This window comes from Shewanella oneidensis MR-1 (genome assembly GCF_000146165.2).
Taxonomy (GTDB): domain Bacteria; phylum Pseudomonadota; class Gammaproteobacteria; order Enterobacterales; family Shewanellaceae; genus Shewanella; species Shewanella oneidensis.
This window is the reverse complement of record NC_004347.2, coordinates 1268773-1384115: the sequence shown is the minus strand read 5'-3', so window position 1 is coordinate 1384115 and position 115343 is coordinate 1268773. Positions and strand designations below refer to the sequence as shown.

Here is a 115343-nt window from a genome sequence, read left to right as displayed (position 1 = left end):
ATAGTGAGCAAAGGCAAACGTCCAGCGCGCCAAACTTTAGCCATAGTACTACCTTCAACCACATGTAAAGGATGTAGCTTTAAACCATCCACGCCCTGCGCGAGCACCGCTTGCAAGGTCGCCATATAATCGAGCGGTGTTTCCCCTGGTAAACCTAGAATCAAATGGGTACACACCTTTAAACCGCGGCTTCTCGCCCGCGAAACAGTATCGCAGTAACAGGCAAAATTATGCCCGCGGTTAATATGATGAAGTGTCTTATCGTTGGCGGTCTGCAAGCCCAGCTCTAACCATACATCGACTCCTTTGTGCTGATAACTCGCTAATAAATCCAGCACGTTGTCAGGCACACAATCGGGACGAGTTCCTACACACAGGCCCACAATTTCACTGTCTTTGACTGCTTCATCATATTTGGACATCAGCACTTGATATTCATCGTACGTACTCGTATACGCCTGAAAATAAGCGATAAATTTATCCGCATTGAGTTTAGGTTTTGCTTCTTTATAACGGGCTTTCCCCTGCTGTAGCTGCTCACTGATGCTTAATGTTTCCTTTTGCTGATAACTAAAGGAAGCTACATTGCAAAAAGTACATCCTCCCCGTCCTAAGGTGCCATCACGGTTAGGACAAGTGAATTTGGCATCGATAGTCAGCTTGCGTAATCGCTCGCCATATTTAGCCTTACAAACAGCACCAAATGTGTTTACGTATGCATCGAGCCCCATTAGCTCGCCCGCCAAATTTCATGTCGTTTCATTAAAAATAACCAAGATAAAATCACAAAAAAGAAGGAATAATGGTATGTACATAGATGAAAAAACTCATGATAAACAAAGTGGGCACTCTTTTCTTGGTGGTAAATCAAACTCCGATAATATTCACCACATCCCAGCTCATAAACCTAGCCCTCCCTCACAGTGTCTTTACATTCCGTGATTCCACTCACAACCAAAAAGAATAACAATTCACTTATTTTATATTTTTATACACTCACTGTATTTGCAATAAAAATCACTATTTCTAAATCAAAAACAATCCACATTGATGTTACATCTTAGTGATCTCCGAGTTCTTTATTTTTTAAAATTCTTTTTATTCATAATGTTATACATAACATTAATCAGTTGACGTTAACGTCAAGTAATTATATTTTGTGTATGAAACATGAATTAATACCCATATTTTATGCAAAATTTTGGTTTGACCTTTGGTTGATCTCAGGATAATTTGGGTGGTTCGGGTGCATATCTATAGAAAGTCTTTACATTTCTCCCGAGTAGTAATTTCGTTGAGGTCAAGGGAGGTTTTTGTATGAGCTTATATCATCCCAGTTTTGAGCGGGACAATTGTGGTTTTGGCTTGATTGCACAAATGGATGGCGAAGCTAGCCATCGTATCGTGCGCACTGCCATCCATGGCCTTGATCGCATGAAACACCGTGGCGGTATCGCCTCGGACGGTCGTACTGGGGACGGCTGTGGTTTATTAATGCAGCTACCATTGCAATTCTTTGAGGCCGTAGCCGCTGAAAATGACTGGCACTTGAGCCGCAAGTTTGCCGTGGGCATGTTGTTTTTAAGCCAAGATGAAGAACTGGCTGACCAAGCCAAGTTTATTCTCGAACGCGAATTGGAACGTGAAACATTAAGTATTGCTGGTTGGCGTAAGGTCCCCGTCAATCCCGATGTATTGGGGGAGATTGGTAAATCGAGCCTACCACAAATCTATCAAGTGCTGATCAACGCCCCTATTGGCTGGCGTGAGAAAGATCTTGAACGTCGCCTCTACATGGCACGCCGCCGTTTAGAGCAGCAAATTACTGACGATAAAGACTTCTATGTCGCGAGTCTTTCAGGCCAAGTCATCGTCTACAAAGGCTTGATGATGCCAGCCGACTTGCCCGCATTCTATCCCGACCTTGCTGACATTCGTTTGAAAAGCTCTATCTGTTTATTCCATCAGCGCTTTTCAACCAATACTTCACCTAAATGGCCATTGGCTCAGCCCTTTAGGTATCTTGCCCATAATGGCGAGATCAATACGATTACCGGTAACCGCCAATGGGCTAGGGCTCGTGCCTATAAGTTTAATTCCCCCCTTCTGCCCGACCTACAGCAGGCAGCGCCTTTTGTGAATGAAACCGGTTCCGACTCTTCCTCCCTCGATAATATGCTCGAGATGCTGCTCTCAGGCGGCATGGACCTATACCGCGCCATGCGTTTGCTGATCCCGCCAGCATGGCAAAGTAACCCTGAGATGGATGACGAGCTAAAAGCCTTCTATGACTTTAACTCCATGCACATGGAGCCATGGGACGGCCCAGCGGGTATCGTCATGACCAACGGTCGCCACGCCGCTTGCGCAGTCGATCGTAACGGTCTGCGACCATCTCGTTATGTGATCACCAAAGATCGTATCTTAACCCTCGCCTCAGAAGTCGGCATTTGGGACTACGCCGCCGATGAAGTGATTGAAAAAGGCCGCGTCGGCCCAGGTGAGCTGTTAGTGTTGGATACATTAAATGGCCGATTATATCAGTCATTCGAAATCGATAACGATCTTAAGCGTCGCCACCCCTACAAAGAATGGATGGCGAAAAACAGTCGTACTTTAATTCCTGCCGAGCAGCTAACGACAGAGCAACATGGCGCCAGTGAATTAAGCCCTGAGCAACTGCTGCAATATCAAAAGCAATTTGGTTACACCCGCGAAGAACTTGAACAAGTGATTTGGGTACTGGCAAAACAAGGCGAAGAGGCAACGGGCTCAATGGGCGACGATACGCCAATGGCAGTATTGTCGAAAAAGTCGCGCTCGCTCTATGACTATTTCAGGCAGAAGTTTGCTCAAGTCACGAATCCGCCAATCGATCCATTGCGTGAAAAGCACGTGATGTCCTTGGCGACCTGTATTGGCCGCGAGCAAAACCTCTTCAATGAAACCACGGGGCATGCCTATCGAGTGATGTTCAACTCACCGATATTATTGTTCAGTGATTTCAATCAATTACTCGGATTAGATAGCACTTACTATCGCGCCAATATCGTCGATTTAAACTACGAACCGAAAGAAGGCTTAGAACAGGCGATTCGCCGCATCACCTCAGAAGCTGAGCGTTTAGCCCGTAGTGGCACTACGCTGCTGATTTTATCCGACCGCGCAATTGATAAATCGGCGCAGGTGATTCCAGTGGCAATGGCGGTGGGCGCAGTCCAACAAATGCTGGTAAGTAAGAGCCTGCGCTGCGATACCAACATCATCGTTGAGACGGCATCGGCACGTGATCCGCACCACTTTGCGGTGCTACTCGGCTTTGGTGCGACGGCGATTTATCCCTATTTAGTGTACGAATCTATCTCTGATCTGGCGAAACGCCATGATTTAACCGATACCACAGCCTTGATGCTCAACTTCCGTTACGGCATCGAGAAAGGTTTACGTAAAATCATGTCGAAGATGGGGATCAGCACCATCGGTTCCTACCGCTGTAGCCAACAGTTTGAGGCCATTGGTATTGCCAGCGATGTGATTGAGCTGTGCTTTAAAGGGGTCATTAGCCGTATCGAAGGCGCCAGTTTTGAGGATATCGCCAACGATCAAGCGCTACTGCACAAGGCCGCTTACCGCGCCCATGTGCCACTGCCACAGGGTGGTTTACTCAAATACGTTGACGGCGGTGAATACCACTGCTTCAACCCTGATGTCGTCAACACACTGCAGGCATCGTTAATCGATAAGAATTTTGCGACCTATAAGAAATTCGCCGAATTAGTCGATAACCGCCCAATTGCCACGTTGCGAGATTTGATTGGCATTAAGGCTGGCCAAACTGCAATTGAACTGAATAACGTCGAAGCTGCCAGCAACTTATATCCACGCTTTGACAGCGCGGCCATGAGTATAGGTGCCTTAAGCCCAGAGGCCCATGAGGCGTTGGCCATCGCCATGAACCGTTTAGGCGGCCGCTCTAACTCGGGCGAAGGTGGTGAGGATGCTCGTCGCTTTAATACCGAACGTAACTCGGCGATTAAGCAAATTGCCTCGGCGCGTTTTGGCGTAACTGCCCATTACCTAGTCAATGCCGATGTACTCCAGATTAAAGTGGCACAGGGCGCCAAACCCGGTGAAGGTGGCCAACTCCCTGGCCATAAGGTGAGTGTCGAAATTGCGGGGCTGCGCCACGCGCGTCCCGGTGTAACACTGATTTCACCACCACCGCATCATGATATTTACTCTATCGAAGACTTAGCCCAGCTGATTTTCGATTTAAAACAAATCAATACCAAGGCACTGATCTCTGTGAAGTTAGTGTCTGAGCCCGGTGTCGGCACTATCGCCACCGGAGTGGCAAAAGCCTACGCCGATATGATCACTATTTCTGGCTACGATGGCGGCACGGGCGCAAGCCCTATCACCTCGGTGAAATACGCAGGTAGCCCATGGGAACTCGGCCTTGCCGAAGTACATCAATCTCTGGTGGAAAATGGTCTGCGCCATAAGATCCGCTTGCAGGTCGATGGCGGCTTAAAAACCGGTACTGATGTTATCAAGGCGGCCTTACTCGGCGCCGAAAGCTTTGGTTTCGGGACTGTGCCTATGATTGCCTTAGGTTGTAAGTACCTGCGTATTTGCCACCTGAACAACTGCGCAACTGGTGTCGCGACTCAAGATAAGAAACTGCGCGATAACCATTACCACGGCTTACCAGAGCGAGTGATGACTTACTTTGAGTTTGTCGCCGAGGAAGTCCGTGAGTGGATGGCGACTTTAGGAGTCAGTAAGTTTGAGGACTTAGTTGGCCGCAGTGAGTGGTTACATACCTTAGAAGGGCAAACCGATAAGCAACGTGGACTCGATTTAGCGCCAATCCTGTATCAGCCTAATGTCAGAGCCAGTACCTCGCGCACGTGGCAAGAAACCAATCCACCAGCGGATTTAGGTTTACTCAACCAACATTTGCTCAATGAGTGCCAGAGTGCGGTCGATAAGGGCGAGAGTTTCGATGCCGCTTACAGTATCAACAACACCGACCGCTCAGTGGGCGCACGTCTATCGGGTTATATCGCCACCACCCTTGGCGTTAAAGGCAGCAAGGCCCCGATAAAACTCAGCTTTAACGGCAGTGCTGGCCAAAGCTTTGGCGTTTGGAACAGCCCAGGTCTTGAACTCAAGCTCTGCGGCGATGCCAACGACTACGTAGGCAAAGGCATGTCGGGCGGTAAGATTGTGATTTATCCACCGCTGGGTAGCCCCTTCCAGAGCGAGCGCAGCGCCATTGTCGGTAACACTTGCCTGTATGGCGCAACTGGCGGCCGCTTCTTCGCCGCAGGCCAAGCGGGTGAACGTTTTGCGGTACGTAACTCAGGCGCCATTGCCGTGGTTGAAGGCTTGGGCGATAACGGCTGCGAATATATGACCAGCGGGATTGTGGTTGTGCTCGGCAAAACTGGGGTGAACTTCGGCGCGGGGATGACTGGCGGTTTTGCCTATGTCTTTGACCAATTTGGTCGCTTTAATCGCCGCGTCAATAGCGAACTGGTCGATACCCAAAAACTCGAATCGCCTATTCAACAGCAACATTTAAAAGGCTTGATTGAAGAGCATGTGGCCGAGACGGGCAGTGAGCACGCGAAGATGATCTTAAGTGACTTTGCTAACTGGTTAGATTGCTTTGTATTAGTGAAACCAAAAAACATTGCCGTTGCAGATCTGCTCAAATTAGAGCAATCGAGTCCAGAACTGGCAGTTAAAGCGGGGTAATAGCAGATGAGTAACGATTTTCAATTTATTGAAGTGGGTCGCAAAGACCCAACCAAACACCCTGCGGCAAAACGTTCGACTCAGTTTATTGAGATTTATCAGCCCTTTGCACAGGCTCAGGTGAGCGAACAAGCGGATCGCTGTTTAGATTGTGGTAACCCTTACTGTGAGTGGAAGTGTCCACTGCACAACTACATTCCTAACTGGCTAAAGCTCGCGCAACAGGGCCGGATTATGGAGGCGGCAGATTTAGTCCATGAGACCAATACCCTGCCCGAAATTTGCGGCCGCGTCTGTCCACAGGACAGACTCTGTGAAGGCGCCTGTACCCTAAACGCCGACTTTGGCGCTGTGACTATCGGTAATGTGGAAAAATACATTACCGATACCGCTATCGCCCAAGGCTGGCGTCCGGATATGAGCAAGGTCACGCCACGTAAAGAAAAGGTCGCGATTGTCGGCGCAGGACCAGCGGGTTTAGGCTGCGCCGATATTCTTGCCCGCAATGGAGTAAAGGCTGTGGTGTTTGATAAGTATCCCCAAATTGGTGGCCTGCTGACCTATGGTATCCCCGCCTTTAAACTGGATAAAGCCGTAATGGCGACTCGCCGCACTGTGTTAGAAGGCATGGGCATTGAGTTCAAACTGGGCGTAACTGTCGGCAAGGACGTTGCCTTTAATCAATTGCTTGAGGAATACGATGCCGTCTTCCTTGGCATGGGAACCTACACCGCCATGAAAGCGGGCCTTGAGGGTGAAGATGCTCAAGGCGTTTACCAAGCCCTGCCCTATTTGATTGGTAATACCCATCACCTGATGGGCAGCACAAGCCCTGATATGCCTTATCTTAACCTTGCCGGTAAACGCGTAGTGGTCTTAGGTGGCGGTGATACCGCCATGGATTGTGTTCGTACCGCCGTGCGCCAAGGTGCCAGCAGTGTAATTTGTGCCTATCGCCGTGATGAGGCCAACATGCCAGGTTCTCGCCGCGAAGTACAAAATGCCCGTGAAGAGGGAGTGAACTTCCTGTTTAACCGTCAACCCGTGGCGATTAAAACCCAGGATGGCAAAGTGCTAGGTGTGGAATGCGTTGAAACCCAGATGGGCAAGGCGGATGCCAGTGGTCGTCAACGGGCCGAAGCGATTGTGGGCAGTGAGCAGTTACTCGAAGCCGATGCAGTGATTATCGCCTTCGGTTTCCAACCAAGCCCAGCGCCTTGGTTTGCCGATTACGGCATTGAACTCGACCAATGGGGCCGAGTAAAAGCCAGTAAACAGGCCGATAATCCTTTCCAAACCACCAATCCCAAGGTATTTGCTGGCGGCGATATGGTAAGAGGCTCGGACCTTGTCGTTACCGCGATTGCCGAAGGACGGGATGCCGCGCAAGGCATTCTTAACTATCTGGATTAATGGTTCTTTGTTGTACCGCGGTCACTGTGAGTCTCGGACTCGTCCCCACGAATCCTCACCATTTACAGGTGACTTATCACAAAAGATGAATAAAACGCGCGCACCTTAAGGTGCGCATTTTTACCCAGTCCCTGTTTAATATTATCCCTATCAAGCAATCGTAATCCCACAATCACGCCAAAGCATAACTGTGGTATATTAGCCGCCATTCCGTCGTCCCACATATTCAGTGGAATCACACATTCAGTAGAATCAAAAGGGTCACCCATGAAAATAGGTATTATTGGCGCAATGGAGCCAGAAGTTGCTCATCTTATTGCGGCTATGACAAACACTTCATCACAAACCATTGCAGATATTGAATTTATCGCTGGCACCTTAGCGGGCAAAGACGTAGTGGTCACGCGCTCGGGCATTGGTAAAGTCGCTGCCAGTATCGCCACAACCCTATTGATTGAAAAATACGCCCCCGATGCCGTAATCAACACAGGTTCCGCCGGCGGCTTTGTCGACTCGCTCTCAATTGGTGATATCGTAATTTCATCAGAAGTGCGTCACCACGATGTCGATGTCACCGCATTTGGTTACGAAATTGGCCAAATGGCGCAGCAACCAGCGGCATTTATTCCAGCGCCATACTTAGTGGAAGCCGCCAATAAAGCCATTGCGCAATTAGGCGAAGTGAGAGCCATTGAAGGATTGATCTGTACCGGTGATAGCTTTATTTGCGACCCAGTACGCACCAAAACCATGCTGGAACACTTCCCAACCATGGCGGCCTGTGAAATGGAAGGTGCGGCGATTGCCCAAGTATGTCACCAGTTTGGCGTGCCTTTTGTGGTCATTCGCTCGCTCTCTGACAACGCCAACAACGACTCCCCCGTCGACTTTGACGCTTATATTGTAAAAGCAGGCTATCATTCAGCACTGATGGTGATGTTGCTGCTTGAGCAATTGGAACCCAACTCTGTAAAGTAATTAACTAAAGCATGATTGTGGAAAGTACCTGATGCACAGCTCTTTTTATCAACAACTTGTCGAAATTGATGGCGCTTTGTTCGAAGGCTTCTTGGTACTTTTCTTTGCTTTATTACTGGCGCGTTTGGCGCCATTACCCAGGGAAATGCAGCCACTGATTTGGTTTAGTCACTTAGCCAAACAGCTCGCAGCCAAAGTCAATCGCCCCGGGCGCGCACCCAGCCAACAAGCTACTGCGGGCTTTTTAGCCATGTTGTTACTGGTATTCCCCTTCTGGGCGATTATTACTTTTTTGCTCGAACTGGCAGCCTTCCCATGGTTTTTTGAGTTTTTAGTGCTGTATCTGTGTTTGAGTGATGCAGGCTTTAGCCAAGTGGCCGACGAAATCGCTAAAGCATTAAACCGCGAGGATAATGCCAGCGCAAAAAAGTTATTACAGCCGTGGGTTGTCCGTGATACGGATAATCTGTCGGAAGTAGGCTTAACCAAAGCGACGATAGAAAAACTGGCTACGGCACCGATTTACGGCACGGCGTCGACTATCTTCTTTTTTGCGATCGCGGGCGCGCCTATGGTGCTGGCGGTCAGAATGATTAAACAGCTCGAGCTCAGCTGGCCACCCATACAGCCCAAATATCAGTATTTTTGCCGAACAGTGCACACGCTCTCGACCGCGCTGCTGGCAATCCCTGCGTGGTTATGGAGCCTATCAATTGCAATTCAGGGCGGTCCTAAAGCGTTAGCTTTATTGTTTCGCACCTCTAAAAATCATCCCGCACTGCGCGGTTACGTGATGAGCGTGTCATTAGTGGCAAATATTTTACGGATTGAATTGGGTGGTCCACAAAAATTTTCAGGCCAACGTATTGATGTGGCAAAGGTTGTCTATGGTCCACAACCTCATCACGAAATGATAGCCCCAGCGATAAAACTCACCTCTCGCGCCTGTGCGATTTGGTTTAGCTTTATTACGTTACTTCCTTTCATTTGGGCAGGTTTACGCTGGCTACAAACCCTGTGATATGATGTTTTTCATCTTAACATTAGGTTAAAGGCTGACTATCTTGTTCGAAAATATGCATGTTTCATTAACAACTCCCGCCTTGTTATTTCCAGCAATTTCCTTGCTGTTACTTGCTTACACCAACCGATTTTTTGCACTGGCAGCACTGATCCGTCAGTTGAGTAGCGGCGATAAACCCGTACATCAAGATCAGATCAAAAACTTAAGCCAGCGGATCCGTATTATTCGCCGCATGCAAGAAGCCGGCGTATCCAGCTTTGCCCTGTGTGTACTCTGCATGATTTTCATTTATATCGGTTTGAATAAGACGGGCTCAATCATCTTTGGTGCCAGCTTGTTACTGCTACTCTATTCACTGATTCTATCTGTCATAGAAATTCGTATCTCTGTGGATGCACTTAATATCCACATCAAAGAGATGAGTAAATGAATCACTGGATTTACTTCTTCGATTTATGTGGCACGGCGGTATTTGCCCTTTCTGGCGCTTTAGCCGCTGGTCGCCACCGTATGGACCCTTTTGGGGTGATAGTGCTTGCGTCGGTGACAGCAGTGGGCGGTGGCAGTATCCGCGATGCGCTGATTGGCGCAACCCCAGTATTTTGGATCCGCGACCCAAACTATATTATCGTTATCCTTGCGACTGTAGTGGCCTGTTTGTTGTTAGTACGTCGCCCACGCAAGATGCCTGAGTACGTCCTCCCCGTCGCCGATGCCTTAGGTTTAGCCCTGTTCACTGTGATTGGTGCCGAAAAAGCCCTCAATATGGGGCTAAGCGGCATGATTGCAGTGGTGATGGGCTTGATCACCGGCGTAGGAGGAGGCATTATTCGAGACTTGCTGTGCAGACAAATCCCGATGGTATTGCGCACAGAAATCTATGCCACAGCCTCCATTATCGGCGGTATAGGCTATACCGTAAGTTTGGCCTGCGGTATGGGCGAAAAAACGGCACTTTTTTTAGCCATGGCCAGTGCGTTAATCATCCGTCTATGCGCCATCAAATGGCATTTATCATTACCCGCTTTTGATCTCAAAACCAAGAGGGAATAGTTTGCGAATTTTGCGTCTTTTAGTCTGTCTTATTTTTGTTCCGGCGCTATTTCCCGCGCATGTACATGCAAACTCAGGGGAAATGCCAGCAGAACAGCAGTTAGCCGTAAAATATATGAACGCGCTAACCGAGCACGACTATCAAACACTTAGCAAATTCTATAACCGCGATAGTGTTTTTTTCGATAAGACCGCCAACCGTAAATACACGGGTGGTCGTTTTATTATCGACTTTTTCGAGCGCGCCCATGAGGGGGTGCTCGAATATGATTTCAATATCGAGCATATGTATAACGCGGGCTCCTTAGTGGTGATGATTGGTAACTATCACTTTAAGGGACCGGGGGAGCAGTTTGGTAAACCAGGCAAAATCATTGATGTCGCCATCCCTGGCGTCACTAGCCTTAAACTCGATATGCGCACCCACAGAGTCGCAGAGCATATGGATCTGATTGATTACCAGACACTGTCAGATCAATTAGCGATGCAGTAATCACAAAATTTAACTTTGATTGAAACTCGAGCCCCAAAAACGAGTCGAAACTAACAATGAGTCATACGACTAAACCAAGGCATTTGATGCATCACTCGGTCGTTTCGTTTCAATGAGGTTTGTATGAAGTTTTTTGGACTGATTGCCCTACTCGCTCTGAATGGTTTTATGCTCTCGCAAAACGCTCAAGCCCAGCAGCCCATAATCGTATCCTATGCAGTGCAACCAGTAAGCCATTTCAATCAGCAACTGCGTATCGCCCAAGAGCAACATCAAGCTTGGAGTACAGATCCAACGGCTATCAGCAGCCAATATGCGGGCAATAAATTCACCTTAGTCCGTACTCAACCAACAAAGAATGGTGTGTTTACCTACCAAGTGAGCGAGATCTCCAAACAACACCCGCAAATGCTGCTGATTTTGTCGCTCAAGAAGGATGCTCAGCGCTGGCAAGTCGATTCAGCGCAATTGGCGTGGAAATGTAGCGAAGGGCAGCATTTTGGCACTGACAGATGCAATATTGGCGAACATGAGGCCAGCACGGCGCCATAATTCTTTTGCGATAAAAGACTGAAACAAAAAGAGCGCCAATAGGCGCTCTTTTTGTGGAATAGATGACAGTTGACTACGTCAGTGCTTAGGGCGTGTTGACGTTTCGAGATTAAATTTTGTTCGTTCTGGCAAGTTCGTGCTCGCGAAACGAGGAATGATGTGTAGTTTACTCAAATGACGAGCGGCTCTTATGACAGAAAGTAAGAGCAAGGGCTTGCCAGGCGAACCCTTCGGGCAGCATTTGGCTGGCTTTTCTGCCGCGTTATCGTCCGTTTATGTAGAATAACTACACTGCACGGACTTTGCCTTGCATAAAAGCCAGCCAAATTGCTGCAAAAATAACCCTGAAACGTCAACACGCCCTAGTTACAGCCATAAGCACTGACATAAGTTAAATCAGCGGCGGATTAACCAATGGCTGATTAAACCAATCGCTGATTAAACCAAAGTCACTTTAGCAAACTTACGCTTACCCACTTGGAATACCGCAACGGTACCTGCGCTCAGCGTCATACGGCTATCATCAATCTTCTCACCGTCCATCTTCACAGCGCCTTGCTTAATCATCCGCAACGCATCTGAAGTCGAGCCGACTAGGTCAGCATCCTTGAGTAAGTTAGCAATTGCTAAGCCTTCACCCGCTGCTAATTCAACCTCAGGGATATCATCAGGAATAGCGCCCTTTTGGAAACGGTCGATAAAGGCTTGATGGGCACTTTCGGCTGCCGCTGCGTCATGGAAGCGCGCGATAATTTCCTTCGCTAAGCTAATCTTGGTATCACGAGGGTTAGCGCCATTGGCTATATCTTGTTTGAATTGCTCAATCTCGGCCAGAGGACGGAATGACAACAACTCAAAGTAGCGCCACATCAGCTCGTCAGAAATAGACATGATTTTGCCAAACATCTCATTGGCAGGTTCACTCACACCAATGTAGTTGTGCGCCGATTTAGACATTTTCTTCACACCGTCTAAACCTTCAAGCAGTGGCATCATAATCACGGCTTGTGGTTTTTGACCTTCGGCTTTCTGTAACTCACGACCCATTAACAGGTTGAACTTCTGGTCTGTACCGCCTAATTCAACGTCGGCCTTGAGGGCTACAGAGTCATAGCCCTGTAGCAGCGGGTACATAAATTCGTGGATAGCAATCGATTGGCCCGACGCATAACGCTTCTTAAAGTCATCACGTTCCATCATACGAGCAACGGTTTGCTGCGAGGCTAAACGGATCATACCGGCCGCGCCCAATGGCTCTAACCAACTCGAGTTGAACTCGATACGGGTTTTTGCTGGGTCAAGAATTTTATAGACCTGCTCTTTGTAGGTCTCGGCGTTGGCCAACACTTGCTCACGGGTCAGTGGCGGACGAGTGCTATTTTTACCACTTGGGTCTCCCACCATACCGGTAAAGTCACCAATTAAAAAAATGACCTCATGACCTAACTCTTGGAATAATCTTAATTTATTTAAAATTACTGTGTGTCCAAGATGGATATCCGGTGCGGTAGGATCTGCGCCTAACTTGATACGAAGTGGACGTCCTTTTTTGAGTTTTTCCAGCAGATCCGATTCGAGTAAAATCTCGTCGGTACCACGTCTAATTTCTGCTAATACTTGGTCTAAATCAGCCATCTCGGCGGGGACTCCTAAGGCCATGGTCATAAAATGAGGAGACTTATGTTACTTGTTAGCCACCACAATTGAAAGTGTGTAAACTAACGGATTATTCAGGCCTTAGGTTATCGGTATCGGCGTCAATGGGAAAGGTTATAACGTTATTTAAATTGTTGCCTAAAAAGCATCAAATTCTCCTTAGCATTCTTTCAGTTATCACAATGATAACTTTGCTCTTTCCCTCTGAAGAAGCGCAAGCTTCACGACAAACTCAAGGTGTTACCAACCATCAAGTTAACACCCGTTACGATGTGCCCTTAGCCTTTCGCTCGCCGGACCGCCCAGAAGGGATTGAAGGGCAAACACCGGATGCGCCAAATAACGTGACTCCGCTATCTTCAGCAGAGGCGTTAGCTGCGGGTAATCATTCCGCCACCGAAACGTTGGAGAGCGCCCACCATCGGGATGTTGAACACTTTGATGTGAAGAATGGCGATACCTTAGCCGCCGTATTTGAGCGGGCAGGACTCACTAGCAAAGATGTATATGAAATTACCCAGTTGCCTCTCGCCAAACAAAATCTACTTAAAATCATTCCCGGCGAAGAAATTGTGATTTCTAAGGATGCCAATGGCGACTTAACCGAGGTGCGCTACCGTGTTGATGCGATATCGACCTTAGTGATCACTAAAGCTCAGGACAAGTATTCCGAGAAAATCTCCGAAAAAGACATAGAGATCCGCCCCAAATTCACCAGTGCGAAAATTAAGAGTAACTTCTGGAATGCCGCCGTGGATGCGGGCTTAAATGCTAACCAAATCATGCAACTCTCCACGGTATTTGGCTGGGACATCGACTTTGCCTTAGACTTACGCGAGGGCGATAGCTTCGCGATTATCTATGAGCAAGAATATGCCGAAGGCGAGTTTTTACGTAATGGCAATATTTTAGCCGCGGAGTTTATCAACCAAGATGAACGTTACACCGCGGTGCGCTATACCGACGGCAACTACTATTCTGAAAACGGCACCAGCATGCGTAAGGCATTCTTACGCTCACCCGTGGACTTTAAATACGTTAGTTCCAACTTTAATCCGAGACGACTACATCCAGTAACAGGGCAGGTCAAAGCCCACCGTGGCGTTGACTATGTTGCCGCAATTGGCACCCCCATTAAGGCCGCCGGTAATGGACGCGTTATCGAATCAGGCTACAGTCAATTTAACGGTAACTATGTGTTCATTAAGCACAACGATACCTATACGACCAAGTATTTACACCTGACTAAGCGCAACGTCAACAAAGGGGCCAGCGTCAAGCAGGGTCAAATCATTGGTACATTAGGAAAAACAGGACGAGTTACTGGGGCGCATTTACACTATGAATTTATCGTTAATGGCGTACACCGCAATCCAAGAACGGTGGATTTACCGAAGTCCGAATCCATCGCCCGTAAAGAAAAGTCCCAATTCGACGCACTCAGCAAACAACTGATGGCAAACATTTCGCAAAACAAGCAAACGCAATTGGCAATGCAATAACGACTCATGGATCCCACCAAATGAACAAGGCTTATTATATTGGACTGATGTCAGGCACGAGTATGGACGGCGTTGATGCTGTGCTGGTCGATTTTGCGGGCGAGCAACCTCAGCTTATTGGTACTCATACCGAGACAATTCCAACGCATTTACTCAAAGGTTTACAGCGTTTGTGCTTACCGGGTACAGATGAGATTAATCGTCTTGGTCGTCTTGATCGCAGTGTCGGCAAACTGTTTGCACTGGCGGTCAATAATCTGCTCGCCAAAACCAAGATTGCGAAAGATGAGATTATTGCCATTGGCAGTCACGGCCAAACCGTGCGCCATATGCCGAACCTTGAAGTCGGTTTTACGCTGCAGATTGGCGATCCCAACACCATAGCCACAGAAACAGGTATAGATGTCATTGCTGATTTCCGCCGTAAAGACATTGCGTTAGGTGGGCAAGGCGCTCCGTTGGTGCCCGCCTTCCACCAGCAGACGTTTGCCCAAGTCGGTAAAAAACGTGTCATCCTCAATATTGGTGGTATTGCCAACATCACCTATCTGCCGGGCAATAGCGAAGAAGTCTTAGGCTTTGATACTGGGCCAGGCAACACCTTAATCGATGCATGGGTCCAGCAGGTAAAAAATGAGTCCTATGACAAAAACGGGGCGTGGGCGGCATCGGGTAAGACTGATCCTCAATTACTGGCGCAATTGCTCTCACACCCTTATTTTTCCCTTGCCTATCCTAAGAGCACTGGGCGAGAGTTGTTTAATCAGGCTTGGTTAGAACAGCAATTATCGGCTTTTAATCAATTAAATGAGGAAGATATCCAATCGACACTACTGGATTTAACCTGCCACAGTATCGCTCAAGATATCCTCAAGCTCGCTCAGGAAGGCGAGCTATTTGTCTGTGGTGGTGGCGCTTTCAACGCCGAGCTAATGCAGCGTTTGGCGGCACTACTGCCAGGTTATCGCATCGATACGACCTCGGCACTGGGTGTTGATCCCAAATGGGCTGAAGGCATTGCCTTTGCTTGGCTCGCCATGCGTTATCAATTAGGCCTGCCCGCCAATCTGCCAGCGGTCACCGGTGCCTCCCGCGAAGCCATATTGGGTGGACGTTTTAGCGCGAAATAATCCTGCTTTGCAATAAGCTACTTCAACAGCTTATGTTTTAGCAGGATAATGTCCCGCTGTGGGAAGCCATCGAGCGTCATCACTAAGCGGTTTGCCTCCGGAATATACGTCATGGAGCCAAAACCGCTTAAGCTCGAACGTGGCACTCTCAAGAGTGAAGTGACCTGTTGACTGCTCGCCTCCCAATAATTCAATAGCTGCTCGTGACCATTACTCGATTTAAAGTAAACTCCGCTTGCGGTAAGCACCCAGTTATTACCCGCGCGAAATGCGTCGGTTGAGATTAACTGCTCAACGTGTTCGGGCTGCGTTAAATTAATCTGCCACAGTCCATTCTCGCCATCGCGGCTAAAAACCAACTCGGTAGCCGATTTGGCAAAACCCACCGCCATACTCAATGAACTAATCACCCGAGGAGCACGATTGTCTAAGTAAAACTCCGTAATACCATCAGCGGTTGAGGCAAGCACAGCAGTCCCCTGCCAATTCCAACTTGGACGACCATGGTTGTGATAACTCGACGCTAATGCGGTAATGTTTTTATTGGTTAAATCTAAAATAAAAATGCGATTACCTTCATTTCGATCATCGGGGGCAATAAATGCAATTCTAGACCCATCGGGTGACCAGCGCGGATAGGCCACTCGTGACTTAAGTTGAGTAAGTTGTTCTAGTTTTTGGCCATTGATATCTGAGGTCCAAATCTCGTTATAACCCGTCTCACTAGAAACAAATACTATCCGCTTTGCTTCAGGGGAATAATCTGGATTACGGTGGCTCACTCCAGAATATAATAATGGGAATAAACTGCCTGGCACTTTATCCCCGAGGGAGAAATACGCCATCTGGAATTGACGGTGATATTGGTGATAAACCAGCTCCCCCTCAGCGGATACGCTACTGGGATAACTCATCCCTTCCACATCCAGAGAGCGGATCTGCGCCGTGTTAATATCGAGAGTAAATCCATTACTGCTTCCGGAATCTTCGGTCGCGAAGACTAACGCCTGACTATCAGGTGTCCAACTTAACCCTCGAATATCTTCTAACCCTTGTGTAAGCCGCTTTTCATGGGCACTGGCTAAATCTCTAATAAAAATATCTTCTGAAATATTGCTAAAGCGCCTTGCTATCGCAAGCCATCTCCCATCGGGGCTGTAAGCTAAATCTCGGTCTTCATAGTTACAGCGGGTATCGCAGGATAAGCGTTCTGCCGTCGCTTCGGTTGACTTAAGCGATAAACGATAAATCCCGCCCATCTTTTCTGACTCATGGGCAGAGATATAAGCAAGATATTGACCATCGGGTGAAATATCTATCGCGGTCATATCCGAACTGCAGGGTGCTAAGGCTCTCATTTCATTAGTCGCTAAGGTCAACTGAGTGATGGTGCACTTTCCTGTAGCATGACTGCGGGATGCAAAAAATAATGCAGTATCATCTAAGCTCCACACTGCTCGTAGTTCGGATGAAGATGAAGGCGTTAACTGACGTGCAGGTAAATCTGCACGTTTAAAATCCTTAAGATAAAGACTAGAAGTCAACCCTGGTCGACTGGCTCCATAGACCAACCAACGCCTATCGTGGGATAACTGAGGATAGCGCTCAGATCCAGGATCACGAGTGAGTACAGTAAGTTGGGTATCCATCATCCGCAATTTATCTTGATACAAATGCACACCCATCACTAAAGCGCAGATAAAGGTTATAACCCCCATCACTATCGCCATAACACGCATGCGTTTGGTGGCATGCTGCAATTTAGCCTCGGTGGTTTGTCGTTGCTCTTCACCGTCATCAAAGGTGTCGTAAATAGGCGGCAATAACAATCGATATCCGGTTTTACGCACGGTTTCAATCACACCGCTTTCCTGAGCGAAGGGGGATAATTGCTGCCGCAAATGCCAAATCGCGTTAGTGAGCGCCTTAGTACCCACGTAGACGTTGCCCTCCCATACTTTATCAATCAGCTCATCACGGGTAACCACCTCAGGATAACGAAGGGCTAGATAGCTAAGCACTTCAATAAACTTGGGTTGAAGCGAGATTTTAGCGGATTCATTTTGGTGAGGTTCATCGCCCAAGGTTTGAAATGAAATTGAGTTATCGGAAGGGTCAATGCGACAGCGCCCCAAACAGAAACTCAACTTATTCTTATCCTTCATATTTTCTCACACCCTTATTATTCATTTTATGGTTACGGTAATGAGTACATCATGTCGCTAAATACTACCTAAGACTTAGCAAGCTTGGCAATCTAATGATTTAAAGTAATTATTTAAAATTCAAAATATTAGCTAATAAAAAATCTAAAAAAGAGATTTAAACAATATAGAATCGAGTCAGGATAGATTGCGACTAAGCAACAGATTGCTTACAACTGCATGACCAGTAAAAACATAAGAGTCAAAGCCTTACTCCTGCCGAACATTTATGCAGCAGGGGATATGCCCTTTGTAGGAACCCATATATGCTTCGTTTAGCCTTGATTTGCATCTGGATGATGCTCTGCCCTATTTTTACGCCAAAAACCTTAGCGCAGGACTACCAAAAACCTTCCCCGGCATTGCAGCAAACCATTACCCACAGTACCAGCCTCACGACTCGACTCTCAAACGATAACCAATGGCTGGCATTGCTCAGTCCCATTTCGGCCCCTAGCATTGCTACCCTTGCTATGCCAGAGCACAAACTGGCGGGGTTACGTATCGCAGCAGAGCAATTTTTACCGAGCCGTATTACCCAGCGTTATCATCAGCTCACGCTTATCAATATCAAAGACAACGGGCACCGGGTCATCACCTTGCCAGGTGGATATGATATTACTGAACTTAGGTTTTCTCCCGATAGCCGTAATCTCTCTTATGTAAGTTTAACGCCCGAGGGCGGCTATTTATTTGTTTATAATATCGCTAAAGATCGCCATCAACAGCTGTCAAATGAGCGTTTAAACGGCACTATTAGTCTTGATTATCAATGGGCTAATAATAAAACTCTGCTTGCTCGCTTTGTAATAGCACAAGACATAAGCGCAAGTCAGCCCCACGTTTCCATCAGCCCGAAAACCAAGGAAACCTCAGGCAAAAATAGTCCGCAGCGCACCTATCAAGACTTACTGAAAACCTCGGCAGATAAGCAGTTATTTAGCCGCCTGACTACCAGTCAACTTGCGCTAGTAGATTTAGAAGGCAAACTCACGAAAATCGGGGCGCCGGGGATTATTGAAGATTTCTCGGTGTCTCCCGATGGCCAGTATATTTTGAGCCGCCAAATCACAACGCCCTTCTCAACTCAGGTAAAGTATGATGATTTTCCAACCTTAACAGAGATTTATAACCTTAATGGCCAACTGATTACCCTGTTACACCAGAGCCAAGGAGGGGAATCTCGACCACAGGGAAAAGATTCAGTCCTGCCTGGTCCGCGTATGTTCCATTGGGTACAAGGTCAAGCGGCGACCTTAGCGTTTACCAAAGCACTAGATCAGGGAGATAGCCAGCGAGATGCGCCGCAGCGTGATAGCCTTTGGCTACTCGACCCGCCCTTTACTCAACAAGCCACTCGCGTTGCACAAACCCAGTGGAGGATTACAGATATTGACTGGGCTGAAAACCACTTAGCCTTAATCACTGAGCGTAATAGCAAAGCTCAACAGATCAGACTCAGCAGTCTAAACACCCGCCTTGGGGAAAGCTCACTGCATACCTTAAACGAGCGTAATCTGCGCGATAAGTACCAAGACCTAGGACTCTTTGCAAAACACTATTATCCAGGAAAAGGACAAGTCGTTAGTTTGCAACAAGGGGCTAAAACCACAGGACTAATTCACTATGGCCAAGGTGCCACCCCACAGGGCGACAAGCCTTTTTTAAAGCGCACTTCACTCATAACAAGTGAGTCATCACTACTATGGCAATCCGCATCTAACAGATTAGAATCAGTGCGTTATGTGTTAAATCTTGACCCATTACAACTCATCATCAACCGTGAAAGCCCAACAGAATCCCCTAGCCTTGTCCTACTCAATGCCGCCAAAGAAAGCGTACTTTACGAGCAACCCGATGGACTGAGTGCTTATCTGGGCATGCAAAAACAACTTATAACCTTCAAAAGAGCAGATGGTGTACCTCTTTCAGGGACGCTGTACCTACCCGCCAATTACACCAAGGAACAAGGAACCTTACCCGTATTGATGTGGGCTTACCCGCGGGAATTTAACGATCCCGAGGTTGCCGGCCAAATTAGCTTTAGCGCCAATCAATATCCCACCATCAGCCCAAGGGGCCCAATACCTTTGGTCGCCGAAGGCTTTGCGGTGTTTGATAAAGTCTCAATGCCCATCATTGCCCAAGGGGATAAAGAGTCCAATGACACCTTTCGGGAGCAATTGACGGCCAACGCACAAGCCGCTATCGATACCTTAGTCGATTTAGGTATTGCTGATCGCAAGCAAATCGCCGTTGGCGGGCATTCCTATGGTGCCTTTATGGTCGCCAACTTACTGGCGCATACGGATTTATTCTATGCAGGTATCGCCCGTAGCGGAGCTTATAATCGCAGCCTAACGCCATTTGGTTTTCAAAATGAAGAACGCACCTACTGGCAAGCCAATGATATTTACCAACAAATGTCGCCATTTAATTATGCGGATAAGATCAAATCGCCTTTACTGCTTATTCATGGCGAAATGGATCAAAATTCAGGTACTTTCCCGCTGCAATCTGAGCGTCTGTTTGATGCGATTCAAGGGTTGGGCGGCAAAGCAAGATTAGTAATCTTACCATTTGAAGGGCACAGTTATACGGCCAAGGAATCCCTAGAACATCTACTGTTTGAACAAAGCCAGTTCTTAAAGGTGAATTTACCCCCCAAGTAACTTGTCATTCAATGCTGTAATGAATCGATAAGTTCGCATTACCGCTTAATATCTTGTCAAGATGGCTCCCAACCATACCCTTGGCGGCATATATACTCGCCGCTAAGGGGAATATCAGTTCATACCATCGAGCCCGTAAAAACATGATTCTTTGGTATATTGTTAAACCAACACCATTTTGCCCCCATCCCCAACTTAACTGACCTGCCGAACTCGCTTAGCTAAAACTTTTGCGTAAACTCACCGTTAAAACCGCTTAATACCAATCACATTAAATATCTAATCAGTTCAGAGCCTCACAGGCATTTCAATCCCAGGCGCATTGACGCAGAAATGGTCATTCCCTTTTAAGTCAATGCAACACCGGAGTGGGATGCTTGTGTGGCTCCCAAAGGGCGGCTGATGTTCACTGTATGGCAACGCGCTTTATACTGCGTTTAAGGCTTTCGACAGAACACCACTATGCCTTCAAGCCTTCGCCTTGTCTAAAGCGCGTTGAATTCCCGCTGAATGAACAGATATTTAATACGATTGGTATAACTATCTGAAGGAACCATAGCCAACAACAGTTCCTTTCTTGCTTAAGCCATTTAATTGTCAATAAAAAACCGCATGCAGGGAACCACATGCGGTTTAACCAACTTAAGTTAACTGACCTTTAGAACTTAAGCTCTGCACCTAGGTAGGCATAACGCCCTACACCACCGCCGTAGGCACTGCTGTAGTTACCGGTACCCGTTTCAATTAAGTCGCCACCATCAGCGACCCAAGGACCTTGGTTGTCGAAAATATTGCGTAAACCGCCGTATAAACGTAATTCAGCCTGACTCACGTCCATGGTGTAAGACACTGACAAATCATGAGTGATATACGAGCCATAGAACAAGAACTCTGGCGTTTCTGGGTTCGCCACAGCACTGGCATCACCGGCGTCGAGTTTGGCTTGGTTTTCGGCTTTCAGCACATTCCATTCTTCAACTCGGTCATGGCTATCAACCATTGCGCTCTTATACTTCGCGCTCCAACGCACACGCCAATCATCGTTACTCCACGTTAATGACAGCGTGCCTCGGTCTTCAAAAATCCCGCTAGTAAGCTCACCCACATAATCCTCTGCCACTAAACCATCAGCGCCGTAGTAACTTGAGCTGTATTCCAACACGTGGGTCCAGTTAGTGTTTAAGCTCAGTTCACCATAATCAGCCAGTTCCCACTCGTAGGCCATTGCGAAGTCGATACCACGAGTAACTATGTCATTCAGGTTCAGTTCCTGCTGAATAACCTGGGTGATTTGGCCCTCAGTATCACGAGTGATATCCTGACAGTACTCATTACCTGCACCATAAGGATTACTCGAGTTATAACACTCAGCCAGAATGTCCTCGTTGCTTAATGAACCAATAGCATCAGCAACTTTGATATCGTAATAATCAACCGCGAGGTTAAAGCCTTCAAGGAAGGCTGGCGCCATGGTAAAACCTAAGGTGTAGGTATCCGCCGTTTCTTCGGTCAGGTTTTCATTACCTGCGTTAGGAGAATACTTAGAGCCCGTTTCCGCCTTAAAGGTGCCAGTACTCGCAATAGCCACAGCAATCCCAGGATCGAGACGACAGCTATCATGCCCAGCGCCTGTTGAGGTTGCCGTCACACCATTACAAATATCGCGAATACTGTCGTAATCACCACGGGGTGGAGAGATGAGCTCAGTGATATTCGGCGCACGTTGTGAACGTGAGTAGTTGGCACGTAAAGCATAGTTTGCAATGGGTTCCCACAGTATGCCGGTACGGTAGCTCGACATTAAATCAATGTTTTTCTGACTGTAATCCGCAAGACGCAAGGACACATCCACATCAAGCTTATTAGCGAAGCTCATATCCCTTAATAAGGGTAGATTCGCCTCACCAAAGGCTTCCCATACGGTGACATCACCTTCAAAGGGAGGAACATCGTTAAAGGTAATCGCATCACCACGCATCGCCTTATCGGTATCGACAGCCTGCGTATCACGGCGATACTCCATCCCGAATGCCGATTGCACACCACCCGCAGGGAGCTCAAACAACTCGCCAGAAATATACCCTAACGCATTGAATTGAGTGATATCGGTATTGATATAGGGATTAGCGCGAATATAGTCCGCCCCTTCCTTGCTGATAGAGCCTTCACCAAAGATATTGACGGGCACACAGCCTTCAGCTCTGGCGGCTTCGCTGGCACATTGAATAGTGACACCATCAGCGGCATATACGGCATTCAAGGCATTTCTTAAACGACGAATGCTGATCTCATTGCTACGGCGTTGACGCTGCTCGAACTGACCGTAGCCCACTGACGCATCCCAAGTCCAAGTTTCAAACAAATCCCCCTGTAAACCCGCCCAAGTACGCAGCGTGGTACGCTCGTTATCACTTTCAACAGGCCCAACCTCTTCGAAACGACGATCCCAGGTAATACTTTTCCCCCCTGTCGCGGCAATTTCAGCGGGTATATAAGGGTTATTGGCTAAAATACTGCCCGCATCAATCATCCCTGGTAACCCAGTGATGGGATCGATATACAGCTCAGCATCGTTATAGTCTTGACCTTCTGCGTCGGTACGGCGAAACGCAGTATTACGACTAAATTGTACTTGTGCATTCGCACGAACACTTTCACTAAGGTCATAGTTTACTTTGACCGCTGTCGCCAAGGTATCCTCAGGCACCTTCAATAGACCCGTGGTATAACCGTTATAACCATCACGTTCTTCTTTGAAGTCAGTTTTAAGTTCAGTGCCATCGTACCACCAAGCGTTCGACTTAAAGCGGCCACCAACGATATCGTTGCTGCGCTCACGCCAATCTTCCGGAGTGATATCCCGCATACACTGATAACCATCAGCGGTATTCATGGTGTTACACATTTGCTTTTTATCGTAGGCAAAGCTTGATTCATACAGGGCTCGTTCCCTGTCAGTGGCGAATAACCCATGCTGTTTATCATAGGTAGCACTGGCGTAAATGTAACCTTTATCACTATTGAAATCAGCACCATAACCAGCATCAACTGTGGTTTCACGGCCGCCACCTTCAGTCGTTTCACCACCACGGGCGTTAATCTCAAACCCAGTCTTGTTTTGCTGGGTGATAATATTGACCACGCCTGCAATCGCATCCGAACCATACACAGCAGATGCACCGCCAGTAATGATTTCGACCTTATCGACCATGGCTGCTGGAATCGTACTTAAACTGACGTAGTTACCACTGTAACTGTTAGAAACAACGCGACGACCATCAATAAGGGTTAAGGTACGATCCGTACCTAAGTTACGTAGGTCAATGGTTGATAGGCCGGTATTTTGCACACTCGATTGGCTATTAGTGCTACTCACCCCTTCCGCCAAGGCCGGAATTTGGTCAACTAAAATATCCGCCAATGAGCCGATACCGCTATCGGCGATATCCTTGGCATCCAAGCCCTGTAAAGGCGTACTTAATGAAAAACTATCTCGCTTAATCCGCGAACCCGTTACCGTGACCTTTTCGATGCCATCGTTTTTATCCGCGGTTTCGGTTTCATTTCGAGTCGCATTTTCCTTAACTGCTTTCACTTCTATCGGTTCGGCAGCCCATGCTACCGAAGGAACAATACCAAACATTGATGCTTGTATTGCTAAGGTCAATAGTTTCTTCTTCATCCTTCCCACCTTCACTTTGAGACATCGCAAACCATTTTTGTTGTTATGTAGAGCGGTTACTTAAATTAGCCCAATGCCTTCGCCAGCGATTTTCATCATCTAGTTTTTTGGAACAACCATGGGTTAGCAACACAAAAACACATGATTAACATTTAAGTAACCTTGCTCTTTTACTTTGCCTAGTGAAGAGCAGCAACGAAATACCCCTCGTTTATTTCCCCATTTTATATCTATTAAATATCTATTCTTTTATTTTCAAATAATTAAAAAATAAAAAAGACAATAAATCGATTATGAAATGCTTAGAAACTGATAGTGTCTAACTCAACGCCCTCCCACCACGAAACCCCAAACGACTGAGAGGATTAGCTGATGCCTCCCGCCAAAATCGAAGCAAATTGGCCCTATAGAGCCTTATCAAAAATGCACAATATAAAAAGCCATCTATGCTTGATCACAGTTGTATCGACTAAACGGGTGAAAGTGAATGTTAACAAAGCGATAAATGCACAACTCGCTGATTGTTAGGCGCAACTTAGCCTAACAATCTGGGCATGCAAAACGTCAATTAAGGGAAAGGTTATTTATCTAGCTAAAATTAACCAGCAAGATAAACAAAGGGTTATGTCATGGCATAAAAAACCACACAGACATAAATCAACTAAATAGGAAACTAATCAATGAATATGTCACAAAAAATGGCGGCCGAATTTTTGGGTACACTCTGGCTCGTACTTGGTGGCTGTGGCAGTGCTGTACTCGCTGCGGCGTTTCCAGAAGTGGGGATTGGCTTACTGGGCGTTTCACTTGCCTTTGGTTTAACGGTTCTCACGATGGCCTTTGCGATTGGCCATATCTCAGGTTGCCATCTCAACCCCGCAGTCTCTTTTGGGCTCTGGGCTGGCGGGCGTTTTCCGACATCTGAATTACTGCCCTATATTATTGCCCAGGTAGCAGGCGGCATTGCTGGCGCTGGCGTGCTGTACTTAATCGCTTCAGGACAAGAAGGCTTTAGTTTAGCAGCGGGTTTTGCTTCCAATGGTTTTGGGGAGCATTCTCCCGGCGGCTACAGCATGATATCGGTCATGATCTGCGAAATCGTAATGACCTTATTTTTTCTACTCGTCATTTTAGGCTCAACCGATGAACGAGCCCCCAAAGGGTTTGCACCCATTGCGATTGGTCTTTGTTTAACCCTAATTCATCTGATCAGTATTCCCATATCAAACACCTCTGTAAATCCAGCCCGAAGCACAGGTCCAGCGCTCTTTGTTGGCGATTGGGCGGTCTCACAATTATGGCTATTTTGGGCCGCTCCGATCATTGGCGCCATTTTAGCAGGTGTTATTTACCGTTATTTCAACGCAGCCAAGTAATCCCTCGATACCAACCCAACAGCGCCCAGGCTGCGCTGTTGTGCTTTTTCAAACCTCACTCTAATGTTACCATCTTGCCAACTGGTGAGTTTGCTGTGCCCTTGGTTTTACTTTAGGGACACAACACATTTCGCCCTATCCACGTAGAAGAGATATTTTTCATGAGTAAGACTGTTAAAACCTTCGCAGAAGCAGCAGGAATGACCCCAGAAGCGCGTTACGACTACCTTGTTGAACAAATCAAGCAACATAAAGTGCTATGGACGCTTCAAGATCAAGATGGTTGCGTCATGCTAACCACTGAAGATGAAGACTGCATCCCAATGTGGCCAACCGAAGAAGCTGCTGAATCTTGGGCAGTCGATGATTGGAGCGAATGCCAAACTCTAGCGATTCCATACGATGAATGGCACGAAAGATGGGTGCCTGGCATGGAAGATGATGATCTGTTTGTCGCCGTATTCCCTGTGCAAGATGATTTAGGTGTGGTTATTCCACCCTATGAGTTAGATCAACGTCTGCTCACCAAGCAAAGTCATTAATTTATAAGGCGAACAAGAATGTCGATGAGCGAGCAGGAATCCTCTTTGGCAACGCCAGTCACGACTCCGTTGACTCAAGCCCGTTTACCTAAACGCTTAATCGCATTGCTGTTACTCTATGTTGCAGCCTCGGTGAGCGGCTTAATCGCCAAACAAGGAGTATTGTTTTGCCTGTTGACCCTATTGATGGTGTTAGCAATTGTCGGTCGTCAAAAGGCGGGGCTAATTATGCTAAGGGGTTACACGTTAGTGCAGTTAGCATTGGTGAGTATGCTACCTGTGATCCTATACGATCCTGATAATCTGGTGGCAGGGCCAACCACAGTATACCTTGGTCAATGGCAGGGCAAATTCCCAGACTACGTGATTTTGATAGTGTTGATCATTTTGTCTTTATTGCAGGTTTGGATCGCATTTGATAAGAAAGTCAAAGCTTGGTTTAAGCCTAAATTAAATCTCAACATTATGAATTAACACCAAATACCCATGCTATTTAGGTGAACATAACCAACAAAAAAGCCGTCTTCTCGACGGCTTTTTTATATGCTATATCAGCGAATTACTTATACTGAGAAGCTGGCACCACAACCACAGGTGGTTGTCGCATTGGGATTTTTCACAAAGAAACGCGAACCTTCGAGGCCAGAAGTGTAATCCACTTCACCGCCAACTAAATATTGTAAGCTCATGGGATCGACGACCAATTGGACGCCTTGTTTCTCAACGGTGAAGTCGCCTTCGTTGACCTTTTCATCAAAGGTAAAGCCGTACTGAAATCCAGAACAACCACCGCCAGTTACATACACGCGTAGCTTAAGTGCAGGATTTTGCTCTTCTTCCAACAAGCCTTTTACCTTAGCGGCTGCCGCATCGGTAAATTTAATTGGCATTGTTGCGTCAGCTTGATCAGTCATTACTACCTCTTACATCAGTTTTCTGGGGCAAATTATCCGTTACCTGACTATTTTGTTCAAGTATTACCCGCGGTTCTTTTTCACCCTGTATTAACTCAGGGACACTATAGACATGTTCTGTCTGTGAATTTTTGGTCCAACGGCTCGAAGGCACCACCACTTTGACTTTTACCTGCACAACATTAAAGCCTGCAGGCACAGTGACTTTGGTATCTATTACCTGAAAATAGCGAAAATCAAATTCGAGCTTAGAACCCGTGAGTTTGTTCACACTTAACTCAACGGATTTGCCGTCTTGCACACCAATCAAGGTCATTTCGGTACGACCTTGAACGGCCTGTTTGCGCTTTTGCAACTGAGTTAAAATCAATTTGAAATTGTACTCATCTGCCAAGGCGCCCAGCGTCATCTCGAGTCCATGGATGGCGATCCCTTCGGCATTGTCGTCCGGCGACATGATGCTGCGATAAAACGCTAATTCATTCTCAAGTTCCTTTTGTTTTTTCATTTGCTGAGAAAACATATCCTGCATTTGCGCATTGGCTTCGCGCTCGACTGATAGCTCTAAATTGCGGGTCGCAAGCAACTGAGTTTGTTCCTCAAGTTCAGTAGTGACACGTTGCAATTTACCACCGCCAATATGCTTTACGACCGGCTCGTCACTGTTGAGCACAATAAAGCTCACCCAAGCGCCCAACAGAAATGCCACTAAGACCAACGACAATAAATACTTGGTCGATGGACGATACTTTAAATCCATGACTTGCAGCCGATTTAGCCAACGATGATAATTTGGCATTAGGTAACAGCCCCTTATATAAAATACAATCAACTCAAGAACGAGTTCGATACAATACAACTCAGGCCAACGCAGTGCAATTAACGATAAATAAAGCCGCGATTCAAGACGCCATCACCACAGCGAAAAAGTACTTAACTAACGAGCTGCGTGATCATTTATCCCAAGCCAAGATCAGTGCGCAACTTTGCTTACTGGCCTTGCTATTTGCCATCTTCGCCTCCTGCGTGATCCTGTTGTTTCGACTCTTACTCCTGTGGGCAAATCATTACACCCAAATCGAGACGCTGGATTTTACGGGTAACATCGCCGACTGGCGAGCACTGTTGCCACTTTTCGGCGCCTTATTGATCTGGTTTGTGGCCAAACTCGGCTCAAAACGTTACAACCGCATGGGGATTGCCTATGTATTACATAGGGTTAAATTGCATTACGGCAAAATCCCCTTGCAATCTGCTGCAGGGCAATTTTTTCAAGCACTGTTTGCCTTAGGGACTAATTTCTCGGTGGGCCGTGAGGGCCCCGCCATTCACCTTGGCGCAGTGAGCGCCAGCGTATTAGCCGAAAAATTTAACCTTCCTGATAATAGTGTGCGGATTATGTGTGCCAGCGGTATTGCCGCGGGGATTGCCGCCACTTTTAATGCGCCACTAGCTGCAGTGATTTTTGTGATAGAGGTGATAGTGCGCGAGTACAAGGTGCATTACTTCTTTCCGATTATGCTTTCGGCGATTTGTGGCGCCGTTTCCAGTCAACTGGTGTTTGGCAATGTGCATGAATTTGACCGTATTCAAGTAATCCATATTCCATTGGATCATTATCCGATTTTGGCCATAGGGGGCATTGTTCTGGGCTGCGCCGCCGCCTTTTTTAATTACGCCCTCATTAAAGTCACCGCCACAGGACAAAACTGGCCACTGATTTATCGGCTCTTGCTGGCAGGCAGTATCACCACCCTGATTGGCTTAATCTTGCCACAAGCCCTCGGTACTGGCGATTTAGCGATTAGCGAAGCCATTAGTGAGCACCCCAGTTTATTACTGCTAATTGCCCTGCTCGTTGCCAAAATTGTCGCGACTATTGCCGCGATAGGTTTAGGGATACCAGGGGGATTGATTGGCCCGCTCTATGGCATAGGCGCCTTAATTGGTGCCATCTTAGCCTTAGTCAGCGCGATATTATTCCCTTCGATTGCGCCTTACGTTGGCCTCTATACAGTGATCGGCATGACCGCCATGATGGGCGTTTGCCTTAGTGCGCCGCTCGCGGCATTAGTTGCGCTCTTAGAAATGACTAACGATGCCAGTATTATTCTACCAGCGATGTTTGTGACTATTCCCGCCTTCTTGATTGCCTATCAAGGCTTTAAAACCAATTCCATTTTTTTTAAGCAATTAGAAATTATGGGCTTAGGCTATAAAGTGGCGCCCGTGAATTTGGCACTGCAGAAAAAAGGCGTGCGAGCCTTGATGGATAAACGCTTCGTTATCGTCAATAACAACGATGAACTGCTGCTCGAAGTGTTAAAACGCGCCGAAGGTCGGCCTGTTTTAGTCCGTAACGCCGATGGTGTGATTGAAATGCTCAGCCTTGAGATGCAGTCCTTTGATGACAACGTCACCCTCTCGCGCCATCCCATGCAGGGACTCAGTGATACCAAAACCTTAGATGAGGTCTACTCAATACTGTCCCCCAAACGCAGCGGTGAAGTCTTTATCTATCAAGACACAGCTGACAACGTGGTGGGGGTGATTAGTTGGTCGAATCTACAGCAAGAAATTCGCTCCGGCCAAGTCTAAGCGATCAAGCTAAGCACAGGACCAAGCAGTCAACCAAGAGTGGATTAGATTCACAAAATCCTGTTATTTCACTGCAAAAATCCACCACAGGGGTAAGGGCGCTATTTCGCTGTCCTAGTGCATCTGTTACAATCGCGCCTCAGCCACCCTACATAACATCAGGGCTACGAGCGCAATATCTGCACTTTAACGCCCCCTAGCAATTGGAAAACAGGCTGATGAACCAGTTCGAAGGATCCCATATCCTCTCCGTAAACCAGTTAGATCTTGATTCAATCCAAACTATTTTTAATGTCGCCCACCGCATGATGCCCTATGCTCTTCGAGAGAAGCGCACAAAAGTGCTCGAAGGCGCCATTTTAGGTAACCTGTTTTTCGAGCCAAGTACCCGTACCCGCGTCAGTTTTGGCTGTGCCTTTAACTTACTCGGCGGCCATGTGCGTGAAACCACAGGCATGGCCTCTTCGTCCTTATCTAAGGGTGAATCCCTGTACGATACAGCCCGCGTACTCTCGACCTATTCCGATGTGATTGCGATGCGCCACCCTGATTCTTACTCTGTCAAAGAGTTTGCTGAAGGTAGCCGAGTCCCCGTGATCAACGGCGGTGATGGTTCGAACGAGCACCCAACCCAAGCATTGCTCGATTTGTTTACTATTCAAAAAGAGTTAGGTCATGCGAGTCGAGGCATCGATGGCATGCATATCGCCATGGTTGGCGATTTAAAATTTGGCCGTACCGTGCATTCATTGTCACGCCTGCTATGCATGTATAAGAACATCAGCTTCACACTGATTTCGCCAACTGAATTAGCTATGCCTGATTATGTGATCTCTGACATTGAAAATGCTGGCCATAGCATCAAAATAACAGACCAGCTTGAAGGCCACTTAGATAAAGCCGATATTCTTTATCTGACCCGCATTCAAGAAGAGCGCTTCCCATCCCAGGAAGAAGCAAACAAATACCGCGGTAAATTCCGTTTGAATCGCAGTATTTATACCCAACATTGCAAATCTAACACTGTGATCATGCACCCGCTGCCACGGGATTCGCGTGCGCAAGCTAATGAATTAGATAATGATTTGAACAGCCATCCTAATCTCGCTATTTTCAGACAGGCGGACAATGGACTGCTAATTCGTATGGCACTGTTTGCATTGACACTCGGGGTTGACTCGCAACTCGAAAAATATGAGTGTCCAGTTAATTGGTATTCACGTAAAGCCGATCGCTAATTGGCTTCAAACTTTAAGGACTTAACATGACCCGTTCCGAAGCGCTATTTGAACAGGCTAAAAAAACCATCCCCGGCGGTGTTAACTCTCCGGTTCGTGCTTTTAATGGTGTAGGTGGTTCCCCCCTGTTTATTGAAAAAGCCGATGGCGCTTATATCTACGATGCCGATGGCAAAGCCTATATCGACTATGTCGGTTCTTGGGGCCCGATGATCCTCGGCCACAATCATCCGAAGATCCGTGAAGCAGTGCTGGCTGCAGTACACAATGGCCTGTCTTTTGGCGCGCCAACTGAGCTTGAAGTGCAAATGGCCGAAAAAGTGATTGCGATGGTGCCCTCGATTGAGCAAGTCCGTATGGTCAGCTCTGGTACTGAAGCGACCATGAGTGCGATTCGCTTAGCGCGCGGTTTTACTAATCGTGACAAGATCTTAAAGTTTGAAGGTTGCTACCATGGCCACGCTGACTGCCTATTAGTTAAGGCGGGGTCTGGTGCATTAACCTTAGGCCAACCCAGCTCACCCGGCATCCCTGAAGATTTCGCAAAGCACACCTTAACTGCCGTGTATAACGATCTGGATTCTGTTCGTAGCCTATTCGAGCAATATCCAACTGAGATTTCTTGCATCATCATCGAGCCCGTTGCTGGCAACATGAACTGCATCCCACCTATTCCAGGCTTCCTCGAAGGTCTGCGTAGCCTGTGTGATGAGTTTGGTGCGCTGCTGATTATCGACGAAGTGATGACAGGGTTCCGAGTTTCAAAAAGCGGTGCTCAAGGTCACTATGGCGTTACGCCAGACTTAACCACTCTCGGTAAAGTCATCGGTGGCGGTATGCCAGTAGGTGCATTTGGTGGTCGTAAAGATGTGATGCAGTTTATCGCACCAACAGGTCCTGTATACCAAGCAGGTACGCTTTCAGGTAACCCAATTGCGATGTCAGCGGGTCTAGCGCAAATGGAAGCATTGTGTGAAGAAGGACTGTACGAAGCCCTAAGCGCTAAAACCAAGCGCATCGCCGAAGGCTTTAAAGCGGCGGCGGATAAGCACGGCATCCCAATGGCAATCAACTATGTTGGCGGTATGTTCGGCTTCTTTTTTACCGAGCAAGAGCACATCACACGCTTCGACCAAGTGACTAAGTGCAATATTGAGCACTTCCGTACTTTCTACCATGGCATGTTAGATGAAGGCGTTTACTTAGCACCAAGTGCCTATGAAGCAGGCTTCCTGTCGATGGCCCATGGTGAAGAAGAGCTGCGCCTCACACTTGAAGCTGCCGACCGTGTCTTAGCTCGCATGAAAGCGGCAAACTAAGTATTTACAGCATTAAAATCAAGGGACGCATTCGCGTCCCTTTTTATTTAGTTGCCGATTTGACGCGTTTCGCGCGTTCAATAACGATCGGATTGTTTCAAACCTAACCTGAACTTAAATAAAATTGGCGCTACTAAGCGCCTATAAGGTTAAGGGGATATGCTAAACAACTGCGCTCGAATTGTTCAATATACCCCAAGCGATCAACTGTTTACCACAGTATATCAACCAAACTAATGAGCCTAAAAGTAAGAGGGGCCGGAGCACAAAAGTCATTTTGCGTTATCCTCAAAATGCAACATCCAGTGTCTAAACAATCTAAGAGATGCAAAATACTGTTTACTATACACTCGATCTATATTTCGACTTCGCCAAGTAGGTGACATGAGAAGCATATTCTGTATTGATAACGGTAATTACTCTAGCGTTCTATTTGAGCCATTGATTTTTTTGCAGTATTTTCTCGATAAGGGAAAATTAATTGTAGGAACGATAAAATCACTGATTAGACTTTAATCGTAGATTTTACTTTACAGCCGCCCTTCAACCAGGTCGAAACAACATAAAAATTCAAATAAAAACACTGTGTTACACTGAAAACTCAATCCACTTTGAGATCGGCGTCGCAAAGCGACAGAAAAACTGAGTTACAGCTAACAGTTGCGTTATTCCTCCATTATGTTCTGGTCCGCTTGCGGTAACACTGCAAGTTTAATTTTGCCTTGATAACGCCACTCAATAGCTCGCCTTTGGGCCTGCCACAACATTAAAACGGCAGTTGGAATTGCAGTTATGTTATAAACCTTTCTGATCATACTGGCGGTGCTCGCATTGCTCAGTATTATTTTCGAAGAAGTTACCCACCTTTGATAAAGCAAAAACCACCTTATTCTTTAGCTGTATTTCATGGGTAGCGCTGTTTATGGCTGCTGGTGATCCTAGCCATGAAAAATTAGTTGCCCATCAACTCAATGAAAACTTGCTTGAAATTGCTATGCTATGGTTGTTTTTGATGTCGACCATGATCTTTGTGGCTTATCTTAACGCTAAAGGAATGACTCAAATCATGGTGCAGAAGCTCTTTCCACAGCAGGTTTCTGTGCGAATTTTAATGCTCCAAGTCGGCCTGTTTTCACTCGTACTCTCAGCATTTTGTGATAACGTCACCGCTACACTGGTTTCTTTAGGCTTGCTAACTACCTTCAAACTCGGTAAACAAATGCGCCGCAGAATGGCAGTATTGATTATTTTCGCGGTGAACTCAGGTGGGGTGGCATTAATCACGGGGGATGTAACCACCCTGATGATCTTCTTAGCTGGCCACGAACATATCTCTGAACTATTGATGTTATTTATCCCCTCAGCAGTGAGCGTAATTTTATTGGCAACACTTTTTTCGCTAAAAGCTGAAGGCATCGTCTCAACAACCCCAATTAAACATAGTTATCAAACGGTTGAACTATTGATTGCCCTCGTGTTCTTCTTCACGATTTTAATAACCTTGTGACTGAACATTTTGTTCGGTATTCCACCCGTACTGACCTTCTTAACGGGTCTATCCATTATGTTCTTGATCGGCCACACCACCCGCAGTGATAAAGAAGAAATCAAGATCCTTGAATACATCCGTCAGGTAGAATACGACACACTGTTGTTCTTCTTAGGAATTTTACTACTTGTTGGCATGTCGGCACCTTAAATATGCTAACCATTGCCTATGCCCAATTTAATCGAAATACTTCAAACTTTGTCACTGGTTTAGGTTCAGCCCTTATCGATAACGTGCCGCTGACTGCAGCCCTGTTAAAAGCAGAGCCGTACTCTGCACCCCAGAATGGTTAGGCTTAATCTATAGCGTGGGTGTAGGTGGTTCATTATTAGTGATTGGTTCGGCCGCAGGTATCGTGGCCATGAGCAAAGTAAAAGAGCTAATCTTCGTAAGCTACCTAAAATATACGCCAGCCCTATTTCTGTGCTACTGCATAGGCTACGGCTTAACCTTACTCCTCGCTTATAACTTCTTCGCTTAATCTACTGTGATAAGAAAGGCGCCTTTTAGCGCCTTTTCTCGTTAACAGGTCTAGCTAAATCGCCGGAACCCTAAATTGCGTTCCTTGAATGTCTAAAACGATATCCCGCGGGCGAATAGCAATAATCTTCAATTTGCCAACGATCATATCGCCTTCCTGTAACTCTGCGCCATCAACGTTTAGCCAACGCTGGCTCGCATCGGTTGAATAAACGTGGGCAACAATATTAAATTCAGGCACTTGTAACTGTAATCCCGCCGGCAGTTGCCCGTATTTGGGAATATCGTCGTTTTCGGTTTTAGGGATAGGATCAAGTTTAGGTTCGGTTACCGGTGTTTTAGCCGCATTAACATATTCCACATCTTTCAGCGCATCTTGGAAAGTCGCAACCAATTCATCATCTTTACGACTCTGCGTCGTATCCAACCCCACATCAACTGCTGCAGCATTAACTTGCTGACGTAACGCCTCAAGTGTCGCTAAGCCTTGACCATTCGCACTAGCACCCAACATGATTGGCTCTGGTTCGGCGACCTCTTGTGGTTCAACCATATTTTCCATTGATGATTGTCGACGAACAGTCTCATCCAACGCCGCCGAGGTGGCGAGATAATCATCGTAACTAGGATCAGTAGTAGCAGGATTCGCTGACAGCGTCTGAGCCGAACTCATGTTTGAGTTAACATAGCCTTGCATGCTTAACGGCTGCTCATTTAATACCTGCTCCCTGGGTAAAGCGACTTTTCCTGCTAATCGAAATCCAGCAGTTCCTCTTGCACCTTGAGGCAATGTATCTGGTGAAACCTCTGGCTCAGAAGTCGCACTTACAGATAGTTCTCTGTTAATTTGTGTCTGGGTAACTACAGCATCGGAGCCTGTCTTTGAAGCGTGTTCAGCTATCACAGCCCCCTGATAGGTATTACTCTTATGAGCATCATTGGCCTTCAAAACAGCCATTGAACTTGACTGTTGCCAATTCGCAACTCCCCATGCGCCCCCTACACCGAGAGCAATCGCGACAGCGAGCAACGACAATTTAGCAACAGGAAACGCAGCCTTTCGGGGCGTAGGATAACTCGGCCTTGGCGTTAATACCGCATCGGGTAACGCTGAAGATTGCTGCTGTTTATTACGGGTTACCGCGTCGAGTAAAATGGACATTAACTCTGCGCTCCATTATCGGTTAGGCGCGGCCCTTGATCACTTAAGTACAAATTCAGTCTCACTAAAGTTTGATTACCTGCAATACCGTCAGCCTTCAAACCATGTTGGCTTTGGAAGGCTTTAAGATCATTCTCCAACTTAAGATCAAATTGGCTGACTCGGCGTGAAGGTCGTTTAGCCACATGCGCTAGAGCATTCTCCAACCACTGTAGTTGTCCAGGGCTCGATTTCTGGCTAATTTCCATCATAGGCAGATTGGGCGCTTGCCACAGTATTTCAAACGTGCCACTAAAATGTTGATTAAACCAAGTCCTTTCCACCCACAATTGTTGCTCGCCTAACTGCATTAGCAATTGCTCACCGTCGACCGCAATCACAGCGCCATAAAAATCTTGTTGATTATCATCAACTAAATATACAACCGCAGGATAATTTAGCCGCGTGAGCGACATCCAATTGCCTTGCTGCTGGTAACATGACAGTCCCTGCTCAAATGCTGACTGACAGGCGGTTAAGCCTTTAAAGGGGACTTTACCCCACACATTAAAGAGACCAGCAAAGGCTGTATCAATTTGTCGACTCTGCTTTATAGCCTCCTGCAACACGCGCAAGTTCGGATCCGGTGCCGCAGGTGTTTGAGCCAGAGTGATCGCTGGCGCAGTATTCGTTAATGCCGTTTGGCTTTGCTGGACGGCATTTTCAGCAATAACGGTTTGCTTAGGTTGAGTCACGTTCTCGTTCGCCACAGTGGCAACGACAGCATGATCCGTAAACAACCAGTAAGACACACCGAAAGTGAGAACAAGGGCGGCTGCAATCGCACTCGGCCACAGGAACTTATTCTGCGAAGGTTTTTCCTCTCCTAATACTTCAGCCGCCGCTTGCCTCACCATATGATGATCAATAGGTACTTTAGATTGAGCATACCCCGCCATCAGGGCTCGCTCGCACAACAAGTTGATTAGACGAGGGATACCACCACTGTATTTATGCAACACCTTAATGGCTTTTCGGGTAAATAATGGTTCAAAACGACCAGCAACCTGCAAACGGTGCAATACGTAAAGGGTTATTTCGTCTTCATTTAAGGGTAATAAATGATAACGAGCAGTGATCCGCTGGGCTAACTGGCGGAGTTCTTGCCGTTTAAGTAACAGTTGCAGTTCAGGTTGACCAATCAAAATAACTTGCAGCAGTTTTTTAGTATCGGTCTCAAGATTAGTCAGCAACCTTAATTGCTCTAATACTTCAGCGCGAAGATGCTGCGCCTCATCGATAATAAGTACGGTTTTGCGGCCCTTCTCATGATTGGCCAGTAAAAAACGGCTCAGATGATCAGTCAATTGCTTGAGTGTTGGATTTTCGCCATAGCTAATCTTCAACTCATCACACAATGTGGCGAGTAACTCCAACTCAGTCAGCGAAGGATTTAAAATAAATGCGGTATCGGTATTATCGGGCAATTGCCCAAGCAAACAACGAGATACTGTTGTCTTCCCTGTACCTACCTCCCCCGTTAATAACACAAAGCCACCAGTTTCTCCTAGTCCATAGGTTAAATGGGCTAAGGCTTCTCTGTGTCTGTCACTCAAGAATAAATAATGAGGATTGGGTGCAATCGAAAAAGGGTTATCACTGAGTCCATAAAAGGCCTTGTACATACCACCAATCATCCTAAGCTAAAAATAACGCACCACGTTAAAACGTCCTAAGGATATTGTCAAAGCATCAGCAACATGGATGTGACATTCTAATAAATATCTACACTCCAATTCGCCTTGCGATAGCTTCATCGTGTTAAGCTACCTTTATGACACACTAGCTAAAATATTCCTGTGAAAATTTACTTAGTTGGCGGTGCTGTTCGAGACAGCCTGCTTAATCTCCCGATAAAAGATAAAGATTATATGGTTGTCGGTGCCACACCTGAGCAAATGCAGCAACTAGGTTATCGCCAAGTGGGTAAAGACTTCCCAGTCTTTTTACATCCTAAAACCCAGCAAGAATATGCATTGGCGCGAACGGAGCGCAAAGTCGGTTTAGGCTATGGTGGCTTTAGCTGTTATGCCAGTCCTGATGTCACCCTAGAGCAGGATTTGCTTAGACGGGATTTAACCATTAATGCCATTGCCAAGGATGAAGAAGGCAATTTATACGATCCCTATCAAGGTATTGCAGATATAAAAGCACGCCAACTGCGACATGTTTCAGCTGCCTTTTCAGAAGATCCGTTAAGGGTCCTGAGAGTCGCCCGCTTTGCCGCACGTTTTCATAGCTTAGGTTTTGAAATTGCCAATGAAACACTGGCCCTAATGCAGCATATGAGCCAAACCGAGGAGTTAAATGCCATAACACCAGAGCGTGTCTGGCAAGAAGTAGATAAAAGTCTCAGTGGCCCAAATCCAGAAGTCTTTTTCCTAGTGCTGCGTCAATGTGGCGCATTGAAAATTCTCTTTCCCGAGATTGATGCTCTCTTTGGTGTCCCGCAACCCGAAAAATGGCACCCAGAGATAGATATAGGCCTTCATACCCTGATGGTATTGGCTCAAGCAGCGTTACTTACACAGGAAAAAGTCGTGCGCTTTGCAGCCTTAGTTCACGATCTAGGTAAAACATTAAGTCCTAAAGAACACTTACCCAAGCACCATGGACACGGACAAAAAGGACTACCGCTCATAAAAGCATTGTGCGAGCGGCTTCGTGTTCCTAACGAGTATCGCGATCTCGCCCTATTGGTTAGTGATCAACACCAAAACGTGCACCAAGCGTTTGAGTTAAGGGCTGAAACCATTATAAAGATTTTCGATAAAGCCGATTTTTGGCGCAAACCTGAAAGACTTAATCAACTATTGTTGGCTTGTATTGCCGATATGCGCGGTCGCACAGGATTCGAACACCAAGCCTATCCACAGAGTGACTATCTTAATGCGTGTTTTTTAGCCGCAAATAATGTAAATGTAAAAAACATCATAGAGGCAGGATTTCAGGGGGCACAGATAAAACAAGCACTCTATTCGAAGCGAATTGAAATCATTGAGCAAATAAAAGCCAATTGGTCGAGACAACAAACCAAACAGACGCCATAAACTGTAACTTATTTGTAAAAATATGCACAACTTCTCGTAAATCCAGCCCTATTTTTCGATGAAAAATGGGGATATAGCCTAGAAAAAACACTTTTCAAAAAAATTTATCTGTCTATAGTGGTTAAACCCATTAATATTCGTAGCAAATTAAAATAGCTATGTCATAATTAGGCAGTTTCGATTCCCAAGTGACGAAACATTCAAATCCAACCTATTTTAAGGGATTTTTTACAATGAACAAAAAAGTACTGATGATTGCTGGTTTAGCAATGACTGCCCTACTAGGTGGTTGTGCAAACACTACTGCTCTGGAAGAAAGCGTTGCAACTCTGGGCAACAAAGTTGATCAATTGTCAGCTGATGTTAGCTCTCTGAAATCAGAGCAAGGCAAACTGTCTGCAGACGTTAAAGATGCTAAAGCAGCAGCTATGGACGCACAAGCAGAAGCTAAACGCGCTAACGACCGTCTAGACAACGTTGCTTCTCGTTACAAGAAGTAATGATAAGTGATTAACCTGTAATTATCAGGTTGAAATCAAAGGCTTGAGAAAGATGAAAGCGAATAGCACACCTATCTCAAGCCTTTTTTTATGGCAAATATTTAACTACTATTACTGATAGTGCTCTTCCCTCTTTTTTATCAAGTAAAAATTATCAGTTATCTGCTACCCCTTATTAGCGCAGTCAATCTAATACTTACCTATCTTTCTCGCCACCGAGCTTTATCGTCTTAGTTAAACCTCATCGCAGGTAAACTCCCCATCAGTTTTACTATTGATACCAGCCGTAAAATCGACTGTTGTGTTTTCTAGTACTTCTGCTGATTTATCTAAAAGCGTAAATTTTTATCAGACCATTTGCCTAGGGCGAGTTAAAACGTAATTATAACTTTTGCGCTAGGACTAAAGTAAAATCGATTTCTAGCTTATCGAATGCTTGGCTCCGAATAAGGTGTTTTACTTTATCCGATGCGCGCCATGCGTAGGGCGTCATATCGAGTAATACTAACGCTTGTTCACCCGTCACTGACAAACTGAATTGTAATCGCTGCTGTTCTTTCACCGTTAACCCAGAAGGCAGGTTTACTTGGACGGATTTTTCAGCGAGTTCGGGATAAATGAGAGCTTTAATTTGCCACAGATGTCGAGCGCCGGGGATCACCTGCAACATAAATCCCTGCTCTTTAAGAATGCGTACACATTCTTTGCCCTTCAACGGTCTATCTACCACAGTGATAAAATCGAGACAATTATCAGCAAAAGGTAATACCTTGGATGTAGTTAAACAGAGCGCCGCAGGCGTTTGCGCTTTAGCGGCAGCAAAAATGGTATTTTCCGCGTCTGCAACACCAGTGTACTGGACATTTATTCCATTGGTCAGTTTAGACAGCGTCGAAGATAACGCGCGTAAATAGAAGCCTTCCGCACACTCGTAATCCAACAGGCAATCATTCGGCTGTAAATGTGCTGCGATCATCTCGCCTATTTTGTCGATCAAGGGCGTAAAAACTCCCGACTCAAGCAAGAAGTGTTTAGCTCTTACCTGTTGACGACTATCCCCAGTTGGTTTTTGACGAGCGGGCTTTGTGAATACCCAATACCCTGCTGCATTCTTATCAAAATGGTGCTTGTTAGCACAATAAAAACCTTGGGATGCCTGATGTTGCATCAGCGCCAAACCACAGGTCGGGCATTGAAATAGAAGGCTCATAAACAACTCCGGAAACAAAAACTCATGCCTAAAAACACAAAAATCGGGCGCTAGACCCGATTTTTTGGCAAAAGAGCCTGTGCATTATAAGAAGATAAATCCACACAACACAGCACCAAGGGCCAGACGATAAATCACGAAAGGCGTCATACCCATGCGGCTAATAATTTTCAAGAAATAATGAATACATAGATAAGCCGCAGCAAAGGAAATCACTGTTCCGAGGGTCAGCGCTTGATAATCAATGGGAAGCGGGCTCTCAGCCAAATCTTTACCCACTAAAATTGCCGCACCTAAACTCACAGGCACAGACATCAAAAAGGAAAAACGCGCCGCCGCATCACGACTAAGGCCTAACATGAGTGCAGCAGTCATCGTCGCGCCTGAGCGTGAAGTACCTGGAATTAACGCCAACGCCTGAGCAAAACCAATTAATAACGCCTTACGCCAACCTGTTTGATAAATGGTTAAATCGTGACGTGACATTTTATCCGCCCACCAAAGCAACAAACCAAACACCACCGTGGTCACGGCTATCACACCGGTATTACGCAGATGGGTTGCAATAAAGTCTTTCGCCATAAAGCCAAAAAAGACCGCAGGTAAAGTAGCAAGAATGATCCACCACGCTAGCTTACTATCATCGGAATGCTGACCTTTCACTATGCTGGCAATCCACGCCTTAAACATAGCCCAGAGCTCATGTCTAAAATAAATCACCACGGCGAATAACGAACCCGTATTCACAGCTACGTCGAAGGATAACCCTTGATCTTCCCAACCTAAAAGCTGCGCAGGTAAGATAAGGTGAGCCGAGCTGGAAATAGGAAGAAATTCTGTTAACCCTTGAATTAGCGCTAAAATAATTACCTGAAACGTATCCATGACAATCCTATCAATCAATTAAAAAGTCAGCCCATAAGGCCATTCAAAGGTCACAGGCCAAAGCTTTTGTGACGTTTTATCATATTCATCCCACATTGCGACATAGGTTTTCTGCTGCAATGGGTGAATCAAATCCGGCGCAATTTCAGATAAAGGCCACAACACAAAAGCATTACTGACGATTTCGGCTCGGGGCAGTATCACTGGGGTTTGACAAACAACATCATCGTAAAGCAGTAGATCAATATCTAGCGTTCTTGGACTGAACTTTTTAGCCCCCATCAGCCGGCCGTGATTTTGCTCGATTTGCTTAAACTGCGCAACTACCTCGGCAATATTCAGCTCGGTTTGGGCACAGACCACCATATTTAAAAAATTGGTACCGTTAAATCCCACCGATTCACTCTCATACATAGAGGAAAGTTGCAGGGGACCGAAGTATGTGCGTAAAGATTGTAAACCCGCCTTGAGGTAGTGAGTGGGTTCTATATTACTGCCTAAACTAATGTATATACGTGCCATGCAAATGTCCGAACCGTCTTTCGACTAAATCTAAAGCCTCAATTAACGTGAGCGCTCAATCTCAACCCCAACAGATGAGGCCGAAGGTACAGCACCGGGCTTCATCACCACCACTTTTACCCAGCTCACCTTAAACTCACTCAATAAACACTCTGCAACCCGTTCTGCAACTGTCTCAATTAACTCAATAGGCTTTTCAGTGACAAGCTTCGTCAAGCGATTGGACACCGTCTCATAGCAAAGAGCATATTGATAGTCATCGGTCGCGGCAGCAGGCCGATTATCCCAAGCCATATCAAGATCTAAAAACAGGCTTTGGTGGATGTTCTTTTCCCATTCGTAGACGCCAATCACAGTATCAATACGTAATTGTCGAATAAGCACTTTATCCATACTAATTCCTACTCACTCATGCCAATGAGGTCTGATAAGCTAAACACAATAGAGTCTGTATAATCCGCCGCTCTATAGAACAACTAATTTACTTTCTACTCGGACCAATCCGAAGTAGGATAACGCCCAAATGGATTTATTCGTTCAGAAACTGTCGCAATCTGATAAGTTGCGTTATCGCCACAGCTTATGACTGAATGCTTGCCAAGAGGCTGTTAAATTGTGGCGCGATAATACCTTAAGACGTGTAAGGAAACCAATGTGAGTCAATTATCACTGACACTTTTGATGATTGTGGCCGCTTATTTAGCCGGTTCTGTCTCAAGTGCTGTGCTAGTGTGTAGGATGAGAGGCCTGCCCGATCCAAGATCTCAAGGCTCTGGCAACCCAGGGGCAACAAATGTGCTGCGCATTGGCGGCGCAAGCTCGGCTGCCATGGTGTTGTTTTTCGATATGCTCAAAGGCGCCCTGCCAACTTATCTTGCCTATTTGATGGGTATCGACGCCATCTCTTTAGGCTTGATTGCAATAGCCGCTTGTCTTGGCCATATTTATCCCGTCTTTTTTGGTTTTAAAGGTGGCAAAGGCGTTGCAACTGCATTTGGCGCAATGGCGCCTATTGGAGATGACTTAGCAATTTGTTTAATGGCATCTTGGGTTGTATTAGTCTTGATTAGTCGCTACTCCTCACTTGCAGCCATTATTACCGCACTGCTTGCACCACTTTATACTTGGTGGCTAGACGATAGATTTACCATTCCAGTCGCGATGCTCTCGACACTAATTATCATTCGCCATAAAGATAATATTAAGCGACTTCTCAAAGGGGAAGAATCTAAGGTGTCTCGTAAAAGGCGCCCAAAAATCCCCTAGACCACGATTAATCTTTACAGGATATAAATAAAAACAGCGCTTAATGCGCTGTTTTTATTCGGGTTAACTTGTCACGAATCAAGCCAAGGGCGGTAAGGTATCAAGCGGCCATCTTGGTTGACCTTTTACTGCTAAGTCTTCCTGCTGCCCTGCTTTTAAGCGTTGCAATCCGGCAAAGGCAATCATGGCGCCATTGTCAGTACAAAACTCGCCGCGAGGATAATAAACCCGGCCACCAATGGAGGTCATCATCTCAGCCAAGGTTTCCCGTAAGCGGGTATTAGCACTCACCCCCCCAGCAATCACTAAACGGTTATAGCCCGTTTGTTTTAACGCGCGGCGACATTTTATCGCTAAAGTATCAACTACCGCTTCTTCAAAAGCTCTGGCGATATTGGCACGGGTTTGTTCATCATCAGGTTCAGCCGCAATGGTATTAGCGGTGAAAGTTTTAAGGCCTGAGAAGCTGAAATCAAGCCCTGGTCTGTCGGTCATTGGGCGCGGAAATTGATAACCTGCAGGTTCACCTTTTGCCGCAAGTTTGGCTAAACGTGGTCCACCTGGATAATCAAGCCCCATTAACTTGGCCGTTTTATCAAAGGCTTCACCGGCAGCATCATCAACTGATTCACCTAAGACTGCATAAAGGCCAATGCCATCAACCTTGACCAACATGGAATGACCGCCTGACACTAACAGTGCAACAAAAGGAAACTCTGGTGCATCCTCTTCCAGCATAGGCGCAAGCAAATGCCCTTCCATATGGTGCACGCCGATGGCAGGTTTGTTCCATGCAAAGGCAAGCGAGCGACCAACACAAGCGCCCACTAATAAAGCCCCAATTAATCCTGGGCCTTTGGTGTAAGCGATACCATCGATGTCAGCAATATCAGTATTGGCGTTTTTCAACGCTTGGCGGATCAAGGGGACAATTTTGCGCACATGGTCGCGGGAGGCGAGTTCAGGCACCACACCACCATAATCTGCATGTAACTTAACCTGACTATATAAAGCATGGGAAAGTAACCCCAGCTTATCGTCATAAACGGCAATACCTGTCTCGTCACAGGATGTCTCAATACCTAGAACCCGCATGGTGCCTCAAATCAAAATCTTCAAAGGGCAATAATTCTACCTGTATGATAGCAATTACTCCAGCCGACAATCGCCCTATTCCACCACCTAAACCCATCGCAAATGATTAGGGCTTTACAAGCCTAGCTGTCTCGGTATAAAATTCCGCACCATTTTAAATACACTTGGTTCGAGCAATTGAACCACACAACCTACACCTAAGGGGTGATGGCGTATGCCAATTATTAAAGTACGTGAAAACGAACCATTCGACGTAGCTCTGCGTCGTTTCAAGCGCTCTTGTGAAAAAGCTGGTATTTTAGCCGACGTGCGTGCTCGTGAATTCTACGAGAAGCCAACTACTGCACGTAAGCGCGCAAAAGCAGCTGCAGTTAAACGTTTAGCTAAAAAGCTTTCTCGCGAAAACGCACGTCGCGTACGTTTATACTAATCTCTTATGAGCCTAATTGATCAGCTAAAAGACCATATGAAACAGGCCATGATCGCCAAAGAGAAGGCGAGATTGAGCACTATTCGTATGGCACTTGCAGCCATCAAACAGATTGAAGTGGATACTCGCGAAAGTTTGAATGATGAGCAGGTTATAGCTGTCTTAACCAAAATGGTGAAACAACGCCGCGATTCAATTGCTCAATATGAAGCAGCGGGTCGTAGCGAATTGGCAGCAGCAGAAGCAGAAGAGATTCAAGTAATTGAAACTTTCCTGCCTACTCCCCTCTCAGAGGCGGAGATCGCTGCGTTCATCGATGCCGCTATTGTTGAAATAGGTGCATCCTCCATGGCGGATATGGGCAAAGTAATGGGAGCATTGAAACCTAAAGTTCAAGGACGTGCAGACATGGGCGCTATTGGCGCTATGATCCGTGCAAAATTGCAATAATTAGCGTTTCAATGTATGAACAAGCCGTGCCTATGCGCGGCTTGTTTGTTTAAATTCGCGCAAGGCGAGATTTTAAGCACTCAATGGCAATACCTCGTGATTTTATCAATGAGCTAATCGCTCGCACTGACATCGTCGAACTAATCGATCGAAAGGTGCCCTTGAAAAAGGCGGGTAAAAACTACTCGGCCTGTTGTCCTTTTCATAGCGAAAAATCACCTTCGTTTACCGTTAGCCGCGATAAACAGTTTTATCATTGTTTTGGCTGCGGTGCCCACGGCAATGCCATCGATTTTGTGATGGAGTACGACAGACTCGATTTTGTCGATGCGATTGAAGATCTTGCCGGACAATTGGGTTTAGAAGTACCCAGAGAACAAGGCACAGGTAAGCGCCAAGATGATGGCCTAAGCCGTGATCTATACCAATTAATGGAAGAAGCCAGCCGCTTTTTTCAAACCCAGTTAAGACAACACCAAGACAAACAAAAAGTCATCGACTACCTCGCCTATCGCGGTTTATCCGATGATATTGTTGAACATTTTGGTATTGGTTTTGCCCCAGACGGTTGGGATGGCCTATTAAGCCGCTACCGTCAAAATCAAGATGCACAGGATAAACTCCTGACCGCAGGCATGCTTATCAGTAATGACAGCGGCAAAAGATACGATAGATTTCGTGACCGACTGATGTTTCCGATCCGTGACCGCCGTGGTCGTGTGATTGGATTTGGTGGCCGAGTCTTGGGAGATGGCACCCCCAAGTACTTGAATTCGCCAGAAACGCCCATATTTCATAAGGGTAATGAACTTTATGGCTTATACGAGCTAAAGCAGCGGCACCGTGATCCAGACAAAGTACTGATTGTCGAAGGCTATATGGACGTGGTCGCCCTCGCCCAATACGGCGTCGATTATGCGGTTGCGTCGCTCGGCACCTCAACAACGGCTGAACAATTTCAATTGTTGCTACGTAGTGCTAAAGAAGTCATCTGCTGTTACGACGGTGACAGAGCCGGCAATGAAGCCGCTTGGCGCGCCTTAGAAACTGCCTTACCCCTATTAAAACCTGGGGACAAAGTACGTTTTATGTTTTTACCGCAATCAGAAGATCCTGATTCAATGGTTCGTAAGATTGGTAAAGACCCATTCGAGCAATTGATGGAAAGCGCCATCACCTTGCCCGAATTTTTGTTTGACACATTAGCGACTAAATTCGGTACCGATAAAGGTAACTTAGCCAAACAAGCCTTTGGCTTAATTGAAAAAATACAAGATACTGTGCTGCAAAACCTCCTACTTGAGAACTTAGCTCACAAGTTAGGTATGAACAGCTCAGATGATATGAAGAAAAAACTGGGTTTTACAGTCAAACAACCTAAACCCACAGCATCAACGGGACTCAAAGGACGCGGCACACCATTGCGACTTGCCATCGCCTTGTTAGTACAGCATCCCGAGCTGGGTGTGGGATTATCTCCACAACCAGCATTGAACCATCTGCAAATGCCAGGCATCGACTTGCTGCCATTGCTGTTGGCGTTAACTCGAGAGCATAGGTTAAACAGCGCACAACTACTTGAGCAATTCAGAGACAGCCCCCACAGCGGGACGCTGCATAAATTAGCCCAATGGGACCATCAAGTGGCGGAAGAAAACCAGCTCGAAAAGTTTAAACAAACCCTGGTTTGGTTGAACAATCAATATATTGAACAACGTTATCAGGAATTGAGTCTAAAGCAGACCCATACTAAGGAAGAGAAGATCCAGCTGCAGAAGCTGATCTCAGTCATGAAAGGACTAAACTGAGGCAAAAATGTCCTCATTCTGTATCCCAGTGACTAGCACAGGTAAGTGCACATGGCTATAATTGACGATTTGCGCGGCACTTAGCATGAGCTAACTGTCCGTCGTTGTAACAGTTTCCCAACTTGGATGATATCTATGGATCATACTCCGCAGTCGCAACTCAAGCTGTTGCTTGCCAAAGGTAAAGAGCAAGGTTACTTAACCTATGCAGAAGTGAACGACCACTTACCTGCAGACATGGTCGATTCTGACCAGATCGAAGATATTATCCAGATGATAAATGACATGGGTATTCGGGTATTCGAAGAGGCTCCCGACGCCGATGACATGATGATGTCGGAAGACAACACAGACGAAGATGCAGCAGAAGAAGCCGCAGCAGCCCTTGCCACGGTAGAAAGTGAGCTTGGCCGCACCACAGACCCTGTGCGTATGTACATGCGCGAAATGGGTACCGTTGAACTGCTGACTCGCGAAGGCGAAATTGTTATCGCCAAGCGCATCGAAGAAGGCATTAACACAGTTCAAAGCTCTGTCGCCGAGTACCCACAAGCGATCGCCATGATCCTTGAGCAGTACGACCAGTACGAAGCCGACGAACTGCGCCTGTCTGATATTATCTCTGGATTTGTTAACCCTGACGAAGAAGACCTCGGTCCAACCGCAACCCACATCGGTTCTGAATTATCAGAAGAAGATCTTGAAGATGAAGATGACGAGGAAGACGATGAAGACGAAGACGGTGATGGCGACGGTGATGATGATGGCAATAAAGGCCCCGATCCTGAAGAGGCTCGTGAGCGTTTTAGCCAACTAAGAACTGCCTACGAAAGCGCGCTTAAAATTATTGACGCCAAAGGCCGTGAACATCCTGAGTCGATTCAAGCACTGTTTGAAATCGGCGAGATTTTCAAAGAGTTCCGCTTAGTACCTAAGCAGTTCGATCGCTTAGTGAAAAGCATGCGTTCTATGATGGACCGTGTTCGCGTACAAGAGCGTCTACTAATGAAGCTTTGTGTCGAACAGGCCAAAATGCCGAAGAAAAATTTTGTTAAGTTCTTCACAGGTAATGAGACCAACCTCGATTGGTTCGAGGCCGAAAAAACCTCAAACAAACCTTATGCCGAAGGCTTAAGAATGGTTGAGGAAGACGTACAACGTTGCCGTAGCAAGCTGGCCGCCATCGAAGAAGAAACCGGTTTAGTCATTGCCGCGATTAAAGATATTAACCGCCGTATGTCAATCGGTGAAGCCAAGGCTCGCCGTGCGAAGAAAGAAATGGTTGAGGCAAACTTACGTTTGGTTATTTCTATCGCCAAGAAATACACCAACCGTGGCCTGCAATTCTTGGACTTGATCCAAGAAGGTAATATCGGTCTGATGAAGGCCGTTGATAAATTTGAATATCGCCGTGGTTATAAGTTCTCGACCTATGCAACTTGGTGGATCCGTCAGGCAATCACCCGCTCAATCGCGGACCAAGCCCGTACGATCCGTATTCCAGTACATATGATCGAAACGATCAACAAGCTGAACCGTATCTCTCGCCAAATGCTACAGGAAATGGGCCGTGAACCCTCACCTGAAGAACTGGCAGAGCGTATGATGATGCCGGAAGATAAGATCCGTAAGGTACTGAAAATCGCTAAAGAACCTATCTCCATGGAAACCCCAATCGGTGACGATGAAGATTCGCATTTAGGCGATTTTATCGAGGATACTACCCTCGAATTACCACTGGACAGCGCCACCAGCGAAAGCCTGAAGAGCGCCACCCATGAGGTATTAGCAGGCCTAACAGCCCGTGAAGCAAAAGTGCTGCGCATGCGTTTTGGTATCGATATGAATACCGACCACACACTTGAAGAAGTGGGTAAGCAATTTGACGTGACCCGTGAACGTATTCGTCAAATTGAAGCAAAAGCACTACGTAAACTGCGCCACCCTTCACGCTCAGAAATCTTAAAGTCCTTCTTAGACGAATAGATAGACGAATAGATAAGAGTGAAACATTCAGCTTAAGCCCCGCACTGCGGGGCTTTTTATTAGCCCTCATTCAGAATCATAGGGTTAAATTAGCCCACACCATGAACGGCACTGCAAATCACCTTTACTAAAACAACAGTTGATTAACAGATAACCACTTGAATCAATTCGGTGAATTTCATCTAAAAACACGGGTGACAAGCGCAACCAAGCTTAGTATACTCCCACTCGCTTTAGGTGATGACGATTGCCTTTAGTCGGCCCCTTAGCTCAGTTGGTTAGAGCACACGACTCATAATCGTTAGGTCCACGGTTCAAGTCCGTGAGGGGCCACCAATTCCGATAAGGCGTAGCAGGTTAATCACCGCTACGCCTTTTTCATATCTAGGCATTACAGTTGCTGTAATGAGTGACGTTGTGTTTAAACTCGCATTAGAAAATATCAATACGTAAGATCTTCATCTTCAAGTAACAACTGACTTATAAAAAATATCCTATAGAAGGAAATACAAATGAAAAAAATACCCTTAATAGTGCTATCTCTTGTGCATTGATCATGTCTGGTTGTAAGGGCTATCCATTTAGCGCCACCAGTGTCAATATGTAGTAATGAAAACTTCATCGTATTTATTAAAAGCTGGCGTCGATTACCCTACAAATTGGGACGAATTTGTTGATTGGTTTCATGATGAACAATCTTGCACTAGCTACCTTTACGCACTTCGTTGGCCAAACGGATTCATTTGCCCAAGCTGTTCGAGCCATCAATCACCTTATCAGTTAAGTAATGGCAAGTTAAAATGTCATGCTTGCCGTTTTCAGTGTTCAGTAACATCAAGTACACTTTTTGACAAAACAAGAACCCCCATGAAAAGTTGGTTTGCAGCTGTCTGGTTTATTACAAATCAAAAGAATGGGGTCAGCGCTCTTGGAGTCCAAAGGCTATTAGGTCTTGGGAGTTATCAAACTGCTTGGTCTTTAATGCACAAGTTAAGATATGCCATGGTTGACCCTGAAAGAGATAAACTGTCCGGCATCGTAGAGGTTGACGAAACATTAATAGGTGGGGTCATTCCAAAATCATCTATTAAAAATCAACAGGGTAAGCGTAAAGCTATAGTTTTGGTGGCTGTTGAGCTGCTATCACCCTCTGGATTTGGGCGGATACGTTTAAGGCAAGTAGAAAGTGCAACTAAAGAACATATCCATCAATTCATTCAAGATGTAATAGAGCCTGGTAGCACAATTTGTAGTGATGGTTCTCAAGCATACAAGCAAATAGACAAAAAAGGATATAAGCATAATCGGATGGTGCATTTAGGTTCATCTGTACCTGCACATGAAACAATGGCTGGGGTGCATCGAGTCTCATCATTATGTAAAAGATGGCTTTTAGGTACGTATCAAGGTGCGGTAAAGGCTAAGCAACTTGATTATTATTTAGATGAATTTACATTTCGCTTCAACAGAAGAAAGTCAGATTCTCGGGGATTATTATTCTACAGGTTGCTTGAGCAAGCAGTGCGTTCTAAGCCGATAACGTACCAATCAATTAAAAATCGATAACCACAATATATAGTGGTTGGTCGTGCTAAGTGGATAGCCCTTATGGACATACTGGACTATTACAATCTAAAGGAATGGTGGAACACAGCACTAACGCCAGCTCAACGTGATCAAATATCACGTGACTATCAGCCTATGGGTTATCCTTCTGGAGAGCGTTATCTCTATGAAAAGCTGGTAGGCAAATCGTATTGTGAAACGGATAAATGCTGCTTACTGGACGTCTTAGCGTGTGTGGCAAAAGATGATGCTAAAGGCATCATTAGGGACAAAACCGAGCAAGCGTTAAAAGAGGCTCTTAGCCAGCCAAGGAAGAACTACAAAGATATTCATTTGGCGCTAACAGGCTTAATTAAACATCACTACCGTCTTCGGGAGAATCCAGCCCACTACGACAAAGCAAAAGAACTTTGTTTACTGCAAATATCCATAGCCAAACAAGCCGCCAACGCATTTAGCCAACCTCCCAAGCCCAAAGGCATCAGCCTGAAAAAACTTGAGGCCATGCTAGGCCATAAACTGGTAGGTTATGACATTCCGCAAATAATGCCCTCTCATGTAGGCTTTAAGCAATTATCGATCATTCTTGAAAAAGAAGGTGATCTTACAGGCGCATTAAAGCTTGCTAAACAAGCAGTTGAGCAAGGTTGGTCAGATGACTATCAAAAGCGGATTGAAAAACTAAATAATAAATTAGCCAAGCAAAAAACTTAAAACACCACATTTAGAGTTTCCCCACCCACGTCTAATGACGGAACTCCCTTTAAGATGTCTAAAAACTCCATACTTCATAAAAAACAGTCGCCCCTAACGTGTCCCAAAAGGTAGTGTTCATAATTCTGTGTCATTTCAGTAAAATATTCAAAAACAGGAATGACACATGACCCAACCTTTTAACTTCGAACAAGCCCTTAAAGATCTGCAATCAGGTAAAAGCCTCACAGGTAAAGACAGCATTCTTGGCCCACTGATCAAGCAACTCACTGAAGCGGCTCTCCAGGCTGAGCTTGAGCAGCATTTAGCGCATGATCCTCAGCCTAATCGTAAAAATGGCAAAACCCCTAAGACCATTAAGCATCCGTCCGGTAACTTTGAGTTAGACGCGCCTAGAGACCGCAATGGCACCTTTGAGCCTCAGTTGATTAAGAAAAATCAAACTACACTAACCGATGAAATCGAACGTAAAGTGTTATCGATGTTCAGTATAGGTATGAGCTATCGCGATATTAATCAACATGTTGAAGATATGTATGGGCTCAATGTGTCTAAGTGTCTAACGCAACAGTCAGTGCTATCACTGACAAACTCATCCCCGAACTTAAAGCGTGGCAGCAGCGCCCATTAGATAGCCATTATCCTATCGTGTGGCTTGATGCGATACATTATAAAGTCAAAGAGGATGGGCGCTACGTCAGTAAAGCCGTTTACACATTGTTAGCGCTTAATATGAAAGGAAAAAAGGAAATTTTAGGGCTTCACTTATCCGAAAATGAAGGCGCTAATTACTGGCTATCCGTACTGACCGATCTGAATAATCGTGGTGTAAAAGATATTCTTATCGCCTGTGTTGACGGCTTGACCGGTTTCCCTGAGGCCATAGCCAGTATCTTCCCTCATACGGAAACACAGCTATGCGTTATCCATCAGATCCGCAACTCAATGAAGTATGTCGCCTCAAAAAATCAGAAAGCGTTTATGGCTGATTTAAAGCCTGTGTATCGAGCCGTGAGTAAAGAAGCCGTGGACGAACTGGAGGCCAAATGGGGTGATGCTTATCCGTTGGTAATCAACTCTTGGCGTCGCAAATGGCATAATTTGTCCCATTATTTTAAGTACCCAGAACATATCAGGAAAGTGATTTACACGACCAATGCGGTTGAGGCTGTACATCGCCAATTTAGAAAGCTCACCAAAACCAAAGGTGCATTTCCTAATGAAAATAGCTTGTTGAAGCTACTTTACGCAGGCATATTAAACGCCTCAGATAAATGGACCATGCCAATCCACAATTGGAGCCTTTGTTTATCACAGTTAGCGATTTATTTTGAAGGACGTTTAGATAGCGTGCTAGAAATTTAAAAATTAGCCTGACACAGAATTTTGAACGCCCTCGTCCAAAAACTCAATTTAGTACAGTTAGTGACTTCCAAATATTAGCGAATAAGCCTATCGGCTTGCTTCTCAAAGCAGCCTTTGCCTGCTCCTGCATTTAAGATGTCGGAAAACATCAATTCCCATAAAAAAATGCTCCTCTAACGTGTCATAAAACCCCACATACTGAAAAATCAGAAAATTAAAAAAATTGCCTCAACCTAACAAAACCTTACATGGAGACTTAGCCCAAAGGAGATTCAGACTCAATTTTTACCTCCCTAGTGACCCCGATAAAATCTTGATAGCTCACATTTTTTCTAATTTTCTCAAATTTCCCAAATTGTTAATTTTATTAATTTTTCTAATATTCTATTTTTCCAACACCCCACCCAACAAAAAGCCCCCAACAAAGGAGGCTTTCAATTTTCCTAACTAACTGGTGGATCGCCAGCCATTCTTTGGGCGTGTTCCCAACGGTAGCCAGCCGAGTAATCACCACCAATATGTTTTTCTAACACTTTACGAACTCTTACTTTAGGCGCTGCAATAGCCTTACCTATAGTATTAATAATATCGGTTTTAGGGTAATACCCTCGGCTATGGTGTCAGTAATTGCGGCAATGATCTCAATGTTATCCTGACGAGATTGCTCAACATCGGCCTCCAGCAATATTTGCTTAGCGTCTGACTCGCCCCTAACCTCAACCGTAGCCATTAAGTCTTTGTAACTCATACCTTGCTGGCTGCGATAAAGTTCGAAAACCTATCTTACCTTAAGCAGGAAGCTGTCCTTATGGTTAGGTTTTTAACTTACCTAATTGCTGATGTTGTTGTTTCACCAGTTCAGCGAGGACTACGCTGCTTTGTTGCGCTTCGCCAGCAAGGCGAGCCAACTCAGAAGCTGAGTCAGAAATCCCCGTGATATTACGGTTAACCTCTTCAGTTACTGCACTTTGTTCTTCAGCTGCAGCAGCAATATGGGTCACTTGCGCCGAAATCTCTTCTATTTGGCTGACCATAGAATTCAGCGAGGTTAGAGCTTGCTCAGTTTGCGAAACCGCCATTTGCGCACGCTCTGCACCTTTATCAATAATCGCAGATGCACTCTGAACCTCTTTTTGAAGCGCATCAATCAGTACACTGATATCATCGGTTGAGCTCTGGGTTTTAGAGGCAAGTGCCCTGACTTCATCTGCGACCACCGCAAAACCTCGTCCTTGCTCGCCAGCACGTGCGGCTTCAATGGCTGCGTTTAAGGCAAGTAAGTTAGTTTGTGCGGCAATAGAGCTAATCACTTCGAGGATTCGACTAATATTAGTGCTACTTTCAGCCACTTTACTCACGGCGACTTTAGCTTGCATAGACTCCTGCGACATGGTGGTCACATAATCCATCGCTTTCGTTAGGCTCTCTTCACTAAGGTGCACATTGCGAGACATAGCTTCAGTTTCCGCTGCGGTTTGTTCTGAAGCTTTTGCGACCTCAAGTGCTGTAGCACTCATTTCATTAACCGCAGTCACCACACTCTCAATTTCGCCATATTGGCGATGCACGCTATCGCGAGTTAACTCTGCAATTTTGGCAGAGGACAAACTCTCTTCCTGTGTTTGACCTGCAAGCGCTTTGAGTTCAGAGATTAAATCTTTAAGTTTATGGATGAAGGAGTTAAATCCTTTACCTAGTGCGATGAGTTCTGCGTGTGAATCGACTTCAATCGATTGGGTCAAATCGCCATCGGCACTGGCTAAATTCTCAACGCGTCCTTGGATAAGTCTGAGCGGTGCTATCACGCTGCGGATCACAATACTGATGGTGACAACTGCCAGAATAGAAACCGCTAAACCAACAATGACCAATATGCTACCAAGTGATGTCGCCATGTCATCCATTTTTTCATTAAGTAAAATGGAGCTCTTCAGGGCCATCGACTTAGGCACTTGAATCGCTAACGACCACTCAGCATTAGCGAGGGGAATGTCGATTGGATAGGCCACGATAATCTCATCATCATTTGCCATGTAACCGCCATTCTTATGCAATGCAATCATTTGTACCGCAAGTTTTGGGTCAATAGACTCAGCCAAAGGGCGTGCTTTTTTACTGTAATGACTTGCGGCAACCACCAGACCACGGGTGCTGAGTAAGGTCACTTTAGCTTGGCCGTCGTATAGGCTTTTAGAAAGTTTATCAATTAACACTTGGAATACGGGTAAGTTAACATCCACCCCAACCACGCCTATAAACTGTTTATGCTTAACAGCAGAAACCGTTAACGACGTCATTAGCGCAGTATTACCAGGGGTGATTTCGTAGAGGTACGGCTCCATTAAACAAGGCTTTAAGGTTTCCTTGGCACAGAGGTACCATTCAGATTCGCGGATGCCAAACTCATTAAGGGATGTTTTATATTTTTCTGATGAATCTTCAACTTGATGGTGTTCAACCGTACCATCATCGTTGCGAGTGTAATATATCTCCAATACGCCCGATGAAGCGACGCTGTGACTCACATTCACGTTTAAAAATTCGCTGTCGAGCCCATCGTAACCATTAGCTTCAAACTGAGCATACATGGAAGATATTTGGGTGTTTTTCTTTAACACCGCCGCAATTGCTAGCTCTAAACGATCACGCTTGAGTGGCAACTCTTCAGCAGTGCTTTCGACAATGCCAGCAAAAGAGTATGGAATTCGATAGGCTTCGTTGATAAACCCCGCCACCATTTCACCGTATTCCCCTGCACGAGCTTCTAGCTTATCGTGGGTCTCAATTTGCAAAGTTTCCTGCACCTGATGAGAGAGTTCAACATTTTGCTCAGAGAGGGTCCACCAAAGGCTGATGGAGAGAATGGCAACAATCGATAAAAATAAGGCGGAAGTGATCCACAACAACTTAGTACTGATGGACAAATGCTTCATCGAGTAAACTCCAAATAGAAGGTCAAAAGCCTAATTATTTTGATCTAGTTCATTTTATTTTTACTTACTAATTTAAAACGTAGCACTCTCTATCAGGATTACCAGCCTTTAAGATAGTGAATTGTTGCACACAAGTAAAACTTTTGAGGGAGCTATTTCAACAAATTGAGTGTGATGACGCTCCCATTAACGAAACCAAATACTTATAGCCAAACAATCTGAAGAGACAGTATTTAGGTGAATTAGGTATACATGTACCGCTAATGTCATTTTACAAATATGACTCAACTCACAATGACGGAAGATTTAGATAGGTTTGAGCAAATACATTAACATTAACTCTAGATTAAAAAACCTAAATTCATTTGTAACAAAGTCTATTCTGTGGCGTTGTACCATTGGTTTGCGCAGTCTATCGCCTTATACTCTTGGCCCTAAACACAAAACAACAATAACGGAAGCAAGCTTTATGACTCTTGGTACCAATCAGGTAAGCAAGACACATTCGTTTATGACTGTGTCACTTATCGAATTATGGGAACGTTTTGGTTATTACGGCATGCAGGCGCTGATCGTGTACTTTATGGTGCAGCGTCTTGGCTTTGATGACTCACGTGCAAACTTAGTGTGGAGCGCCTGTGCGGCGTTAATTTACGTATCACCCGCAATTGGGGGCTGGGTCGGGGATAAAATTCTTGGCACCAAACGCACTATGTTGCTCGGTGCGGGGATTTTATCCGTCGGTTATGCACTCATGACGGTGCCAACCGAAAACACTTGGTTTATGTTCTCCGCCCTTGGGGTGATTGTGGTCGGTAACGGCCTGTTCAAACCCAATGCCGGTAACTTAGTCCGCAAGATCTACGAAGGCGATGACTCTAAAATCGACAGTGCTTTTACCATCTATTATATGGCGGTAAACGTAGGTTCGACCTTCTCTATGCTGTTAACCCCTTGGATAAAGGACTATGTTAACGCTCAATACGGTAATGAATTTGGCTGGCATGCCGCCTTTGCCGTGTGCTGTGTGGGTATTCTTGTCGGTTTAGGCAACTATGCTCTGATGCATAAAAGCCTCGCGAACTATGGTTCTGAGCCAGATACGCGCCCAGTCAACAAGAAGAGCCTTGCTATTGTATTAGCATTAGCAGCACTTTCCGTGGTTGCTTCGGCGATTATTCTAGAATATGAAGATGTTGCCCGTGTATTCGTTTACGCTGCTGGTGTTGCAGTATTAGGCATTTTCTTCCATTTGATTCGCACAAGTGAGCCAAGTGAGCGTGCCGGACTTATCGCGGCGCTTATTCTCACCGTACAAACGGTATTCTTCTTTATCTTCTATCAGCAAATGTCGACTTCGCTGGCTCTGTTTGCGCTACGTAACGTCGATTGGGATTTCCAAGTCTTTGGCACCCATTTATGGACTTGGTCACCTGCGCAGTTCCAAGCACTTAACCCAATCTGGATCATGGTATTAAGCCCAGTTCTGGCATGGAGTTATTCCTGGGCTGGCCGCAATAATAAGGACTTTTCGATAGCAGCTAAGTTTGCCTTGGGCTTTGCTGTCGTGGCGATTGGTTTCTTTATCTACGGTTTTGCAGGCCAATTTGCCGTAAATGGTAAAACCTCTTCTTGGGTAATGATTTGGGGTTACGCTTCTTACTCTTTGGGGGAGTTACTAGTAAGTGGCCTTGGTTTAGCGATGATTGCCCGCTACGTGCCTGCACGTATGGGCGGCTTTATGATGGGCGCGTATTTCGTGGCATCGGGCATTTCCCAGTACTTAGGCGGCGTTGTGGCCAACTTTGCTAGCGTGCCACAGGACTTAGTCGATCCACTGCAAACACTCCCTGTTTATACCAATCTATTCAATAAATTAGGGGTTGCGGCCGTGGTTTGTACCATTATCGCTCTCGCCGTATTACCGCTGATGCGCCGTTTGACAGAAAGCCATCATGCCCATAGCAGTATTGAGAATAATGCAGCAGCCTCCTTGCGCGATGTAAAAGCTGAGCAATAACTTTTACTCAGCGAACTGTTACTCACATAAACAAAAAACTGCCGATAAGCTTAGCTTTCGGCAGTTTTTTATATCGGTTGTGAAACTAACCTTTTAACACAGCATTGAAGCTCGTTTTCAAAATACCCAGCCCCGCATCTAACTGGGTGTCCGACACAGTTAACGGCACCAAAATTCGCAGCACATTGCCATATGTGCCGCAGGACAACAGGATTAACCCACGGTTTCTCGCCTCTGCTAAGATTTGCGCGCAATACTGAGGCGCTGGTTTGCCATCCTCCATCAATTCAATGGCGTTCATGGCCCCTAAGCCGCGCACATCGGCAATTTGCGGATGCTCTACTTGCATAGTATTTAGCGCCGACTTAATCCGATCACCAATGGCGTTAGCGCGCTCAAGCAGTTTTTCTTCCTCAAACACCTCAAGCACAGCAAGCGCCGCAGCGCAAGCGAGCGGGTTACCGCCGTAGGTGCCACCTAAACCACCGGGGCCAATGGCATCCATTACCTGCGCGCGTCCAGTAATGCCAGATAGTGGAAAACCACCGGCAATGGATTTGGCAAAGGTTGTAATATCAGCGCTTACACCCATTTGCTCCATCGCAAAAAAGGTCCCAGTGCGACCAGCCCCCGTTTGCACCTCATCGGCAATCAGCATAATGCCTTCACGGTCGCAGAGCGCCCGTAAACGCTGCATAAATGCGGGGGATACGGCATAAAATCCGCCCTCACCTTGCACAGGTTCGAGAATAATTGCGGCAATATCACTTGGCTCCGCATCGTTTTTAAAGATGCGTTCAATCGAAGCCATAGCATCATCATCAGATACACCGTGCAGTGCACAGGGGAATTCGGCGCGAAACACGTTGGCTGACATTAACCCCATGCCTTTACTGTAGGGCGCCACTTTACCGGTTAACGCAAGTGCTGCCATAGTGCGGCCATGGTAGCCCGAGGTAAACGCAATCACTCCGGCACGCTTGGTGTAAGCGCGAGCTACTTTTACCGCGTTTTCAACTGCTTCTGAACCACTGGTAAACAAGGCAGTTTTTTTAGCAAAATCACCAGGCACTAATTGATTGAGTTTTTCGCAGACTTGGATGTAACTTTCATAGCCAAGCACCATAAAGCAAGTATGGGAGAAATCTTCAAGCTGCGCCGCTACAGCGGCCTTTACCTTAGGATGCAAATGCCCAGTATTTAGCACGGCAATGCCTCCGGCAAAATCGATAAACTCACGACCTTCGACATCCCATACGCTGGCATTTTCAGCACGGGCAGTAAAAATCGGGTGAATTTGACCAACACCACCCGCTACGGCGGCTTGGCGACGCGCCATTAATGAATCATTAGTTGTGCTCATTTTATGTTCCTTGCTCGCATTTCCAACTTGCTGAAGTCGCATTGCCTATCAAACGTCAGCCACTTAAACAGACATACAGATATATTTAATTTCTAAATATTCTTCGATGCCATACTTAGAACCTTCACGGCCAAGCCCTGAAGACTTCATTCCGCCAAAGGGCGCCACTTCGGTGGAAATCAAGCCAGTATTAACCCCCACCATGCCGTATTCGAGCGACTCGGCGACTTTCCACACCAAGGAAATATCACGGCCATAGAAATATGCCGCTAAACCAAACTCGGTATCATTGGCTTGTTTGATCACATCATCCACATCGTTAAATTTAAACAACGGCGCGAGTGGGCCAAACGTTTCTTCACGGGCAACACGCATGCTTTTATCGGCATTGGTCAGCACGGTTGGCTCAAAGAAATTACCGCCAAGTTCGTGAACTTTCCCACCGGCAAGCACTGTCGCGCCTTTTTTGATGGCATCTTCAAGATGACTTTGCACTTTTTCCACCGCTGCTGCATTGATCAGCGGTCCGGTTGTCACACCCGCAATAATCCCCTCACCAACCTTTAACTTAGCCACGGCCATACTGAGCTTTTCAGCAAATTCGTCATACACGCCCGCCTGCACATAAATGCGGTTAGCGCAAACGCAGGTTTGGCCCGCATTGCGATATTTAGCGATCATGGCGCCTTCAACGGCCGCATCAATATTGGCATCATCGAATACAATAAAAGGCGCATTACCACCTAATTCTAAAGATAATTTTTTCAGCGTTGGCGCGCACTGCGCCATCAACTTAATCCCAACATTGGTTGAGCCCGTGAAAGACAACTTACGCACTATCGGGTTAGTGCACATCTCATTACCGATGGCAATAGCGTCACCCGTTATCACACTAAAGACCCCTGCCGGAATACCCGCACGTTCAGCCAACACGGCTAATGCTAATGCGGTAAAGGGCGTTTGCGGCGCAGGTTTAACCACCATAGTACAACCTGCAGCTAGCGCGGGCGCCGCTTTTCGGGTGATCATCGCTGCAGGAAAGTTCCATGGCGTAATCGCCGCTGTCACCCCGACAGGCTGCTTGATGACCATAATGCGTTTATCGCCTTGATGCCCCGGAATAGTATCGCCGTAGATGCGCTTAGCCTCTTCGGCAAACCATTCGATAAAAGATGCCGCGTAGGTCACTTCACCTTTGGCTTCAGTCAGAGGCTTGCCCTGCTCACTGGTCATCAGCAGTGCTAAATCATCACTGTTTTCATTCAATAATTCGAACCAACGGCGCAGCTTGGCACCGCGCTCTTTGGCGGTTAATGCTCGCCATGCGGGTAATGCCGCCTCAGCTGCCGCAATCGCCGCTTGAGTTTCGGCCTGCCCCATCACAGGGACACAGGCGATCACTGCGCCCGTTGCCGGATTAGTAATCGCAACGGTTTCCTTAGAGTTGGCATCGCACCACTGACCATTGATATAACATTGCTGACGTAGCAGACTCGGATCGTTAAGCAACACAAGAATTTCCTCTTCCGTCGAGGTAATACACTACCTCTACTCAAAAATGACACAGACTAAACGCCTAATTTATCTCTTAAACTGTAATACCACGCCCCTAGCGCACTAAAAGGTACACGTAAAGCATGACCACCGGGGAAGGGATAATGTGGTAATGCGGCAAAGGCATCAAAACGCGTCGCTTGACCATTGAGCATTTCAGCAATTAATTTGCCAGCTAAATGGGTGTAAGTGACGCCATGTCCACTACAACCCTGTGAATAATAGATATTTTTACCGATACGACCAACCTGCGGCAGACGTGATAATGTGAGTAAAAAGTTACCCGTCCACGCATAATCAACCTTCACGCCTTTTAACTGTGGGAAGGTTTTGAGCATGTTGGGAATAATTAAAGATTCGATATCCGCGGGATCGCGCGCGCCATACACCACACCGCCACCATAGATCATCCGCTTATCGCCGGAAAGCCTAAAATAATCGAGTAAATAGTTACAATCCTCAACGCAGTAATCCTGCGGTAATAAACTTGCCGCCAAGTCTTCGTCTAAGGGTTCGGTGGTAATCACTTGTGTGCCACAGGGCATTGATTTGGCTTGTAATTCAGGCATTAATTTACCAAGGTAGGCATTACCCGCCACCACGACAAACTTGGCTTTTACGCTGCCTGTCGCGGTATGTACTACGGGATTATCGCCTTCATCGACCCGCAATACTGCAGAGTCTTCAAAAATCTTGCCGCCAAGGGATTCAACGGCGCGCGCTTCGCCTAAGGCGAGATTGAGAGGGTGAATATGACCGCCACTCTTGTCCAGCATACCGCCAACATAACGCTCAGTATTTACCACAGAGCGAATCCCCTTACCATCAAGTAACTCAAGCTGCCCCATATGACCGTGGCTTTCCCATAATTGTTTTTGATGACGTAAATGGCCCATTTGCTTTTCGTTCATCGCCGCAAATACGCCGCCATCCTTAAGGTCGCATGAAATATTGTACTTAGCGATACGTTCGCGGATGATACGCCCGCCTTCAAAGGCCATTTTTCCGAAGAGTTTTGCCTGTTCTTTACCTACCGTTTTTTCAATAGTATCAATATCTCGGCTATAACTATTGACGATTTGACCACCATTACGTCCCGATGCGCCCCAACCAATTCTGGCCGCGTCGAGTACCACCACACTAAAGCCCAACTCAAGTAAATGTAACGCCGCAGAGAGGCCGGTATAGCCCGCTCCTATCACGCAAACATCGGCTTCAATCGATTCCTGTAAACGCGCACGCTCAACCTTATCGTTAGCCGATGCCGCATAATATGATCCAGTGTGAGGTATGGCAGACATGATGTTCCCTTGATTTTTATGTTCGTTATTTTAAACAACTGTCACATCCTACACCTTCAAATTGGCAAACACTAGCCATAAATGCACAATAATTTACATTTCGTTTGATATTTCAAACAAAGCGTAATAAGCGGCTTAGCATGGCACTATAGGGCTTACTAAAGAGATGCAGGAAAACGCTAACAGGACAAAAACGCAATGGCCTTGCGAAACAAGGCCATTGATTAACAAAAGTATTAATTAAGCGGCATCCGCTCACGTTTTTCTGCGCGTCTTGCCATATACCAAGAAAGGAAGGCAATTAACGATACGCAGAGAATAATCAGGGTCGCTAAGGCGTTAATTTTAGGCGATACCCCAAGACGAACCGAAGAGAACACCACCATAGGTAAGGTGGTCGCACCTGGGCCAGAGGCAAAGCTTGATATCACCAAGTCATCCAGTGACAAGCTAAAGGATAATAACCATCCCGCCACCAGCGCCGGTGAAATCATCGGCACAGTAATGAGGAAGAAGGTCTTGAGCGGTGTCGCACCCAAATCCATTGCAGCCTCTTCGATTGACCTATCTAACTCACGCAATCTTGAAGACACAACCACAGCCACATAAGCCGCGCAGAAGGTCGAATGGGCAATCCATACAGTCACCATACCGCGCTCTTTTGGCCAACCAAGGAGATCCGCCATATGCACAAACAGCAGTAGCAATGACAAACCCGTTATCACCTCGGGCATAACCAAGGGAGCGGTAATCATATTCGACAGGGTTAACTTAGCCCATGAACGCTTAAAGCGCGTCATAACAAACGCAGCCATAGTGCCAATAATTACCGCCATCGTTGAGCTGTAAAAGGCAATCCGCAAACTGGTCCATACCGCATCGAGGATTTGTTGATCCTTAAATAGTTCACCGTACCACTTAGGTGAAAACCCACCCCATACTGTTACTAACTTGGACTCGTTAAAAGAATAAATGACCAAAATCAGCATAGGCGCGTATAAAAATAACAGTCCAAACCACAGCATTACGGAAGAAAAACTCAGCTTTTTCATAGGTCTTTCTCCAAACTACGCGCTTGATAGCGATGGAATAAGGTAATAGGAATAATCAGTAGTACTAGCATCACAATTGCCAGTGATGAGGCTACCGGCCAATCACGGTTATTGAAGAACTCCTGCCACAATACTTTACCTATCATTAAGGAATCTGGGCCGCCGAGTAGCTCAGGGATCACAAACTCACCTACCGCCGGAATAAACACCAGCATAGAACCTGCAATCACCCCACTCTTAGATAACGGGAAAGTGATTTTCCAGAAGGTATTGATACGGCTTGAGCCAAGATCCGATGCAGCCTCAATTAAACTCATGTCCAACTTAACTAAAGTCGCGTATAGCGGCAGGATCATAAAGGGTAAATAGGCATAAATAATCCCGATATACACAGCAATATTGGTGTTTAATATTTGCAATGGCTCAGAAATAATCCCAAGCCACATTAACGAGTTATTGATAATGCCTGTATTACTTAAGATCCCCATCCAAGCGTAAACCCGGATTAAAAATGAGGTCCATGAAGGTAGCATCACCAATAGCAGTAAAACGGTCTGCCATCTGGCAGGTGCGCGGGCAATGGCATAGGCCATGGGATAGCCGATAATCAAACAACCGATTGTTGATACTAGGGCCATTTTTAGTGAACTGAGATACGCTGTGTAGTACAACGGATCATCGAGCAACATTAAATAGTTACCTAAGTGCAGAAAGATATTTAACACATCATCTGCATATTGAAAGGTCGCTTCATAGGGCGGGATAGCAATCGCCGCCGTAGACAAACTGATCTTAAAAACGATCGCAAAGGGCAAGGCAAAGAACAGCAATAGCCAAGCATAAGGGAAGCTAATCGTCCAGAAACGTCCTTTAAGCCATTTGAGTTTTGACTTTATCTTCATGATCTTAACACCACGCCACTGGTGTCCTCCCAACTGATGAACACTTCATCATCCCAGGTTGCATGGTCAGCGCGGCGTTCACGGTTTGTCATACTGCACTGCACAATCTGCCCATTTTCAAGGCGAATGTAGTAAACCGAAATCCCGCCTAAATAAGCAATATCATGCACTATACCTTTGGCCCAGTTGTATTCACCTTCAGGTTGCTCACGACTAATAATGGTTTTTTCAGGGCGCACTGCTAGCCATACACGTTTATCTTCAAGGCTGGTGGTCACACCGTAACCTACATAGAAAGATCGCGCTAAATCATTAGGCTTAATGATGAGATGGTCGACTTCGTCCACTTCAATCTCACCACTAAACAGGTTCACAGAGCCAATAAATTCAGCAATCATGCGGCTATTTGGACTCTCGTAGATATCCATAGGAGAGCCAGTTTGGGCTATCCAGCCATCACTCATAATTGAAATCCGCCCCGCCATGGTCATGGCTTCTTCTTGATCGTGGGTCACCATCACACATGTCACACCAACGCGCTCAAGGATTTCAACCACTTCTAGCTGCATCTGGGTACGCAGTTTTTTATCGAGCGCGCCCATTGGCTCGTCGAGCAATAATAATTTGGGGCGTTTTGCCAAAGAGCGTGCCAAGGCGACCCGTTGGCGCTGACCGCCAGAAAGTTGATGGGGTTTTCGTTTTCCGTATTGCTCCATATGCACCAACTTGAGCATTTCCTGTACGCGCTGCTCAATTTCAGCTTTAGGCAACTTATCTTGCTTTAATCCGAAGGCAATATTTTGTGCCACTGTCATATGGGGAAACAGTGCATAGGATTGGAACATCATGTTGATAGGGCGCTCGTAAGGCGGCAGATCGGTAATATCTTCGCCATCAAGATAAATCCGGCCACTTGTTGGTCTTTCAAATCCAGCGAGCATGCGTAATAAGGTCGACTTACCAGAGCCTGAGCCCCCAAGTAAGGCAAAAATCTCACCTTTATTGATCGTCAATGATACGTCATCAACCGCGCGTACATCGTCAAATAACTTACTCACCCGCTCAATCTTAAGCAGGACTTTTTCTTGCGTCTTTGTTGTGGGTTTATTGGTGACGCCCGAGGTGCTTGCCATAGTACTTCTCCACCCGAGTATTGATGTAACAACACATTCAACACTTGAGATTTACACAGTGAATTAATGAATAGAGATTGAGTGTTGCGGCTAAATGCTCAAAGGAGCAGCCATTATCTTGGTGACTAAAAGGGGCAAGCCGTGCTTGCCCGATATCAATTATTGGCCTGACTTCACTTTGGTCCAGACACGAGTTAATACACGTTGGATTTTCAATGGACGAATCTCGCCAATGTACAATTTATCCAACACTTCTTTTGGTGGATAAATCGCTGGGTCATTGCGAATCGCTTCATCAACTAATGGTTGTGCTAAATCATTAGGATTGGCATAAGCCACATAGTTAGAGATAGGTGCTATCACTTCTGGACGTAATAAGTAGTTGATAAGCTTATGAGCATTTTCCACGTTAGTGGCGTCTGCTGGGATGGCTAACATATCGAACCACAGGTTGGCGCCTTCTTTAGGGATCGAGTAACCAATCTTGTTGCCATTACCCGCTTCATCGGCGCGGGCAGCAGCTTGGAACACGTCACCAGAGAAACCATAAGCAACACAAATATCACCATTGGCGAGATCAGAGATATAACGTGATGAATGGAAATACGTCACATAGGGACGAATCTTTTCGAGTAACTCACCGGCTTTTTCGTAATCTTCGGCCTTAGTACTGTTAGGATCGAGCCCAAGATAAATCATCGCCTGTGGCACCATGTCATCGGCCGAATCTAACATCGCAAAGCCACACTTCGATATTTTCTCAGCGTATTTGGGGTTAAAGATCAGCTCCATAGAGTTGAATGGTGGCGCATCTTCACCCACAGCCGCTTTCACTTTGTTAATGTTATAACCAATACCGTTAGTTCCCCAAAGGTAAGGTACAGCATATTGGTTCCCTGGATCGGCCTTTTCTAACAGCTTCATCAGATCAGCATTGAGGTTTTTAAAATTGGTGAGTTTAGAGCGGTCTAGTGGCTTGAATGCACCCGCCTTAATCTGTTTAGCGAGGAAATGGTTGGATGGGACGACGATGTCATAGCCGCTGCGACCAGATAATAACTTAGCTTCGACTACTTCGTTGCTGTCAAATACATCATAAATCACCCGGATCCCAGTTTCTTTCTTGAAGTTTTCTAAGGTGTCTTCAGCGATATAATCAGACCAGTTATACATACGCACGACTTCTTCAGCCTGAACAGCAACGCTGGCAAGTGTTCCTGCGGTAACTAAAGCCAAAGTCGTCATCTTATTAAATAGCTTCATGCTTTCTCCTTTCTCGGGTAGCAGAATTGCCTTTAACAATTCTGAAATTGTGTCACCGACCATCTGCTCGGTTATTGTTGTTATTCTCGACCAATGCTACACCTTAAAAACCGCATCGGCAGTCTCTACAGCACCATAATGTCTTCATCTCTAGGTCGCTGCAATTTATGGAGTATCAGGTTTCATGCCAAATTTATCTATTTATACTCTTGCATTAACAAGCAAAAAAACAGCTTAGTTATTGCGATACTCCACATCTTGCAACATTAAAGCAAATGCCTCAAGCCCCTAAATAAACAGCTAAAACTATTTAATAAAAATATTAACTTACAGTACGTTAAACAAAGCACCTTACATTACACTTTATCTCTTTGAGATGAAGGCATAAGCACGCCAGATCTACAAAACAAATCAATGCACGCTTAAAGGGAGGATTCATTCCCCAAGTCGCTAAAATCTAGCACTCAAGTTTAAAAATCCTCCGCACCAAAATTGAGCACACCACCCAAAATGGTGCAGAGCATTTTCAATCATTGTTCGAATATGTTCATAATCAGGATCTAAGATCCATTCAGAGGGCGTTCAAAATTCTGTGTCAGGCTAATTTTTAAATTTCTAGCACGCTATCTAAACGTCCTTCAAAATAAATCGCTAACTGAGATAAACAAAGGCTCCAATTGTGGATTGGCATAGTCCATTTATCTGAGGCGTTTAATATGCCTGCGTAAAGTAGCTTCAACAAGCTATTTTCATTAGGAAATGCACCTTTGGTTTTGGTGAGCTTTCTAAATTGGCGATGTACAGCCTCAACCGCATTGGTCGTGTAAATCACTTTCCTGATATGTTCTGGGTACTTAAAATAATGGGACAAATTATGCCATTTGCGACGCCAAGAGTTGATTACCAACGGATAAGCATCACCCCATTTGGCCTCCAGTTCGTCCAATGCCATCTCTGCGGCTTCTTTACTCACGGCTCGATACACAGGCTTTAAATCAGCCATAAACGCTTTCTGATTTTTTGAGGCGACATACTTCATTGAGTTGCGGATCTGGTGGATAACGCATAGCTGTGTTTCCGTATGAGGGAAGATACTGGCTATGGCCTCAGGGAAACCGGTCAAGCCGTCAACACAGGCGATAAGAATATCTTTTACACCACGATTATTAAGATCGGTCAGTACGGATAGCCAGTAATTAGCGCCTTCATTTTCGGATAAGTGAAGCCCTAAAATTTCCTTTTTTCCTTTCATATTAAGCGCTAACAATGTGTAAACGGCTTTACTGACGTAACGCCCATCCTCTTTGACTTTATAATGTATCGCATCAAGCCACACGATAGGGTAATGGCTATCTAATGGGCGCTGTTGCCACGCTTTAAGTTCGGGGATGAGTTTGTCAGTGATAGCACTGACTGTTGCGTTAGACACATTGAGCCCATACATATCTTCAACATGTTGATTAATATCGCGATAGCTCATACCTATACTGAACATCGATAACACTTTACGTTCGATTTCATCGGTTAGTGTAGTTTGATTTTTCTTAATCAACTGAGGCTCAAAGGTGCCATTGCGGTCTCTAGGAGCGTCTAACTCAAAGTTACCGGACGGATGCTTAATGGTCTTAGGGGTTTTGCCATTTTTACGATTAGGCTGAGGATCATGCGCTAAATGCTGCTCAAGCTCAGCCTGGAGAGCCGCTTCAGTGAGTTGCTTGATCAGTGGGCCAAGAATGCTGTCTTTACCTGTGAGGCTTTTACCTGATTGCAGATCTTTAAGGGCTTGTTCGAAGTTAAAAGGTTGGGTCATGTGTCATTCCTGTTTTTGAATATTTTACTGAAATGACACAGAATTATGAACACTACCTCCATTCACGCCACAATCACATTGAACAAAAATAGTGCAACTTACATCGCAAAGCTTACACGCTGAGTAATAGGAACTCCCGCTCCCACGAACTCACTACCCTGCGGAAATTTTCAAGTTCAGCCTGTTTTACGGCCACAAACCCCGTAGTAAAGGATTCACCTAAGTATTCCTTACAGGCGTCGCTTTCCTCCATCGCGACTAAGGCTTCTTCCAAGGTTAACGGCAAACAATGTGGATTGTTGCTTCGGCTTTCGTTCGCTTTACCTTGAACGGGTGTCGATGGTTTTAATCCTTCGACCATGCCGATATAACCACAGAGTAAACCTGCCGCAAAAGCTAAATAGCAGTTAGCATCCGCTCCTGGAATTCGGTTTTCAATACGGCGGTTTTGTGGTGAAGATTCAGGAATGCGTAATCCGCACGTTCGATTCTCAATTCCCCATTCCAAGTTCACTGGCGCAGAAGTTCCCGGTAAAAAACGACGAAACGAGTTAGCGTTTGGCGCCATGAGTGGCAAGAATTCAGGAATGTATTTCTGTAGTCCTGCGATATAACTCAAAAATAACGCGCTTTGGGTGCCATCTTCATTGGTAAAAATATTTTTACCTGTTTCTTTGTTAATCACACTTTGATGAATATGCATGGCGCTGCCCGGCTCATCGGTCACAGGTTTCGCCATAAAAGTGGCACAAACATTATGCTTTAATGCCGCCTCACGCAGGGTACGCTTAAATACAAACACCTGATCAGCAAGTGATAACGGGTTACCGTGGCTGAAGTTAATCTCCATCTGCGCTGGGCCGTCTTCATGGATAAGCGTATCAATATCTAAACCTTGAATTTCGCACCAGTCATACATGTCTTCAAACAGAGGATCGTATTCGTTGGCGGCATCAATTGAGAAGGACTGACGTCCCGCTTCCGGCCTGCCTGAACGACCAATTGGCGGTTTAAGAGGTAAATCGTGATCATCACTTCGGCTCGTCAGGTAAAACTCCATTTCTGGCGCAATGACGGGTTCCCATCCTTTTTCATCGTAAAGAGACAGCACTTTTTTCAAGACGTTACGAGGTGATAACTCGATGGGATTGCCCATTCTGTCATAGCAATCGTGGATTACCTGCGCCGTGGCTTCAATCGTCCAAGGCAGCATAAATACCGCGTTCTCATCGGGAACGCAGACAAAATCGATATCTGCATCATCGAGTAAACTGTAGTAAATATCATCGTCGACAAAGTCACCGGTGACGGTTTGTAGCAAGACACTTTCGGGTAAGCGCATGCCTTTTTCGTCGAGAAACTTATCAACTGGTGCTATTTTTCCACGGGCGATACCTGTCATATCGCAGATAACACATTCGACTTCCGTGATTTTTCGTTCTTTTAAAAAAGCGATTAGCTTATTCATTTTATTTCACTCGAGTGGTAGCCCGACGACGACACGCATCGCCAAAGGCATTGAATATAGAGAGGTAAAATGGATTGTCACTCACCTTCCATTCAGGATGCCATTGCACGCCGAGGGCAAATTCAGTGGCATCTATCACGGAGAAAGCCTCCACAAGACCATCTGGAGCACACGCTTCTGGCCGTAACCCAATCCCAAGACGCTCCACGCCTTGAGTATGCACAGAGTTAACCTCTGCAGAGTTACGGCCCCAAGCCTCGTAAATGACCCCCCCAGGCTCCACAGTGATACTGTGGGATGGCCCATACTGCACCTCTAACGAGGCCTCTTTATCTTCTCTATGTTCAATAAAATGACCGACTTCGTGCAGTTTTTGATGCAAACTGCCACCAAAAGCCACATTCATCTCCTGAAAACCTCGACAAATCCCAAGGACAGGCACACCAGCTGCGATGGCGGCTCGAATAAGCGGTAATGTAGTCGCGTCACGCTTAGGATCATGGTGCGTGCCCGCTTCACTCGGTACACCAGCATATAGATGTGGCTCAACGTTTGAAGGCGAACCAGTAAAGAGAATGCCGTCAAGTCTTGCCAGAATGGCTTCGATAGGTTGATCCGCACCTAATGATGGGATCACCAGCGGCCACCCCTTAGCACCATTCACCACACCTAACAGGTATTTTTCCCCAACAATATTAAAAGGGTGTGACCCCAATCGTTGGTTACACGCAATAACACCAATAAGGGGTAACAGGACAGACATAACTCACCTTCCAAGCATTTAATCACGAGTACAATGAACAAGTTAATTTTTAATGTTCATTTTTTCACACAGTACACCGAAATTTAACCTCAGGCAAGAGGTTAAGCACTTGTTAATCATCGTTTGATTCTCATGCGTAATTTTTAGATTCAATACAGTGCTTTAAGCTAAAAAATGTTTTTTTATGCTGATAAAGCAATTGTTGACAGTATTGTCTGGATGAAAATCAGCCAAAGATAAAGAGAGATAATCGAGGTCTGTTTGAAAAATATTATTTACACTTTGAATAATATATTGCAATCCAGAGCCGGATTAATGTGATAAATAACAGGCGGGATGTTCGAAGAAAACGCTATCCAGAACAATCAAGGACAGCGTCACTCCATTAGAAATTAGCTGGGGTTGTCGCACTGACCAGCCGACAAGGTTCATCGAAAGGATTGCGAAATCGATGGGGTAACTCACTGTTAAAGTAGTAACTATCGCCCGCTTCTAAAATATACACCTCATCACCTACGGTAAGCTCAAACCTGCCTTCAACCACCATGGCAGCTTCTTCCCCCTCGTGCTTCAGCATTTCCTCGCCCGTATCTGAACCAGGAGGATAGGTTTCGCTCATCACCGACATGGCGCGATTAGGGTAATCGCGACCAATCAATTTAAATTCTAATGGCCCTGTACCTATGTTGAGGAGTTCATCAGAACGATAAACCACTTTTTGCTCGCACTCACTTGATGCTTCAATTGAAAAAAAATCGACTAAAGACATAGGGATACCCGACAATACTTTTTTCAAAGAACTGACGGATGGGCTAACACTGTTTTTTTCGATCATTGAAATGGTACTGTTAGTCACACCAGCACGCTTAGCCAACTCGCGTTGGGATAAGCCTTTCATTTTTCGAACAGTTCTGAGACTGGCTCCAATATCCAAATTTCACATCTCCCCAAAGGATCGGTTGCCCCGATAGATGAAGAACAGGTTGTTCAGGATAAACACCATCCCAAACACATTTTAGCCCCAAAAGCGTGAGTTTAATCGCTTCCGTTGTATTCTATCTAAAAAGTGTGTTAAATAAAACGAACACTTTAACGCAGTATCACAAAAGTGTGATGAGTATACTGAGACAAGCCCAATTTACAATAAAAACAATTTTTTGGAGCCCTAATGCCCACAAAACCTCCTGTACACAGTGAGCAATATCCTCACTCTTATTATCTTGATACTGCTAAAGAAATTTATGCTCACCCTCAACTTGAAGGCAGCATAACGGCAGATGTTTGTATTGTGGGCGGTGGATTTAGTGGCATCAATACTGCGATAGAACTAAGACAACGCGGCTTAAGTGTCGTACTTCTAGAAGCTAAACGAATGGGCTGGGGCGCGTCGGGCCGCAATGGCGGCGAGCTAATCCGCGGTATTGGCCATGATCCCGCACAATTCATAAACGAAATTGGCCAAGAAGGCGTAAGTGCCATTCAGCAAATGGGCTTTGAAGCGGTAGACATAGTCCGAAACCGCATCCAAACCCACCAAATTGATTGCGATTTGCAAATGGGCTATTGCGATCTGGCGGTAAAACCTCGCCACATGATTGAATTGCAAGAGGAATTTGAAAGCCTTAAAAGCCTTGGATATAAGCATGAAATCAAACTGTTAGCTCAATCTCAACTCGGTAATGTCATAGGCTCTGATTTTTACCAAGGCGCCCTAGTCGATATGGGAAGTGGCCATTTACATCCGCTTAATTTGGCGTTGGGAGAAGCTCGTGTCGCCCGTGAGCTTGGGGCACAATTATTTGAATACAGTGCTGCCGAAAAGATTATTCAAGGTGATAAACCTAAAGTTTTGACAGCCAAAGGAGAAGTGACTTGCCAATATTTAGTATTGGCGGGCAACGCTTATATCGGCCATAAACTCAATAGTTACATTGGTGGCAAAGTATTACCTGCGGGTAGCTACCTGCTTGCAACAGAGCCACTAACGCAACAACAATGTAAGAACATTATTCCGCAAAATATGGCCTTTGCCGATATGCGAATTGCTTTAGATTACTTCCACTTATCGGCAGATAGACGTTTACTTTTTGGTGGACTTTGTACCTATTCAGGCAAAGATCCCAAGGATATCGAGGCAGCCCTAAGACCTAATCTTGAAAAGGTATTCCCGCAGTTAAAAGGCGTACGTATCGACTATGAGTGGGGCGGTATGATAGGGATTGGCGCTAATCGTATGCCACAAATTGGCCGTCTACCTGATGCGAGTAATATTTTTTTCGCCCAAGCCTATGCAGGCCACGGAGTCAATGCGACTCATATGGCAGCAAAACTCTTAGCCGAAGCGATTTGTCAGCAAGCAGGGCATTTCGATGTATTCGCTAAGATTAAGCATATGACGTTCCCTGGCGGTCCGACATTCCGCTCCCCAATGCTAGCTGCGGGGATGCTGTACCATAGATTTAAGGATTTATTCTAATCTTCAGAGAGGAACAATCGATGGATGCCTTATGGCTTGAGCATCCATCATCTGGTTCAGAAAGAAAGCTCTAGGGCGTGTTGACGTTTCGAGATTAGATTTTGTTCGTTCTGGCAAGCACGTGCTCGCGAAACGAGGAATGATGTGTAGTTTACTCAAATGACGAGCGGCTCTTATGACAGAAAGTAAGAGCAAGGGCTTGCCAGGCGAACCCTTCGGGCAGCATTTGGCTGGCTTTTCTGCCGCGTTATCGTCCGTTTATGTAGAATAACTACACTGCACGGACTTTGCCTTGCATAAAAGCCAGCCAAACTGCTGCAAAAATAACCCTGAAACGTCAACACGCCCTAATAACTCTGACTTAATTTAAGGCGTTTGCGACGCCTTGCCCATAGGAAAAAGGGGATTGAGCCAAGATAATGCACAACTAACGCCACCAGCACGCCAAAACCAATACCACTAGCAGTTAAAGGGATACCCGGCGTAAAGTGGGTGATCGTTTTCTCTAGATAGTCAAAACGAGCGGGATTAAACATATAAGCGGTTTTCTCAAACAGATTACCATGCTCAAAAATGCCCATTCCATGCTGTAATTCTTGATAAAGCAATAGCGTTTGACGCTTCTGCAGAGCATCGGAGCGCACACTCGGCTCCTCGTTTTGGAGATGGCGAGCAATCATGTCATCAACATCAACGTAATGATGTTCCTTAGCTGTTGCTTCATAGCCCTCAACTTGCCATTGAGTCGAGGTATAAAGCCCCGCCAAAAACTGCTGGTAATGTTCCGCTAATTGGGGTAACTGCAGCGCAATCACTAAGATAAACCCAAAGATCAGTTTATCGAACAATCTCGCTATCATGACAAACTCCTTGATAATGCAAAGGACATCGAACAGGAAAGAGGATAACGTAACCTTATCCGTTCAACTTTACAGCGCCTCGAGCGTTGTCAATCAGCGCTCAATCGGCAAATCCGTACGACTGCCCCAATCTGCCCAAGAACCATCATATAACACTGCACTTTTATGACCTGCCACCACCGAAGCCAAGATTAAAATACAGGCGGTAATGCCAGACCCGCAGCTAAAAATCCTTAAGGCTTTATTACCAACAAGTGCTTGAAAAATCGCTTGTAACTCAGTAGTGCTTTTCATTTTGTAGCCATTAAGCACTTCGCCAAAGGGGAGATTAACCGAATGGGGAATATGCCCACTGCGCACTCCGGGGCGCGGCTCACTCACTTGGCCTAAAAATCGTGTCGCCCCTCGCGCATCAATAATCGCACTTTCACTGTCATCAAGCCTTGCTAAAACGGCCTCAGCATCCATCACTTTTGCAGATTGATATTGAAGTACTGCGGCCAATGGCGCACTGTCGGTCACGCCATAATCAATGCCTTCCTCTTGATAACGCGACGAAGTCACTCTGTCCTCCGCTATCCATTGGGGGAGGCCACCATCAAGCACATACACACGATGAAACCCCATCACTTTGAAGATCCACCACGCACGGGGAGATGAATAAATTCCTTGATTATCATAGATAACAATAAGACTTTGTGGCTCAATTCCAAGCTTAGCAATCCCTTCAACAAATGACTCAAAACGTGGTAAAGCATGGATTTGAGTAGAGGTTTTATCGCAAAAATCCTCTTCAACATCAAAACGGCGCGAACGGGGAATACAAATTGGCTCGTGATAAAGAATTGGTTCTTTACCCAACACCACAGCCATACTGGCATCGAGTAATACCAATTCAGGTGAAGTGAGCTGCTCTTCGAGCCATTGCGTACTAACGAGAGGATATTCCATTGGCTGCCCTTATGCTTTATTGATTTATCTAACTACCTAAACAACAAAGTCTTATTCCAAAAGACAAAAATCCAAACGATTAGACTTTGTTGATACCGAACTTGGATTTTTACCCGCCCTAACTAAAACATCTATTATAAAAACAAGCAACAATAACAGCTCTCCACAACGTCAGCAGCAAACGACCTCTATTTAGAGGACCCCAAATAGTGTTCCACCACACAAGAAAACCAATACATTGAATAATTGGCATAAAATGTTTTCATTATTGTGCTTTAGAAAGGTAAGCCAAGAGATTCGAGCCCCTACCCCATCTTCATCCCTTCTTGATCTACATCGATATACACCCTAACTGTCCATGGTCACAAGGCTGCGGTTAACGCAATCTCAGTCGGTCAGCAGCGTTCACAATTGCTTGTTCAATGTTCAAAATAATTGGCCTCATAATAAAGACTTATGTTATAAGTTACCCCATTCGGAATAGGCTGATATGGACATAAAATGCGTGTTTATAGTGAGACTAAGGATAGAATTGATCAGCGAAGCTTTTGGACGCTGTTTTTTTTACTTAGTACCTCGCTATTGCTTTTTTTATCGGTCGGTCATCATGCTAAAGCAGAAGAAAACCAACATGTTCCGCAAAGGTCACCCTTTCAAACCATTACCTTAGCAGCAGAAGACAGCTGGCCCCCCTTTGCCAATCAATTTGGTCAAGGCATTTCTCATCAGCTTATCGAAGCCGCTTTTAAGCAAACACAGATTGAGGTAAATAGCCTCGTAGTGCCCTATAGCCGAGCCTTGATGATGGCTGAAAAAGGGGCCGTCGATGGAGTATTTAATGTCACCCGAGAAGCCAGCACCGAGCAGCGATTTGTGTTTGGTAATACACCTTTATTTGCAGCAAAAGCCTCTTTCTATCAACGAAAAAAACTTCCTTTAATTGCAGAAAACAAATGGCAAATCCCTAAAGGCAGTATGATTGGCGTGATAAAAAGCTATGAGTATGGTGATGAATTTCCTAAATTAGTCAAACAACGGCAATTAAATCTCGTCACCGTCGCAACCCAACAGCAGCTAATCAATTTACTGCTGATTGGCCGAATCGATGCAGCAGTGATGTTTGATCTCGTCGCACAAGAAAACCTGCAAAAAATGGGCGTAAGTGATGAAGTGTTCCCTGCCTTTGATAATCACATCAGTCAGATTTACTTAGCGTTCTCGAAGGAAAACCCAAAAGCCACATTATTAGCCAAAGCCCTTGATCAAGGCTTATCAATGCTTAAGGAAAATGGGCAATACCAGCAATTACTAAAGGTGAACTAATCACCTCACCACGGCATCGGGATTAAGTGCCAACACTTTGCCCTTGAATACGGATGATCTCTTGATTGACCCAGTGCAATAACTGCTTAATCGCCTTAGATAAAATCTGATTTTGACGCACAATATAGCCTAAGCTAGTGCTTGGAAATTGCGGCAACGGTGTAATTTTACTCTTCAAATTCGTCTTAGTGTAAATAGAAAATTCAGGCACAATCGCCACACCAAAACCGGCCTCTGCCCAATCGATTTGCGCGTCAACACTGCCGACTTCCATAATCCGATAACGAGGTAAATTTAGGCTGGGTAAAGCGGGGTCGAGCAACTCGCGGGTACGAGTATCGTGCCCTAGTAGAATTAATGTAGGCTGCTCCGCTAACGGCATGTCATCACGCCCCTGGCTCTGCTGCCAGAGCGCTAAATTATTCCCAAGCGCGCACCATTTAATTTGCTGCAACTCAGTAAAATGTAGCGGCTGACTTTCCTTCTGAGCGATCACAAAGCCTAAATCGGCTTCGGCATTCGTCACCAGTTCAGAGGCTTGGAATGAGGTGGTATTCAGCAAGGAAAAATCAATTCCGGGGAATTCAGCCTTAAACAACTGAAAAGGTTGAATTAACAATAAGCGTGAAATGATATCACTGGCCGCAATGGTTAAGGTGCCTTGACTGAGATCATTAATGGCATTGAGATCCGCCTGACACACTTGCAGTTCCATCAAGGTCTTCTGGCTGCTTTCAAGCAAACGAAACCCAGCCTGAGTTAACCTAAAAGGATTGCGTTCAATCAACTTCACCCGCGTGTTTTGTTCAAGTTGCTTGATATGCAGACTCACATTGGGCTGTGTCATATGCAGTGCCGCAGCAGCCTTACCAAAGTGTTTACACTCGGCTAAGGTCACAAAGGTTTTTAACCAATGAAGTTCGAGCATTGCTTTTATCCCCATCCATCATTCTCGACAGCATCATGATATATGAATCTCTTATCGATGTAATAACTATAATTAATTTCTCTTATTCAATAGTGAGGTCTAGCATAGCCGCTTAATCAATGTGGAGATGATGTTATGCCGTCTATCGTGGTTGTGGGTGCAAATTGGGGTGATGAAGGCAAAGGCCGCATCGTAGATTATTTAGCAGCTGATGCTGCTGCGAGTGTTCGCTTTCAAGGCGGTAACAACGCAGGCCATACGGTCGTTAACGACTATGGCACCTTTAAATTACACCAGTTACCCAGCGGTATTTTCAATCCAAATTGCGTTGCGGTATTAGGCCCTGGCATGGTGATCAGCCCTGAAAAACTCAGTGTGGAAATTGCTGAAGTCGAAGCGGCAGGCATTGAGGTCAAATTGTGTATTTCTGACCGCGCTACCCTGTGTTTACCTATTCATGCGTTAGAAGATACCTTAGAAGAACAACGTCTAGGCGATCTCGCCTACGGTTCGACCCGTCAAGGGATTGCGCCAGCCTATGGTGATCGCGTGATGAAAAAAGGCATCTTAGTTGGTTGGTTAAAGCAACCCGAAGTGCTACAAGAGCGTATTCAATTTATGCTTAACTGGAAACTGCCACAGTTAAAGGCGCTCTATCCAAGCTGTGACTTTAGCCAAACCGCCGCCGAAATGACCCAGTGGTTATTGGATGTGACGGCGCCATGGCGTCCCTTTATCTGCAACGTCACAGAACCATTAAAGGCATTGCAAAAACAAGATGCTAACTTACTGTTCGAAGCGCAATTAGGCGCAGGACGCGACTTGATTTACGGTGAATATCCGTACACAACCTCTTCAAACGTGACTGCGGCTTTCGCAGGTTTAGGCAGTGGTTTACCCGCACTGCGCCCAGAGCGTGTGATTGCCGTTGCTAAAGCCTTTAGCTCATCTGTGGGTACTGGCACGCTAGTCACTGCGATGGAAGAGCAAGATGACTTCCGTAAAAATGCTAACGAGTTTGGTGCAACCACAGGTCGCCCACGTGATATGGGTTACTTCGATGCAGTCGCCACTCGCAACGGTGTTGAGCTACAAGCGGCGACTGAAATTGCTCTGACTAAGATTGACTGTTTGACCGGCATGAAAGATCTTAAAATCTGTATCGCCTATGAAGGCGAGCATACTGAGAATCCAATTTGGCCGCAAACGGCTGCATTAAGTCCTGTATACGAGCAGATGGAAAGCTGGAGTGAAGACATCACCACTTGCCGCACCTTCGAAAGCCTACCAAAGGCTGCACAACATTATGTTGAACGCATCGAAGCCTTAATGGGTGTACGCGTCAGCATGGTGTCAGTGGGACCTGAACGCGATCAAATGATCATTCGCTAACGAATCGATTACCCTACAAAAAAGCCATATTCGTTTCGGCGAATATGGCTTTTTACGTTTCACTTTTCACGCCGCTTACCCAATCACAAGCGGATTTAGCCGCTATCTTGGGTTTTGTTTCACACTATAAACCGCTAGACTGCGCTTAAATAAGTAATCCCATAACGATGATTTTATGCCGCAATTTAGCCCGAGTTATTCTTTTCCTGTGCAAATCTACTACGAAGATACCGATTTTTCAGGCGTGGTATATCACCCGAATTTTTTGAAATACTTCGAGCGCGCCCGTGAGCATGTCATTGGCGCCGAGCAGTTACGCAACCTCTGGCAACAGCAGCAATTAGGTTTTGCAGTTTATCGCAGCGATATGTTGTGCCATGAAGGAGTGGAGTTTGCCGATATTATTGATATTCGCACCAAGTTCTACTTTGAAAGTAAATATCGCACTGTATGGCACCAAGAAATCTGGCGACCTAACGGCAAAAAACCGGCAGTCACGGCTACCATTGAAATGGTCTGTATGAACCAAGCGAGACAACTCGCCCCCATGCCTGCAGAGTTAATAACCCAATTAAGCTTAGGGATGTGATCCCAAATTGGCGCTGAGCATTTTGGGCGCAGGGCACAGTCGATGCCAGTGCATTTCAAGCTCTACCGCCCGCATAGGCTTGGCATAGCATAGACCTTGAATACGATCGACCCCCATCTTGACTAACAGATCGCGCACCTCTTGGGTTTCAACCCCTTCGACCGTCACCTCATATCCGAGTTTTTTAGCAATATTGACGCTGGCCTCAAGGATATATTCTGAGGGTTGGTTCGGTTTAAGATCCTGAAGAAACACTTTATCTATCTTCACTTCGTTTGCGGGTAAATGTTTCAAATAAGCCAGAGAAGAATGACCAGTACCAAAATCATCGATAGCGAGATGTATTCCAAGGCGGCGGATTTGCACTAGGGTATCCACGGCTTTATTTAAATCCGCCATCAAAGTGCTCTCTGTAATTTCAATCATTAAGCATTCTGGCGGTAACTGATAATGCTTTAGGCGCGCATCGAGTTCATGGGGTAAGGTTTCACTATCGAGATCGCGAGTAGATAAATTCAATGCGACACAAACAGAAATTCCCGCCAGTCGCCATTTTACCTGTTGCTGTAGGACTTGTTCTAACGCCCAATGGCTCACTAAATCAATCATGCCCGCACATTCGGCAAGTGGGATAAACTCCCCAGGTGAAATAACCCCTAACTCTTCATGTTCCCAGCGGATCAGTGCCTCAACCTGGGTACATCCCTCTGATGAAACATCCTGCTTAGGTTGATACACCATGTACAAATGATTGCGTTGTAAGCCATTGGGCAAACTATCAATAATCTTCAATTCCCGCAGTTGGCGAATGTCGTCATTTTCACTGTAACAGGCAATCGCAATCCGAGTACTGCGGGCTTTTTTAAGCGCCAAATCAAGCCTTCTGAGCATGTTGCTCACATCGGCATGGTGCTGTGCTAATTGTAAGCAACCAATTTGCAGACGCACACTGACCGGTGTGTCTTTAATATTAAAGGGGACCTGTAAACGCCCGCGTAAATGCAGTAACTGCTCCTGAGACAAACTTTGCTCATAATAGAGAAAAAACTCATCACCGTTTAGGCGCGCAATCAGTTTAGGTTTAAGACTTAAGCTCGTTAAACGTTCGGCAAACTGTTTTAGCAGAATATCACCAAACACAAACCCCAAAAGATCATTCACATAGCGAAAACGATAAATATCAATCAGCACTAAAGTGCCTTGAGTAATTGGCATTAACGAAGCGAGAGTCCTTTTAAGTCCAACACGATTAATTAACCCTGTGAGCTTATCCTTACCCATCCCCGCGGGTAAGGCGGCTAACATCTCATTTAAGGCATGATAGAGAGGCTCACACTCTTGCGGCACCACAGGAATATTAAGCGGGCTACGATCCGTTTTTTGTCTTTCAAGTTGAGGGCATAGCTGCGCTAAGAATTGCTGCTGTTGGCGCAACGCTTCGGATCTTGCACGTAAAAGAGACAACACGGCGCTCAGGATGATAACCAGTACTAAACCGATAAATCCCACAATGATCATACTCAGGCCTCAATCTTACCGCATTAGCTAATTACCAATATTTCCTTTAGGACCTGATTGGCTTACTTCAAATCCAACAACTATTGGTAACTCTCTTTGATTGAATGGAATTTATCCATAAATTCATCGCTTGCTAAATCATTCGCCGAGACAGGCAGCCCTCGGCCGACAAACACATCCATCCGCTGCTCAAAATCAGCCCCTGCGCGTAACTCACCGGTGTAGAATGCGGCGGCACGGATAAAATCTAAGTAGGTGACATGGTCGGGTAAATAGGGTAAATCAGCCCAACGCTCAACCACTTCCATCACCTCTGGTGCAAAATCCCAACTCTTTAATACGGCACGACCTAAAGGACCTTGCATTTTACGAACTAAAGAACGCAATTGCTCAATACTGGTAAATAACTCGGGATGGGCTTCCGCCTCGGTCAGCACTGGCAATGCACCAATATTATGGACTAAACCTGCAAGGGTTAAAGTGTCTAAATTTAACTGACTAGGACGACGCTTATTATACATCTGCAACATGGCACAAGCCGCCGCCGTTACGTCGATAGAAGTACGCCAAACCTCATCCATTACTTCCCACACCATCTCATTGGTGGAGATAAACAGCTGCTCCATGGCAACTGAGGTTGCAATACTCTTAATTTGAATCAAACCGATGCGAGCCACAGCATTATTAATGCTTTCAGCAGGAATACCACGGCTATATAAGGCGCTGTTGGCAACTTTAATAATACGCGCCGAGATTGCTGCATCTTGGCCAATCACATCCGCCACTTGCTTAAGGCTTGCATCTGAGCGGCTTACAACTTCTTGCACCCGCATCGCCACTTCAGGCAGGGTTGGCAATACTAAGGCATCTTCTTTTAATTTTTTGAGTAATCCGACTAACAGTAGATGTTCAGTAGACATCTTCGCTCCCATCAATCTGCAAACATAACGCGGTAATAGTTGGAGTATATCAGTTGGCGATCACTTGATGGGCAGAAAAAAGCAACAGAGGTTAATTATTTGTATGAAGCTGCTATCAATTTTACCAAAAGCCAAATGATTTTACGCTTTGATATTTCAGAATAAACCAACGCAAAAATCAATCTCTATGCGTAAATCCATCATTGTCTGACGCCTCTGCTATAACGCCTGATAGGTATATTCGCAAAACGCGAACTATACCTAATCTTGGGCGTGACGATTTGCATAACCCTACTTCGATTGTGTAAAATGCCGCCCCCGCGCACTGCGCCTCTATATACCAACCAATTCGAGAGTCATTATGTTTAAACCAGAGTTGCTATCTCCCGCTGGGACGCTGAAAAACATGCGTTACGCCTTTGCCTATGGTGCAGATGCCGTGTATGCCGGCCAGCCAAGATACAGCCTAAGGGTACGTAACAATGACTTTAAGATGGAAAACCTTGCCACGGGTATCGAAGAAGCCCATGCGCTAGGTAAAAAACTCTATGTGGTAAGTAACATTGCCCCACACAATGCCAAGCTCAAAACCTATATCAAGGATATGGAACCCGTAGTAGCGATGAAGCCCGATGCGCTGATCATGTCCGACCCAGGTTTAATTATGATGGTGCGTGAGGCGTTCCCTGAGCAGGTAGTGCATTTATCGGTGCAAGCCAACGCCATTAACTGGGCGTCGGTAAAATTTTGGCAAACCCAAGGCATTAAACGAGTGATTTTATCCCGTGAATTATCCTTGGATGAAATTGAAGAAATCCGCCAACGCTGCCCCGACATCGAGTTAGAAGTGTTTGTTCACGGCGCCCTGTGTATGGCCTACTCTGGTCGCTGTTTACTGTCGGGTTACATCAACAAACGCGATCCAAACCAAGGCACTTGCACCAACGCCTGTCGTTGGAAATACGATGTTCATGAAGCGCAGCAAACCGACTCGGGCGATATCATTGCCACCCCAAATGCGGTGCAAATCGAAACCCCGACGACCTTAGGTGCTGGCGCGCCAACGGAGCAAATCTTCCTGCTACAGGAAGCCAATCGCCCCGGCGAATACATGCCAGCGTTTGAAGATGAGCATGGCACTTATATCATGAACTCTAAGGACTTACGCGCAATCCAACACGTTGAGCGTTTGGCCAAGATGGGCATCGATTCGCTTAAGATTGAAGGTCGTACTAAATCTTTCTACTATGTGGCCCGTACCGCGCAGTTATACCGCCAAGCCATCGACGATGCTGCATCGGGTAAGAGTTTCGACCGCAGCCTGATGAACCAACTCGAAGGTTTAGCACACCGTGGTTATACCGAAGGCTTCTTACGCCGCCACGTGCATGATGAATATCAAAACTACGACTATGGCTACTCGGTCAGCGATACTCAACAATTTGTCGGTGAATTAACGGGTAAACGTAATCTGGCCGGTCTTGCAGAAATCGAAGTAAAGAATAAATTCTCTGTAGGCGATAGCGTTGAGTTAATGACGCCACAGGGCAATATCAGTTTGACAATCGAACAACTCGAAAACCGCAAAGCCGAAGCGGTTGAGGCAGGTTTAGGTTCAGGTCATTCTGTGTACTTACCCGTGCCGAAGGAAGTTGACCTAAACCACGGTATTTTACTGCGTAACCTGCCCCAAGGTCAGGATACCCGTAACCCACACGAAGCAGGCTAAAGCATGGCATTATTGATCGACGACAGCTGCATCAACTGCGATATGTGTGAGCCTGAATGCCCAAACCAGGCCATCACTATGGGTGAAGAAATCTATGAAATCGACCCAGACCGCTGCACCGAATGCGTTGGCCATTACGATAAGCCGACCTGCGTCTCCGTCTGTCCGATTGATTGTATTGACCCCGATCCAAACCGTATCGAGTCCCACGACGAGCTGTTGGTCAAGTTTGCCATACTCACGCAAAAAATCTGATTAATACCAATCAGATAAAAATATTATAGGATACTTATCCAACTAAAAGCCCCGCCAAACATAGCGGGGCTTTTAGTTGTCTCTTAACCCGAATTGAAGTTAACTAAGCGGGGGATTTTGCTAGGATAACCGTCGGTTTTGCCTCAAGTTGTAAACGCACGATCGCATCGGCAAGTTTTTCGACGCTTAAACGGATCGGTGCAGGTAAGCTGGCAAATTCGATACTGAGCAGCAGATTTTTCACCTCAAGCCCTAACTCGGTATCGCCTTCGATGCTGAGTTTGCGTTGGAAAAATAATGTATCTGGATCTTCTTTCGCCGCCGCGACTAGCAATAATTCGGCTGACTTGGCACTAAAGGTCACTTGCGCATCGGTGAGTTCACGTACCTGCCAGCGGCCATTAAAACTCACCTCAAAGTACAGTTGCAAATCTTCCACACGAATCGCCACCCACTTATCGGCGAGAAAATCCAATTCCCCATCTTCGGCCTGCGGCGCAAGCAGTTGTGCCAATAATTGGCTCAGCACCTTGGCTTTTAGGCTAAAGGGCACCTTAGCCAGTGGAAAACGGATCAGTTTTGGGGTGAGCTCTAACAATTGTTTTGCAAGATTAGCCGAAAAAACAGCGGACATAACAAGTTACCTACGGATAAAAAACAGGATAACGCTCAGTTTACCGAGATTTTATGATCTTAAACCTGTTTTAAATCAATTCACCGCCATTCAATCTTCCCTACACTCTGCCCCTGTTATTTTATAGGGAGCACCATTATGGAGTTGTTGTGTCCAGCAGGAAATCTGGCTTCGCTAAAGTCGGCGCTACAGGCCGGAGCCGATGCTGTCTACCTCGGGTTAAAAGATGATACTAATGCACGCTCATTCGCGGGCTTAAACTTCACTCCCGCAAAATTACAAGAAGCGGCCGAGCTGACCCATCAGCGGGGCAAGAAAATTTTCCTCACCTTAAATACCTTCCCTAAGCCGAATGAGGAGCATCGCTGGTATCAGGCGATTGACTTAGCCGCAAAAATTGGCGTCGACGCTTTAATCGTCGCCGATCTGTCACTGCTTGACTATGCCCATCGGCAATATCCACATATCCCGCTGCATTTATCGGTACAGGCGAGCGCCACCAACTTAGGCGCGCTGAGCTTTTATAAAGAGGCTTTTAATGTCTCTCGAGTGGTGTTACCCAGAGTGCTGTCGATGAAGCAAGTGCGCGACTTAGCCAAGGTCAGTCCGGTCGATTTAGAGGTTTTTGCCTTTGGCAGCTTGTGCATTATGGCCGAAGGTCGCTGCCACTTATCTTCCTATGTCACCGGTCAATCACCCAATACGGGCGGCTCTTGCTCACCGGCAAAGCACGTGCGCTGGCAAGAGCAGGGCCAAGACAGATTAACTTGGCTCAATGAGGTTTTGATCGATAAGTCAGGGCTGGATGAGCAGATGGGCTATCCCGTCGTGTGTAAAGGGCGCTATCTCACCCAAGAGGATGATAAGCCGCAATATTTGCTCGAATCTCCCACCAGTTTAAACACCCTCAGCTTGCTGCCAGAGCTTGCCAAGGCAGGCATTGTGTCACTCAAGATTGAAGGCCGGCAGCGCAGCCCTGCCTATGTGGAACAAGTGACTAAGGTTTGGCGGCAAGCGATTGATACTTATCTTAATCATCCGGATAAATTCCAGACGCAAGCCCATTGGGAGCAAGCCCTTGCCAAAGTGTCTGAAGGGCAAATCACCACCCTTGGTGCCTACGAGCGTAACTGGCAATAGCCTTCGTGATAATCCATGTAAGAAGAAACGATTATGAAAATATCCCTCGGCCCACTGCTCTATTGCTGGGAAAAACAGCAGGTCATCGACTTTTATCAGCAGGTTGCCAACAGTCAAATTCCCTTAGTTTATTTGGGCGAAGCCGTCTGCAGCCGCCGGCGTGAGCTCAAATGGGGCGACTATCTTGAACTTGCCAAAATGCTGAAATCTGCGGGCAAAGATGTGGTGCTTTCAACCCTAGCACTTATCGAAGCGCCATCGGAATACACTGAGCTTAAACGTCAGGTCGACAATGGCGAATTTATGATTGAAGCCAATGATATGGCGGCAGTATATCTTGCCAAAGAGCACAAACAGCCCTTTGTCTGCGGTGCCAGTATCAACAACTATAATCGCGCTAGTCTAGATATTTTGCAGCGTTTGGGGATGCAACGTTTTGTGATGCCAGTGGAGCTTTCTAAGACTTGGCTGAGCCAAGTGGTCGATAAAAAGCCCTCCTTCGAAGTGGAAGTGCTCGGCCATGGTTACTTGCCGCTGGCCCACTCGGCACGTTGTTTTACCGCAAGACATAGCCAACTTGCCAAGGACAGCTGTGAAACCGTTTGCCGTCAATACAGTAAAGGTTTACTGGCACAAACCCAAGAGGCTCAACCTTTACTGAGGTTAAATGGTATCCAAACACAATCCGCAAGTTGTGTCGATTTACGCAGCGAAATCAGCGCAATGGTTAAGATTGGCGTGGATGTGTTTCGCGTGTCTCCCAGCAGTTTGGCGTGCATAGCTAAGGCCGATGCGCTGGTCGAGGCATTAAATAGCGGGGCAATGGACGCTCAGTATCCTCTTAGCGATGAGCACTGTAATGGTTATTGGTTTGGCGAAGCGGGACTAAAATCCTTAAGCTAAAATTGATAGTGATAGATTTAGCCCATTCAATCACTTATCTCAACCACTCACTCAGGGGCTTGCGCCTTGATGAGTGGTTGAGGATTTAACAGCAAGGCCACAGTCCAACTTAAGAGACTTACAAGCCCAATCCATTCCAGTAATGCAGGCCACCATAAATCAGGTCTTGGAAGTTGGAGCACCATTTCTTGATAAAATGGCCTACCGCCTTCCGTTAGCCCCAACTCTAACTGCGGTGCATAGAGAAAGGTCATCATACTCACCAATACCAACAGCGCTAATAATACCGTCCAACGCAGCAGACTTAATGAGCTAAATCCAACCCACATTAAATAACAGATTGCGCTTAGGCTACCGAAGTAGAAAAACCACTTAAGGGCGAGGATGTGCAAGTGGTATACATTGACCGGAAATAACCCAACACAGGCTAAGGCTAAAAATGTCAGTGCCAGCGCACAAAAGAAGGGATATCCCCAAAAGCCGTTTACCGTCTGCAGGGAGGAAAGACAATAAAAAACAATACTTAAACTGCCAAAAAACAAACCGCCATTGAGAATCACTGCAAAGTCAGAATGGCCATAGGTCCCCAATTCACTCAAAGTATGATTTAAAACGTTGAATGAACGCGTCTCAGAATAATCAAACCCCAACACCGCCACACCAATCCCCAGCACTAATCCCAAAATACCAATAAAACCAAACTTAGTGGCAAGTGCCGAGCCCCTTGTTGCGAGATTCATTTTTATAACAGTCATGGATAATTTAGCCAAACCAAAGTACTACTAACTTACATGGAATTGAAAAGAATTAAAGCGGTGCTAATCCTCTTTAGCGTAAAAATTTTTTCATCACTATTAACGATTTTTTAGTCATCACATGAAAATCCCGTGCTAAGTCATTATTCAATAAAACATATGCAAATTTGCAGTCAAAAATGAATAAATACTCACAAACAATTCAGCTAATGCTGTTTTGTTACAGAAGACAAGCTCACCGTGATAGCCACTGTTATCTCGCTCACATTAGGTTTGCGATGGTTGAAGCCCTGTTACCATTCATGGGTAAAAAATCATCTAAAAACGTATTTAGTGAAGATCCGCTGAGAAAGTTTTCAACAAAACATCGCCAATAAGTGAACAGCTCTAAGAATAAAACAATCTGATAAACAACTTGCAACAGCATGGCGTAAAGCAATGATTTAATTAAATTTATGCAAATAAAAAGTGGGCAACCTCAAAAATCATCCATTAGAAACAGCCCAAATAACTATGCTATTTTGCTGCTTATATCAAACAAATTCCCGAATCGTTTTACATGGCGGCGCTAAGCGAGTAATCTTCCCCCTTCTCGATTTTGAGTTGAATGAAAATGCAGCTTACGCCCGCCAAGCATGTGGCTTTAAGAGGCAATTTATTCAAGTTTATTTTGTGCGACTCGTACTTTAAGGTGTACACCATTGGCTACTGAACATAAAAACCGCAACATTAAGACGATACTCACCTTTATCGTCCCTTCGCTGATCGGTCTGCTGCTATTTGTGACTCCTATCAGTTACAACGATGCAATTACGATTCCGATCGCAATCATCTCTAAAGCACTGCAAAGCGTATTAAGTGATGTCTTAACCCTCATAGTCACCGTGATTGTTGTGAGTATGGCGCTTGCGTCTGTGTTAACCAAATTACTCAAGCCCAAGTTTGTGTTAAATAATCACTTCCTTAATGGCTTGCTAAACATTAGCCCTATGTGGCTAATAACCCGAGTTGTTGGCGCCATCTTTATCGTCTTAACCTACTTTGCGATTGGCCCCGCAGTAATCAACTCCTCCAGTACAGGCGCATTAGTACTTAATGACCTGTTACCAGTACTGTTTTCCGTATTTATCTTCGCCGGCATGTTACTGCCACTGCTATTAAACTTCGGATTATTAGAACTGTTTGGCACCTTGATGACCAAAGTGATGCGCCCAGTGTTTAACCTGCCAGGTCGCAGCGCCATCGACTGTATGGCCTCTTGGTTAGGGGATGGCAGCGTAGGAATTTTACTGACCAGCAAGCAATACGAAGCGCGTTTTTACACCCAAAGGGAAGCGGCGGTTATCGGTACGACCTTTTCAGCGGTGTCAATCACCTTCTGCTTAGTGGTGATCTCACAGGTGAAGTTGGAACCGATGTTTGTGCCCTTCTACCTGACCGTATGTTTAGCGGGTTTCGCCGCAGCAGTGATTGTGCCTAAGTTGCCGCCACTCTCATGGAAAAAAGATAACTATATCGATGATACCCCACGTCAACCCGACGATGAAATGATCCCAGCAGGATACGGCGCATTCTCTTGGGGCTTTGATAAAGCACTTGAAAAAGCAGCCAGTGCGGGCGGAGTGAAAGCCGTTTTACATGAAGGGATTAAAAACGTTATCGATATGGTGTTTGGCATTATCCCGGTGGTTATGGCCATTGGAACCACGGCGCTGATCATCGCCGAGCATACGCCTATCTTCAATTATTTAGGTATGCCATTTATTCCATTACTGGAACTGCTGCACATTCCCGAAGCGACAGAAGCCTCTAAAACCATCGTGGTAGGCTTTGCCGATATGTTTATTCCATCGATCTTAGCTAGCTCTATCGAGTCAGATATGACCCGCTTTGTCATTGCCGCGCTATCCGTAACGCAGCTGATTTATATGAGCGAAGTCGGCGCGCTGCTGATCGGCAGTAAAATTCCGGTGAACTTTGTTGAGCTCTTCGTGGTGTTTATTCTGCGTACTTTAGTGACTCTGCCTGTTATCGCGGGTGTTGCTCACTTGCTGTTCTAAGCGCGACATCAGCTTTGAAATATCAAGGGGAGTCAGATTAACAGACTCCCCTTTTTTTGCTCTAACTTATACACGAACTGACAGTTTTGATTATATCGTGTGAGTTAATCGTACAAACTCAACTCGTAACCACTAACTCAATAACGCACTTTTGGACAGAAGAGCGTTAAATATTGAAAGGCTAATATCACTGCTTGGTTATTAAATGCAGTCCATATTTAAGGGCGAACCATGATATTTGCTCAACGACACGCAGCAAGTCCTTCCTTGGATGCTCGACCCTGAAGAATCCCCTGATGATTTTCAGATAAATCATTAAATTAGAGTGAACTTGCACCTTGAAGTGTGATCAGATGGAAGTGCGAACAAACATCAATCACAGGGCATCAAGGTGCAAGTGTTAACTATCTTACATCAATCTCTCTATCAACATTGTCCAGAAATCCATCAAAAGCGACTGAATACACTCATGGTCGCCTGCAAAGCCCTCATCAACGCGGATTGTCTCACCCTCACGCATTTAGGGCGGCACATTGATGGCACCAGCACTCATACTAAACACTCAATAAAACGCATGGATAGATTATTGGGCAACCCGCACCTTCACCATGAAAGACTGGCTGTTTATCAGTGGCATGCAAAGTGGCTGCTAACAGCACATACGATGCCGACCATACTGGTGGATTGGTCTGATATGCGTGAAGGTCGTGAACTGATTGCACTACGCGCCTCTATTGCGATTAAGGGCCGCTCTATCACGCTCTACGAGCGAACATTTCCGTTAGTACTACAAGGCACACAAACTGCCCATAATCAGTTTCTGAATGAACTCCATAAAGTGTTACCTGACAATATTACCCCGCTGATAGTCACTGACGCGGGCTTCCGTAATCCATGGTTTCGAAAAGTCGAGCAGCTCGGTTGGTATTGGCTGGGTCGTGTCAGAGGATTAAGTGTCTATCGGCTGCACCCCTTCGGTCGCCAATTTTCGCTAAAAGCGCTTTATCCCAAAGCCAGTCGTCGCGCAAAACATGTTGGGCGAGTGGCGTTATCGGTAAAGAAACCCTTGTTATGCGAGATGGTATTGTTCAGGGCTCCAAGTAAAGGCAGAAAAGGTCAGCGAAGTACGACAACAGACTGTCACCATACGGCGCAATGGACGTATGAACTGACCGCCAAAGAGCCTTGGGCACTGGTGACCAACTTGACCATAGAAGCCATGTCGCCTCAAAAACTGGTTAATATTTACCAAAAACGGATGCAAATAGAAGAAACCTTTAGAGATTTAAAAAGCCCCGCTTATGGCTTTGGTTTACATCATAGCAGAACACGTTATGCGGCGAGGATGGACATACTGCTATTGATAGCATTATTGGTACAACTGGCATTTTGGTGGGTAGGATTATACGGAGAAACACAGCAATTACAGCGGCACTTCCAAGCCAACACGGTAAAGAAAAGGAATGTGCTATCAACAATCAGGATGGGCAAAGAACTGCTGCGGCGACGGCATGACTACCCCATATCAGCAGATGATTTGCTTTGTGCTGCGAAGAAACTAGCCCAACTCTCATTAACTCATGGTTGTTGGGGCTATGAATTATGAGGGGATCCTACAGTGCTCGACCGCCCCGTCCATGGGGCGGACGGTCGTCTCGCTAATCACCATGGCTCACCTGTTTAGCATTGTCGTAGCCTGTAGACTTAATAACCTTACTCTGCACGCTTTGGGACAAAAGCGTGATAGATTTTTTACTCTAGTCCATTAGTTTCGGATTAATATTTGTAAGGCAACTATTGAACGTTAGTATTAAAACCGATGAACAAGCCATCCTAAAGCGAATGCTCTTCTAAAACTCATTTTGTCAACACTTGCAGCAGACTGAGCAGCTCAAAGCAGTAGAAGTGATCACCCATAAACAGCAGAAGCGATCAATTGCGTCAGTGTCATCAGTTAGTGGCGCTGCACCCAATCGCTCACACGGCTGTTACAGACTGCCCACTTCTACTGGCAAACGCTGCCCAGGCCGCTGGTCGAATTGCCCGGTTTCAGGCAAGAAAAAGCCCCAAGGAAATGGGGCTGAATGACAAAAGAGTTATGCCTGTCCGGTCTCTCTACTAATCAGGCGCACCGATTGTTACAAATACCTCTCCCGTTTCTTCATCACAAATTGTTCTTGCTAAGGTTGATCCCACGCCAAACTCTTTATTTAGTTTCGAGTTCCAACTATCAGCTAAAGATTCAGCAAGCTCCTTAGCTTGCTCGGTTGACAGTTCATCAAACAATCCCGTTATCTCAAGCAGATTCAACCAGAACTGAGCTTGTGTCGAACTATGACCATCCCTCATTAACTCTTGATACCGAACAGTATCAAACATCTCTGAAATGAAAACATTACCATCTACTATTTTAAAAACAGGACAAAATAACCTAGTAAACCATAGAATAAAATCAGCAGCCAACTCTTGTGACTTATATGCTGAATGAAGGTAATCATAACCTGAAATATTATGGCCCACATTAGCAGAAGCGAACATCTCAAAATCAAATGGTTTGTTGTAACTCATTTTAACCCCTAGGTATTTCGTTTGGATGTGCGGGACGCACACGACCTTTATCGATAAATTCACGCCCGTCTGGTGTGAAGTTCTTACCAGTTTCCTTAATATTTGGACGTGGAATTCCTCCATGATCTTGCCCAGAACCGAGTAAATCTGGCCACCCAATTTAAATCAATAACATAATGCACTTTCAGTTTGCCTGCAACCAGCTCTAGCTCAAATGATTTGAATGAGAGTCATCAAAAGTCGTTGAGACTGCATCTGAGGTAATAGATTGAGCTAATTCCTTCAAAAATAGTGTATTTCAGGCAAGGTAAGTCATCCCATAGTGCTTGGGAGGTGTTCTGCAAAGGTTACTTTCGAAGTGATATAAGCAGTTGTCAGTTACTGTTAAAGTGCTGGCAGCTTGACGCAAAGTGCCGTCGTCGCTTTTCGAGATGTTCGCAGTAATCCGTCAGTTCTTGCAAGGTGCCTACTGGACCATGAAATAGTTTGCCAAACTCGGTGGTCAGCTTGAGCCAATTGTCATGGGGGATATTTAATCTGTTCAGTATCTTGGCGCTACTTTCGCTGATGTATCCACGTTTATCATTGCGAATAATTCGGCCGGTATCATCCACCAATTGAAGGTAATCCATCAATGAAAACGCAATGCCATTGGGTTGGTTGTCGCACTCGTTACCAATAAAAGGCAGTAGGTTGCTGGGCTGCTCACCTTTTAATGCAGCCCAAATACGTAGCTGAATACTGGTATGGTCGGATTGTTCTAGTGTATCAGCGAGTTGTGCTCTAATGGGATTTAAATCCACATAAGTCATACAGGCTAATACTGCGGCGTCATCGAGTAGGGCTTGGGATTTGAACCGCCCCTCCCAGAAGCGACCTGTGCAGTTATCTTCTTGATTTGCTTGCCTTGCGATAGGTTCATTGAGGCAGCGCATAAACCAGCTAATGTCGCATAATCGACTGCGATAAAGGGCAATTGAATGCCTTAATCTGTTAACCTCATGAGCTTCAACCAATTCACCTCTGGCGAACTTTTGCGTTAATTCATCGCCTTTAAACAACTTATGCCACTGCTCAAGCACTTCGCGGTCAGTCCAACGATTTGCCGTCTCGATATCGACTCGCAGCACCAGATGCAGATGATTAGACATCACTGCATAAGCAGCTACATCAATAGCAAAAACCGCTTCAAGTTCAAACAGTAGCGATTCTACCCAAGCGCGGCGATGGTCATAGTTTTTACCCGAATAGGCATCATCGCCACATAAAAATGCCCGGCGAACAACGCGACTACAGCAATGGTAATAGGGTGTGTCTTCAAGACTTATCTGGGTTCTGCGAGGACGCGGCATACAAACCTCCATGTTTAATGCTTAACCAAAGCATAGTCGGAGGTTAACTACCGCGCCATTAAGGTTGGGTGTCCATGTTTGAGTTTTGGGTTTCTGAGTTCTACGAGGGCGCGGCATACAAACCTCCATGTTTAATGCTTAACCAAAGCATAGTCGGAGGTTAGCTACCTCGCTATTAAGGTTGGGTGTCCATGTTGTTAACCGCGCCATTAAGGTTGGGTGTCCATGTTTGGGTTTGGTTAAATAAGTAGATGGCGTTTCACAGGGAAAACAATGACAATTTACCCTGCACACCTAACGATAAAACAATCTAGCTTTGGGGCTAAAGTAAGTTAAATCCCCAGCCTGTTCTCATTGTATCCAGATCTAAATCTTGACGGGTTAAGTTCAGGCTAATCCAGCTTGTTGTCATCTGCATGTCACTTAAGCTTCATCATTCAGTCAAAGCCAGTGGCTACTCTCTAAGGCAGTCAACAGCCGCATAGGATGAATATCAGATGACTGGAGCCAACTACAGAGGGCTTGATCGCACGCTTATCGACGCACTCAAGGCTCCCCGCAACTCTCCCTACAACTCTTCCTACAATGCTCCATCCAGTGTTAACGCCACTTCCTTCTCAACACCACATATTGCCAACGCCAGCAACGCCGCAAACTGCCATACAATTACAGTCAACGCCCTTTGGTTATCGGATATTCATCTAGGTTGTAAGGATTGTAAGGCCGACTATCTGTTAAGCCTGTTAACTACCGTGCGTTGCCAGCACTTGTATCTGGTCGGCGATATTGTCGATTTGTGGGCACTCAAACGTCGTCTACATTGGCCAGAAAGCCACAATAAGGTGCTACAAAAGATTATCGAGCTGGCGCAAAACGGCACTCAAGTGATCTATCTGCCGGGTAACCACGATGAACTGATTAAACCCTATGCCGAACTGACCCTGCTGAATATCAAAATTGCTCGGCAACATATTCATCAGGGTATTGGCGGCCACAAGCTGTTAATGCTGCATGGCGATCAGTTCGATGCCGATGTTTGCGTTGGGCGCTTTTACACCATCTTAGGCGATCACCTCTACGATTTTCTGCTGTTTCTCAATCGCAATCTCCATCGCCTGCGTGAGCGTTTAGGCTACCCGTATTGGTCACTCGCCAGCTATATCAAATCCCGCGTTGGCAAGGCTCAAACAGCGATTTCACGCTACCGCCAAGCCGTTGTGCAATATGCCCAGCACTATGATGTCGATGGCGTGATCTGCGGCCATATTCATCAACCAGAGTTATCAATCCAGCCAAGGGATAACCAATACACTACCCCAAACAAACGCCAGATCATTTACGCCAATGATGGTGATTGGGTCGAAAACTGCAGCCTGATCACCGAAACCTTAAGCGGTGAATTACAGCTCTGTCGCTGGAATGAGCAGTCCTTAAGCCTTGAGATACTGAGCAGTATTGTCCTCCTCCAAACGCCGCCAACAACACCCCATCACGCCACAGCAACTTTCAAATACAACTCCCAACAACCACAAGTCCAACCTAGGGATGTCGCTTAATATCATGAATCAATTAACCCATAATACGCCAAACCTCACCAAGTCTTCCCAACTGCTGACTGCGCCGCTGCCAGCCGAAGAGGGCAACGCGATGATCTTTACCGTCGATAATGTGGTAGAGCAAAACCTCCCCTCTTTGAAAGACAAACCTTGGTTAGCGAAACCAACTAAAGCCATGCTGCGTTACCTGTTGAATGAAAAACAGTGCAACGACATAGCTAATCAATTTGCCTATCTCCAAGGGATAGACTTTGTCGAGCAAGTGCTTGCCAGCTTCGATTTTAGCTTTACCGTGCCCGCCAATGAGGTAGAAAATATTCCCTGTGAAGGTCGAGTGGTGATCTTCGCCAACCATCCAATTGGCTCCCTCGATGGCCTCGCATTGATAAAATTGATTAGTGAGATCCGCCCCGATATTAAAGTCGTCGCCAACGAGCTATTGATGGCACTTAAGCCTTTGCATTCGATTTTGCTGCCGGTTCGTAATATGACCGGCGGTACACCTAAGCAGCACTTAGAAAAAATTCACCAGCATCTACGTAATGAAGGCGCGGTACTGATTTTCCCGTCGGGGGAAGTCTCTCGCCTACGTCCCAATGGCGTGCGCGATACTCAGTGGCATTCCGGCTTTTTGAAGATGGCGATTTCCTGTAATGCGCCGCTGCTGCCGATCTTTTTAGATGCAAAAAACTCAGCCACCTTTTACGGCGCCTCGATGATTTATAAACCCTTAGCCACACTGCTACTGGTTAAGGAAATGTTTAAGCAGGCCAAGCGCAATATGCCCATTCGCATCGGCGAGCTCATCCCCAATGAAGCCGTACGCTCTATGGATTTCCCGCTAAAAACCAAGATAAAACTGCTTAAAAATCATTTATATCGTATTGGCAAAGATAAAGATCCGCTGTTTATCACCCAAAGCGCCATCGCACATCCTGAGTCGCGCCGAGAACTACAGGCCGCGCTGCAACAATGTGAACTGCTTGGCGAAACCCAAGACAACAAGCTGATTTATCTGTATCAGCATCAAGACAGTAATCCCATCATGCGGGAAATTGGCCGCCTGCGGGAAATCGCCTTTCGCGCCGTCGGCGAAGGTACGGGCAAGCGCCGTGATATCGATAAATACGATTCCTACTACCAACATCTGGTGTTATGGGATAAAGAGCAGTTTGAAATTGTCGGCGCCTATCGGTTCGCCAGCGGCGAGCAAGTGTTAAACCGCTATGGCGACAACGCCCTCTACAGCCAGTCACTATTCCAATATGCCGACGATTTTATGCCCTTCGTCAAACAAGGGTTAGAACTCGGCCGCAGCTTTGTGCAGCCCAAATATTGGGGTAAACGCAGTCTCGACTATCTCTGGTTCGGCATTGGGGCCTTTTTAGCCAAACACCCTGAATACCGCTATCTGTTTGGCCCGGTTTCCATCAGTAATCAACTGCCCGGCAGTGCGCGGGAAATGCTAGTGCATTTCTACTCCACGGAGTTTGCTCCAGCGCAGCAACTCGCTGTATCTATGTCACCCTTTGGTTTATCCAAGAAGCGTAAAGAGCAGTTAGATGCCCTCTACTCAGGCGAAGATTATCAAAGCCACTTTAAGCAACTCAAGCAGATGCTGGCAAGTATGGGCGCGGCGGTGCCGACACTGTATAAGCAATATGGTGAGCTATGTAAGCAGGATGGGGTGAAGTTTCTCGCCTTTGGGATCGATGCCGATTTCGGTGACTGTGTCGATGGTTTGGTACTGGTCGATACCCATAAACTCAAGGGTAAAAGGTATCAACGCTACATCGGCGTCCATTTGCCCGAAGACTTAAGAAACCCCTTAATGGCAGAAGATGAGACAGAAGATCAAGATTAAACGCGAGAATGAGGTCCTAGGGTGCAAGTTTCACAACAATGCCATTGGCTAAATAAACATCGGTCTGTTATAAGTATCTGTAATGCAGTGTATTAACGATACAAGTCCGAGGTAGAGTTTATTATGCCGATCATCATCGCCGATATTATGTGTACCCGAGTCGTCACGGTCGAAATGGACGATCGTTTAACCGTGGCGAAGGATATTTTCGAGCAGGCAAACTTTCACCATCTACTGGTGCTGGATGAATATAAACTCGAAGGGGTATTATCTGAACGCGACTTACTGCGCGCCATCAGCCCTAATTTAGGTAACGGTGCCGAAACCTCAAAGGATCTCGAAACCCTCCAGAAACGCATCCATCAAGTGATGACTCGCAATCCAGTAACCGTTGCGCCATATGTGTCGCTCGATGTTGCTAGCCGCACCTTGCTAGAACATAACATCGGTTGTTTGCCCGTGCTCGAAAATGGTGATTTGGTGGGCATCGTCACTTGGAAGGATTTACTGCGAGCCTATTGTGCACACAATGAGGTAAATCAAAGCGAGTGTTAAGTACACTCGCTTTGTAAGCTAATCGCTTAAATTGCCCAGCCACCCATGTAAAACACCACTAAGCCTAGGGTAATGGCTAATACGCCTAACTTAAGTTGACGCCATTCGCCGCTAAAAATCCGGCCAATCACTAAGGTCACAAACCCAAGCATAATACCTGTGACAATGTTACAGCTAAGGATAATAAACACGGCGCAAGTTAGGCCCGCCATCGCATCGACTTTGTCGTTGAAATCTAGCTTAGTCACATTGCTAAGCATCAATAGTCCCACATACATCAGCGCTGGTGCAGTGGCGTAGGCAGGAACCAAATAGCTGAGCGGTGCAAGGAATACCATTAACAGGAATAATACTCCAACAATAGTCGCCGTTAAGCCTGTCTTACCGCCAGCCGCAGTACCCGCCGCAGATTCGATATACACGGCCGCTGGCGCGCCACCAACAACACCTGCAAACATGCTACTGACAGAATCTGACGTTAATGCCTTACCGCCACCGACGATATTATCGTCTTTATCCAGCAAATTGGCTTGACCCGCTACCGCGCGGATGGTGCCAGTGGCATCAAAAATAGCCGTCATCACCAATGCCAGTACAATCGGTAATACCACAGGATTTAAGGCGCCCATAATATCCAATTGGCCAATTAGCGAATGCTCAGAGGTTAAATTTGGCAGGGCAAACAAACCTTGATATTTCACACTGGGGTCAAACACTAAGCCGAAAAGGGATAAGCCGATAATCACCAACAAGATACCGCCAGGTACACCGCGACGCTCTAAACCTATCGTCGCTGCAAGCCCCACCACAGTGGCAATCACCGGCAAGCTGTTAATATCACCTAACTTAACTGGCAGGCCAGCATCATTGGCCACAATCAACTGCACACTGTTAGTGGCAATCAAGAGTAAAAACAAGCCAATACCAATCCCAGTACCATGGGCGATCCCCTTAGGCAGGTTAGCCAGCACCCATTGACGAATGCCAGTGACACTCACGATGGTAAAAATCACCCCCATCCAAAAAATGGCGCCTAAGGTGACAGGGATACTCATACCCTGACCTAACACCAAGCCGAAGGCGGTAAAGGCGGTGAGTGAAATCGCACAACCAATGGCCATGGGCAGATTCGCCCAGAGTCCCATCAGCAGCGAGCCAAAGGCGGCAATTAAGCAGGTGGCAACAAACACGGCACCGGGGTCGAACCCCGCTTTGCCTAACATATTGGGTACCACAATCACTGAGTACACCATCGCGAGGAAGGTTGTTAACCCTGCAATCACTTCTTGGCGAACGGTGCTACCACGTTGTTGAATAGAAAAAAAACGGTTCAGAAACGAACCAGAGGGTACGGCAGTTGAACTCAATTGCTCAGACATATCTTGTTATACCTTGTGATCTCTTAAAATAGGGTCGATACCAATTAGCATTGGCGACGCTGGCTGCGGCAGATTAGAGCCCCAAATCCAAGGAGTTGGGTGAGAGATCCACATCATTTTCCTACATCGGGAAAAATCCATGATCTGCAAGCAGTGATGCTTTGCCCAGTTAAACTATCTTCAACCATGCAAACGCAGCCTTTGTTGGCCGCGGATAATACTGTAAACGCCGCCAGATAGCTAAGACCTCGCCTGCACTTCGGTAAAAAATTAGGTAAAAAACTCAAAATCTGTTGTTTAAAAAACACTTAAACCGCATATCAAACTGCCGAGTGCGATCACAGAAATCGGATTAACACTCTGTCAGTAAAACAAAAAATCATGGGATTTTTAAAATTTTCATAATTTTTCATATATTGTCAAAGCCCATTCATCCCTGCGCGTAAGCCCGTTCACATCTCCCCTTTATAGTGATGTCATCAAAAATCGCTTTCGAACGGAGCTCTTCCCAATGACAAAGCCCACCATGCAAACATCGGATAAGTCCTCACGCAGCAATGAGTTAAAGGCGCTGGGATTCATCATTTTCATACTCTTTCCCGCACTGACTATCGCGGGGATCAGTCTCTACGGTTTCATCATTTGGATGATCCAAGCCTTCGGCGGCGTTGTCGGCCACTAATTCACTGATACTTTGAGGACGCTATTATGAAGTGGTTAATCAACCTCTGGCGCACACTAAACAAACCCACAAAAGCTCTCACCTTAGGCGCTGTCAGCATTAGTGCTTTTATCATGGGCATCATCTTCTGGGGCGGATTTAACACCGCACTGGAAGCTACCAATACCGAAGCCTTCTGCATCAGTTGCCACAGTATGGAGAGCAAACCCTACCAAGAGCTGCAGGAAACAGTGCATTGGTCGAATCACTCAGGCGTGCGCGCCACGTGCCCAGACTGCCACGTGCCCCATAACTGGAGCCGTAAAATTGCCCGTAAGATGGAAGCCTCCCACGACGTTTGGGGCTGGTTATTCAATACGGTCAACACCCCTGAAAAATTTGAAGCTAAACGCCTCGAAATGGCAAGCCGTGAGTGGAAGCGTTTTGATCGCGACAACTCTCTGGCGTGTAAAAACTGCCACAACTACAACTCGATGAAGTGGGAAAGCATGTCACCGCTGGCGCAAAAACAGATGAAACGCGCCGCTGAAATCGATCAAAGCTGTATCGATTGCCACAAAGGCATTGCTCACCATCTACCTGAAATGGGCACGGCCCGAGCACCTGAACTCATCGCCGAAGTCGGCGCTGGCGTCAGCTCACTGGAAACCAACCAAACCTACTACAGTGCCCTAACTAAGCCACTGTTCTTTAGTGAAAAAGGCGATGTTGAAGCAGGTACCTTAAACGTAGCCACTAAAGTCAAAGTGCTCGAAACTAAAGGTAAGCGCATCAAAATTGGTATCGATGGCTGGCGTAAGAAAATCGGCGCAGGCCGCGTGATCTACATGGACTTTGGCGTAAACATTCTGTCGGCGCAGTTAAGCAAAGATGCAGCCGAAACAGAAGGTGTTATCCAAACCTTTGAAGAGAAAGAAGATCCAATGACGGGCCTAAAATGGCAACGCGTTGAAGCCCAAATCTGGACCGATAAGGATTACCTGCTCACCGAGCTGCAACCACTCTGGGGCTATGCCCGCGATACGTTCCGCTCAAGCTGTAGTGTGTGCCACACCCAGCCAGATGAAGCGCATTTCGATGCCAATACCTGGCCTGGCATGTTCCAAGGCATGTTGGCCTTCGTGAACATGGACCAAGACACCCAAGCACTGGTGCAAAAATACCTGCAAGAACATTCGTCAACCTTCGTGAAAAAAGAGCACTAATTCGGGAGTAATACCATGAACAGAAGAGACTTTTTAAAAGGCTTAGCCTCAACCTCTTTCGTTGCTTTAGGTGGCAGCTCAGTACTAGCGCCCTTAAATGCGCTGGCCAATACTGGCCTGAATGAAAACGAATGGCTGACCACTGGCTCCCACTTCGGTGCCTTTAAAATCAAGCGTAAAAACGGCATGATTGCCGAAGTCAAAGCCTTCGATTTAGATAAATATCCAACGGATATGATTAACGGTATCCGGGGTATGGTCTATAACCCATCCCGCGTGCGTTACCCGATGGTTCGCTTAGACTTTTTACTAAAAGGCCATAAGAGTAATACCCAGCAGCGGGGGGATTTCCGCTTTGTTCGTGTGACCTGGGATAAAGCATTAAAGCTGTTTAAACACTCACTCGATGAGGTCCAAACCAAGTACGGTCCATCGGGCTTACACGCAGGACAAACTGGTTGGCGCGCCACGGGGCAACTGCATTCCAGCACCAGCCATATGCAGCGCGCGGTGGGGATGCACGGTAATTTTGTGAAGAAAATCGGCGACTACTCCACCGGTGCAGGCCAAACCATTCTGCCCTATGTATTAGGCTCAACCGAAGTATATGCCCAAGGCACCTCTTGGCCACTGATCTTAGAAAACAGCAACACGATTGTGCTGTGGTCAAACGATCCTTACAAAAACCTGCAAGTGGGCTGGAACGCTGAAACCCATGAGGCCTTTGCGTACCTCGCGCAATTAAAAGAGAAGGTCAAACAGGGTAAAATCCGCGTGATCAGTATCGACCCTGTGGTGACTAAAACCCAGGCTTACCTTGGCTGTGAGCAGTTGTATGTGAACCCACAGACTGACGTGACGCTGATGCTGGCCATCGCCCATGAGATGATCACCCAAAAGCTACACGATGAGAAATTCATCCAAGGTTACAGCTTAGGCTTTGAAGAGTTTGTGCCTTACGTGATGGGCACTAAAGATGGTATCGCCAAAACCCCTGAGTGGGCGGCGCCTATCTGCGGTGTTGAACCACACATTATCCGCGATCTGGCCAAAACCTTAGTTAAGGGCCGTACCCAAATAATGATGGGTTGGTGTATTCAGCGCCAACAACACGGTGAGCAACCTTACTGGATGGCCGCAGTACTTGCGACCATGATAGGCCAAATCGGCTTACCCGGCGGTGGTATTAGCTATGGTCACCACTACTCCAGTATTGGTGTGCCGGCGACCACAGCTGCAGCTCCGGGCGCTTTCCCACGTAACTTAGACGAGAATCAAAAACCGCTGTTTGACAGCACAGACTTTAAAGGCGCAAGCAGCACGATTCCCGTTGCCCGCTGGATTGATGCGATTCTCGAACCCGGCAAAACCATTGATGCCAACGGTTCTAAAGTGGTATATCCCGATATTAAGATGATGATTTTCTCGGGTAATAACCCATGGAACCACCATCAAGACCGTAACCGCATGAAGCAAGCCTTCCAAAAGCTTGAATGCGTGGTCTCTATTGATGTGAACTGGACAGCCACTTGTCGTTTCTCCGACATCGTGTTGCCAGCTTGCACCACCTATGAGCGTAACGATATCGACGTGTACGGTGCCTATGCCAACCGCGGTATTCTGGCGATGCAGAAAATGGTCGAGCCTTTGTTTGAAAGCTTGTCTGACTTTGAGATCTTTACTCGTTTTGCCGCGCTGCTGGGTAAAGAGAAAGAATACACCCGCAATATGAGCGAAATGGAGTGGATAGAAACCCTCTATAACGAGTGTAAAGCCGCTAACGCCGGTAAGTATGAGATGCCTGACTTTGCCACCTTCTGGAAGCAAGGTTATGTACACTTTGGTGAAGGCGAATTATGGACGCGCCACGCTGACTTTAGAAACGATCCTGAAATCAACCCATTAGGCACGCCTTCCGGTTTGATTGAAATCTTCAGTCGTAAGATTGAACAATTTGGCTATGATGACTGCCAAGGCCATCCTATGTGGATGGAAAAAGCTGAACGCAGCCATGGTGGTCCAGGTTCGAATAAATATCCTATGTGGTTGCAATCTTGCCATCCGGATCACCGCTTACACTCACAAATGTGTGAGTCAAAGGAATACCGCGAAACCTACACAGTTAATGGTCGCGAACCTGTGTATATTAGCCCTGAAGATGCTAAAACCCGTGGCATTAAAGATGGCGATATCGTGCGGGTCTTTAACGACCGAGGTCAACTGTTAGCTGGCGCAGTGGTATCGGATCGTTTCCCTAAAGGTGTAGTGCGAATTCATGAAGGTGCATGGTATGGCCCAGTGGGTAAAGATGGCAGCGTTGAAGGCGGAGCCGAAATCGGTGCCCTGTGCAGCTATGGTGACCCTAATACCCTAACCTTAGACATTGGTACCTCTAAGTTGGCTCAAGCTTGCTCAGCCTATACATGTCTGGTTGAGTTTGAAAAATACCAAGGTAAAGCACCTAAGGTTAGCTCCTTCGATGGTCCTATCGAAGTTGAAATCTAAGCTAAATACTGAGAACCCGTCCTGAGCGATAAGTCTTAGGCGATGCGCCTAATTTTCTAGGCGCATTCAACTGTTAATTTTGAGGAAAATGCGATGAGCAACGTCGATATTAATCATGCCAGAGCCTTAGTGTATCAGCTGTTATCTTCTCTGTTTGCCCGGGAAGTTAATGCACAACGTCTGCAGGAACTCACCAGTGATGCGGCGCAGCAATTCTGGACACAACTGGGCCATGAGCCAGAGTTTAGCGCTCCTGTCGCGACCATGCAGAAGGTACTGAATGATTTACAGCGCAATGACGCCTTGCTCGAACTCGCGGCTGATTATTGCGGTTTATTCCTCGTGGGTACTCGGCACAGCGCCTCGCCTTATGCCAGCTTATACTTAAACAGTGAGGATGAGCCCTTACTGTTTGGGCAGCAACATCAGCAAATGAGTGAATTTTTGCACCAGAGCAAACTGCAAGTACAGAGTCATTTCCCTGAGCCTGCCGATCACTTAGCCGTAATGCTCGCCTATATGGGACATTTAGCCTGCCACAGTGAAGATGCTGCCCAGTTAAATTTCCTCGATGCTTGCATCGACTCTTGGTTAGCTAAGTTTGTGGTAAAAGTTGTTGAGTGCGATAGCAAGCACCGCAATGGCTTTTACAGCGCTCTTGCTTCGCTGACTCTTGCTTGGGTCAAGCAAGATAAACAACTGTTGGAACAGACAATCAACTCATCAGTAGAACAAACCTTAAGCTAATTTTTTTGATGCGGTTGAACGAAAGCGGCTCCCACTCTTGGGAGCCGCTTTTTTTATGTATTTCGTTGAGCGTTGATACTTATACCAATCGTATTAAATATCTGTTCATTCAGCGGGAATTCAACGCGCTTTAGACAAGGCGAAGGCTTGAAGGCATAGTGGTGCTCTGTCGAAAGCCTTAAACGCAGTATAAAGCGTGTTGCCATACCGTGAACATCAGCCGCCCTTTGGGAGCCACACAGGCATCCCACTCCGGTGTTGCATTGACTTAAAATGGAATGACCATTTCTGCGTCAATGCGCCTTGGATTGAAATGCCTGTGAGGCTCTGAACTGATTAGATATTTAATGTGATTGGTATTAAGCCCTATTCCACGGTGACTAACCACTGTTCTAATGCCGTCATCGATGCTAGCCAGCAGGCTCTCAGTTCATTGGCCGACTGTATTTCAAGCTTTTGGGCGCCTGTGGTTTTAAGCTGCTTTTCCCATACCTGACAACACTGAGTCAGTGCTTTTAGTCCCATGCTGGCACTACTGCCCTTAAGTGCATGCAATAATTTAGCACTGTCGGCTGAACTCTCCACAAAAGTTGCCTCTGATAGCCGCTCAATTTGCTCGGCGCTAGAAGTTTTATACAGCGCCAACATATCACTCACCGCTTTCACACCCAGCACCTCAATATCTTGTTGCAACTGTTCAATATCCAGTAGAGTTTCAGTTGCTTGATTGCCAAGGGGTATAGCACCACTGGTATCCGTTGCTTGAGCTAATGGCGCAGAAGATGCCGAGATAAAAGAAGGACTCGCCGACAACCCAGGACTTTCAGTCTCCAAAGAAGATGACGCCATAGCGACCCCAAGCCATTGAGTCAGCGTTTGTAGACTCAATGGTTTGGCTAACACGGTATCAAACCCCACCTCACGATAGAGGCTAAGATCCTCCATCTGCATCTGCGCAGTAAAAGCGGCAAACTTAACATTTTTTGCCCCAAATAACGCCTTTAACTGCGGTAATAACGCCACGCCAGAACCATCACTCAACTGAATATCTAACATCACGGCATCGAATGCCTTATCAGCACTCACACACTCCAGTGCGAGTTGGCAGCTTGCCGCCAAGGTCGAACTGTGGCCTAAATGCGCCAAAAATCCCTGCGCGACCATAGCATTGACCTTGTTATCCTCAACCACTAACACGCGCTGAGTATGCACTTGCTTATGGACCAGTGTTTGGGCATCTTGGGCTTTATCGCATTGCGTAAAGCAGAGTTCAAAACCAAACTCACTGCCCTTGCCAGGCTCACTTTTGACCCAAATACCACGACCATTTGCATCCATCAGCTCAACTAACTGCTTACAAATCGCCAGCCCTAAGCCTGTCCCGCGGCTTCGCCCCTGATTTGGCAATGTACTGTAGGGAATAAATAACTGTTCACGCACCTCGGGGGCAATGCCCACACCAGTATCAGCCACCACAAAGGCTAATCTACCTCCCTGCAGGCTGACATTCAGGCTGACACTGCCTTCGGAGGTAAACTTAATGCCATTACCGATAAGGTTAAACAACACTTGCCGCAGCTTAGGGCCATCGATATTAATACAAGCGGGTAATTGAGGACGGTTCAGCCTTAAACTCAATCCCGCCAAATTGGCACCCGCCACCATGATCGCCAGCACTTCATCGAGTAGGGCGTTGATATCCGTTGGCCTTGGCTCATTGGTTAAATTACCCTGCTCAAGGCGGGAGAAATCAAGAATATCGCTCAGCACAGTTTGCAATAATGTGCCGCTGTACTGCGACAGGGCGAGCATCTGTTGCTGCGCGGGCGGTAACTGACTCTGGCCGAGCAAGGTTAACGTCCCCAATAAGCCATTGAGTGGGGTGCGGATTTCATGGCTCATCGTTGCAAGGAATTGCGATTTGGCCTGACTCGCCTCCTCGGCAACGACCCTTGCCTTAGCATGGCCTTTAGCCTCAGCATCGAGGCGAAGATTTGTCTCGGCTAATTCCTGAGTCCGCGTAGCTACGGTTTGTTCAAGGGCTTTTTTATGCTCGGTCAACTCATCGGCGACCTGACGTAAATCCGCCTGTAATTTAAGGTTATGGGCAGTTTTTCGCTTAAATGCCTCAATTGCATTCGCCATCGCAGTTAATTCATCATCACCTCGGGCATCAAGACTCACATTGATATCGCCCAAACTTAAACGCGACATGGCCTGCGTTGCCTGATTCAACCTCAAAGCAATACCACGATAAATCACACGATAAATGACCCATCCCATGATCACAAACATCAACATCCCCGTGGCCAACAAGCCGAACCGAGCGTAGGACAGCTGCATTAAATAATCACTACGCGCCAACTCTGCCCTCTGCTGTTGTTGATTGAGCGCACTATCCACCAACGTATTAAGACTATAGAGTTTTTCCGCTAATGCCTGCTGCTGGCGCTGTTGCCGCTGCAAACTTTGGCTCAAGTCTCGCTGTAACTTAATGATCTTTGGCGTGTGTTTAAGGGTAACCAACTCGGCCTTTAAGGCGTTGAGGCGACCGGGATCGCGTATCAGCTCAGAAACTGTCGTTAGCGCCATTAAATCGATACCAACCTCTGGCGCCGACAACTCAGTTACAGCCTCCGATGCTTGCTCGATTGCAGTCCCTTTTTGCTGATTAATGTGCGCTACAGGATGCGAGGGTAATGTGCTGGCAAAGGTTGCCAATAAACGCGGGACACTCAATTGCAGCTCAGACTGCAACTCCGATACCTCAAATAACTGACTGAGCAGCGCAATTTGATGCACTAATTTGAGCGCGCGATTGAGCTGTTCTTGGATATCGAGCTCACGTTCAATCACATCATCAAGCAGTTGCCCACTGCGTTTATTCCCCGCCATATCGGGATAAGCTTGACTCAGTTTGGCTAAAATTGCCGAATCGACAACCGCTAACTCAGATTGCAATAACTCAGAGGCATGGGCCGCGGCAACCGATAATTCTCGGGCCCTGCGCTGTAACTCATCGCCAAGGGTGATACGCTGGCCAACACTTTGACCAAGCAAGGTAAGTTGTTCAATAATTTGCCCTGCTAGAACAGGTAAATGATTATCCTCATTCACGTCGAGTGCCAACAACACTTTGATACTATTTAACATTGTGGCACTTTCAAGGTTCAATTTACGGCCGATAAATTCCCGCTGCCGCTCATCCTCAACCTGGCCTAACTGAGTCACGCCATCGGATAACGCATTTGAGGCCTGCACCAATTGCCGCGCAGCTTGAGAAGCGGGTAAGGATTCTTCATACAGGTAACGATCGGCTTGTTTAAGCCAATGTAAACTCAAGCTACCAAGACTCACCAACAGCAATAGCAAAAGCCCAAGCACGCTAAACGCGAGCATTAGTCTGCCGGTTAAACTACGTCGCGATAAAGATAAAGGAGCCACGCTTGTTCCTTAAACTGTTACAATGCATTCCAAAGAATCACTGTGGATGATATGGGACAATGGAAAAATTTTGGCAAGCTTTGCTCACACTCACCACTTTTAGCCTCTTATGCTCACCGGTTGCCAAAGCGAATCCCCAAAGCTGGCCATTAGAGCAACGCAGTCCTTTTAATGCCAAAATCCAGCAGTCACGCGCACTTGATTATCTTCCCCTGACGAAAGCACAACAAGCTTGGCGTCTGTGTGTCCTGGTCCCTCATCTAAAAGACGCTTATTGGATTGGCATCGATTATGGCCTAATTCAACACGCTAAACACCTTGGCGTATCGCTGGATCTGTTCGAAGCGGGCAGTTATTACCATCAAGATAAACAACTCGCGCAATTACGTTCGTGCATGAGCGGTGACTACGATGCGATTTTACTCGGAGCCGTAAGTCCCAATCTACTCGAGCATTTTCCTCTGCCACTGAGCAAACCCATAATCGCCCTCGTAAATAAGCTCAATTCAGACCAAGTGCTAACCCATATTGGTGTTAACTGGTATCAAATGGGGCTGCGGGCAGGCCAATTTATTAAAGCGGATGCCAAGGTTCACACCCCGACACAACCCACAACCTTGGCGCTCTTAGCTGGACCGGAAAATGTAGGCGGTACCGATTTGGTCGAACAAGGGATTCGTCATGCCCTTGAAGGCAGCAATGTCAGCATCAGTGCCATTCAGCATGCAGATAACAACCGTAATCTCTACCGCGATCAATTACAGATACTGCTAAAAGCGCAGCAGCCCAACTATATTCTCGGCAGTGCAGTTGCAATTGAAGCGGCCGTTAGCACCCTCAAGCAAAAGCACATGACACAGGATATCAAACTCGTCAGTAGTTACTTATCCCCTGCAATTCTGCGAGGACTGAAGCGGCAAAAAGTACTCTACAGCAATGATGACCTTGTGGTGTTACAGGGGAAACTGGCGATTGATGTCGCAGTGAAACAGCTCGAAGGCGCCACGCCATTTGGCGATATTGGTCCAGCTATCGTCGGACGCACAATGTCGGCAAACACCCAGTCGGAGCTTAGTTTTAGCCTTGCCGAAGCGGATTTTTATCCTCTATATCAAGTACGGCCTCCATCTTTACCTTAGTCATCCACCTTCGCGGCAAATAAATACCCCTCACCATGAACAGTAACAAAAAGTTCGGCATGGAGTTTATTACGCAAACGGCGGATGATGACATCTATCGTTCTGTCATTCACATCCTGATTACGATGACTGGTTTGCTGCATTAAACGTTCGCGGGAAAGCACCTGTTGTGGATGTAAGACAAAGACGGTTAATAACTCAAATTCGGCCTTAGTGAGCTTGATAAGTTCCTCCCCTTGGCGCAATTTCCGGCTGTTTAATTCAAGTTGATAACCTTCAAAACTTATCAAATCATCGGGCTGTGATAACTCCTGCACCAGCGCTTGCTCGGCTTGTTTTACCAAAGAAATCCGCCATAGCAGATTTTTTACCCTTACCAACAGCTCCCGTAGTTCGAAGGGTTTAGTCACATAATCATCGGCGCCCATCTCGAGGCCAACAATTTTGTCAATGGATTCATCACGGCCAGAAACTAAGATAATCCCCACATGGGAGCGGCTGCGTAACTCGCGAGTTAAGCTCAAACCATCAACACCCGGTAAATTGATATCTAGCATGATCAAATCGATATGTTGACGATTAAACTCGTACCACATTTGCTCGCCATCGGCAGCCTCAACCACGCGATAACCTTCTTTTTCAAAATATCCCTTCAATCGCGCACGAATAACCACTTCGTCATCAACAACCAGCACACTATAGGCCATGTTCTGTTTCTCTTATTTTGCTTAACTGAATTATTCATACTTTTTCATATTTGCATATGAGAAAAAGGTAAAATATGCGATCTGCCTTACTTAATTGCACAAAAATTGGCCGAGCTTTTACAGTCTCCTCAATATGACATATGCTTATGCATATTGATTGGGGTGGACGCTAACAAACTATGAAAGATAAAGCATTAGTGATTGATGAAAGACGACATTTTTCGCGGATCCTCTTTGCCGCCAGTGCGTCAATACACCAAGGCGAAAACCAATGGCAAACCACAATATTGGATCTCAGCCTAAATGGCGCCTTAGTGGAAGAACCCGTTAGATTTAGCCACACAGGGGAGCCTATCACCCTAAGCTTTACCTTACAGGGATCGGATATTGAGCTGCAAATGGAGACAGAGTTGGTGCATCAACGTAATCATCAACTTGGGCTTAAATGTAACATTATCGATGTCGACAGCATCAGCCACCTCAAACGCATCGTTGAGCTTAACTTAGGTGATGCCTCGATACTGAATCGTGAATTAGCACTGTTTGTCGAAAAACATCATTCTGCCGATTAAACACCACGGATTGTGATTGGGTACAGACTTGACACCCAAGAGCAAAACAAACAGCGCTTAAGGCGCTGTTTGTTTTTTTAGATTAGATTGCTTCAAGGGCTTCTGATAGTTTGGAAACGCCCACCACTTCCATTCCCACAGGCGGTTTTTTCGGCACGTTAGCTCGAGGCACTATCGCTCGTTTAAAACCATGTTTAGCGGCTTCGACTAAACGCTCTTGGCCATTTGGCACTGGGCGAATTTCACCAGATAACCCTACCTCACCGAACACAACCAAATCGCTCGGTAAAATATCGCCACGAAAACTCGATACCATGGCCAGTAGCAGGGTTAAGTCGGCACTGGTTTCGGTCACTTTAACCCCGCCTACCACGTTCACAAACACGTCCTGATCCGACATTTGCAAGCCACCATGGCGATGCATGACCGCAAGTAACATGGCTAGACGGTTTGCATCCATCCCCACCGCCACGCGGCGCGGATTCGACATGGCCGAATTATCCACCAGCACTTGCAATTCAACCAGTAGCGGACGCGTACCTTCCCACACCACCATGACCAAGGATCCCGAGGATTCCTCCTCACCACGGGAGAGGAAAATTGCCGAAGGATTAGCAACCTCCTTTAGGCCGCGCTCTGTCATGGCAAACACCCCAAGTTCATTGATCGCCCCAAACCGGTTTTTATGGGAGCGTAAAGTACGATAACGACTGTCGCTATCCCCTTCAAACATGACTGAGCAATCGATACAGTGTTCCAGCACTTTAGGACCCGCGAGGCTACCATCCTTAGTCACATGGCCCACCATAATCACAGCAATGCCGTGCTGTTTTGCAAAACGAGTTAAATAGGAAGCCGATTCACGCACCTGCGATACACTGCCAGGGCTCGATGCCACATCGCTCATGTGCATGACTTGAATAGAGTCGACAACAATCACTTTCGGGGATTCTTGCAGGGCGATTTCGCAAATCTGCTCAACACTCGTCTCGGATAACATCCGCAGTTTATTGGTCGGCAAACCAAGGCGATGGGCTCGCATGGCAACCTGCTGTAAGGATTCCTCCCCCGTCACATACAACGCAGGCATTTGCTCCGCTAAATGGCATAGGGTTTGAAGCAGCAAAGTACTCTTGCCCGCTCCCGGATGACCGCCAATCAGAATCGCCGAGCCAGGAACAATTCCCCCACCGAGTACACGATCGAGTTCACCAAAATGGCTAACAATACGGGGTAAAGCATTAAGATCTATTTGATCTAAGGTTTTGACTTCGCTACTGCCAGCACCGGCATAACCGGCAAATTTAGTCCCCCGTCCGGGCGAGGCGGCGCCTAAGCGTACTTCAGTTATCGTATTCCACTCGTGACAAGCACTGCATTGCCCTTGCCAACGGGGAAAATCCTGCCCACACTCATTGCACACGTACGCGGTTTTATTCTTTGCCATAACTTATTAAAATCTGTATAAAATCAATTTAAGTAACTGTGAATACTGCCGACATAAGACTAACACAGCACGGCGCAAAATTAGCATTAGAGCTCAAACAATCTGAAGATACGAGTTTCAGTCTGTTTGGGATGAAATAAGCATAAAAAGACCCCTACATGAGTTTAGATAACCATAGTGCGCTCATAGAACAGCTCAAGCCGCTGCTCATGGAACCTAACTTCCAAGAGATTTTTCAGCAGCTGACTGCCGATGAAAACAATTCGACCCGTTTTCTGTTGAAAATGGAGTTGAGTCGTTTAGCCTCGCCCTGCACGCGGATTATTGACCTGAGGGACAAGTCTGAGTTGCTCTGCACTGAAGTCATGCTAGGTCAACAACACCATTTTCTTGATGAACCCGCTAAGCATAGCCTGCAAGAGGCAATGTCCTTATATCGCAACAAATACACTATGGGTGTGTATGAATACGTGATCGCCGCCCATCAGCTCAGGCGACAAAAACTGCGTCAAGTAGTACAGCAAAGCGATACAGTCGATCCCGAACCCTTTATGGTACCCGGAGTCGTGCTCGGCAGTTATTTTAATCGTGCCGAAGAGCGAATGAATTACAGTATCCGCATCGCGGTTTCCCAACCTGGGCGACCTGAAATACTCGGGATCACCATCGATTTGTCCATTGGCGGCGCTCGCATTCGACTCTCTGCTAATCATCCTTTCGATCTCGATAAGCCGCTAAAGGTGAAACTCCTTGAGTTAAGTGAAGAATATTACTATCCCGATCTGCAACTTGGGGTCGATTACCACATCGTCGATAGCGAAACCAATGGTGAGTTTCTTTGGTTGAGATTAAAACGTATTGGTGGCACTGATGCCCTAGGTGAAATGCTTGGCAATTTAATTCGAGGTTATAAACTCCGCTATAAATTAGATGTTAACGACGTATTAGTCACAGCATCAGGCCTGGGTTTCGAGCGCCATTATTTGCCACATTTGCCACATTTGCCTTTATTTCTGAATCAACAAACGCAATCCATCAGCCATATGTTGCTGAGTCGGGATAATCAGCAAATAGTGCATTATTTTCAAGATGAAAATGATATCAGCCAGTTACCCGCAATGCTGACATCCTCACGGCTTTCGGCACTCTTTAGCCATCCGGAAAATCCTGACTACAGCCTATTTTTTACGTTTACCTACAATGCTCAGGGCTGCTTGTATTTTTATTCGGCCACCTTAGCCGAATTAAAAGCTAAAGGTCTGGTGCCATTGTTTTTAGGTTTTGCTTCAACCAAACCAAGTTGGCGTATTTTTAAACTGGTCTCAGATAAAATTTACCATGCCAAAGGTTATCGCCGAGCCACGTTGCCGGGGGATGAAACCCAATACAGCCCGCTGGTGGAACAACAGTTGTCGCAGTTCAGCCATTTGTTGCAACTCGTTGATTTAACAAATGAGGATGAAAGGGAAACCTACAAGGCGTGGCAGGATGATAGCAATGCCAATACGCTAAAAGCCTTCGGTCAGCAACGACTCACCGCCCATCAAATCAAACCGATTCCAATGCAATTTAGTGAACGTCGCCAAGAAGCCCGTTTTGCATTTAAAACCTTAGTCAATATCTCGCAGGACAACCTTAAAGCGACTGGGATTACCTTGGATATCTCGGGTCGAGGCATGCAGCTCACACTCGATAATCCCACCGAGTTTGTAGTCAACAAACCCTTGATGATCTGTTTACCCAAACTGCAAACCATTGCCGGCAAAACTCAGCTCGATAATTTACCCTACCGCCTAGTTCGAACCCGTAAGAATGGCGTGACCTTGCATTTAGCCGCAGTAATGGGTCATACACCCCATGTCGGCGTTGAGTTTTTAAATAAACTGATCGCCCACAATAAAGAAAAATTAGAGCAACTCACTGAAAATAACAGTGAAGCAAACGAGCTTGCTGATGGTCTTAAAAATATTCTGTTACGTGAACTCCATTCTGTGCCCTACTTTGTTGAAAAAACAACAAAATCAGCACAAGTGACCTGCTTAGGCGTCAGTACTGAGCATGATGAAATCAGCAGTATTTTTGCCGCAGGTTCGTCAGATACGCTGCAATATAATCTTGCACCGCTGCTAAAGGATGGCTTCTGTAAACGGGATATTCTTGACCCTATCCGCCAAATGAAACCCCAGCAGGATATGGATTTTATTGAAGTTTTTATTCAGCTCACGCGCCAGTCCCGCGGCCGATTCCATTTAAAATGTATCCCCGCAACTGAAGTGGGTGACGCCCAAGCCAAAGTCGCGTTTATCACCCAAAGTAAGCTGACTGGACGCTTTATGGCACTACGAATTTACCGAGGGGCCACCGAGAAACCAGATATGGGGTATCTGCGTCGCGAATTGGAATATATCAATATCCACGCGAATCACAGGGCAAAACAGCTTGAAGAACAACTGTGGCGCATTATCGGCGTGGGGGAATTACTCGATATCACACAAGAGGTGGAATTAAGATACCCGGCGCTACAAAAACTTCCCTAGAGTTGCTACACCCTAGTCCTTTAATACAGCTAGTTCAAAACCTAAATACCAATCTCGTATCAACGGAAAGTGGTCATTCATGGCATCGAGGTGAGTCAGCATATCCGCATGACCATAATCGTGCTTAAAACCATTCTCCTTTGAAAGCAGCGTATATTTTACTTGGCTAAAACCACACTCATTGATCATATCTGCGACATCTTCTGGATGCCCCAGCACAGTGTCATTTTGACCAGCAATAAACCAAGCCGACGGCCATTTCGCCATGTTAGCCGCCTTGGCATAATCAAAGCCGTCGTCGTGATCGCGCCATTCACCTCGCACCCAATCGATGCTTTGATTCAATGACGCCCGACTCTCATTATCCATGCCTACACGCAGTTTATCTGCAGCCAAATAACCCTGTCCAACCGCTAAACCGGGAGCGAGTCGGTTCCAAAACACATCGACCATTAACCATTTTTTGAAGGATTTAACCCGGATAGTACGTTTACTGCCGAAGGTCAGTAGTGAACGCACACTTTGCTGAAGCTCAGGATAACGCGCCAATGCGCTCGCCATCAAAACGCCGCCCCAAGAATGGGCGCACCAATGCACTTGAGATGGCGATGATTTCCCCTGTTCCTCACAGACCTGTTTATGAATTGCCAAAACATACTGCTGCACTAATGGCAGTTGCTCGCGGATTACCTCACCTTGCCCTAAGGTAAAATCTCTACTGATTTTTGGTAGGCTTAAGCCGCGGCCGGCAGTATCGAGCACATAAACCACAAAGCCTGCATTAGCCAGAAAACATCCCAAACCACGACCACTCTGGCTGTAAAAAACGCGTCCATTTGACATGGCGCCGTGCAACATCAAAATCGGCGGTTTAGAAAAATCAACAATTGCAGGCAACAACTGGCGCAGATGCAACTCGCCATCCCGATAAGGCAGATAAAGTGAGGTTTGTGAAGGGCTTGGCTTAGCTAAGCTAGGATTGAAGTTGCGAGTCAACATAAATCACTGGTAGTCCATTAATAAGCACTAAACTACCAGTTAAGCCTCAAAAAACAAGAGTTATTACTCTAATGCAAGCAGTACAAATGACGACAGAAACCTTAAAACTGTAACAAATAAGGTAAAACCCGCAGGTCCAAGCCACGGATCCTCGCATCTGCCGCAGCTGCAAGTTTAGGTTTAGCATGGAAGGCAATACCAAAGTCTGCCGCCTGCACCATAGGGATATCATTCGCGCCATCGCCTATCGCTACACGTTGCCCTGCAGGGATCTGCCATTCTTGGCTGCAACGGCTGACCACATCGGCCTTAAACTGCGCATCGACGATTTTGCCCGTTACAGTACCCGCCAGCTTGCCGTCTGTAATCACTAACTCATTGGCAAAGGCAGCATCTAAATTGAGTAATTGTTTTAAATGCCCAACAAATGGCGTAAAGCCACCTGATGCGACCACTAAACGCCAATGATGGGACTTAAGCTCCGCCAGCATAGCTTCTAGCCCGGGCATAAATGGCAAGCTCTCGCACAGGGTGTGAATAATCTTGGCATCGGCACCTTTAAGCTGGGCAACCCTTTGGCGCAGACTCTGCTCAAAATCCAGCTCGCCCTGCATCGCCCGCTCTGTTATCGCCGCAACTTGCTCTCCCACCCCAGCCATCGCTGCAAGTTCGTCAATACATTCAATTTGAATCGCTGTAGAATCCATATCCATCACCAACAAACCAGGTTTACTCAGTTGAGGTAATGGGCCGCGAATAAGGTGTAACTCTGCCTGCAGCGGAAATGTAGCTAACAACTCGGCAGTGGGTTCTACAGGAAGTGCCAACTCAACACAATGCAGCGCCACTTGACGGCGTATAGGCGCGATGGAGAGCGAGGTTAATTTGAGGCTTTTAGCCAGAGAGACGATCCAAGTCGCTAGGGCATCCTCAAGACTGATATCTTCGTAAATCAAACGCATAGCAAATTGACTCAGGGATGGCCGCATTGACGATTCTTGATAAGCCTCGAAACAGATCCCCTGATATTCAAAACGAGGTGAAGGGCTAGCAGCTAACCATACAAACAGCGGATTTTGGTTCAAGCTTTCCATAGGACTCGTGTTCTCCAGCTATCGGGCTCACGCAGAATCAATTATGATTAGGCAAGCGCTCTCATTATTAAGGGTCAAAGTGTTATATCTTAAAGGGCTAAAGAAAAGCCATAAAATCAGTAGACTGCTCCAAATCGCCATTGCTCTGACCTTGATGGTAGGCTTAGTGCAATTGTGGCAGACAAGCCTACTACAAGGTCAGTTGCTTCTAAAGTCCCAAACGCAAAAGATGGCCAGATTACTCGTGCAACAAACGGCCTACAGCGCAGCACCCGCCCTGCAATTGCAAAATGATGAACAGCTCCAATGGCTCGCCAGCGCCCTAGTTGAAGATCCTAAGGTGATGTCCGCAGCAATATTCAGCGACCAAGGTATACGCTTAGCTTTCGCTCAAAGCCTGACCAACGAGGCGTTAGATCCCGAATCCGAAGAAATGAGCTTACTACTGAGTAAATATCCCCCCTATGTGGAACCCGTTATTCAGGATGGCAAAAATTTAGGCTATGTCGAGGTTAGACTCGATACCAAATTATTTTTTAATGAAATCAAAGAGGCTCATAACCTGAATATGGAGCAGCAACAAATAATGCTGCTGGTTGCAGGTCTAATTGGTATGTTGCTATCTCGCGCCTTATCTTTTAAACGCGCCGATTTTGACCGTCGCCGAACCCGAGCCAAATTGCGTAAAAACCCTAAGAAGCATAAAGCCATAAAAGCGATCGAAGCGGCAGATGAACCTAACCCAGCGGATAATCAAGATGCACAGCAGGATGAAGTCATCGCTAGTGACGAAGAAGCCGCTCAAAA

General features: G+C 46.2%; 89 protein-coding genes, 1 tRNA gene and 2 pseudogenes (2 of these 92 only partly in view). 51 read left to right on the top strand and 41 right to left on the bottom strand.

Annotated features, from left to right (window positions below; all coding sequences use genetic code 11):
* On the bottom strand, positions 1-731 hold the 5' portion of the coding sequence (mnmL, locus tag SO_RS06145) for a tRNA modification radical SAM protein MnmL/YtqA (protein ID WP_011071535.1). The gene continues 199 nt to the left of window position 1, outside the view; 731 of the gene's 930 nt are visible here — the first part of the coding sequence; it begins with the start codon at positions 729-731; the stop codon falls past the left edge of the window.
* Between the two features lie 586 nt (positions 732-1317).
* Between mnmL and gltB the strand changes: the two genes are divergently transcribed.
* The 8 genes from gltB to SO_RS06105 all read left to right on the top strand — a co-directional run bounded on the left by gltB (position 1318) and on the right by SO_RS06105 (position 11279).
* Positions 1318-5766, top strand: a complete 4449-nt coding sequence (gene gltB, locus SO_RS06140) for a glutamate synthase large subunit (RefSeq protein WP_011071534.1) — start codon at positions 1318-1320, stop codon at positions 5764-5766.
* A 6-nt stretch (positions 5767-5772) separates the two neighbouring features.
* Positions 5773-7179: an FAD-dependent oxidoreductase gene (locus SO_RS06135; RefSeq protein WP_011071533.1), complete on the top strand. Its 1407-nt coding sequence runs from the start codon at positions 5773-5775 to the stop codon at positions 7177-7179.
* A gap of 267 nt (positions 7180-7446) precedes the next feature.
* Positions 7447-8157, top strand: a complete 711-nt coding sequence (locus SO_RS06130) for a 5'-methylthioadenosine/adenosylhomocysteine nucleosidase (protein ID WP_011071532.1) — start codon at positions 7447-7449, stop codon at positions 8155-8157.
* A gap of 31 nt (positions 8158-8188) precedes the next feature.
* The gene (locus SO_RS06125; RefSeq protein WP_011071531.1) at positions 8189-9178 is read left to right on the top strand and encodes a cobalamin biosynthesis protein CobD/CbiB; all 990 of its coding nucleotides are present in this window, start codon (positions 8189-8191) and stop codon (positions 9176-9178) included.
* Between the two features lie 55 nt (positions 9179-9233).
* Complete coding sequence (locus SO_RS06120; RefSeq protein WP_011071530.1) at positions 9234-9611, top strand: DUF2721 domain-containing protein; 378 nt, start codon at positions 9234-9236, stop codon at positions 9609-9611.
* Positions 9608-10234: a trimeric intracellular cation channel family protein gene (locus SO_RS06115; RefSeq protein WP_011071529.1), complete on the top strand. Its 627-nt coding sequence runs from the start codon at positions 9608-9610 to the stop codon at positions 10232-10234. The genes SO_RS06120 and SO_RS06115 overlap by 4 nt, the downstream gene beginning before the upstream one ends.
* A gap of 1 nt (position 10235) precedes the next feature.
* Positions 10236-10727, top strand: a complete 492-nt coding sequence (locus tag SO_RS06110) for a nuclear transport factor 2 family protein (protein ID WP_011071528.1) — start codon at positions 10236-10238, stop codon at positions 10725-10727.
* Between the two features lie 123 nt (positions 10728-10850).
* Entirely contained in the window at positions 10851-11279 is a 429-nt protein-coding gene (locus SO_RS06105; RefSeq protein WP_011071527.1) for a hypothetical protein, read from the top strand.
* A 438-nt stretch (positions 11280-11717) separates the two neighbouring features.
* Here SO_RS06105 and tyrS read toward each other — a convergent pair whose 3' ends face one another.
* Positions 11718-12914 carry a tyrosine--tRNA ligase gene (gene tyrS, locus SO_RS06100; RefSeq protein ID WP_011071526.1) on the bottom strand — a complete coding sequence of 399 codons (1197 nt, stop codon included), beginning with the start codon at positions 12912-12914 and terminating at the stop codon, positions 11718-11720.
* A 125-nt stretch (positions 12915-13039) separates the two neighbouring features.
* On the opposite strand from tyrS, the gene SO_RS06095 reads away from it, so the two are divergent.
* Entirely contained in the window at positions 13040-14437 is a 1398-nt protein-coding gene (locus tag SO_RS06095; RefSeq protein ID WP_011071525.1) for a peptidoglycan DD-metalloendopeptidase family protein, read from the top strand.
* A gap of 20 nt (positions 14438-14457) precedes the next feature.
* A complete protein-coding gene (locus tag SO_RS06090; protein WP_011071524.1) occupies positions 14458-15567 on the top strand; it encodes an anhydro-N-acetylmuramic acid kinase in 1110 nt (369 codons plus the stop codon).
* A gap of 17 nt (positions 15568-15584) precedes the next feature.
* On the opposite strand, the gene SO_RS06085 is transcribed toward SO_RS06090, so the two are convergent.
* Positions 15585-17732 (bottom strand): winged helix-turn-helix domain-containing protein, encoded by a 2148-nt coding sequence (locus SO_RS06085; RefSeq protein WP_011071523.1) that lies wholly within the window; start codon positions 17730-17732, stop codon positions 15585-15587.
* A gap of 305 nt (positions 17733-18037) precedes the next feature.
* On the opposite strand from SO_RS06085, the gene SO_RS06080 reads away from it, so the two are divergent.
* Complete coding sequence (locus tag SO_RS06080; protein WP_011071522.1) at positions 18038-20443, top strand: S9 family peptidase; 2406 nt, start codon at positions 18038-18040, stop codon at positions 20441-20443.
* A gap of 658 nt (positions 20444-21101) precedes the next feature.
* On the opposite strand, the gene SO_RS06075 is transcribed toward SO_RS06080, so the two are convergent.
* Positions 21102-24125: a TonB-dependent receptor domain-containing protein gene (locus tag SO_RS06075; protein ID WP_011071521.1), complete on the bottom strand. Its 3024-nt coding sequence runs from the start codon at positions 24123-24125 to the stop codon at positions 21102-21104.
* 680 nt (positions 24126-24805) lie between these two features.
* Between SO_RS06075 and aqpZ the strand changes: the two genes are divergently transcribed.
* The 3 genes from aqpZ (at position 24806) to SO_RS06060 (ending at position 26517) form a co-directional block, all read left to right on the top strand.
* Positions 24806-25501 (top strand): aquaporin Z, encoded by a 696-nt coding sequence (gene aqpZ / locus SO_RS06070; protein ID WP_011071520.1) that lies wholly within the window; start codon positions 24806-24808, stop codon positions 25499-25501.
* A gap of 161 nt (positions 25502-25662) precedes the next feature.
* Positions 25663-26043, top strand: coding sequence for a DUF2750 domain-containing protein (locus tag SO_RS06065; protein ID WP_011071519.1), 381 nt, complete (start codon positions 25663-25665; stop codon positions 26041-26043).
* A 24-nt stretch (positions 26044-26067) separates the two neighbouring features.
* Positions 26068-26517, top strand: coding sequence for a hypothetical protein (locus tag SO_RS06060; RefSeq protein ID WP_164925841.1), 450 nt, complete (start codon positions 26068-26070; stop codon positions 26515-26517).
* A gap of 89 nt (positions 26518-26606) precedes the next feature.
* Here the strand turns inward: SO_RS06060 and erpA are convergent, their stop codons facing one another.
* Both erpA and SO_RS06050 read right to left on the bottom strand, forming a co-directional pair.
* Positions 26607-26957: an iron-sulfur cluster insertion protein ErpA gene (erpA, locus tag SO_RS06055; protein ID WP_011071517.1), complete on the bottom strand. Its 351-nt coding sequence runs from the start codon at positions 26955-26957 to the stop codon at positions 26607-26609.
* On the bottom strand, positions 26950-27756 hold the full coding sequence (locus SO_RS06050; protein ID WP_011071516.1) for a DUF6776 family protein: 807 nt from the start codon (positions 27754-27756) through the stop codon (positions 26950-26952). Before SO_RS06050 ends, erpA begins: the two co-directional genes overlap by 8 nt.
* 74 nt (positions 27757-27830) lie before the next feature.
* Between SO_RS06050 and SO_RS06045 the strand changes: the two genes are divergently transcribed.
* The 4 genes and pseudogenes from SO_RS06045 to nhaD all read left to right on the top strand — a co-directional run bounded on the left by SO_RS06045 (position 27831) and on the right by nhaD (position 34142).
* Positions 27831-29555 (top strand): chloride channel protein, encoded by a 1725-nt coding sequence (locus SO_RS06045; protein ID WP_011071515.1) that lies wholly within the window; start codon positions 27831-27833, stop codon positions 29553-29555.
* A gap of 218 nt (positions 29556-29773) precedes the next feature.
* Complete coding sequence (locus tag SO_RS06040; RefSeq protein ID WP_011071514.1) at positions 29774-30793, top strand: aspartate carbamoyltransferase; 1020 nt, start codon at positions 29774-29776, stop codon at positions 30791-30793.
* A gap of 26 nt (positions 30794-30819) precedes the next feature.
* The gene (gene hemL / locus SO_RS06035; protein ID WP_011071513.1) at positions 30820-32112 is read left to right on the top strand and encodes a glutamate-1-semialdehyde 2,1-aminomutase; all 1293 of its coding nucleotides are present in this window, start codon (positions 30820-30822) and stop codon (positions 32110-32112) included.
* A 749-nt stretch (positions 32113-32861) separates the two neighbouring features.
* A pseudogene (gene nhaD / locus SO_RS06030) lies at positions 32862-34142 on the top strand (sodium:proton antiporter NhaD).
* Between the two features lie 54 nt (positions 34143-34196).
* On the opposite strand, the gene SO_RS06025 reads toward nhaD, so the two are convergent.
* Together SO_RS06025 and SO_RS06020 are read right to left on the bottom strand one after the other, a co-directional pair.
* Positions 34197-35303 (bottom strand): general secretion pathway protein GspB, encoded by a 1107-nt coding sequence (locus SO_RS06025; RefSeq protein ID WP_011071511.1) that lies wholly within the window; start codon positions 35301-35303, stop codon positions 34197-34199.
* Positions 35303-36967 (bottom strand): ExeA family protein, encoded by a 1665-nt coding sequence (locus SO_RS06020; RefSeq protein ID WP_011071510.1) that lies wholly within the window; start codon positions 36965-36967, stop codon positions 35303-35305. The genes SO_RS06025 and SO_RS06020 overlap by 1 nt, the downstream gene beginning before the upstream one ends.
* A 174-nt stretch (positions 36968-37141) precedes the next feature.
* Between SO_RS06020 and SO_RS06015 the strand changes: the two genes are divergently transcribed.
* Together SO_RS06015 and SO_RS06010 are read left to right on the top strand one after the other, a co-directional pair.
* A complete protein-coding gene (locus SO_RS06015) occupies positions 37142-38392 on the top strand; it encodes a multifunctional CCA addition/repair protein (RefSeq protein ID WP_011071509.1) in 1251 nt (416 codons plus the stop codon).
* A gap of 233 nt (positions 38393-38625) precedes the next feature.
* Complete coding sequence (locus tag SO_RS06010; RefSeq protein WP_011071508.1) at positions 38626-38892, top strand: Lpp/OprI family alanine-zipper lipoprotein; 267 nt, start codon at positions 38626-38628, stop codon at positions 38890-38892.
* Between the two features lie 382 nt (positions 38893-39274).
* Here the strand turns inward: SO_RS06010 and SO_RS06005 are convergent, their stop codons facing one another.
* From SO_RS06005 to folB, 4 genes are all read right to left on the bottom strand, one after another.
* Positions 39275-40102, bottom strand: coding sequence for a class I SAM-dependent methyltransferase (locus SO_RS06005; protein WP_011071507.1), 828 nt, complete (start codon positions 40100-40102; stop codon positions 39275-39277).
* An 84-nt stretch (positions 40103-40186) separates the two neighbouring features.
* Positions 40187-40987 carry an undecaprenyl-diphosphate phosphatase gene (locus SO_RS06000; RefSeq protein WP_011071506.1) on the bottom strand — a complete coding sequence of 267 codons (801 nt, stop codon included), beginning with the start codon at positions 40985-40987 and terminating at the stop codon, positions 40187-40189.
* A gap of 18 nt (positions 40988-41005) precedes the next feature.
* Positions 41006-41509 (bottom strand): 2-amino-4-hydroxy-6-hydroxymethyldihydropteridine diphosphokinase, encoded by a 504-nt coding sequence (gene folK, locus SO_RS05995; protein ID WP_011071505.1) that lies wholly within the window; start codon positions 41507-41509, stop codon positions 41006-41008.
* A gap of 42 nt (positions 41510-41551) precedes the next feature.
* A complete protein-coding gene (gene folB / locus SO_RS05990; protein ID WP_011071504.1) occupies positions 41552-41902 on the bottom strand; it encodes a dihydroneopterin aldolase in 351 nt (116 codons plus the stop codon).
* A gap of 261 nt (positions 41903-42163) precedes the next feature.
* Between folB and plsY the strand changes: the two genes are divergently transcribed.
* Positions 42164-42775 (top strand): glycerol-3-phosphate 1-O-acyltransferase PlsY, encoded by a 612-nt coding sequence (plsY, locus tag SO_RS05985; protein WP_011071503.1) that lies wholly within the window; start codon positions 42164-42166, stop codon positions 42773-42775.
* A gap of 78 nt (positions 42776-42853) precedes the next feature.
* Here plsY and tsaD read toward each other — a convergent pair whose 3' ends face one another.
* Complete coding sequence (tsaD, locus tag SO_RS05980; protein WP_011071502.1) at positions 42854-43870, bottom strand: tRNA (adenosine(37)-N6)-threonylcarbamoyltransferase complex transferase subunit TsaD; 1017 nt, start codon at positions 43868-43870, stop codon at positions 42854-42856.
* 214 nt (positions 43871-44084) lie between these two features.
* Here tsaD and rpsU point away from each other — a divergent pair, with 214 nt between their 5' ends.
* From rpsU to SO_RS05940, 8 genes and pseudogenes are all read left to right on the top strand, one after another.
* Complete coding sequence (gene rpsU, locus SO_RS05975; RefSeq protein WP_006080725.1) at positions 44085-44300, top strand: 30S ribosomal protein S21; 216 nt, start codon at positions 44085-44087, stop codon at positions 44298-44300.
* A 6-nt stretch (positions 44301-44306) separates the two neighbouring features.
* Positions 44307-44750 (top strand): GatB/YqeY domain-containing protein, encoded by a 444-nt coding sequence (locus tag SO_RS05970; RefSeq protein WP_011071501.1) that lies wholly within the window; start codon positions 44307-44309, stop codon positions 44748-44750.
* Positions 44751-44833: 83 nt separating this feature from the next.
* On the top strand, positions 44834-46558 hold the full coding sequence (gene dnaG, locus SO_RS05965) for a DNA primase (RefSeq protein ID WP_011071500.1): 1725 nt from the start codon (positions 44834-44836) through the stop codon (positions 46556-46558).
* Positions 46559-46693: 135 nt separating this feature from the next.
* Positions 46694-48544, top strand: a complete 1851-nt coding sequence (rpoD, locus tag SO_RS05960) for an RNA polymerase sigma factor RpoD (RefSeq protein WP_011071499.1) — start codon at positions 46694-46696, stop codon at positions 48542-48544.
* A 259-nt stretch (positions 48545-48803) separates the two neighbouring features.
* A tRNA-Ile gene (locus SO_RS05955) sits at positions 48804-48880 on the top strand.
* A 273-nt stretch (positions 48881-49153) separates the two neighbouring features.
* Positions 49154-50110, top strand: coding sequence for an IS1595-like element ISSod11 family transposase (locus SO_RS05950; RefSeq protein ID WP_011071113.1), 957 nt, complete (start codon positions 49154-49156; stop codon positions 50108-50110).
* Between the two features lie 12 nt (positions 50111-50122).
* The gene (locus SO_RS05945; protein ID WP_164925643.1) at positions 50123-50824 is read left to right on the top strand and encodes a hypothetical protein; all 702 of its coding nucleotides are present in this window, start codon (positions 50123-50125) and stop codon (positions 50822-50824) included.
* Between the two features lie 166 nt (positions 50825-50990).
* Positions 50991-52189 (top strand): annotated as a pseudogene (locus SO_RS05940) (IS256-like element ISSod4 family transposase).
* A 571-nt stretch (positions 52190-52760) separates the two neighbouring features.
* On the opposite strand, the gene SO_RS05935 reads toward SO_RS05940, so the two are convergent.
* Together SO_RS05935 and SO_RS05930 are read right to left on the bottom strand one after the other, a co-directional pair.
* Positions 52761-52937 carry a hypothetical protein gene (locus SO_RS05935; protein ID WP_164925642.1) on the bottom strand — a complete coding sequence of 59 codons (177 nt, stop codon included), beginning with the start codon at positions 52935-52937 and terminating at the stop codon, positions 52761-52763.
* A 64-nt stretch (positions 52938-53001) separates the two neighbouring features.
* Positions 53002-55122: a methyl-accepting chemotaxis protein gene (locus SO_RS05930; protein ID WP_011071497.1), complete on the bottom strand. Its 2121-nt coding sequence runs from the start codon at positions 55120-55122 to the stop codon at positions 53002-53004.
* Positions 55123-55591: 469 nt separating this feature from the next.
* Between SO_RS05930 and SO_RS05925 the strand changes: the two genes are divergently transcribed.
* Positions 55592-57142, top strand: coding sequence for a peptide MFS transporter (locus SO_RS05925; RefSeq protein ID WP_011071496.1), 1551 nt, complete (start codon positions 55592-55594; stop codon positions 57140-57142).
* Positions 57143-57227: 85 nt separating this feature from the next.
* Here SO_RS05925 and gabT read toward each other — a convergent pair whose 3' ends face one another.
* The 11 genes from gabT to SO_RS05870 form a co-directional block, all read right to left on the bottom strand.
* Positions 57228-58505, bottom strand: a complete 1278-nt coding sequence (gene gabT, locus SO_RS05920) for a 4-aminobutyrate--2-oxoglutarate transaminase (RefSeq protein WP_011071495.1) — start codon at positions 58503-58505, stop codon at positions 57228-57230.
* 63 nt (positions 58506-58568) lie between these two features.
* Positions 58569-60017: an NADP-dependent succinate-semialdehyde dehydrogenase gene (gene gabD, locus SO_RS05915; protein WP_011071494.1), complete on the bottom strand. Its 1449-nt coding sequence runs from the start codon at positions 60015-60017 to the stop codon at positions 58569-58571.
* A gap of 56 nt (positions 60018-60073) precedes the next feature.
* A complete protein-coding gene (locus SO_RS05910; RefSeq protein ID WP_011071493.1) occupies positions 60074-61360 on the bottom strand; it encodes an NAD(P)/FAD-dependent oxidoreductase in 1287 nt (428 codons plus the stop codon).
* Positions 61361-61596: 236 nt separating this feature from the next.
* The gene (locus SO_RS05905) at positions 61597-62412 is read right to left on the bottom strand and encodes an ABC transporter permease subunit (protein ID WP_011071492.1); all 816 of its coding nucleotides are present in this window, start codon (positions 62410-62412) and stop codon (positions 61597-61599) included.
* Entirely contained in the window at positions 62409-63314 is a 906-nt protein-coding gene (locus SO_RS05900) for an ABC transporter permease subunit (RefSeq protein WP_011071491.1), read from the bottom strand. The genes SO_RS05905 and SO_RS05900 overlap by 4 nt, the downstream gene beginning before the upstream one ends.
* Complete coding sequence (potA, locus tag SO_RS05895; protein ID WP_011071490.1) at positions 63311-64447, bottom strand: polyamine ABC transporter ATP-binding protein; 1137 nt, start codon at positions 64445-64447, stop codon at positions 63311-63313. The genes SO_RS05900 and potA overlap by 4 nt, the downstream gene beginning before the upstream one ends.
* Positions 64448-64606: 159 nt before the next feature.
* Positions 64607-65710: a polyamine ABC transporter substrate-binding protein gene (locus tag SO_RS05890; protein ID WP_011071489.1), complete on the bottom strand. Its 1104-nt coding sequence runs from the start codon at positions 65708-65710 to the stop codon at positions 64607-64609.
* A 607-nt stretch (positions 65711-66317) separates the two neighbouring features.
* Positions 66318-67520, bottom strand: a complete 1203-nt coding sequence (locus SO_RS05885) for an IS256-like element ISSod4 family transposase (protein ID WP_005054087.1) — start codon at positions 67518-67520, stop codon at positions 66318-66320.
* A 112-nt stretch (positions 67521-67632) separates the two neighbouring features.
* Positions 67633-68988: a glutamine synthetase family protein gene (locus SO_RS05880; RefSeq protein WP_011071488.1), complete on the bottom strand. Its 1356-nt coding sequence runs from the start codon at positions 68986-68988 to the stop codon at positions 67633-67635.
* 1 nt (position 68989) lies between these two features.
* Positions 68990-69751 carry a gamma-glutamyl-gamma-aminobutyrate hydrolase family protein gene (locus tag SO_RS05875; protein ID WP_011071487.1) on the bottom strand — a complete coding sequence of 254 codons (762 nt, stop codon included), beginning with the start codon at positions 69749-69751 and terminating at the stop codon, positions 68990-68992.
* A gap of 385 nt (positions 69752-70136) precedes the next feature.
* Positions 70137-70685 carry a cupin domain-containing protein gene (locus SO_RS05870; RefSeq protein ID WP_011071486.1) on the bottom strand — a complete coding sequence of 183 codons (549 nt, stop codon included), beginning with the start codon at positions 70683-70685 and terminating at the stop codon, positions 70137-70139.
* A 234-nt stretch (positions 70686-70919) separates the two neighbouring features.
* Here SO_RS05870 and SO_RS05865 point away from each other — a divergent pair, with 234 nt between their 5' ends.
* On the top strand, positions 70920-72227 hold the full coding sequence (locus tag SO_RS05865) for an NAD(P)/FAD-dependent oxidoreductase (protein WP_011071485.1): 1308 nt from the start codon (positions 70920-70922) through the stop codon (positions 72225-72227).
* 347 nt (positions 72228-72574) lie between these two features.
* Here the strand turns inward: SO_RS05865 and SO_RS05860 are convergent, their stop codons facing one another.
* Together SO_RS05860 and SO_RS05855 are read right to left on the bottom strand one after the other, a co-directional pair.
* Positions 72575-73087 carry a DUF2937 family protein gene (locus tag SO_RS05860; protein WP_011071484.1) on the bottom strand — a complete coding sequence of 171 codons (513 nt, stop codon included), beginning with the start codon at positions 73085-73087 and terminating at the stop codon, positions 72575-72577.
* A gap of 93 nt (positions 73088-73180) precedes the next feature.
* Positions 73181-74038: a sulfurtransferase gene (locus SO_RS05855; RefSeq protein ID WP_011071483.1), complete on the bottom strand. Its 858-nt coding sequence runs from the start codon at positions 74036-74038 to the stop codon at positions 73181-73183.
* A 501-nt stretch (positions 74039-74539) separates the two neighbouring features.
* On the opposite strand from SO_RS05855, the gene SO_RS05850 reads away from it, so the two are divergent.
* The gene (locus tag SO_RS05850) at positions 74540-75361 is read left to right on the top strand and encodes a substrate-binding periplasmic protein (protein ID WP_011071482.1); all 822 of its coding nucleotides are present in this window, start codon (positions 74540-74542) and stop codon (positions 75359-75361) included.
* Positions 75362-75383: 22 nt separating this feature from the next.
* Here SO_RS05850 and SO_RS05845 read toward each other — a convergent pair whose 3' ends face one another.
* A complete protein-coding gene (locus SO_RS05845) occupies positions 75384-76289 on the bottom strand; it encodes a LysR family transcriptional regulator (RefSeq protein ID WP_011071481.1) in 906 nt (301 codons plus the stop codon).
* Between the two features lie 135 nt (positions 76290-76424).
* Here SO_RS05845 and SO_RS05840 point away from each other — a divergent pair, with 135 nt between their 5' ends.
* Together SO_RS05840 and SO_RS05835 are read left to right on the top strand one after the other, a co-directional pair.
* Positions 76425-77681: an adenylosuccinate synthase gene (locus SO_RS05840; RefSeq protein WP_011071480.1), complete on the top strand. Its 1257-nt coding sequence runs from the start codon at positions 76425-76427 to the stop codon at positions 77679-77681.
* A 175-nt stretch (positions 77682-77856) separates the two neighbouring features.
* Entirely contained in the window at positions 77857-78270 is a 414-nt protein-coding gene (locus SO_RS05835; protein WP_011071479.1) for a thioesterase family protein, read from the top strand.
* Here SO_RS05835 and SO_RS05830 read toward each other — a convergent pair.
* Positions 78259-79788 (bottom strand): putative bifunctional diguanylate cyclase/phosphodiesterase, encoded by a 1530-nt coding sequence (locus tag SO_RS05830; RefSeq protein ID WP_011071478.1) that lies wholly within the window; start codon positions 79786-79788, stop codon positions 78259-78261. The genes SO_RS05835 and SO_RS05830 overlap by 12 nt on opposite strands.
* Before the next feature lie 80 nt (positions 79789-79868).
* Positions 79869-80708 (bottom strand): HDOD domain-containing protein, encoded by an 840-nt coding sequence (locus tag SO_RS05825; protein ID WP_011071477.1) that lies wholly within the window; start codon positions 80706-80708, stop codon positions 79869-79871.
* A gap of 361 nt (positions 80709-81069) precedes the next feature.
* Between SO_RS05825 and trhP the strand changes: the two genes are divergently transcribed.
* Together trhP and SO_RS05815 are read left to right on the top strand one after the other, a co-directional pair.
* The gene (gene trhP / locus SO_RS05820) at positions 81070-82437 is read left to right on the top strand and encodes a prephenate-dependent tRNA uridine(34) hydroxylase TrhP (RefSeq protein WP_011071476.1); all 1368 of its coding nucleotides are present in this window, start codon (positions 81070-81072) and stop codon (positions 82435-82437) included.
* 3 nt (positions 82438-82440) lie between these two features.
* Complete coding sequence (locus tag SO_RS05815; RefSeq protein ID WP_011071475.1) at positions 82441-82692, top strand: YfhL family 4Fe-4S dicluster ferredoxin; 252 nt, start codon at positions 82441-82443, stop codon at positions 82690-82692.
* A gap of 103 nt (positions 82693-82795) precedes the next feature.
* Here SO_RS05815 and ubiT read toward each other — a convergent pair whose 3' ends face one another.
* On the bottom strand, positions 82796-83326 hold the full coding sequence (gene ubiT / locus SO_RS05810) for a ubiquinone anaerobic biosynthesis accessory factor UbiT (RefSeq protein WP_011071474.1): 531 nt from the start codon (positions 83324-83326) through the stop codon (positions 82796-82798).
* A 138-nt stretch (positions 83327-83464) separates the two neighbouring features.
* Here ubiT and ubiU point away from each other — a divergent pair, with 138 nt between their 5' ends.
* A complete protein-coding gene (gene ubiU, locus SO_RS05805) occupies positions 83465-84466 on the top strand; it encodes a ubiquinone anaerobic biosynthesis protein UbiU (protein ID WP_011071473.1) in 1002 nt (333 codons plus the stop codon).
* A gap of 33 nt (positions 84467-84499) precedes the next feature.
* Positions 84500-85369, top strand: coding sequence for a U32 family peptidase (locus SO_RS05800; RefSeq protein WP_011071472.1), 870 nt, complete (start codon positions 84500-84502; stop codon positions 85367-85369).
* A 47-nt stretch (positions 85370-85416) separates the two neighbouring features.
* Here the strand turns inward: SO_RS05800 and SO_RS05795 are convergent, their stop codons facing one another.
* A complete protein-coding gene (locus SO_RS05795; protein ID WP_011071471.1) occupies positions 85417-86124 on the bottom strand; it encodes a DUF998 domain-containing protein in 708 nt (235 codons plus the stop codon).
* Between the two features lie 701 nt (positions 86125-86825).
* Here SO_RS05795 and SO_RS05790 point away from each other — a divergent pair.
* Both SO_RS05790 and SO_RS05785 read left to right on the top strand, forming a co-directional pair.
* Entirely contained in the window at positions 86826-88184 is a 1359-nt protein-coding gene (locus SO_RS05790) for a YjiH family protein (protein WP_011071470.1), read from the top strand.
* A gap of 391 nt (positions 88185-88575) precedes the next feature.
* Complete coding sequence (locus tag SO_RS05785) at positions 88576-89790, top strand: IS4-like element ISSod3 family transposase (protein ID WP_011071469.1); 1215 nt, start codon at positions 88576-88578, stop codon at positions 89788-89790.
* A gap of 512 nt (positions 89791-90302) precedes the next feature.
* Here the strand turns inward: SO_RS05785 and SO_RS05780 are convergent.
* Positions 90303-90752 (bottom strand): type III secretion system chaperone family protein, encoded by a 450-nt coding sequence (locus SO_RS05780; RefSeq protein WP_011071468.1) that lies wholly within the window; start codon positions 90750-90752, stop codon positions 90303-90305.
* Between the two features lie 374 nt (positions 90753-91126).
* Positions 91127-92104 carry a transposase gene (locus SO_RS05770; RefSeq protein WP_011071467.1) on the bottom strand — a complete coding sequence of 326 codons (978 nt, stop codon included), beginning with the start codon at positions 92102-92104 and terminating at the stop codon, positions 91127-91129.
* 497 nt (positions 92105-92601) lie between these two features.
* Here SO_RS05770 and SO_RS05765 point away from each other — a divergent pair, with 497 nt between their 5' ends.
* The 3 genes from SO_RS05765 to SO_RS05755 all read left to right on the top strand — a co-directional run bounded on the left by SO_RS05765 (position 92602) and on the right by SO_RS05755 (position 96079).
* A complete protein-coding gene (locus tag SO_RS05765; RefSeq protein WP_011071466.1) occupies positions 92602-93660 on the top strand; it encodes a UDP-2,3-diacylglucosamine diphosphatase in 1059 nt (352 codons plus the stop codon).
* Between the two features lie 91 nt (positions 93661-93751).
* A complete protein-coding gene (gene olsF / locus SO_RS05760) occupies positions 93752-95524 on the top strand; it encodes a bifunctional ornithine lipid synthase OlsF (protein ID WP_461676400.1) in 1773 nt (590 codons plus the stop codon).
* A gap of 123 nt (positions 95525-95647) precedes the next feature.
* On the top strand, positions 95648-96079 hold the full coding sequence (locus tag SO_RS05755; protein WP_011071464.1) for a CBS domain-containing protein: 432 nt from the start codon (positions 95648-95650) through the stop codon (positions 96077-96079).
* Between the two features lie 26 nt (positions 96080-96105).
* On the opposite strand, the gene SO_RS05750 is transcribed toward SO_RS05755, so the two are convergent.
* Positions 96106-97458, bottom strand: coding sequence for an NCS2 family permease (locus SO_RS05750; protein WP_011071463.1), 1353 nt, complete (start codon positions 97456-97458; stop codon positions 96106-96108).
* Positions 97459-97969: 511 nt separating this feature from the next.
* On the opposite strand from SO_RS05750, the gene torE reads away from it, so the two are divergent.
* The 4 genes from torE (at position 97970) to torD (ending at position 102597) form a co-directional block, all read left to right on the top strand.
* Positions 97970-98140, top strand: a complete 171-nt coding sequence (torE, locus tag SO_RS05745; protein WP_011071462.1) for a trimethylamine N-oxide reductase system protein TorE — start codon at positions 97970-97972, stop codon at positions 98138-98140.
* Positions 98141-98166: 26 nt separating this feature from the next.
* Positions 98167-99345, top strand: a complete 1179-nt coding sequence (gene torC, locus SO_RS05740) for a pentaheme c-type cytochrome TorC (protein ID WP_011071461.1) — start codon at positions 98167-98169, stop codon at positions 99343-99345.
* A 15-nt stretch (positions 99346-99360) separates the two neighbouring features.
* Positions 99361-101850: a trimethylamine-N-oxide reductase TorA gene (gene torA, locus SO_RS05735; RefSeq protein WP_011071460.1), complete on the top strand. Its 2490-nt coding sequence runs from the start codon at positions 99361-99363 to the stop codon at positions 101848-101850.
* A 93-nt stretch (positions 101851-101943) separates the two neighbouring features.
* Entirely contained in the window at positions 101944-102597 is a 654-nt protein-coding gene (gene torD / locus SO_RS05730) for a molecular chaperone TorD (protein WP_011071459.1), read from the top strand.
* Between the two features lie 366 nt (positions 102598-102963).
* Here torD and torS read toward each other — a convergent pair whose 3' ends face one another.
* Positions 102964-106041 carry a TMAO reductase system sensor histidine kinase/response regulator TorS gene (gene torS / locus SO_RS05725; protein WP_011071458.1) on the bottom strand — a complete coding sequence of 1026 codons (3078 nt, stop codon included), beginning with the start codon at positions 106039-106041 and terminating at the stop codon, positions 102964-102966.
* Positions 106042-106100: 59 nt separating this feature from the next.
* Between torS and torT the strand changes: the two genes are divergently transcribed.
* A complete protein-coding gene (gene torT / locus SO_RS05720; protein ID WP_011071457.1) occupies positions 106101-107180 on the top strand; it encodes a TMAO reductase system periplasmic protein TorT in 1080 nt (359 codons plus the stop codon).
* Here torT and torR read toward each other — a convergent pair.
* The gene (gene torR / locus SO_RS05715) at positions 107177-107887 is read right to left on the bottom strand and encodes a two-component system response regulator TorR (protein WP_011071456.1); all 711 of its coding nucleotides are present in this window, start codon (positions 107885-107887) and stop codon (positions 107177-107179) included. The two genes, torT and torR, sit on opposite strands and share 4 nt — an antisense overlap.
* Positions 107888-108087: 200 nt before the next feature.
* On the opposite strand from torR, the gene SO_RS05710 reads away from it, so the two are divergent.
* Positions 108088-108459 (top strand): PilZ domain-containing protein, encoded by a 372-nt coding sequence (locus tag SO_RS05710; RefSeq protein WP_164925839.1) that lies wholly within the window; start codon positions 108088-108090, stop codon positions 108457-108459.
* Positions 108460-108541: 82 nt separating this feature from the next.
* Here the strand turns inward: SO_RS05710 and radA are convergent, their stop codons facing one another.
* Positions 108542-109906, bottom strand: a complete 1365-nt coding sequence (gene radA, locus SO_RS05705) for a DNA repair protein RadA (protein ID WP_011071454.1) — start codon at positions 109904-109906, stop codon at positions 108542-108544.
* A 158-nt stretch (positions 109907-110064) separates the two neighbouring features.
* Here radA and SO_RS05700 point away from each other — a divergent pair, with 158 nt between their 5' ends.
* The gene (locus SO_RS05700; protein WP_011071453.1) at positions 110065-112443 is read left to right on the top strand and encodes a PilZ domain-containing protein; all 2379 of its coding nucleotides are present in this window, start codon (positions 110065-110067) and stop codon (positions 112441-112443) included.
* 12 nt (positions 112444-112455) lie between these two features.
* Here the strand turns inward: SO_RS05700 and SO_RS05695 are convergent, their stop codons facing one another.
* Together SO_RS05695 and serB are read right to left on the bottom strand one after the other, a co-directional pair.
* Complete coding sequence (locus SO_RS05695; protein WP_011071452.1) at positions 112456-113442, bottom strand: alpha/beta fold hydrolase; 987 nt, start codon at positions 113440-113442, stop codon at positions 112456-112458.
* A 101-nt stretch (positions 113443-113543) separates the two neighbouring features.
* Entirely contained in the window at positions 113544-114536 is a 993-nt protein-coding gene (gene serB / locus SO_RS05690; protein ID WP_011071451.1) for a phosphoserine phosphatase SerB, read from the bottom strand.
* 79 nt (positions 114537-114615) lie between these two features.
* Between serB and SO_RS05685 the strand changes: the two genes are divergently transcribed.
* A protein-coding gene (locus SO_RS05685; protein ID WP_011071450.1) for a YtjB family periplasmic protein crosses the window boundary here: on the top strand, positions 114616-115343 show its 5' portion. It continues 496 nt past the right edge of the window; only the first 728 of its 1224 coding nucleotides appear in the window; the start codon lies at positions 114616-114618; its stop codon lies off the right edge, out of view.

What these genes read in the sequence shown, in the direction of transcription:
- gltB (WP_011071534.1), top strand. Translation starts at nt 1,318, where the DNA reads ATGAGCTTATATCATCCCAGTTTTGAGCGGGACAATTGTGGTTTTGGC.
- SO_RS06135 (WP_011071533.1), top strand. Translation starts at nt 5,773, where the DNA reads ATGAGTAACGATTTTCAATTTATTGAAGTGGGTCGCAAAGACCCAACC.
- SO_RS06130 (WP_011071532.1), top strand. Translation starts at nt 7,447, where the DNA reads ATGAAAATAGGTATTATTGGCGCAATGGAGCCAGAAGTTGCTCATCTT.
- SO_RS06125 (WP_011071531.1), top strand. Translation starts at nt 8,189, where the DNA reads ATGCACAGCTCTTTTTATCAACAACTTGTCGAAATTGATGGCGCTTTG.
- SO_RS06120 (WP_011071530.1), top strand. Translation starts at nt 9,234, where the DNA reads ATGCATGTTTCATTAACAACTCCCGCCTTGTTATTTCCAGCAATTTCC.
- SO_RS06115 (WP_011071529.1), top strand. Translation starts at nt 9,608, where the DNA reads ATGAATCACTGGATTTACTTCTTCGATTTATGTGGCACGGCGGTATTT.
- SO_RS06105 (WP_011071527.1), top strand. Translation starts at nt 10,851, where the DNA reads ATGAAGTTTTTTGGACTGATTGCCCTACTCGCTCTGAATGGTTTTATG.
- tyrS (WP_011071526.1), bottom strand. Translation starts at nt 12,914, where the DNA reads ATGGCTGATTTAGACCAAGTATTAGCAGAAATTAGACGTGGTACCGAC.
- SO_RS06095 (WP_011071525.1), top strand. Translation starts at nt 13,040, where the DNA reads ATGGGAAAGGTTATAACGTTATTTAAATTGTTGCCTAAAAAGCATCAA.
- SO_RS06090 (WP_011071524.1), top strand. Translation starts at nt 14,458, where the DNA reads ATGAACAAGGCTTATTATATTGGACTGATGTCAGGCACGAGTATGGAC.
- SO_RS06085 (WP_011071523.1), bottom strand. Translation starts at nt 17,732, where the DNA reads ATGAAGGATAAGAATAAGTTGAGTTTCTGTTTGGGGCGCTGTCGCATT.
- SO_RS06080 (WP_011071522.1), top strand. Translation starts at nt 18,038, where the DNA reads ATGCTTCGTTTAGCCTTGATTTGCATCTGGATGATGCTCTGCCCTATT.
- SO_RS06075 (WP_011071521.1), bottom strand. Translation starts at nt 24,125, where the DNA reads ATGAAGAAGAAACTATTGACCTTAGCAATACAAGCATCAATGTTTGGT.
- aqpZ (WP_011071520.1), top strand. Translation starts at nt 24,806, where the DNA reads ATGAATATGTCACAAAAAATGGCGGCCGAATTTTTGGGTACACTCTGG.
- SO_RS06065 (WP_011071519.1), top strand. Translation starts at nt 25,663, where the DNA reads ATGAGTAAGACTGTTAAAACCTTCGCAGAAGCAGCAGGAATGACCCCA.
- SO_RS06060 (WP_164925841.1), top strand. Translation starts at nt 26,068, where the DNA reads ATGAGCGAGCAGGAATCCTCTTTGGCAACGCCAGTCACGACTCCGTTG.
- erpA (WP_011071517.1), bottom strand. Translation starts at nt 26,957, where the DNA reads ATGACTGATCAAGCTGACGCAACAATGCCAATTAAATTTACCGATGCG.
- SO_RS06050 (WP_011071516.1), bottom strand. Translation starts at nt 27,756, where the DNA reads ATGCCAAATTATCATCGTTGGCTAAATCGGCTGCAAGTCATGGATTTA.
- SO_RS06040 (WP_011071514.1), top strand. Translation starts at nt 29,774, where the DNA reads ATGAACCAGTTCGAAGGATCCCATATCCTCTCCGTAAACCAGTTAGAT.
- hemL (WP_011071513.1), top strand. Translation starts at nt 30,820, where the DNA reads ATGACCCGTTCCGAAGCGCTATTTGAACAGGCTAAAAAAACCATCCCC.
- SO_RS06025 (WP_011071511.1), bottom strand. Translation starts at nt 35,303, where the DNA reads ATGTCCATTTTACTCGACGCGGTAACCCGTAATAAACAGCAGCAATCT.
- SO_RS06020 (WP_011071510.1), bottom strand. Translation starts at nt 36,967, where the DNA reads ATGTACAAGGCCTTTTATGGACTCAGTGATAACCCTTTTTCGATTGCA.
- SO_RS06010 (WP_011071508.1), top strand. Translation starts at nt 38,626, where the DNA reads ATGAACAAAAAAGTACTGATGATTGCTGGTTTAGCAATGACTGCCCTA.
- SO_RS06005 (WP_011071507.1), bottom strand. Translation starts at nt 40,102, where the DNA reads ATGAGCCTTCTATTTCAATGCCCGACCTGTGGTTTGGCGCTGATGCAA.
- SO_RS06000 (WP_011071506.1), bottom strand. Translation starts at nt 40,987, where the DNA reads ATGGATACGTTTCAGGTAATTATTTTAGCGCTAATTCAAGGGTTAACA.
- folK (WP_011071505.1), bottom strand. Translation starts at nt 41,509, where the DNA reads ATGGCACGTATATACATTAGTTTAGGCAGTAATATAGAACCCACTCAC.
- folB (WP_011071504.1), bottom strand. Translation starts at nt 41,902, where the DNA reads ATGGATAAAGTGCTTATTCGACAATTACGTATTGATACTGTGATTGGC.
- tsaD (WP_011071502.1), bottom strand. Translation starts at nt 43,870, where the DNA reads ATGCGGGTTCTAGGTATTGAGACATCCTGTGACGAGACAGGTATTGCC.
- rpsU (WP_006080725.1), top strand. Translation starts at nt 44,085, where the DNA reads ATGCCAATTATTAAAGTACGTGAAAACGAACCATTCGACGTAGCTCTG.
- SO_RS05970 (WP_011071501.1), top strand. Translation starts at nt 44,307, where the DNA reads ATGAGCCTAATTGATCAGCTAAAAGACCATATGAAACAGGCCATGATC.
- dnaG (WP_011071500.1), top strand. Translation starts at nt 44,834, where the DNA reads ATGGCAATACCTCGTGATTTTATCAATGAGCTAATCGCTCGCACTGAC.
- rpoD (WP_011071499.1), top strand. Translation starts at nt 46,694, where the DNA reads ATGGATCATACTCCGCAGTCGCAACTCAAGCTGTTGCTTGCCAAAGGT.
- SO_RS05950 (WP_011071113.1), top strand. Translation starts at nt 49,154, where the DNA reads ATGAAAACTTCATCGTATTTATTAAAAGCTGGCGTCGATTACCCTACA.
- SO_RS05935 (WP_164925642.1), bottom strand. Translation starts at nt 52,937, where the DNA reads ATGAGTTACAAAGACTTAATGGCTACGGTTGAGGTTAGGGGCGAGTCA.
- SO_RS05930 (WP_011071497.1), bottom strand. Translation starts at nt 55,122, where the DNA reads ATGAAGCATTTGTCCATCAGTACTAAGTTGTTGTGGATCACTTCCGCC.
- SO_RS05925 (WP_011071496.1), top strand. Translation starts at nt 55,592, where the DNA reads ATGACTCTTGGTACCAATCAGGTAAGCAAGACACATTCGTTTATGACT.
- gabT (WP_011071495.1), bottom strand. Translation starts at nt 58,505, where the DNA reads ATGAGCACAACTAATGATTCATTAATGGCGCGTCGCCAAGCCGCCGTA.
- SO_RS05910 (WP_011071493.1), bottom strand. Translation starts at nt 61,360, where the DNA reads ATGTCTGCCATACCTCACACTGGATCATATTATGCGGCATCGGCTAAC.
- SO_RS05905 (WP_011071492.1), bottom strand. Translation starts at nt 62,412, where the DNA reads ATGAAAAAGCTGAGTTTTTCTTCCGTAATGCTGTGGTTTGGACTGTTA.
- SO_RS05900 (WP_011071491.1), bottom strand. Translation starts at nt 63,314, where the DNA reads ATGAAGATAAAGTCAAAACTCAAATGGCTTAAAGGACGTTTCTGGACG.
- potA (WP_011071490.1), bottom strand. Translation starts at nt 64,447, where the DNA reads ATGGCAAGCACCTCGGGCGTCACCAATAAACCCACAACAAAGACGCAA.
- SO_RS05890 (WP_011071489.1), bottom strand. Translation starts at nt 65,710, where the DNA reads ATGAAGCTATTTAATAAGATGACGACTTTGGCTTTAGTTACCGCAGGA.
- SO_RS05885 (WP_005054087.1), bottom strand. Translation starts at nt 67,520, where the DNA reads ATGACCCAACCTTTTAACTTCGAACAAGCCCTTAAAGATCTGCAATCA.
- SO_RS05880 (WP_011071488.1), bottom strand. Translation starts at nt 68,988, where the DNA reads ATGAATAAGCTAATCGCTTTTTTAAAAGAACGAAAAATCACGGAAGTC.
- SO_RS05875 (WP_011071487.1), bottom strand. Translation starts at nt 69,751, where the DNA reads ATGTCTGTCCTGTTACCCCTTATTGGTGTTATTGCGTGTAACCAACGA.
- SO_RS05865 (WP_011071485.1), top strand. Translation starts at nt 70,920, where the DNA reads ATGCCCACAAAACCTCCTGTACACAGTGAGCAATATCCTCACTCTTAT.
- SO_RS05860 (WP_011071484.1), bottom strand. Translation starts at nt 73,087, where the DNA reads ATGATAGCGAGATTGTTCGATAAACTGATCTTTGGGTTTATCTTAGTG.
- SO_RS05855 (WP_011071483.1), bottom strand. Translation starts at nt 74,038, where the DNA reads ATGGAATATCCTCTCGTTAGTACGCAATGGCTCGAAGAGCAGCTCACT.
- SO_RS05850 (WP_011071482.1), top strand. Translation starts at nt 74,540, where the DNA reads ATGCGTGTTTATAGTGAGACTAAGGATAGAATTGATCAGCGAAGCTTT.
- SO_RS05845 (WP_011071481.1), bottom strand. Translation starts at nt 76,289, where the DNA reads ATGCTCGAACTTCATTGGTTAAAAACCTTTGTGACCTTAGCCGAGTGT.
- SO_RS05840 (WP_011071480.1), top strand. Translation starts at nt 76,425, where the DNA reads ATGCCGTCTATCGTGGTTGTGGGTGCAAATTGGGGTGATGAAGGCAAA.
- SO_RS05835 (WP_011071479.1), top strand. Translation starts at nt 77,857, where the DNA reads ATGCCGCAATTTAGCCCGAGTTATTCTTTTCCTGTGCAAATCTACTAC.
- SO_RS05830 (WP_011071478.1), bottom strand. Translation starts at nt 79,788, where the DNA reads ATGATCATTGTGGGATTTATCGGTTTAGTACTGGTTATCATCCTGAGC.
- SO_RS05825 (WP_011071477.1), bottom strand. Translation starts at nt 80,708, where the DNA reads ATGTCTACTGAACATCTACTGTTAGTCGGATTACTCAAAAAATTAAAA.
- trhP (WP_011071476.1), top strand. Translation starts at nt 81,070, where the DNA reads ATGTTTAAACCAGAGTTGCTATCTCCCGCTGGGACGCTGAAAAACATG.
- SO_RS05815 (WP_011071475.1), top strand. Translation starts at nt 82,441, where the DNA reads ATGGCATTATTGATCGACGACAGCTGCATCAACTGCGATATGTGTGAG.
- ubiT (WP_011071474.1), bottom strand. Translation starts at nt 83,326, where the DNA reads ATGTCCGCTGTTTTTTCGGCTAATCTTGCAAAACAATTGTTAGAGCTC.
- ubiU (WP_011071473.1), top strand. Translation starts at nt 83,465, where the DNA reads ATGGAGTTGTTGTGTCCAGCAGGAAATCTGGCTTCGCTAAAGTCGGCG.
- SO_RS05800 (WP_011071472.1), top strand. Translation starts at nt 84,500, where the DNA reads ATGAAAATATCCCTCGGCCCACTGCTCTATTGCTGGGAAAAACAGCAG.
- SO_RS05795 (WP_011071471.1), bottom strand. Translation starts at nt 86,124, where the DNA reads ATGACTGTTATAAAAATGAATCTCGCAACAAGGGGCTCGGCACTTGCC.
- SO_RS05780 (WP_011071468.1), bottom strand. Translation starts at nt 90,752, where the DNA reads ATGAGTTACAACAAACCATTTGATTTTGAGATGTTCGCTTCTGCTAAT.
- SO_RS05770 (WP_011071467.1), bottom strand. Translation starts at nt 92,104, where the DNA reads ATGCCGCGTCCTCGCAGAACCCAGATAAGTCTTGAAGACACACCCTAT.
- SO_RS05765 (WP_011071466.1), top strand. Translation starts at nt 92,602, where the DNA reads ATGACTGGAGCCAACTACAGAGGGCTTGATCGCACGCTTATCGACGCA.
- olsF (WP_461676400.1), top strand. Translation starts at nt 93,752, where the DNA reads ATGATCTTTACCGTCGATAATGTGGTAGAGCAAAACCTCCCCTCTTTG.
- SO_RS05755 (WP_011071464.1), top strand. Translation starts at nt 95,648, where the DNA reads ATGCCGATCATCATCGCCGATATTATGTGTACCCGAGTCGTCACGGTC.
- SO_RS05750 (WP_011071463.1), bottom strand. Translation starts at nt 97,458, where the DNA reads ATGTCTGAGCAATTGAGTTCAACTGCCGTACCCTCTGGTTCGTTTCTG.
- torE (WP_011071462.1), top strand. Translation starts at nt 97,970, where the DNA reads ATGACAAAGCCCACCATGCAAACATCGGATAAGTCCTCACGCAGCAAT.
- torC (WP_011071461.1), top strand. Translation starts at nt 98,167, where the DNA reads ATGAAGTGGTTAATCAACCTCTGGCGCACACTAAACAAACCCACAAAA.
- torA (WP_011071460.1), top strand. Translation starts at nt 99,361, where the DNA reads ATGAACAGAAGAGACTTTTTAAAAGGCTTAGCCTCAACCTCTTTCGTT.
- torD (WP_011071459.1), top strand. Translation starts at nt 101,944, where the DNA reads ATGAGCAACGTCGATATTAATCATGCCAGAGCCTTAGTGTATCAGCTG.
- torT (WP_011071457.1), top strand. Translation starts at nt 106,101, where the DNA reads ATGGAAAAATTTTGGCAAGCTTTGCTCACACTCACCACTTTTAGCCTC.
- torR (WP_011071456.1), bottom strand. Translation starts at nt 107,887, where the DNA reads ATGGCCTATAGTGTGCTGGTTGTTGATGACGAAGTGGTTATTCGTGCG.
- radA (WP_011071454.1), bottom strand. Translation starts at nt 109,906, where the DNA reads ATGGCAAAGAATAAAACCGCGTACGTGTGCAATGAGTGTGGGCAGGAT.
- SO_RS05700 (WP_011071453.1), top strand. Translation starts at nt 110,065, where the DNA reads ATGAGTTTAGATAACCATAGTGCGCTCATAGAACAGCTCAAGCCGCTG.
- SO_RS05695 (WP_011071452.1), bottom strand. Translation starts at nt 113,442, where the DNA reads ATGTTGACTCGCAACTTCAATCCTAGCTTAGCTAAGCCAAGCCCTTCA.
- serB (WP_011071451.1), bottom strand. Translation starts at nt 114,536, where the DNA reads ATGGAAAGCTTGAACCAAAATCCGCTGTTTGTATGGTTAGCTGCTAGC.